General features: G+C 72.7%; 94 protein-coding genes and 5 pseudogenes (2 of these 99 cut by a window edge). 36 read left to right on the plus strand and 63 right to left on the minus strand.

Features of this window, described 5'->3' with window-relative positions:
• The 6 genes from ACIQFX_RS20735 to ACIQFX_RS20760 all read right to left on the minus strand — a co-directional run.
• Positions 1–167 carry the 5' portion of a proline racemase family protein gene (locus ACIQFX_RS20735; protein WP_402465235.1) on the minus strand. 796 nt of this gene lie to the left of the window's left edge, so the window shows 167 of its 963 coding nt (coding positions 1–167); the start codon lies at positions 165–167; the stop codon falls past the left edge of the window.
• 88 nt (positions 168–255) lie between these two features.
• Positions 256–2,697: a collagenase gene (locus ACIQFX_RS20740; RefSeq protein ID WP_402465237.1), complete on the minus strand. Its 2,442-nt coding sequence runs from the start codon at positions 2,695–2,697 to the stop codon at positions 256–258.
• Between the two features lie 191 nt (positions 2,698–2,888).
• Positions 2,889–4,346, minus strand: coding sequence for a flavin-containing monooxygenase (locus ACIQFX_RS20745; protein WP_402465239.1), 1,458 nt, complete (start codon positions 4,344–4,346; stop codon positions 2,889–2,891).
• A gap of 141 nt (positions 4,347–4,487) precedes the next feature.
• Positions 4,488–5,156, minus strand: a complete 669-nt coding sequence (locus ACIQFX_RS20750; protein ID WP_402465241.1) for a hypothetical protein — start codon at positions 5,154–5,156, stop codon at positions 4,488–4,490.
• Between the two features lie 94 nt (positions 5,157–5,250).
• Entirely contained in the window at positions 5,251–6,801 is a 1,551-nt protein-coding gene (locus ACIQFX_RS20755) for an acyl-CoA synthetase (RefSeq protein WP_402465244.1), read from the minus strand.
• Positions 6,798–7,907 (minus strand): NAD(P)H-dependent flavin oxidoreductase, encoded by a 1,110-nt coding sequence (locus tag ACIQFX_RS20760; RefSeq protein WP_376488197.1) that lies wholly within the window; start codon positions 7,905–7,907, stop codon positions 6,798–6,800. The genes ACIQFX_RS20755 and ACIQFX_RS20760 overlap by 4 nt, the downstream gene beginning before the upstream one ends.
• 117 nt (positions 7,908–8,024) lie before the next feature.
• Between ACIQFX_RS20760 and ACIQFX_RS20765 the strand changes: the two genes are divergently transcribed.
• Positions 8,025–9,884 (plus strand): serine hydrolase, encoded by a 1,860-nt coding sequence (locus ACIQFX_RS20765; RefSeq protein WP_402465248.1) that lies wholly within the window; start codon positions 8,025–8,027, stop codon positions 9,882–9,884.
• A 21-nt stretch (positions 9,885–9,905) separates the two neighbouring features.
• Complete coding sequence (locus ACIQFX_RS20770; RefSeq protein WP_402465251.1) at positions 9,906–10,934, plus strand: LamG-like jellyroll fold domain-containing protein; 1,029 nt, start codon at positions 9,906–9,908, stop codon at positions 10,932–10,934.
• A gap of 54 nt (positions 10,935–10,988) precedes the next feature.
• Here ACIQFX_RS20770 and ACIQFX_RS20775 read toward each other — a convergent pair whose 3' ends face one another.
• The 7 genes from ACIQFX_RS20775 to ACIQFX_RS20805 form a co-directional block, all read right to left on the minus strand.
• Positions 10,989–11,429, minus strand: coding sequence for a subtilase-type protease inhibitor (locus tag ACIQFX_RS20775; protein WP_386256681.1), 441 nt, complete (start codon positions 11,427–11,429; stop codon positions 10,989–10,991).
• 447 nt (positions 11,430–11,876) lie between these two features.
• On the minus strand, positions 11,877–12,779 hold the full coding sequence (locus tag ACIQFX_RS20780) for a LysR family transcriptional regulator (protein ID WP_402465255.1): 903 nt from the start codon (positions 12,777–12,779) through the stop codon (positions 11,877–11,879).
• Positions 12,780–12,839: 60 nt separating this feature from the next.
• Positions 12,840–14,039 carry a glycine C-acetyltransferase gene (locus tag ACIQFX_RS20785; protein WP_402465257.1) on the minus strand — a complete coding sequence of 400 codons (1,200 nt, stop codon included), beginning with the start codon at positions 14,037–14,039 and terminating at the stop codon, positions 12,840–12,842.
• 3 nt (positions 14,040–14,042) lie between these two features.
• Positions 14,043–15,077, minus strand: a complete 1,035-nt coding sequence (gene tdh / locus ACIQFX_RS20790) for an L-threonine 3-dehydrogenase (RefSeq protein ID WP_402465260.1) — start codon at positions 15,075–15,077, stop codon at positions 14,043–14,045.
• A gap of 168 nt (positions 15,078–15,245) precedes the next feature.
• Complete coding sequence (locus tag ACIQFX_RS20795) at positions 15,246–16,814, minus strand: phytoene desaturase family protein (RefSeq protein ID WP_402465263.1); 1,569 nt, start codon at positions 16,812–16,814, stop codon at positions 15,246–15,248.
• 507 nt (positions 16,815–17,321) lie between these two features.
• The gene (locus ACIQFX_RS20800) at positions 17,322–19,793 is read right to left on the minus strand and encodes a tetratricopeptide repeat protein (RefSeq protein ID WP_402465266.1); all 2,472 of its coding nucleotides are present in this window, start codon (positions 19,791–19,793) and stop codon (positions 17,322–17,324) included.
• Between the two features lie 93 nt (positions 19,794–19,886).
• Entirely contained in the window at positions 19,887–20,708 is an 822-nt protein-coding gene (locus ACIQFX_RS20805; RefSeq protein ID WP_402465270.1) for an oxygenase MpaB family protein, read from the minus strand.
• A 197-nt stretch (positions 20,709–20,905) separates the two neighbouring features.
• On the opposite strand from ACIQFX_RS20805, the gene ACIQFX_RS20810 reads away from it, so the two are divergent.
• The 3 genes and pseudogenes from ACIQFX_RS20810 to ACIQFX_RS20820 all read left to right on the plus strand — a co-directional run bounded on the left by ACIQFX_RS20810 (position 20,906) and on the right by ACIQFX_RS20820 (position 22,383).
• Positions 20,906–21,187, plus strand: a complete 282-nt coding sequence (locus ACIQFX_RS20810; protein WP_402465273.1) for a pyrimidine/purine nucleoside phosphorylase — start codon at positions 20,906–20,908, stop codon at positions 21,185–21,187.
• 96 nt (positions 21,188–21,283) lie between these two features.
• Positions 21,284–21,865: pseudogene (locus ACIQFX_RS20815) on the plus strand (MFS transporter); the annotation flags it as partial.
• Between the two features lie 11 nt (positions 21,866–21,876).
• Positions 21,877–22,383 carry an alpha/beta fold hydrolase gene (locus ACIQFX_RS20820; RefSeq protein ID WP_402465276.1) on the plus strand — a complete coding sequence of 169 codons (507 nt, stop codon included), beginning with the start codon at positions 21,877–21,879 and terminating at the stop codon, positions 22,381–22,383.
• Here the strand turns inward: ACIQFX_RS20820 and ACIQFX_RS20825 are convergent.
• The 3 genes from ACIQFX_RS20825 to ACIQFX_RS20835 are packed head-to-tail and all read right to left on the minus strand — an operon-like array spanning position 22,380 to position 25,487.
• On the minus strand, positions 22,380–23,597 hold the full coding sequence (locus tag ACIQFX_RS20825; RefSeq protein ID WP_402465278.1) for an MFS transporter: 1,218 nt from the start codon (positions 23,595–23,597) through the stop codon (positions 22,380–22,382). The genes ACIQFX_RS20820 and ACIQFX_RS20825 overlap by 4 nt on opposite strands.
• A 7-nt stretch (positions 23,598–23,604) precedes the next feature.
• Positions 23,605–24,072 carry an ArsI/CadI family heavy metal resistance metalloenzyme gene (locus ACIQFX_RS20830; RefSeq protein WP_402465281.1) on the minus strand — a complete coding sequence of 156 codons (468 nt, stop codon included), beginning with the start codon at positions 24,070–24,072 and terminating at the stop codon, positions 23,605–23,607.
• Positions 24,073–24,110: 38 nt separating this feature from the next.
• Positions 24,111–25,487, minus strand: coding sequence for an NAD(P)-binding domain-containing protein (locus ACIQFX_RS20835; protein ID WP_402465284.1), 1,377 nt, complete (start codon positions 25,485–25,487; stop codon positions 24,111–24,113).
• Positions 25,488–25,779: 292 nt separating this feature from the next.
• On the opposite strand from ACIQFX_RS20835, the gene ACIQFX_RS20840 reads away from it, so the two are divergent.
• The gene (locus ACIQFX_RS20840) at positions 25,780–26,142 is read left to right on the plus strand and encodes an ArsR/SmtB family transcription factor (protein WP_402465287.1); all 363 of its coding nucleotides are present in this window, start codon (positions 25,780–25,782) and stop codon (positions 26,140–26,142) included.
• A 93-nt stretch (positions 26,143–26,235) separates the two neighbouring features.
• Positions 26,236–26,748: a GNAT family N-acetyltransferase gene (locus ACIQFX_RS20845; RefSeq protein ID WP_402465290.1), complete on the plus strand. Its 513-nt coding sequence runs from the start codon at positions 26,236–26,238 to the stop codon at positions 26,746–26,748.
• A 74-nt stretch (positions 26,749–26,822) separates the two neighbouring features.
• Here the strand turns inward: ACIQFX_RS20845 and ACIQFX_RS20850 are convergent, their stop codons facing one another.
• Positions 26,823–27,197, minus strand: a complete 375-nt coding sequence (locus tag ACIQFX_RS20850; RefSeq protein ID WP_402465293.1) for an ArsR/SmtB family transcription factor — start codon at positions 27,195–27,197, stop codon at positions 26,823–26,825.
• Between the two features lie 355 nt (positions 27,198–27,552).
• On the opposite strand from ACIQFX_RS20850, the gene ACIQFX_RS20855 reads away from it, so the two are divergent.
• Positions 27,553–28,632, plus strand: coding sequence for a permease (locus ACIQFX_RS20855; protein WP_402465295.1), 1,080 nt, complete (start codon positions 27,553–27,555; stop codon positions 28,630–28,632).
• Between the two features lie 159 nt (positions 28,633–28,791).
• The gene (locus ACIQFX_RS20860; RefSeq protein WP_402465633.1) at positions 28,792–29,265 is read left to right on the plus strand and encodes a GNAT family N-acetyltransferase; all 474 of its coding nucleotides are present in this window, start codon (positions 28,792–28,794) and stop codon (positions 29,263–29,265) included.
• A gap of 80 nt (positions 29,266–29,345) precedes the next feature.
• Here ACIQFX_RS20860 and ACIQFX_RS20865 read toward each other — a convergent pair whose 3' ends face one another.
• The 7 genes from ACIQFX_RS20865 to ACIQFX_RS20895 form a co-directional block, all read right to left on the minus strand.
• On the minus strand, positions 29,346–30,167 hold the full coding sequence (locus tag ACIQFX_RS20865) for an S-methyl-5'-thioadenosine phosphorylase (RefSeq protein WP_402465297.1): 822 nt from the start codon (positions 30,165–30,167) through the stop codon (positions 29,346–29,348).
• Positions 30,160–30,942 (minus strand): acireductone synthase, encoded by a 783-nt coding sequence (gene mtnC / locus ACIQFX_RS20870; protein WP_402465300.1) that lies wholly within the window; start codon positions 30,940–30,942, stop codon positions 30,160–30,162. Before mtnC ends, ACIQFX_RS20865 begins: the two co-directional genes overlap by 8 nt.
• Complete coding sequence (locus ACIQFX_RS20875) at positions 30,942–31,517, minus strand: 1,2-dihydroxy-3-keto-5-methylthiopentene dioxygenase (protein WP_402465302.1); 576 nt, start codon at positions 31,515–31,517, stop codon at positions 30,942–30,944. The genes mtnC and ACIQFX_RS20875 overlap by 1 nt, the downstream gene beginning before the upstream one ends.
• A gap of 24 nt (positions 31,518–31,541) precedes the next feature.
• Complete coding sequence (mtnB, locus tag ACIQFX_RS20880; protein WP_402465305.1) at positions 31,542–32,204, minus strand: methylthioribulose 1-phosphate dehydratase; 663 nt, start codon at positions 32,202–32,204, stop codon at positions 31,542–31,544.
• Positions 32,201–33,220, minus strand: coding sequence for an S-methyl-5-thioribose-1-phosphate isomerase (gene mtnA / locus ACIQFX_RS20885; protein ID WP_402465636.1), 1,020 nt, complete (start codon positions 33,218–33,220; stop codon positions 32,201–32,203). The genes mtnB and mtnA overlap by 4 nt, the downstream gene beginning before the upstream one ends.
• A 42-nt stretch (positions 33,221–33,262) precedes the next feature.
• Positions 33,263–34,525: an ATP-grasp domain-containing protein gene (locus ACIQFX_RS20890; protein WP_402465308.1), complete on the minus strand. Its 1,263-nt coding sequence runs from the start codon at positions 34,523–34,525 to the stop codon at positions 33,263–33,265.
• Between the two features lie 410 nt (positions 34,526–34,935).
• Entirely contained in the window at positions 34,936–35,244 is a 309-nt protein-coding gene (locus ACIQFX_RS20895; protein WP_402465311.1) for an ArsR/SmtB family transcription factor, read from the minus strand.
• Positions 35,245–35,331: 87 nt separating this feature from the next.
• Here ACIQFX_RS20895 and ACIQFX_RS20900 point away from each other — a divergent pair, with 87 nt between their 5' ends.
• Positions 35,332–35,739 (plus strand): arsenate reductase ArsC, encoded by a 408-nt coding sequence (locus ACIQFX_RS20900; protein WP_402465314.1) that lies wholly within the window; start codon positions 35,332–35,334, stop codon positions 35,737–35,739.
• 16 nt (positions 35,740–35,755) lie between these two features.
• Here the strand turns inward: ACIQFX_RS20900 and ACIQFX_RS20905 are convergent, their stop codons facing one another.
• The 4 genes from ACIQFX_RS20905 to ACIQFX_RS20920 form a co-directional block, all read right to left on the minus strand.
• A complete protein-coding gene (locus tag ACIQFX_RS20905; protein ID WP_402465317.1) occupies positions 35,756–36,100 on the minus strand; it encodes an ArsR/SmtB family transcription factor in 345 nt (114 codons plus the stop codon).
• Positions 36,101–36,224: 124 nt separating this feature from the next.
• The gene (locus ACIQFX_RS20910) at positions 36,225–37,286 is read right to left on the minus strand and encodes an ArsO family NAD(P)H-dependent flavin-containing monooxygenase (protein WP_402465320.1); all 1,062 of its coding nucleotides are present in this window, start codon (positions 37,284–37,286) and stop codon (positions 36,225–36,227) included.
• A 60-nt stretch (positions 37,287–37,346) separates the two neighbouring features.
• Entirely contained in the window at positions 37,347–38,432 is a 1,086-nt protein-coding gene (gene arsB, locus ACIQFX_RS20915; protein ID WP_402465321.1) for an ACR3 family arsenite efflux transporter, read from the minus strand.
• Complete coding sequence (locus tag ACIQFX_RS20920) at positions 38,429–38,737, minus strand: ArsR/SmtB family transcription factor (RefSeq protein ID WP_402465323.1); 309 nt, start codon at positions 38,735–38,737, stop codon at positions 38,429–38,431. Before ACIQFX_RS20920 ends, arsB begins: the two co-directional genes overlap by 4 nt.
• A 74-nt stretch (positions 38,738–38,811) precedes the next feature.
• Between ACIQFX_RS20920 and ACIQFX_RS20925 the strand changes: the two genes are divergently transcribed.
• The gene (locus tag ACIQFX_RS20925; protein WP_402465325.1) at positions 38,812–39,240 is read left to right on the plus strand and encodes an arsenate reductase ArsC; all 429 of its coding nucleotides are present in this window, start codon (positions 38,812–38,814) and stop codon (positions 39,238–39,240) included.
• A complete protein-coding gene (gene trxB / locus ACIQFX_RS20930) occupies positions 39,237–40,232 on the plus strand; it encodes a thioredoxin-disulfide reductase (RefSeq protein WP_402465328.1) in 996 nt (331 codons plus the stop codon). The genes ACIQFX_RS20925 and trxB overlap by 4 nt, the downstream gene beginning before the upstream one ends.
• Positions 40,233–40,404: 172 nt before the next feature.
• Here trxB and ACIQFX_RS20935 read toward each other — a convergent pair whose 3' ends face one another.
• The 6 genes from ACIQFX_RS20935 to ACIQFX_RS20960 form a co-directional block, all read right to left on the minus strand.
• Positions 40,405–40,773, minus strand: a complete 369-nt coding sequence (locus ACIQFX_RS20935) for an ArsR/SmtB family transcription factor (RefSeq protein ID WP_402465330.1) — start codon at positions 40,771–40,773, stop codon at positions 40,405–40,407.
• Positions 40,774–41,034: 261 nt separating this feature from the next.
• Positions 41,035–41,370 (minus strand): ArsR/SmtB family transcription factor, encoded by a 336-nt coding sequence (locus ACIQFX_RS20940; protein WP_402465333.1) that lies wholly within the window; start codon positions 41,368–41,370, stop codon positions 41,035–41,037.
• 130 nt (positions 41,371–41,500) lie between these two features.
• Entirely contained in the window at positions 41,501–42,286 is a 786-nt protein-coding gene (locus tag ACIQFX_RS20945) for a methyltransferase domain-containing protein (protein ID WP_402465336.1), read from the minus strand.
• A 19-nt stretch (positions 42,287–42,305) separates the two neighbouring features.
• Positions 42,306–43,412: a GTP-binding protein gene (locus tag ACIQFX_RS20950; protein WP_402465339.1), complete on the minus strand. Its 1,107-nt coding sequence runs from the start codon at positions 43,410–43,412 to the stop codon at positions 42,306–42,308.
• Positions 43,413–43,449: 37 nt separating this feature from the next.
• Positions 43,450–44,712 (minus strand): GNAT family N-acetyltransferase, encoded by a 1,263-nt coding sequence (locus tag ACIQFX_RS20955; protein WP_402465341.1) that lies wholly within the window; start codon positions 44,710–44,712, stop codon positions 43,450–43,452.
• 30 nt (positions 44,713–44,742) lie between these two features.
• Positions 44,743–45,993 (minus strand): RCCLKC-tail radical SAM protein, encoded by a 1,251-nt coding sequence (locus tag ACIQFX_RS20960; RefSeq protein ID WP_402465344.1) that lies wholly within the window; start codon positions 45,991–45,993, stop codon positions 44,743–44,745.
• Positions 45,994–46,724: 731 nt separating this feature from the next.
• On the opposite strand from ACIQFX_RS20960, the gene ACIQFX_RS20965 reads away from it, so the two are divergent.
• Genes ACIQFX_RS20965 through ACIQFX_RS20975 form a run of 3 tightly spaced genes read left to right on the plus strand, consistent with a single transcriptional unit; the run spans position 46,725 to position 50,202 of the window.
• Positions 46,725–47,645, plus strand: a complete 921-nt coding sequence (locus ACIQFX_RS20965) for a phosphate ABC transporter substrate-binding protein (protein ID WP_402465346.1) — start codon at positions 46,725–46,727, stop codon at positions 47,643–47,645.
• A 2-nt stretch (positions 47,646–47,647) separates the two neighbouring features.
• Complete coding sequence (gene pstC, locus ACIQFX_RS20970; protein WP_402465349.1) at positions 47,648–49,480, plus strand: phosphate ABC transporter permease subunit PstC; 1,833 nt, start codon at positions 47,648–47,650, stop codon at positions 49,478–49,480.
• The gene (locus ACIQFX_RS20975) at positions 49,468–50,202 is read left to right on the plus strand and encodes an ATP-binding cassette domain-containing protein (protein ID WP_402465352.1); all 735 of its coding nucleotides are present in this window, start codon (positions 49,468–49,470) and stop codon (positions 50,200–50,202) included. Before pstC ends, ACIQFX_RS20975 begins: the two co-directional genes overlap by 13 nt.
• A gap of 25 nt (positions 50,203–50,227) precedes the next feature.
• Here ACIQFX_RS20975 and ACIQFX_RS20980 read toward each other — a convergent pair whose 3' ends face one another.
• From ACIQFX_RS20980 to ACIQFX_RS21000, 5 genes and pseudogenes are all read right to left on the minus strand, one after another.
• On the minus strand, positions 50,228–51,418 hold the full coding sequence (locus tag ACIQFX_RS20980; protein WP_402465355.1) for an acyl-CoA dehydrogenase family protein: 1,191 nt from the start codon (positions 51,416–51,418) through the stop codon (positions 50,228–50,230).
• A gap of 191 nt (positions 51,419–51,609) precedes the next feature.
• Positions 51,610–52,059, minus strand: a pseudogene (locus tag ACIQFX_RS20985) (dehydrogenase); the annotation flags it as partial.
• A 319-nt stretch (positions 52,060–52,378) separates the two neighbouring features.
• The gene (locus ACIQFX_RS20990; RefSeq protein WP_402465357.1) at positions 52,379–52,579 is read right to left on the minus strand and encodes a hypothetical protein; all 201 of its coding nucleotides are present in this window, start codon (positions 52,577–52,579) and stop codon (positions 52,379–52,381) included.
• A 162-nt stretch (positions 52,580–52,741) separates the two neighbouring features.
• Positions 52,742–53,296, minus strand: a complete 555-nt coding sequence (locus ACIQFX_RS20995; RefSeq protein ID WP_402465360.1) for a hypothetical protein — start codon at positions 53,294–53,296, stop codon at positions 52,742–52,744.
• The gene (locus tag ACIQFX_RS21000) at positions 53,286–56,816 is read right to left on the minus strand and encodes an AfsR/SARP family transcriptional regulator (protein ID WP_402465363.1); all 3,531 of its coding nucleotides are present in this window, start codon (positions 56,814–56,816) and stop codon (positions 53,286–53,288) included. Before ACIQFX_RS21000 ends, ACIQFX_RS20995 begins: the two co-directional genes overlap by 11 nt.
• A gap of 206 nt (positions 56,817–57,022) precedes the next feature.
• On the opposite strand from ACIQFX_RS21000, the gene ACIQFX_RS21005 reads away from it, so the two are divergent.
• A complete protein-coding gene (locus ACIQFX_RS21005; RefSeq protein WP_402465366.1) occupies positions 57,023–59,107 on the plus strand; it encodes a SpoIIE family protein phosphatase in 2,085 nt (694 codons plus the stop codon).
• Positions 59,108–59,126: 19 nt separating this feature from the next.
• The gene (locus tag ACIQFX_RS21010; protein WP_402465369.1) at positions 59,127–60,152 is read left to right on the plus strand and encodes a PHP domain-containing protein; all 1,026 of its coding nucleotides are present in this window, start codon (positions 59,127–59,129) and stop codon (positions 60,150–60,152) included.
• A gap of 148 nt (positions 60,153–60,300) precedes the next feature.
• Here ACIQFX_RS21010 and ACIQFX_RS21015 read toward each other — a convergent pair whose 3' ends face one another.
• From ACIQFX_RS21015 to ACIQFX_RS21035, 5 genes and pseudogenes are all read right to left on the minus strand, one after another.
• On the minus strand, positions 60,301–61,698 hold the full coding sequence (locus tag ACIQFX_RS21015; protein WP_402465371.1) for an NADP-dependent succinic semialdehyde dehydrogenase: 1,398 nt from the start codon (positions 61,696–61,698) through the stop codon (positions 60,301–60,303).
• A 95-nt stretch (positions 61,699–61,793) separates the two neighbouring features.
• A complete protein-coding gene (locus tag ACIQFX_RS21020; RefSeq protein WP_402465374.1) occupies positions 61,794–62,225 on the minus strand; it encodes a low temperature requirement protein A in 432 nt (143 codons plus the stop codon).
• A gap of 105 nt (positions 62,226–62,330) precedes the next feature.
• Positions 62,331–62,750, minus strand: a complete 420-nt coding sequence (locus tag ACIQFX_RS21025; RefSeq protein WP_402465377.1) for an SRPBCC family protein — start codon at positions 62,748–62,750, stop codon at positions 62,331–62,333.
• 93 nt (positions 62,751–62,843) lie between these two features.
• Positions 62,844–63,854, minus strand: coding sequence for an aldo/keto reductase (locus tag ACIQFX_RS21030; RefSeq protein WP_402465379.1), 1,011 nt, complete (start codon positions 63,852–63,854; stop codon positions 62,844–62,846).
• Between the two features lie 287 nt (positions 63,855–64,141).
• Positions 64,142–65,051: pseudogene (locus tag ACIQFX_RS21035) on the minus strand (SDR family NAD(P)-dependent oxidoreductase).
• 274 nt (positions 65,052–65,325) lie between these two features.
• Between ACIQFX_RS21035 and ACIQFX_RS21040 the strand changes: the two are divergent.
• On the plus strand, positions 65,326–66,240 hold the full coding sequence (locus ACIQFX_RS21040; protein WP_402465382.1) for an AraC family transcriptional regulator: 915 nt from the start codon (positions 65,326–65,328) through the stop codon (positions 66,238–66,240).
• 345 nt (positions 66,241–66,585) lie between these two features.
• On the opposite strand, the pseudogene ACIQFX_RS21045 reads toward ACIQFX_RS21040, so the two are convergent.
• Positions 66,586–67,257: pseudogene (locus tag ACIQFX_RS21045) on the minus strand (ThuA domain-containing protein); the annotation flags it as partial.
• Between the two features lie 139 nt (positions 67,258–67,396).
• Here ACIQFX_RS21045 and ACIQFX_RS21050 point away from each other — a divergent pair.
• Positions 67,397–68,227 carry a DUF3626 domain-containing protein gene (locus tag ACIQFX_RS21050; RefSeq protein ID WP_402465385.1) on the plus strand — a complete coding sequence of 277 codons (831 nt, stop codon included), beginning with the start codon at positions 67,397–67,399 and terminating at the stop codon, positions 68,225–68,227.
• Positions 68,228–68,470: 243 nt separating this feature from the next.
• Positions 68,471–69,277, plus strand: a complete 807-nt coding sequence (locus tag ACIQFX_RS21055) for a class II aldolase/adducin family protein (RefSeq protein ID WP_402465388.1) — start codon at positions 68,471–68,473, stop codon at positions 69,275–69,277.
• Here ACIQFX_RS21055 and ACIQFX_RS21060 read toward each other — a convergent pair.
• A complete protein-coding gene (locus tag ACIQFX_RS21060; protein WP_402465391.1) occupies positions 69,241–69,900 on the minus strand; it encodes a TetR/AcrR family transcriptional regulator in 660 nt (219 codons plus the stop codon). The genes ACIQFX_RS21055 and ACIQFX_RS21060 overlap by 37 nt on opposite strands.
• A gap of 102 nt (positions 69,901–70,002) precedes the next feature.
• Here ACIQFX_RS21060 and ACIQFX_RS21065 point away from each other — a divergent pair, with 102 nt between their 5' ends.
• The 3 genes from ACIQFX_RS21065 to ACIQFX_RS21075 all read left to right on the plus strand — a co-directional run bounded on the left by ACIQFX_RS21065 (position 70,003) and on the right by ACIQFX_RS21075 (position 74,449).
• Positions 70,003–72,618, plus strand: a complete 2,616-nt coding sequence (locus ACIQFX_RS21065) for an FHA domain-containing protein (protein WP_402465393.1) — start codon at positions 70,003–70,005, stop codon at positions 72,616–72,618.
• 119 nt (positions 72,619–72,737) lie between these two features.
• Complete coding sequence (locus ACIQFX_RS21070) at positions 72,738–73,466, plus strand: hypothetical protein (protein WP_402465395.1); 729 nt, start codon at positions 72,738–72,740, stop codon at positions 73,464–73,466.
• Positions 73,466–74,449 (plus strand): serine/threonine-protein kinase, encoded by a 984-nt coding sequence (locus ACIQFX_RS21075; RefSeq protein WP_402465397.1) that lies wholly within the window; start codon positions 73,466–73,468, stop codon positions 74,447–74,449. The genes ACIQFX_RS21070 and ACIQFX_RS21075 overlap by 1 nt, the downstream gene beginning before the upstream one ends.
• A gap of 109 nt (positions 74,450–74,558) precedes the next feature.
• Here the strand turns inward: ACIQFX_RS21075 and ACIQFX_RS21080 are convergent, their stop codons facing one another.
• Positions 74,559–75,890 carry a streptophobe family protein gene (locus ACIQFX_RS21080; RefSeq protein WP_402465400.1) on the minus strand — a complete coding sequence of 444 codons (1,332 nt, stop codon included), beginning with the start codon at positions 75,888–75,890 and terminating at the stop codon, positions 74,559–74,561.
• A gap of 233 nt (positions 75,891–76,123) precedes the next feature.
• On the opposite strand from ACIQFX_RS21080, the gene ACIQFX_RS21085 reads away from it, so the two are divergent.
• Positions 76,124–77,614, plus strand: a complete 1,491-nt coding sequence (locus tag ACIQFX_RS21085) for a DUF6777 domain-containing protein (RefSeq protein ID WP_402465402.1) — start codon at positions 76,124–76,126, stop codon at positions 77,612–77,614.
• Between the two features lie 21 nt (positions 77,615–77,635).
• Here the strand turns inward: ACIQFX_RS21085 and ACIQFX_RS21090 are convergent, their stop codons facing one another.
• Complete coding sequence (locus tag ACIQFX_RS21090; protein WP_402465405.1) at positions 77,636–78,304, minus strand: universal stress protein; 669 nt, start codon at positions 78,302–78,304, stop codon at positions 77,636–77,638.
• Positions 78,301–78,501: a hypothetical protein gene (locus tag ACIQFX_RS21095; RefSeq protein WP_402465408.1), complete on the minus strand. Its 201-nt coding sequence runs from the start codon at positions 78,499–78,501 to the stop codon at positions 78,301–78,303. The genes ACIQFX_RS21090 and ACIQFX_RS21095 overlap by 4 nt, the downstream gene beginning before the upstream one ends.
• A 99-nt stretch (positions 78,502–78,600) precedes the next feature.
• Between ACIQFX_RS21095 and ACIQFX_RS21100 the strand changes: the two genes are divergently transcribed.
• Entirely contained in the window at positions 78,601–80,070 is a 1,470-nt protein-coding gene (locus ACIQFX_RS21100; protein WP_402465411.1) for a PLP-dependent aminotransferase family protein, read from the plus strand.
• Positions 80,071–80,128: 58 nt separating this feature from the next.
• Entirely contained in the window at positions 80,129–80,632 is a 504-nt protein-coding gene (locus ACIQFX_RS21105) for an FBP domain-containing protein (RefSeq protein ID WP_376489339.1), read from the plus strand.
• 39 nt (positions 80,633–80,671) lie between these two features.
• Here ACIQFX_RS21105 and ACIQFX_RS21110 read toward each other — a convergent pair whose 3' ends face one another.
• Positions 80,672–81,853 (minus strand): acyl-CoA dehydrogenase family protein, encoded by a 1,182-nt coding sequence (locus tag ACIQFX_RS21110; protein WP_402465413.1) that lies wholly within the window; start codon positions 81,851–81,853, stop codon positions 80,672–80,674.
• 162 nt (positions 81,854–82,015) lie between these two features.
• Here ACIQFX_RS21110 and ACIQFX_RS21115 point away from each other — a divergent pair, with 162 nt between their 5' ends.
• Positions 82,016–83,200, plus strand: coding sequence for a CaiB/BaiF CoA transferase family protein (locus tag ACIQFX_RS21115; protein WP_402465416.1), 1,185 nt, complete (start codon positions 82,016–82,018; stop codon positions 83,198–83,200).
• 73 nt (positions 83,201–83,273) lie between these two features.
• Positions 83,274–83,957, plus strand: a complete 684-nt coding sequence (locus ACIQFX_RS21120) for a GntR family transcriptional regulator (protein ID WP_402465419.1) — start codon at positions 83,274–83,276, stop codon at positions 83,955–83,957.
• Between the two features lie 52 nt (positions 83,958–84,009).
• On the opposite strand, the gene ACIQFX_RS21125 is transcribed toward ACIQFX_RS21120, so the two are convergent.
• Positions 84,010–84,681 carry a hypothetical protein gene (locus ACIQFX_RS21125; protein ID WP_402465422.1) on the minus strand — a complete coding sequence of 224 codons (672 nt, stop codon included), beginning with the start codon at positions 84,679–84,681 and terminating at the stop codon, positions 84,010–84,012.
• A 185-nt stretch (positions 84,682–84,866) separates the two neighbouring features.
• On the opposite strand from ACIQFX_RS21125, the gene ACIQFX_RS21130 reads away from it, so the two are divergent.
• The 3 genes from ACIQFX_RS21130 (at position 84,867) to ACIQFX_RS21140 (ending at position 88,486) form a co-directional block, all read left to right on the plus strand.
• The gene (locus ACIQFX_RS21130) at positions 84,867–85,601 is read left to right on the plus strand and encodes a hypothetical protein (RefSeq protein WP_402465424.1); all 735 of its coding nucleotides are present in this window, start codon (positions 84,867–84,869) and stop codon (positions 85,599–85,601) included.
• A gap of 95 nt (positions 85,602–85,696) precedes the next feature.
• Positions 85,697–86,290, plus strand: a complete 594-nt coding sequence (locus tag ACIQFX_RS21135; protein WP_402465427.1) for a TetR/AcrR family transcriptional regulator — start codon at positions 85,697–85,699, stop codon at positions 86,288–86,290.
• 123 nt (positions 86,291–86,413) lie between these two features.
• A complete protein-coding gene (locus ACIQFX_RS21140; RefSeq protein WP_402465430.1) occupies positions 86,414–88,486 on the plus strand; it encodes a discoidin domain-containing protein in 2,073 nt (690 codons plus the stop codon).
• 123 nt (positions 88,487–88,609) lie between these two features.
• Here ACIQFX_RS21140 and ACIQFX_RS21145 read toward each other — a convergent pair whose 3' ends face one another.
• Complete coding sequence (locus ACIQFX_RS21145) at positions 88,610–90,508, minus strand: glycoside hydrolase family 5 protein (protein ID WP_402465433.1); 1,899 nt, start codon at positions 90,506–90,508, stop codon at positions 88,610–88,612.
• Between the two features lie 51 nt (positions 90,509–90,559).
• A complete protein-coding gene (locus ACIQFX_RS21150) occupies positions 90,560–91,846 on the minus strand; it encodes a YncE family protein (protein WP_402465435.1) in 1,287 nt (428 codons plus the stop codon).
• Positions 91,847–92,020: 174 nt separating this feature from the next.
• On the opposite strand from ACIQFX_RS21150, the gene ACIQFX_RS21155 reads away from it, so the two are divergent.
• Positions 92,021–92,686 carry a CBS domain-containing protein gene (locus ACIQFX_RS21155; RefSeq protein WP_402465438.1) on the plus strand — a complete coding sequence of 222 codons (666 nt, stop codon included), beginning with the start codon at positions 92,021–92,023 and terminating at the stop codon, positions 92,684–92,686.
• A gap of 426 nt (positions 92,687–93,112) precedes the next feature.
• Here ACIQFX_RS21155 and ACIQFX_RS21160 read toward each other — a convergent pair whose 3' ends face one another.
• Both ACIQFX_RS21160 and ACIQFX_RS21165 read right to left on the minus strand, forming a co-directional pair.
• The gene (locus tag ACIQFX_RS21160; RefSeq protein WP_402465441.1) at positions 93,113–93,412 is read right to left on the minus strand and encodes a dsRBD fold-containing protein; all 300 of its coding nucleotides are present in this window, start codon (positions 93,410–93,412) and stop codon (positions 93,113–93,115) included.
• Positions 93,413–93,690: 278 nt separating this feature from the next.
• Positions 93,691–94,650: a maleylpyruvate isomerase family mycothiol-dependent enzyme gene (locus tag ACIQFX_RS21165; RefSeq protein ID WP_402465443.1), complete on the minus strand. Its 960-nt coding sequence runs from the start codon at positions 94,648–94,650 to the stop codon at positions 93,691–93,693.
• A gap of 137 nt (positions 94,651–94,787) precedes the next feature.
• On the opposite strand from ACIQFX_RS21165, the pseudogene ACIQFX_RS21170 reads away from it, so the two are divergent.
• Positions 94,788–95,144: pseudogene (locus tag ACIQFX_RS21170) on the plus strand (methyltransferase domain-containing protein); the annotation flags it as partial.
• Between the two features lie 303 nt (positions 95,145–95,447).
• Positions 95,448–96,077: a class I SAM-dependent methyltransferase gene (locus ACIQFX_RS21175; protein ID WP_402465639.1), complete on the plus strand. Its 630-nt coding sequence runs from the start codon at positions 95,448–95,450 to the stop codon at positions 96,075–96,077.
• Positions 96,078–96,130: 53 nt separating this feature from the next.
• On the opposite strand, the gene ACIQFX_RS21180 is transcribed toward ACIQFX_RS21175, so the two are convergent.
• On the minus strand, positions 96,131–98,113 hold the full coding sequence (locus ACIQFX_RS21180; RefSeq protein ID WP_402465446.1) for a heavy metal translocating P-type ATPase: 1,983 nt from the start codon (positions 98,111–98,113) through the stop codon (positions 96,131–96,133).
• Positions 98,114–98,206: 93 nt separating this feature from the next.
• Between ACIQFX_RS21180 and ACIQFX_RS21185 the strand changes: the two genes are divergently transcribed.
• Positions 98,207–98,587, plus strand: coding sequence for an ArsR/SmtB family transcription factor (locus tag ACIQFX_RS21185; protein WP_402465449.1), 381 nt, complete (start codon positions 98,207–98,209; stop codon positions 98,585–98,587).
• 51 nt (positions 98,588–98,638) lie between these two features.
• Here the strand turns inward: ACIQFX_RS21185 and ACIQFX_RS21190 are convergent, their stop codons facing one another.
• The 7 genes from ACIQFX_RS21190 to ACIQFX_RS21220 form a co-directional block, all read right to left on the minus strand.
• Positions 98,639–99,724 carry a tyrosine-protein phosphatase gene (locus ACIQFX_RS21190; RefSeq protein ID WP_402465451.1) on the minus strand — a complete coding sequence of 362 codons (1,086 nt, stop codon included), beginning with the start codon at positions 99,722–99,724 and terminating at the stop codon, positions 98,639–98,641.
• Positions 99,725–99,855: 131 nt separating this feature from the next.
• On the minus strand, positions 99,856–100,725 hold the full coding sequence (locus tag ACIQFX_RS21195; protein ID WP_402465454.1) for an MFS transporter: 870 nt from the start codon (positions 100,723–100,725) through the stop codon (positions 99,856–99,858).
• On the minus strand, positions 100,722–101,285 hold the full coding sequence (locus ACIQFX_RS21200; RefSeq protein WP_402465457.1) for a Chromate resistance protein ChrB: 564 nt from the start codon (positions 101,283–101,285) through the stop codon (positions 100,722–100,724). Before ACIQFX_RS21200 ends, ACIQFX_RS21195 begins: the two co-directional genes overlap by 4 nt.
• A 244-nt stretch (positions 101,286–101,529) precedes the next feature.
• Positions 101,530–103,149, minus strand: a complete 1,620-nt coding sequence (locus ACIQFX_RS21205) for an adenosine deaminase (RefSeq protein WP_402465460.1) — start codon at positions 103,147–103,149, stop codon at positions 101,530–101,532.
• 356 nt (positions 103,150–103,505) lie between these two features.
• Positions 103,506–106,229, minus strand: coding sequence for a M4 family metallopeptidase (locus ACIQFX_RS21210; protein WP_402465462.1), 2,724 nt, complete (start codon positions 106,227–106,229; stop codon positions 103,506–103,508).
• Positions 106,230–106,363: 134 nt separating this feature from the next.
• A complete protein-coding gene (locus ACIQFX_RS21215; protein ID WP_402465464.1) occupies positions 106,364–107,269 on the minus strand; it encodes a helix-turn-helix transcriptional regulator in 906 nt (301 codons plus the stop codon).
• 162 nt (positions 107,270–107,431) lie between these two features.
• A complete protein-coding gene (locus ACIQFX_RS21220) occupies positions 107,432–107,686 on the minus strand; it encodes an EF-hand domain-containing protein (RefSeq protein ID WP_402465466.1) in 255 nt (84 codons plus the stop codon).
• Between the two features lie 1,499 nt (positions 107,687–109,185).
• On the opposite strand from ACIQFX_RS21220, the gene ACIQFX_RS21225 reads away from it, so the two are divergent.
• On the plus strand, positions 109,186–114,293 hold the 5' portion of the coding sequence (locus ACIQFX_RS21225; RefSeq protein WP_402465642.1) for a DNRLRE domain-containing protein. The gene runs 2,533 nt beyond the window's last position; 5,108 of the gene's 7,641 nt are visible here — the first part of the coding sequence; it begins with the start codon at positions 109,186–109,188; the stop codon falls past the right edge of the window.

Genomic DNA, 114,293 nt, shown 5'->3' on the forward strand with positions numbered 1-114,293 from the left:
ACGAGGAGGCGGCGCAGTTCGTCGAGCGGTCCGAGCCGGAGCGCGAGGGTACGGCGCTCGGCGACGGTGTCGCCGGGGACCGGGGGGAGGTCCTCGTCGACGATCCGGAAGGGTTCGCCTGCGGCGTGGTAGTCGGTGGTGCGGACCGGGTGCGGGGTGGTGCTCACGTGAAGCCTCCGGGGTGTGGTGTCGGGGCGAACGGAAGCCGGGCCGGTCACTCCCCCCGTGGAGTGACCGGCCCGGACGGTGGAACGGTCAGCTGCGCAGGGGACCCTCGCAGCTGTAGCTCGACGTGCCCGCGACCCTGCTGGACCAGATGTCGACGGGTCCGAAGGAGCAGTTCATGTCGGCGAGGTTGTTGGCGGCGGCGCCCGCGCGGTCGAGGATGAAGTAGTCGACGGTCTCGGACATGTCCTTGAAGACCTTGTCGGCGTTGCCGGCGTCCGACAGGTTGGCGGTGATGCGTCCGGTACAGACGAAGCGGCGCTTGCCGTACTCGCCCGCCTCGACGCAGTCGGGGTTGTTGTAGGTGGCGTTGGCGAAGGCGGCGCGGACGGCGGAGACGTCGGCGTCGCGCAGGTAGCCGTTGGCCGTGTAGGTGGTGTTCGGCACGAACAGGGTGTCGACCTTGGCGATCTGCGCGTCGAGGAAGCGGTCGTAGGCCTGCTGGAGGCCGGCATCGGCGCTCAGCCGCTCGCGCCACGCGTCGTAGCCGCTGACGTCGTTGTTCCGCAGGTTCGTGTACATCTCGCGGAGCAGCGAGGGGCGTTCGGTCCACAGGAACTCGAAGAAGGTGCCCGCGTAGTTGTAGAAGCGGAAGCCGTCGCCGTCGTAGGTGGCGTGGAGGAGCTGGCGCACGCTCATCCGCGGGCCGCCGCGCGAGGTGTCGTTGATGATGCCGCGGACGAGGGACTTGCGGACGGCGATGCCGTCGTCGCGGGTGGCGCCGTCGAAGAACTCGGCGGTGCCCTCGTCCATGGCGGTGGTGCGGTCGCCCTGGTACCAGGGGCCCTGCCCGAAGAAGCCGGGGACGGCGAAGCGGCCGTTGAGGTAGTGGACGTACTCGTGCCGGAAGAGCTCTTCCAGGGTGAGGCTGGAGTCCTGGGGGACGCGGCGCTGGTACGTGTAGAAGGTGGCGCCGTTCTCGATGTAGATGCCGCCGTTGTTGGTGCCGTACCCGGTGAGGATCGGGTGGTAGTTCTCGTAGTCGGCGCGGGAGGCGTACAGGACGATGTTCAGGGTGGTGTTGGGGTCGCCCGCGAGCGGCTGGTCGGCGCCGATGACGCGGTGGTACTGCGCCTTGACCTGCTTGCTGGCGTAGTAGAGCTGGTCGACGGTGGCCCGGTCGAGCCCGGTGCGGACCTTGATGGCGCCGTTGTCGTAGGTGTACGTGTACGGGAAGAGCTGCTTCTCGATGTCCTCCTTGCACACGCCGTACGGCTTGCAGGCGCCGTAGTAGTTGAGCCACGAGACGACCTTCGCCCACTGCTGGCTGCCGCGGCCGAAGGTGTTCACGGTCTGGTCGAGCACGGGGCCGAGGTCGGCGACGATGCCCGTCCGGAGGGCGGCGACCTCGCCGAAGCGGCCGTACTCGCTGAGGGCGTCGCGGGCGACCCAGTCGTTGGCGGTCCCCTTCAGGTGCCCGTAGCCGGCGAAGGCCCTGAAGAGCGCGCGGTACGCCGGGTCGGCGGCGACGGCGGCGTGGAAGGCGGCGTCCTGGTTGCCGGGGTAGACGCCGAGGTAGTTGACGGAGAGCGCGGCGAGCGCGGCACCGGCCCAGGCGGTGTCGAGGTGGGTGGCGGTGTGCGCCGGGTCCATGGTGGCGAGGACCCGCTTGATCAGGCCGAGCTGGTGCTGGCGGAGGCCGGGCGCGCTGGCGGCGTACAGCGCCTCGCGCAGGGTGTTCGCGTTGCTCTTCGTCACGTCGAAGGTGCGCGGGGCGGCGCCGAAGTCGGCGACCGCCTGCCGTATCGCGTCCACGGTGGGCGCGTCGGTGGTGTCGATCTCGCCGCGGGAGTAGTCGTGGTAGGCGACGGCGTGCAGGTACGTGAACATCCCCTCCAGGTTGGAGGAGTTGTTGCCGTCGTGGGACGCGGCGAGGCTCGATATGCGGCGGGCGACGGCCTGGACGTGGGCGTCGGACATGACGGGGACGAGGCGGGCGTCCCAGGTCCAGATCAGGGTGTTGACGCAGTCGGTGGTGACGGCCGGGTCGGCGAGGAAGGCGGCGAACCGGTCGGCGCCGAGGCCGGTGATGCCGTCGAGGGTGCAGGGCACGCCGGCCGCGGTGGTGTCGGCGGCCGCGGCGAGGCTCGGGGCGGCGGTGCCGGACTCGGCCTCGGTCCCGGCCCGGTCGGCCGTCCCGGTCTTGGCGTGGCCGGCGGCCTCGGCCTGGTCGGCGGTCTTGGTCGAGCCGACGGCCTTGGCCTTTCCGGCGACGCGGCCGGCGGCGAGGCCGCCCGGGGCGGGCGCGGGCCCGAAGGTCTTGGCGGTGGCGGTGGCGCGGTGCTCGACCTCGTCGAAGGGGTTGGTCCCGGCGGCGGCCTGCGGGGCCGCGGGGCCGGCCACCGGGGTCGTCGGGGCGGTCTCGTTCTCGATGTCCGAGGCCGAGACGGCGGACTGGCCGGCGGAGGCCAGGAGGGTCACCGCGATGGCGGAGGCGAGCAGGGACGAGCGCACACGTCTGTGGAGGGACAACAGAACTCCTGCTGTTGAGGGGGGTTGGCGGGGATGGGTACGCGAACTGGCCCGGTTCGCACGGCGTATGACGGACGTTCATCGAGCCGTGTGCGGTGTAACATAGTAATGTGAAATTGCACTGACAAGCCCTCTGGCGGCACCACTTCACCGAGCGGCCGCGCAGTTACCCCCTCATCGGGACCAAACGGTCACCGGAACCGGAGTACGGGGTCCTCGATCGGGGCCCGGCGCAGGGCCCGGCGGTCGTGGTAGTAGTCGTTCCGGATCCGCCACGGGTCCCGGGTGCCCTGCCGGGGCATGACCGCGTCGCCGCGCGCGATGTAGCCGGAGGACAGCGCCTCGCCCATGAGGGACACCGAGGAGCGGTCGGCCTCGGCCGCGACGGGCGTGACGCTGGTGAGACCGCGCCGGTCCAGGTGCGCGACCAGCCGGCTGACGTAACCGGCGGCCAGGTCGGCCTTCAACGTCCAGGACGCGTTGGTGTAGCCGATGACCATCGCCAGGTTGGGCACGCCGTCGACCATCACGCCCTTGTAGAGGAGCCGGTCGCGCAGGACGACGGGACTCCCGTCGACGGCCAGCTCCATGCCCCCGGCCAGCCGCATCCGCAGCCCGGTGGCCGTCACGACGATGTCGGCCGGGATCTCCTCCCCCGACCCGACCCTGACGCCCGTCTCGGTGAACGTCTCGATGTGGTCGGTGACCACGGACGCGCCGCCGCTCCTCAGCGCGGCGAAGAAGTCGCCGCCCGGCACCGCGCACAGCCGCTGGTCCCACGGCTTGTACGCCGGGGTGAAGTGGCACATGTCGGCACCGTCCGCGAGCTGCGCCCGCACCGCGCGCAGCAGCACCCTCCGCATCAGGCGGGGAGCCTTCCGGCACAGGATGTACAGGGCGCGCTGCAAGGCGATGTTGCGGGCGCGCCCGACGCGGTGGACCGACCCGGCCGGAACCCGCAGCCCGCGCAGGACCCGCGAGAAGGCGTCCTCCGCCGGGAGCGTCAGCAGGTACGTGGGCGAGCGCTGGAGCATGGTGACGTGCGCGGCCTCGGCGGCCATCGCGGGGACCAGGGTGACGGCCGTGGCGCCGCTGCCGACGACGACCACCCGCTTGCCCGTGTGGTCGAGGTCCTCGGGCCAGTGCTGCGGGTGCACGAACGTCCCGCCGAAGCGCTCCTCCCCCGGGAACTCCGGGCGGTGACCGGCGTCGTAGTCGTAGTAGCCGGTGGCGCCGACGAGGAAGCGGGCGGTGTACTCCTCGCTCTCGCCGGTGGCCTCGTCCACGGCCTCGACGGTCCAGCGCCCCCGCTCGCTCGACCAGTCCGCCCGGACGGCCCTCCGGCCGAACCGGACGCGGTCGGACACGCCGTACGCGTCGGCGGTCGTCCGGAGGTAGCGGCGGATGTCCGCGCCCCTGGCGAGGACCTTGGTGTCGCGCCAGGGACGGAAGCGGTAGCCGAAGGTGTACATGTCCGAGTCCGAGCGCACCCCGGGATAGCGGAACAGGTCCCAGGTGCCGCCGACCCCGGCGCGCCGCTCCAGGACCGCGAACGTGACGCCCGGGTTCCCGGCGAGCAGGTGACAGCCGGCGCTGATGCCGGACAGTCCCGCGCCGATGATCAGCACGTCGACGTGCCGCTCCGCCATCTCCGCCCTCCTCCTCCACCGCCGGTCGTTCCGGTGCGCATTCTGCCCCAGGCCCGCACCTCGCCGGTCGGGCGGGCGGTCACTCCGGCGGCCGCGGCCGCCGGCCGGCCCGATGCGGCGCCGGCCCCGGAACCGCCGGGGTCAGTCGCGCCAGGTGTCGCAGTACTGGATGTGCAGGGCGCCGGGCACGTTCCGCCGGCTCCGCGGGCGTGACCACGGGCCCGAGGTGAGCTCGACGCAGTAGTGGCGGGCCCCGGGATTGCGGTGCCCGTGGGACGGGGCCTCGTCGACGAGGCCGCGGAGCTCGGCGCCGTACTCGCGGAACGCGGTGGCGCTGCCGACGACGAAGAGCGTGTGGGCGGCGATGTCGAACCCGAGGTGGTCCCGGAACGTCGGGTGGTACCGGCGTCCGTGATCGACGGTCCCCGGATCGGGGAAGTCGGCGTCCGGAGTCGCCCCGGTGCGCGGCCTGCCGGCGCCGAGCCGCGCCCGGACGCCCTTCCACGAGGCGGCGGGGAACCGCAGGCTGTGGTGGGCCAGGACCAGGTCCAGGGCGACCGGCACGCCGTCGCCGCCGACGGCGTCGGGCGCCCGGTTGGCACGGATCGGCAGGTGGATCAGGGATCGTGCCGACCGGGCGGCCAGCGCCCACAGGGCGGTGAGCCGCTCGGCGCCCTCCCGGTCGACGTACATCGACAGCCAGTGGCCGTCGTCGCGCAGCACCAGCCGTTCCGGGACCGGCTCCGGCCGGACGACCCTGATCTCGCCGTCCCCGAAGCGGACCTCGTGCACCCGCACCCGCTGTTCCACACGCCTCCTCGAACCGATGACCCGCCGCACCCTAACCCGGCACGCCCCGGTCGTCGGCGGAATTTCGCGCGGCGTCCCGAGCGCCGCCCGCCCGTCACACCGGACGCTGCCGGCCTTCCCAGTAGGGGTCGCGGAGGCGGCGCTTGTAGAGCTTGCCGTTGGGGTCGCGGGGCATGGCGGCGACGAAGTCGACGGACTTGGGGCACTTGAAGCCGGCGAGGCGGTCCGCGCAGTGGGCCAGGACGGCGGCGGCGAGGGCGGGGCCGGGCTCGTGGCCCTCGGCGACCTCGACGACGGCCTTGACCTCCTCGCCCCAGTCGGCGTGGGGGATGCCGAAGGCGGCGGCGTCCGCGACGGCGGGGTGGGCGAGGAGCGCGGCCTCGATCTCGGCCGGGTAGATGTTGACGCCGCCGGAGATGATCATGTCGATCTTGCGGTCGCGGAGGAAGAGGTAGCCGTCCTCGTCCAGGACGCCCAGGTCGCCGACGGTGAAGAAGTCGCCGATGCGGTTCTTCGCGGTCTTCGCCTCGTCCTTGTGGTACTGGAAGCCGCCGGTGTTCATCTTCAGGTAGACGGTGCCGAGTTCGCCGGGCGGCAGCCGCTTCCCGTCGTCGTCGAGGACGGCGAGTTCGCTGATGGGCCACGCCCTGCCGACCGTGCCGGGCTTCTTCAGCCACTCCTCGGCGGTGGCGAACGCGCCGCCGCCCTCGCTGGCCGCGTAGTACTCCTCGACGCACCGGCCCCACCAGTCGATCATCGCCCGCTTGACGTGCTCGGGGCAGGGCGCGGCGCCGTGGATGGCGTGCCGCATCGAGGACACGTCGTACCGCCCCCGGACGTCCTCGGGGAGGGCGAGCAGGCGGTGGAACTGCGTGGGGACCATGTGCGTGTGGGTGCACGCGTACCGGTCGATCAGGCGGAGCATCTCCTCCGGCGTCCAGCGGTCCATGAGGACGAGCGGGTGGCCGATGTGGAGGGCGGCCGCGGCGAACTGGAGCACGGCGGTGTGGTAGAGCGGCGAGCAGACGAGATGGACGTTGCCGTCGGCCGGCCGTATGCCGAAGATGCCGAGGAATCCGCCGAGGTGGGTCTCCTCGGGGAGCTTCCCGGGGAGGGGGCGGCGGATGCCGCGGGGGCGCCCGGTGGTGCCGGAGGTGTAGTTCATGACCCAGCCGAGGGTGCGGTCGGCGGGGGCCGAGTCGTCCCGGCCGTCGAGGAGTTCGGCGTACGGGCGGAAGCCGGGGACCGCGCCCACCGCGTACCGGTGCGTGGGGGCGAGGCCGGCCTCGTCGGCGGCCTGGGTGACCGCCTCGGCGAACCGCTCGTGGGCGAGGAGCACCTTGGCGCCGGAGTCGGCGACGATCCAGGCGATCTCGGGGCCGACGAAGTGGTGGTTGACCGGGACGAGGTAGAAGCCGGCCTGGGTGGCGGCCAGATGGGCCGTGAAGAACTCGGGGCCGTTCGGCAGGGCGACGGCGAAGGCGTCGCCGCGCTCCAGGCCGGCGGCGCGCAGCCCGTGGACGAGGCGATTGGCCTCGGCGTGCAGCCGCCCGGCGCTCCACTCCTCGCCGTCGGGCGCGACGAGGACCGTACGGCCGGGGTCGGCGGCGGCCTGGGACCAGAATCCGGTGGGACCGTTGCTCACTGGGTGCTCCGTCCGGCGATGCGGTTGATGCGGTCGACGGCCTTCTCGAAGCCGCGGGTGAGGTCGTCGACGACCTGCTGGACGCTGCGCTCGGAGTTCATCCGGCCGACGATCTGCCCGACGGGCGTGCCGAGGAGCGGTTCGACCTCGTACCGCTGGATGCGGGAGACGGCCTCGGCGACCAGGAGTCCCTGGAGCGGCATGGGGAGCGTGCCGGGGCCCGCGGGGTCGTCCCAGGCGTCGGTCCATTCGGTACGGAGCTGGCGGGCGGGCTTGCCGGTCAGGGCGCGGGAGCGGACCGTGTCGCCGGAACCGGCGGCGAGGAGCTTGTCGGTGAGGGCGCGGGAGTGCAGTTCGGCCTCGGTGGTGGTGAGCCAGATCGAGCCGAGCCAGACGCCCTGCGCGCCGAGGGCGAGTCCGGCGGCGATCTGCTCGCCGCTGCCGATGCCGCCGGCGGCGAGCACCGGCAGGGGGGAGACGGCGTCGACGACCTCGGGAGTGAGGACCATGGACGCGATCTCGCCGGTGTGTCCGCCCGCCTCGTACCCCTGGGCGACGACGACGTCGATGCCGGCCTCGGCGTGGTGGCGGGCGTGGCGGGCGCTGCCGGCCAGCGCGGCGACGAGCACGCCGTGGTCGTGGGCGCGGGCGACGACGTCGGGCGGCGGTGAGCCGAGGGCGTTGGCGAGCAGTTTGATGGGGTAGTCGAAGGCCACGTCCAGCTGGTTGCGGGCGACCTGCTCCATCCAGCCGGTGATCCGCCAGCCGGAGGCCTCGCCCTCGGCGAGTTCGGGGACGCCGTGCTTGGCGAGGGTGGCGCGCACGAACGCCCGGTGCTCCTCCGGGATCATGGCCTCGACCTCGGCCTCCGTGACGCCTTCGACCTTCTTCGCCGGCATCACGACGTCGAGGCCGTACGGCAGGCCGTCGGTGTGCGCCTGCATCCAGTCGAGGTCGCGTGCGAGGTCGTCGGGTGCGGTGTAGCGCACCGCGCCCAGGACGCCGAACCCGCCGGCTCTGGTGAGTGCGGCGGCCACCGCGGGGAAGGGCGTGAAGCCGAAGATGGCGTGCTCGATCCCCAGGGTGCGACTCAGCTCCGTCTCCATGGGCGGCAGGATGCCGCAGCCGTCCGGCGGAGGGAAGACCTTTTCTGATGCGTCGTCAGATTCTTTGCGGGCGGCACGCCGGAGTTTCGCCGCGGCCCTCCGTGGGAGAGGGTGGACATGACGAACGACGGGGCGAAGGGCAGGGGGCCGAGTCGGCGCGCGTTCGGCGGCGGCCTGCTGGTCCTCGGAGGTGCGGTGATGATCGGTGCGGTGCCGGGCGCGGCAGCGTCCCCGGGGCGGGGGACGGGCGCCCCGGCCGACGGCGGCGGTGACGGCACGGGAGGCGGGACCGGCCGCTTCACGGCGGCACGGCGGACCACGCTGCGGCGCGGTTCGGCCGAACGGGCGGGACTGCTCGCCCCGCACCTGGACCGGCTGGTGACGGAGGCCGAGACCTTCCTCGGCCCCTCCCCCGTCCATCCCTGGTACGCGGGCGCGGTGCTGCTCGCCGGGCGCGGCGGGACCGTCGCCCTGCACCGGGCGATCGGTTCGGCCGTGCGGTACGCGGCGTACGACGAGCAGACGGACACCGGCGTCGAACTGCCACCCGATCAGCAGGTCCCCATGACCGAGGACACCGTCTTCGACCTGGCGTCGGTCTCCAAGCTGTTCACCTCGATCCTCGCGGTGCAGCAGATCGAGCGGGGCGCACTGGAGCTGGAGGCGAAGGTCACCGCGTACCTGCCGGAGTTCGGGGGCGGCGGGAAGCAGGACGTCACGGTCCGTCAGCTGCTGACGCACACCTCGGGGTTCCGGTCGTGGATCCCGCTCCACCGGGAGCCGACGCGGGAAGGGAAGCTGCGGCTGCTGTGGGGCGAGAAGCCGGCGAACCCGCCGGGCTCCACGTATCTCTACTCCGATCTGAACCTGATCTCGCTCCAGCTGATCCTGGAGCGGATCACCGCTCGCGGTCTGGACACCCTGCTCCACGACGAGATCACCGCTCCACTCGGGATGCACCGCACTCGCTTCAATCCGCCGCTCTCGTGGCGGCCCGGCATCGCCGCCACCGAGGACGCCCGCCCACCCTGGTCCGGGCTCGACCGGGGCATGGTCCACGGCGAGGTCCACGACGAGAACGCCCACAGCCTCGGCGGGGTCGCGGGCCACGCCGGGATCTTCTCCCGCGCCTGGGACCTCGCCGTCCTCGCCCGCACCCTCCTCAACGGCGGGGCCTACGGCACGGCACGCATCCTCTCCCCCGCCTCCGTCGAGCTGATGTTCACCGACTTCAACACCGCCTTCCCCGGCGACGCGCACGGCCTCGGCTTCGAACTCCACCAGCACTGGTACATGGGGGCGATGGCCACCCCGCACACGGCCGGACACACCGGCTTCACCGGCACCAGCCTCGTCCTCGACCCGACGACCGACGCCTTCCTGATCGTGCTCGGCAACTCCGTCCACCCGGTGCGCTCGTGGCGCTCCGGCTCCGCACCCCGCGTCGCGACGGCGGACGCCCTGGCGCGCGCGGTCCCGGTGCGCCCCGCGCGGGGCCGTACCTCCGCCGAGCCCTCGGATCCGCCCGGCCAGGGACGACCCCCGTGGTTCGCCGGCATGACGAGCGCCACGACCGCAACCCTGACGCTCCCTCACATCGCCGGAGCCACGCGCCTGGAGTGCGCGCTGTGGTGGGACACCGAGCCCGGCACCGACCCCGTCGTCCTGGAGGCCTCTGCCGACGGCGGCACCACCTGGCAGCCCGTGCCCTTCACCACCGACGGCCGCCTCCCGCACCCGACGGGCTCGGTCGACGGCTGGTCCGGACGCCGCTGGCACACCGTGTCCGCGCCCCTGCCCGAAGCGCCCGGGCCGCTGCGCTGGCGGTACACCACGGACCGGCGGTACGTCGGGCGCGGCGTGTACGTGGACGGGCTGCGGCTCATCGACCCGCTGGGGCGACCGCTGTTCGACGAGACGCGGCCCGCCGACGGGGCGCGGATCGAGGCCAGGGGGTGGGAACGCTCGGCGGACTGAGCCGGGCACGCCGTCCACAGCATGGACGGCGGCCTGACCTGGCCGGCGAGCGTGCCGCAGCCCCAACTCGACGACCCCGCCTGGTTCTGGGTCTCGACCGGTCCCGGGCACGGCATCCAGCTCAGCCGCGCCGGCCACCACGGCCGACTGGTGGTGCCCGGCGACCACCGCGGCGGGGGCAAGGCCGGCGGCCAGCTCTACTACAGCGACGACGGCGGTCTCACCTGGCGGATGGGCGCCGTCTCCGAGACGCCCGACACCGGTTCCTACCCGGCCGAGCTGACGGTCGCCGAGACCGTCGACGGCGGCCTCCACGTCAACGCCCGCAATTCCGAGATCACCCGCTGCACCACCGACGAGCACCGGCCGGCGGCCACCAGCACCGACGGCGGCGCCCAGCTCGGGACGCGCCTGTCCGGCAAGGCGAGGGAGTTCGACGGCCAGGACGATCACCTGCGCCTCGCCTGCTCGCCGACCCTGCGGGTCGACAGCCCCGACAAGGCAGGGGACTTCACGGTCACGGCCTGGTTCCTGCCCAAGGCCGCCACCGGCACCCTGCCGATCGTCTGGGCGTACGGGATGCCGGGCTCCGAGCCCCCGAAGAAGGGCCGCCACTTCTCGGTCCGCGCCGAACCCGAGGCGGGCGTGCTCCGCGCCACCGTCGGCACCGACATCGGCTCCACCGAGGTGACGCTGCCCGCCGTGTACGACGACGACGCCTGGCACCACGTCGTGTTCACGCGCAAGGGACCCACCCTCAGCCTGGCGATGGACGGCGGCACCCCGGCCACGGCGGTCATGCCCGCCGGCGCGAAGGCCACCGACACGGTCGTCACGCCGAACGGCCAGTTCAACGTCCACATCGGGGCGCGGCCCGACTTCCCGAACCAGCCGGTCGGGGTCGGGCAGCTCTTCCACGGCACCCTCGACGACGTGCGGCTCTACGGCCGCGCCCTGGACCCGCTGGAGGCGGGACGGGTCAAGGACGGCTCCCTGGATGCGGCCGAGGCGGACGAGCGGCTCCGCCTCGGCTTCTCCGCCATCCGGTAGCCGTTCCGTCCGGGAGCCGCGCCATCAGGGACGGCACGGCCGGCAGCGCACCCGTCAGAAGCTGAGGGCCGCCACCGCGGCCGTGCGGGCGCGCAGCTCGCAGGCGTTGCCGTAGGTCTCCGACCAGGAGACCCGCCGGCCCTGCCAGACGCCGTCGCCGGTGACCGTGACCGGGGCCCACTCGCGCGTACAGGGGCGGCCGCCCGCTAAGACCGTCAGGGCGCCCAGGTCGCCTCCGGTCGCGGCCAGTTCGGCGCACGCGGACTCGGGGCTGGGGTGGGTTCCGCCGGGGACGGGGGCGCAGCTCAGGGTGACGGCGCGGACGATCGTGGCCGTCTCGGGGCTGTCCCCCTCGCCGACGGCGAGGACGAGTGCCGACGGCGCGTAGAGGGATGCGGGTGAGGCCACGGCCGCACCGGTGCAGGCGGTGCCGATGAGGGCGAGGCCGGTGGCGGTGGCGAGCACGGTGGCGCCGAGGGTACGGAAGTAACGCACGGGGGTGTCCCTTCGCGAGGGGATGAACGGGGGTGCGAGCCGATCGGCTGCGGAGTGGAGTCTTGTCGACGCGCAGCGTGATCGCACATCCGTCGCCCTTTTCCGGCCGCGCACACGCATCCGTACCTACCGACTGGTCGTTCGGGGAGCTGAGGAGGGGTACGGACCGAGACCCGACGGCGGGCCGACCCGCCCGGCAGCCGGGCCGTACAAGCTTGCACGACCGCTTCACCTGCGGGAATCCGAAAGACGTTCGAGGTTGGAGCACTTGCCCAGGTGCTTGATCGTCCGGAAGTCTGCCGTGGGCGACGGCGGGGACGCCTGCCCCGGGGACGACGGCGCCGGGGACGACGGCACCGGGGCGGCCGGCCCCGTCGGGCGCCGGCCCCTTCGGGCGCCAGGCCTGTCCGGCGCCGGGCCTGTCCGGCGCTGATCCGGGGACGCTCGCTAGGAGCCGGCCGCGTCGCCGAGGGCCGCGAGGACCGGGCTGATCAAGGGGTGTTCCTCCGCGCCGCGCCGGACGGCGGCGAAGACGCGGCGGGTCGGTGCGACGCCGTCGACCGGGCGGACCTCCACACCGGTGAGCTCCATGCCGCGCAGGGCGGAGCGCGGCACCAGCGCCACGCCGACGGCGGCCGCCGCCAGGGCCACGACCGCGCGGAAGTCGTCGGACGCGTGCTCCAGGCGCGGGGCGAACCCGGCGTACTCGCAGGCCAGGACCGTCACGTCGCGGCAGGGGTTGCCGACCGACTGGCCGATCCAGGTGTCCTTGGCGAGGTCGGCGAGCGCGACCCGCTCGTGGGCGGCCAGCGGGTGCCCGGGCGGCAGGACCGCGTCGAAGGGCTCCGCGTAGAGGGGGACGCGGGTGAGGCGGGCGTCGTCCTCGCCCGGAGCGCCCCGGTACTCGACCGCGACGGCCACGTCGACCTGGCGGTCGAGGACCATCATGAGGCTCTCGTCGCCCTCGGCGTCCTGGACCCGGACCCGGATGCCGGGCGCGGAGTCCGCGAGCGCCCTGATGGCGGGGGCCACCACGAGGCCGATGCCGGTGGCGAAGGCGGCGACGGTGACCGTACCCGCCTCGCCCGAGCCGTAGGCGGCGAGTTCCGACTCGGCCCGCTCCAGCTGGGCCAGGACGGCGTTGGCGTGGTTCAGCAGGATCTCGCCGGCCGGGGTGAGGCGGGCGCCGCGGGCGCTGCGGTCCACCAGGCGGTGGCCGGTCTCCTGCTCCAGGGCGGCGAGCTGCTGGGAGACGGCCGAGGGGGTGAGGTACAGCGCGGCGGCCGCCGCCGTGACCGTGCGGTGGTCGGCCACCGCTCGGAGGATGTGCAACCGCCGCGCTTCGATCATGTTCCTAGTCTCGCAGGACGGGAGCCCTGCTCAGGCCGTCGGGGCTCCCGTCCTCCGCCGTCAGGCGTCGAGGGCGGCGCGCGCGTCGACGAAGGCGTCGACGGCCCGGTTCACGTCCTCGGCGGAGTGCGCGGCCGAGAGCTGGACGCGGATGCGGGCCTGGCCCTGCGGCACGACGGGGTACGAGAAGCCGATCACGTACACCCCGCGCTCCAGGAGCAGCTCGGCCATGCGGCCGGCGACGGCGGCGTCGCCGATCATGACGGGAGCGATGGCGTGGTCGCCGGGGAGGATGTCGAAGCCCTCCTCGGTCATGCGGGAGCGGAACAGCGCCGTGTTGGCGTTGAGGCGCTCGCGCAGGTCGCCGGCGGACTCCAGGAGGTCGAGGACCTTGAGGGAGGCGGCGGCGATGACCGGGGCCAGGGTGTTCGAGAAGAGGTACGGGCGCGAGCGCTGGCGCAGCAGGGCGACGATCTCGGCGCGGGCGGCGACGTAGCCGCCGGAGGCGCCGCCGAGGGCCTTGCCGAGGGTGCCGGTGATGATGTCCACGCGGTCCATGACGCCGTGCAGCTCGGGGGTGCCGCGGCCGCCGGGGCCGACGAAGCCGACGGCGTGCGAGTCGTCGACCATGACCATGGCGTCGTAGCGCTCGGCCAGGTCGCAGATCTCGGCGAGGGGGGCGACGTAGCCGTCCATCGAGAAGACGCCGTCGGTGACGATGAGCTTGCGCCGGGCGCCGCCCTCGGTGGCCTCCTTCAGCTGCTGCTCCAGGTCGGCCATGTCGCGGTTGGCGTAGCGGAAGCGGCGGGCCTTGGAGAGCCGGATGCCGTCGATGATCGAGGCGTGGTTGAGGGCGTCGGAGATGACCGCGTCCTCGGCGCCGAGGATGGTCTCGAAGACGCCGCCGTTGGCGTCGAAGCAGGAGGAGTAGAGGATCGTGTCCTCCTGGCCGAGGAAGGAGGAGAGGCGCGCCTCCAGCTCCTTGTGCACCTCCTGCGTGCCGCAGATGAAGCGGACGGACGCCATGCCGTAGCCCCAGCGGTCGAGCGCCTCGTGGGCGGCCGCGACGACGTCGGGGTGGTCGGCGAGACCGAGGTAGTTGTTGGCGCAGAAGTTGAGCACCTCGCCGGGGCGGCCGCCCGCGGTGACGGCGACGGTGGCCGACTGCGGGGTGCCGATGACCCGCTCGGGCTTGTGGAGCCCGGCCTGCCGGATCTCTTCGAGGGTGGTGCGGATGTCGTCGCGCACGGAATCGAACATGGGTCAGGCTCCCGTAGTCCAGTCGAGGATGATCTTGCCGCTCTTGCCGGAGGCCGCGTCGTCGAAGGCGGCCTCGAAGTCGGTGTACGCGTACCGGCCGGTGATGACCGGGGAAAGGTCGAGACCCGCCTCCAGGAGCACCGACATGGCGTACCAGGTCTCGAACATCTCCCGGCCGTAGATGCCCTTGATCGTGATCATGGACGTGACGATCTTCGCCCAGTCGACGGCGAAGTCCTCGCTCGGCAGGCCGAGCATGGCGATCTTCCCGCCGTTGGTCATGTTGGCGACCATGTCGCGCATGGCGTGTGGGTTGCCCGACATCTCCAGGCCGACGTCGAAGCCCTCCTTGAGCCCGAGGATGCGCTGGCCGTCGGCGATGGTCTGCTCGGCCACGTTCAGGGCGAGCGAGACGCCCGTCTTGCGGGCCAGCGCGAGGCGCTCCTCGCTGACGTCGGTGATCACCACGTTGCGGGCGCCGGCGTGCTTGGCGACGGCGGCGGCCATGATGCCGATCGGGCCGGCGCCGGTGACGAGGACGTCCTCGCCGACGAGCGGGAAGGAGAGCGCCGTGTGCACGGCGTTGCCGAACGGGTCGAAGATCGCGGCGACGTCGAGGTCGACGGGGACGCGGTGCACCCAGACGTTGGACGCGGGCAGGGCCACGTACTCGGCGAAGGCGCCGTCGCGGCCGACGCCGAGACCGACCGTGGCACGGCAGAGGTGGCGGCGGCCGGCCAGGCAGTTGCGGCACTTGCCGCAGACGAGGTGACCCTCGCCGCTGACCAGGTCGCCGACGGCGATGTCGGTGACGTCACGGCCGACGGAGACGACCTCGCCGACGAACTCGTGGCCGATCGTCAGCGGCGTGGCGATCGTCTTCTGCGCCCAGCCGTCCCAGGAGCGGATGTGCAGGTCGGTACCGCAGATCCCGGTCCGCTTGACCTTGATGAGGACGTCCCCCGGGCCGGTCTCCGGCTCGGGCACGTCCGTGAGCCAGAGTCCCGGCTCCGCGTTCAGCTTGACCAGCGCCTTCAATGCAACGGCTCCCGACGTGCGTGTCCTGTGATGTGGGGGTGCGGGCACGACTGAGCGCCCATGATCCCTGGAAGAGAATCTTCCGTACGTCGCGCTCCCGGTCCATCGAGGATTTCTTAAGCGCGCTCGCAGATCAGCTTCACACCGCCGGTGGGAGGGCGCCACGCGTCAACGTCCGAGCACCGCCATCGCCGCGTTGTGGCCGGGGACGCCGCTGACGCCGCCGCCCCGGATCGCCCCCGCCCCGCAGAGCAGCAGGTTGGCGTGGCCGGTCTCGACGCCCCAGCGTCCGGTGCCTTCCCCGCCGTACGGGAACGAGAGGTCGCGGTGGAAGATGTGGCCGCCGGGCAGGCGCAGTTCGCGCTCCAGGTCGAGAGGCGTCTTCGCCTCGATGCAGGGCCGGCTGTCCGCGTCCAGGGCGAGGCAGTCGGCGATCGGCTCGTCGAGGTGGGCGTCGAGCTGGTCGAGGGTGGCCTTGAGGAGCGCGGCGCGCGTGCCGTCGTTGTCGGCGGCGAAGAGCCGGGCCGGCGTGTGCAGGCCGAACAGCGTCAGGGTGTGGTGGCCCCGGGCCGCGAGGTCGGGGCCGAGGATCGTCGGGTCCGTGAGGGAGTGGCAGTAGATCTCGGACGGTGGGGCGCTGGGCAGGTGCCCGGAGGCCGCCTCGGCGTGGGCGGCGGCCAACTGCTCATACCCCTCGGCGATGTGGAACGTCCCGGCGAACGCCTCGCGCGGGTCGACGGACCGGTCGCGGAGCCTCGGCAGCCGGGTCAGCAGCATGTTCACCTTGAGCTGGGCGCCTTCCGCCGCCGGCGGGGGCGTCTCGCCGAGCAGCGCCGCCAGTTCCCGGGGGGACGCGTTGACCAGCACGTGGCCCGCCTCGACCGTGCCCTCGCCGTCGGCGGTGCGGTAGGTGACCGCGGCGCGGCGCCCGTCGGTCTCGATCCGGGTGGCCTCGTGGCCGGTGACGATCCGCGCGCCGGCGGCGCGGGCCGCGTCGGCGAGCGCGTCCGTGAGCGCGCCCATGCCGCCGACGGGCACGTCCCAGTCGCCCGTGCCGCCCCCGATGACGTGGTAGAGGAAGCAGCGGTTCTGGAGCAGCCCGGGGTCGTGGGCATCGGCGAACGTGCCGATCAGGGCGTCCGTGAGGACGACTCCCCGCACCAGGTCGTCGGCGAAGTGCCGCTCCACGGCCACGCCGATCGGCTCCTCGAAGAGCATCCGCCACGTCTCGGCGTCGTCGACCCGCGTCCGCAGCGCCGCGCGGGTCGGGAGGGGCTCAGTGAGGGTGGGGAAGATCCGGCGGGCGGCACGGGCCGTACGGGCGTAGAAGGCCTCCCATGCCTCGTACTCCCGGTCGGACCCCGTCAGCGCCGCGAACGACGCGCGCGTACGGTCGGCTCCCCCGCCGACGAGGAGACCCCCGTCCCCCCTCGGCGTGTACGACGAGACGGACCTCTTCCGCACCTCGAACCGCAGCCCGAGCTCCCGCACGATCTTCTCCGGCAGCAGCGACACCAGGTACGAGTACCGCGACAGCCTGGCGTCCACTCCGGCGAACGGCCGCGTCGACACGGCGGCCCCACCGGTGGAACCGAGCCGCTCCATGACCAGGACGCTCCGCCCGGCACGAGCCAGGTACGCGGCGGCGACGAGGCCGTTGTGGCCCGCCCCGACGATGACGGCGTCGTACGAACGGGGTGCGGCCGGGGCGCCGTGCAGCGCGTCGAGGGCGGTCATGGCTCATGCTCACACGGGAGCGACCGCCGGGAAAGAGCGCGTGGTGAGCGTGGCCGGGATGCGACGGGGGTCTGGCGGGGCGGGTCCGGCTGGTGGGGCGGCGGTGAGGGGCGGTGCGGCCGTCCGCGCGGGTGCGGTCGGCGGCCGGCTCGGGCCGGTCGCGCCGACCGTGCGGGCCCTGCAGGTCCGGCCGGCGGCCGGTGCGAGTCGGTCGCGCAGGTCCGGCCGGACGTGAGCGCTGTCCGCCCGGGCGTCGGCGCTGGTCCGTCCGGGTGTCGGCGCAGGCCCGTCCGGGTGTCGGTGCAGATCGGTCCGGCGGCCTGCGCAAGTCCCGTCCGGACATCAGCGCGCGGGCCCGTCCGGGTGTCGGTGCAGATCGGTCCGGCGGCCTGCGCAAGTCCCGTCCGGACATCAGCGCGCGGGCCCGTCCGTATGTCAGCGCCGGGCTGTCCCGACGGCAGCGCCGATCCGTCCGGCCGACCGGCACCGATCCATCCAAGTCGGCGGTCAGGCCGGGGGCTGGGTGGCCGCTCTCAGGTGGAGGTCGGCGGCTTCGGCGTGGCGGCCGAGGCGCTCCAGGCAGTGGGCCTCGGCTTCGAGGGCGGCGAGGGTGTCGGGGTGGGCGGGGCCGAGGAGGCGGGTGCGGGCGTCCTCGATCGCGCGGTGCGCTTCGAGGGCCTCCTCCCAGCGGCCCAGCCGGCCGAGGGCGACGGCGGCCTCGCGGCGGCTGAGGAGGGTGTCCGGGTGCTCCGCGCCGAGGACCCTCGCCCGGTCCGCGTGGACGGTCCCGGACTCGGCGAGCGCCTCCTCCCAGCGGCCGAGCCGGCCCAGGTTGACGGCGAGGGCGTGGCGTACCCGCAGGGTCTCGGGGGCGTCGGCGCCCTGCGCGCGGGTACGGGCGGCCACGAGGTCGCGGCAGACTTCCAGGGCGTCCGCGGCCTGGCCGAGGCGGCCGAGGAAGACCCCGGTCTCGTAGCGGGCGGTGAGGGTGTCCGGATGCTCCGGGCCGAGGGCGGCGGCGCGGGCGTCGGCGAGCGCGCGGTACTCGGTGAGCGCCTCCTGCCCGCGCCCCATCTTCCCGAGGGTGTAGGCGACCTCGTGGCGGGTCACCAGGGTGTCGGGGTGGTCCTCGCCGAGCAGCCGGGCCCTGGCCTCCGCGACCGCGTGCGCCGTCCGGTACGACTCCTCGAGCCGGCCCAGGCGGCCGAGCGTGAACGCCAGGTTGTGCCGGCAGCGCAGCGTGTCGGGGTGGTCGGGTCCCACGGTGCGCTCGCGGGCCGCGAGCACTGCGGCGTACAGCTCGTACGCCTCGGGGTGCCGGCCGAGCCTGCCGAGCGCGTACGCCCGTTCCTGGCGTGCCGCCAGCGTGTCGGGGTGGTCCTCTCCGAGGACCCGGGCGCGCGCCTCCGCGACCAGGCCGAAGGCCCGCAGCGCCTCGGCGGGGCGGTCGAGCCGGGCGAGGGCGAACGCGACCTCGTAGTGGCTGGCCAGCGTGTCCGGGTGGTCCTCGCCGAGCGCCCGCGAGCGGTCGTCCGCGACGGACCGGTGGACGGACTCGGCCTCTTCCCACCGGCCGAGCCGCCCGAGGCCCAGTCCGGCCCGGTAACGGCCGGCGAGCACCGCGATCAGCTCGGCCGACGCGGCGGGGGCCGCGGGCCCCGCCGGGAGCATGGCCGCGTGCGGGGACGGGTCCGGCGCGGGCGTCGGGGCGGACGTGGCGGCGTGCGGAGACCGGCCGGGCGCATGGGTCGGAGCGGGCGGGGCGTGGGTGGGGACGGCGGGCGTGTGCAGCGGTCCGGCGGGCGTGTGCGACGGTCCGGCAGGGGTCTGCGGCGGTCCGGCGGGCGCCTGGCCGGCGGTGGTCCACTCGGTGGTGAGCACGGCCGCGGCGGAGTCGTGGGCGGCGGGGCGCGGCGGGGCGGCGGCGCCCGATTCGGCGGCGGGCCGGTGTCCGTCGCCGATCGCCCGCGCCCACGCGGGCACGGGCCCGGGAGGTGCCGCGGAAGGGGTGGGGGTGGGGCTCGCGCCCGGGCCGACGGGCGGGTGGCCGGGGACGGGGTACGGGGCGGTGTCCCCGGGCCAGGGGCCGAGCGGAGGGGGCGTGGAGCCCGGATGGAGGACGGACGACGACACGCGGCCCACGGCGATCCGGCGCCGCAGGTCGCCGGCGTGGGAGGGCCGCTCGTCGGGGACCTTGGCGAGGAGGTGGACGACGATCTGGTCGAAGAAGTCCGGGAGTTCGGCGCGGAGGGCGCGCGGGGGCTCCGGCACGGTGTCCCGGTGGCCGATGAGGATGGCCCAGGAGTCGCCGAGGTCGAAGGGCGGGGTCCCGGTGGCCAGTTCGTACAGGACGCAGCCGAGGGAGTAGAGGTCGCTGCGGTGGTCGACCTCGGTGCCGCCGATCTGCTCGGGGGACATGTAGTGGGGGGTGCCCATGGCGATGCCGGTGCCGGTGAGCTTCGAGGTGAAGCCCATGTCGGCACCGAGGCGCGCGATCCCGAAGTCGCAGATCTTCACGGTGCCGTCGCGCAGCCGCATGATGTTCGCGGGCTTCAGGTCGCGGTGCACGATCCCCTGGCCGTGGGTGTACGCGAGGGCGTCGGCGACCTGGTCGGCGATCTCGACGACGTCCTGGACGGGCAGCGGCCGCTGGGCGTTGGCCGTGAGGAGCTGGCTGAGGTTGCGCCCCTCCAGGAGCTCCATCACGAGGAAGAGGACGCCGTCGTACTCGCCGAAGTCGTGCACGACGGTGATGCCCCGGTGCTGGAGCGCCGCGGCCACCCGGGCCTCGCGCCGGAAGCGCTCGCGCACCACGGTGAGGACCTGGGGGTCCTGCTGCGGGCCGAGCGGCTTGAGGCACTTCACGGCGACGCCGCGCCCGAGCGCCTCGTCGGTGGCGCGCCAGACCTCGCCCATGCCTCCGCGACCGATCACCTCGTGCAGGCGGTACCGGCCCTGGATCAGTCTCGAGTCCCCCATCGTGTGCCGTCGCCCCCGTCGATTTCCGTACTGCCTCCTCGGCTCCTCCAGTATGGCCGCCGGGTCGGACAGTGAATACGGGGCGGGGTACGCCTACGGCGCGCGTCGCGCGAACGGGTCGGGCCGGGTCTCGGGGCCGAGCCGTTCGACGGCCCGCAGGATGTGCCGGGGAGGGAGCCGCCAGCGCACCCGGGCGGGGATGCGGCGGAGGACGCCGGCCGTGGTGACCAGGCGGCGGGTGACGGTCCCGGCCGGCGGGGCGGGGTGGCCGTAGAGCGCGTGGGCGTAGGGGGGCAGGGCGTCGTATGCGAGGGTGGCGACGCGCCTCCAGATCACCTCGCGCGCCGGGACGAGCGCCGGTTTCACGGGCGGGCGCCGGAGGAAGTCCTCGACGGTCCGCGCGTCCGGTCCCGCGGCGAGCCGGGGGCGCACTGCGTCGAAGTAGTCCGCGAGCTCCGCGGTGGACGCGGGGACGGCGTCCGGGTCGAGGCCGACGAGCTGGGCCGAGGTGCGGTGCTCGTCCACGTACCGGTCGGCCTGCGCGTCGGTGAGCGGGATGCCGGAGCGGCGGGCGACCGAGAGGTACGAGTCGGTCTCGGCGCAGTGCACCCAGAGCAGGAGTTCGGGGTCGTCCACGCCGAGCAGGCGATGGATCTTGCGGACCCGGGCGCCGGCCGCCTCGGCGGCCTCGGCGGTGCCGTAGCTCAGCGTGCCGACGAAGTTCGCCGTCCGCATGAGGCGCCCCCAGGGGTCCTCGCGGAAACTGCTGTTGATCATGACGCCGCGGACGGCGACGGGATGCAGGGCTTGGAGCCACAGGGCCCGGACCCCGGCGATCCACATCACCGGGTCGGAGTGCACCTGCCACGTCACGGAGCGGGGGCCGAAGAGCCCCGGATCGGCGTCCTGCCTCATGCCGCTCAGGCTACGCCGCGCCCCGCCGCCCGGGCAGCGGTCGCGCCCCCGGCGCCGGCCGGGGGGTTCCGATCAAGGGCCTCACCAGGGCGGGGGCACCCCTGCCGGCGCAAACCCTCGCCGGTAAGGTCGACTTGCCGGTGGCCGGCCAGCGAAGTCCTGGTCACCCCTTTGTCCCGCTTCCCCCGAGGATGCCCATGTTCACGGTCAACGAGTACTTCGACGGCTCGGTCAAGTCGATCGCCTTCACCCAGGAGCAGGGCCCGGCGACGATCGGCGTCATGGCCCCCGGCGCCTACGAGTTCGGCACCGCCAACCCGGAGGTCATGCACGTCGTCAGCGGGGCCCTGACGGTGAAGCTGCCCGGCGCCGACGAGTGGCAGACCTTCCCCGCCGGGACGCGGTTCGAGGTCCCCGGCGACAGCAAGTTCCAGCTCGAGGTCGCGGTCGACACCGCGTACCTCTGCGAATACCGCTGACCCCGCGCTCGGCATCATCGACATGATCAAACGGGGGCCGAGCGACGGGCGCGCGGCGGGCCGGAGGCCGGCCCGCAGCGCGCCCTCTTCACCGCCGTCTTCGTCAGCAGGGTCGGCAACGGCCTCTTCAACACGGCCGCCGTCCTCTACTTCACGTTCGTCGTGCACCTGCCCGCCACCCACGTGGGCCCGGGCCTGACGATCGCCGGCCTCAGCGGCCTGGCGGCCGGCATACCCGCGGGGAACCTCGCCGACCGGTACGGGCCGCGCACCGTCTGGCTGACGAGCCTCGTCCTGCAGGCCGTCACGATGGCGGCCTTCGTCCTCATCGACAGCTGGCTCGCGTGCGCCGTCGTCGCCACCCTGGACCGGCTGGCCGCCACGGGCGGCGGCGCCGCGGGCGGCGCGCTCGTCGCCGGGGTCGGCGGCGAGCACCCGGCCGCCTTCCGCGCCAGGCTCCGCACGTTCGTCAACCTCGGCGTCGTCGTGGGCACCCTGGGCGCGGCCGTCGCCATCCAGCTCGACACCCGCGCCGCCTACACCGCGCTGATCCTCGCCAACGCCGCCGGCTTCGCCGTCGCCGGACTGGTCGCCTTCCTGGGCCGAACGCACCCGTCCCACCCACCCGAATCCGGAACCCACCCGGACGACCCGACTCCGGTCGGACAGGGGTCCTAGGCCCGCCCGGCGTGTCGATCGACGGTTCCCTCCCCGTCGACTGGGCCGACCGCTGCCGCCGCCAACTCGACGCCGGGAAGCCGGCCGAGGCGTTCCTGACGTTCGTCCAGGGCGTCGACCCCGAGACCAGCGGCAAGGCGCCGCGCCGGCTGCTGCGGCTGATCCGCCCCCTCGCCCTCAAGAAACCCGAACGCCTGCAGAAGCACGCCCTGTTGCCCGCCGCGATACGCGAACACGCCGGGATCGCCGCCCGGGACACCACCTTCCGCGAGTACGGGCGGCTCACCCAGCCCGTACTGCTCATGGCCGGCAAGGAGGTCCGGAGCACCGGTGCGGGACGCGCGGCCCCGCGCATTCACGAGATCCTCCCCGGCTCCGAGCTGAAGCTCTACCCCAAGCTGGACCACTTCGGCCCCGAGACGTCTCCCGCCGCCGTCGCCCCTGCGTTGGCCGACTTCTTCCTGAAGGCACCTGCCGGTCTCCGGTCGCACGAAACCGTTGACCTGGATCGGACCTAGCTGTCGCCGCGTACGGATGTCGCCGTGGCCACGAAGGCGGACGCCGCCGCGAGGCCGGCAAGCACTCCGAACAACTCCGGGTATCCGCCCAGAGTTGAGGCGAGGGTGGCTGCTGCGAAGGGGGCGAGAGCTGAGGCTGTCATGGCTGGGGCGCTGAGCGTTGCGGAGAGCCGGCCGTAGTGGTGGGTGCCCCAGCGGTCGGTGATCGCGGTCGCCTGGAGGAGGGTGAGGTTGCCGCGGACCGTGCCGGCCGCGATCGACGCCGCGATCACCAGGCCGTACGGGCCCGGGGTGACGGCGAGGGCCGCCGTGGTCAGGGCACCGAGGGCGATGAGGGTCGCGGTGCGGACCGTCGGGCCGGTGTGGCGGGCGAGGGGGGCGTAGAGGGTGCGGCCGAGGGTCTGGCCTGCGCCGCCGAGGCCGAGGGCCCAGGCCGCTTGGGTTGTGGTGTAGCCGCGTTCGAGCAGGAGGGGGACGAGAGTGACGACGACGGCGTACATCGCGAAGGCCGAGAGGGTGAACGCGATCGCGAGCAGGAGGAACGGGCGGCTTCGGGCTACGGTGCCGGGGCTCGCGGCCGTATCGGCTGGGGAGGGTACCGCCTGTGGCCAGGGGGCTTTGAGGGCGATGGCGTGGGCCGGGATCGTGACGGAGGCGAGGATCGCCGCCAGCACCAGGTAGGTCTCGCGCCACGACAGGTGGTCGGCCAGGGCGGCGGTGAGCGGGGCGAAGACGGTGGAGGCGAGGCCGCCGGCGAGGGTGACGATCGTGAGGGCGCGGACGTGGTCAGGGGCCCACCAGCGGGTGAGGGCGGCGAACGCGGGCTGGTAGAAGGTGGCCGCCATGGCAAGCCCGCCCAGCAGCCAGCCGGCGAAGAACACCGGCAGGTTCGGGGCCAGGGCGACGGTCACCGAACTCAGGACTCCGACCACGGAGCCCGCCGTCATGACCGTGCGCGGGCCGCGGCGGTCGATGATCCGGCCGACCCGGATTCCGGCGAGGCCGGAGACGATCAGGGCGAGCGAGAACGCCGCCGTGGTGGCGCTGGTGGACCAGCCGGTGTCGGCGGTGATCTGCGGGTTCAGGACCGGGAAGGCGTAGTAGACGATGCCCCAGCTGGTGATCTGGGTGGCGCAGAGCGCAGGCAGGACAGCGCGGGGCCGCGACCGGTCCCCTGTTCCGGTCGCGGCTCCGCGGGTGTGAAGGTCGGCCATCGAGGGGTCAGCAGCATCCGCCGGCGGCGACCGGTTCACTCGCATCGCTGTCGGTGGTGGCAGCCGTGCCGGCGCAGCACGCGCTGCCCTGCTGCTTGGTCAGGGTGTCGGCGTCGGCCTTGACGACGTACACCTCCCACGGTTCGCGGCCGGGGCCGTGGACCCACACCTTGTCCTGGAGGGCGTAGCAGCAGGTGGTGTCGTTCTCCTCCGTCGTCGACAGGCCCTCCTCCCCCAGGCGGGTGGCGGCCGCGTGGACGGCCTCCGTGGTGTCGACCTCTACACCGAGGTGGTCCATGCGGGTGTCCTCGTTCTCTGCACCTTCGATGAGGACCAGCTTGAGGGGCGGTTCCGCGATGGCGAAGTTGGCGTACCCGTCGCGGAGTTTGGCGGGCCCGGTGCCGAAGAGTTTCGTGTAGAAGGCGACGGAGGCCGCCAGGTCGGGAACGCGCAGGGCGAGTTGTACGCGGGACATCGTGTTCCTCCGGTTGCGGTGGGGTGGACGGGGCGGGATCAGCAGCCGCCGGAGGCGGCCGGGGCGCCGACGCCGATCCGGAGCACGGTCGGCGGCACGGTCACGCTCGCGCAGCACCCACCCCCGGTCTCGGCTTCGACGGGCTCGTCGAAGAGGCCCGCGCCGCCGCAGACCCCGGTTTCGGGCAGTACGAGTTCGACGCGTTCGGCGGACTCACGGTCGCCGGCGAGGGCGGCGACGACCGAACGGACCTGTTCGTAGCCGGTGAGGGCGAGGAAGGACGGAGCGCGGCCGTAGGACTTCATCCCCACCAGGTACACGCCCTCCTCCGGGTGGGAGAGCTCCTTCACGCCGTGCGGGTAGACGGTGCCGCAGGAGTGCTGGTTCGGGTCGATGAGCGGGGCCAGCGCGAGGGGGGCCTGGAGCCGGTCGTCGAGACCCAGACGGAGTTCGTCCAGGAAGGCGAGGTCGGGGCGGAAGCCGGTCAGGACGATGACCTCGTCGACGGGATCGAGCTCGCGGCCGTCCTCGGCCACCAGGACCAGCCGCTCGCCGTCGCGTTCGATCCCGGCAGTCCGGAAGCCGGTGACCGCCTCCGCGTACCCCTCGTCGACCGCCGCCTTCGCCGCGAGGCCGAGGGCGCCGCGGGCGGGGAGCTGGTCGGATCCGCCTCCGCCGAAGGTCGCGCCCGAGATGCCGCGCCGCAGGATCCAGGCGGCATGGGTGCCTTCGCCGCCCTGGGACTTCGCGAGGGCGGCGAGCGAGGCCAGAGCGGTGAAGGCGGAGGCGCCTGAGCCAATGACTGCGGTGCGGCGGCCTGCGTATCGGGCCCGTACCCCGGAGTCCTTGAGATCGGGGACCCGGTAGGAGATCCGATCTGCGGCCGCCCGCTCCCCGAGCGCCGGCAGACCGTCGGCACCGGCCGGGTTCGGGGCGGACCACGTGCCCGAAGCGTCGATCACGGCCCGGGCGAGGACGCGCTCCTCTCGTCCATCGCCGTGCCGGACGTGAACAGTGAAGGGCTGCTGCTCCCGGTCGGAGTCGACCACGCGGTCGCGGCCCGTGCGCGAGACGCCGGTGACCCGGGCGTCGAGCCTGATCTTGTCGCCGAGGAGGTCCGCGAGCGGCTGAAGGTAGCCGTCTGCCCAGTCCCCGCCCGTCGGATAGGCGTCCGGTTCGGGCTTCACCCACCCGGTCGCGACCAGCAACCTCTCGGCGACCGGGTCGACGACCTCGCCCCAGGCGGAGAAGAGCCGCACGTGCGCCCACGCCCGCACTGCCGCTCCCGCCTGGGTTCCGGCCTCCAGGACCAGCGGTTCCAGACCCTGGTCGACGAGGTGCGCGGCAGCGGCCAGGCCGGTGGGGCCGGCTCCGATGACCACGACAGGCAGCTGGTCGATGGTGGTGACGCTCACGACTCTCCCCTTGCTGATTCGACGTTTGCCGATCCCTTGCGTCACCCAGCGTGGCACTTGATTAGACAGACGTCAACATAGACATTCATCGAATTCGCGATCGTGGAAGCCCGCACTCGGGCAGACACCACCCGACCATCTCGGGAGCGCGCGACCGGCCGGGGGCGCGCGACCGGCCGGGAGTGGGCGACCGGCCGGGAGTGGGCGACCGGCCGGGAGTGGGCGGCCGGCCGGGAGTGGGCGGCGACGCCACGCCCTGGGCGTCTAGTTCGACATGTGTCAACATAGACAGATGTCGAACGTGAAGCTGCTGCCGGTGCTGGAGTCCGAGACAGCGCCCTGCTGCCCGCCTCTGAACGAGCGGCCGCTGACCGCGGGGGAAGCCGAGCGGACCGCCGTGATGTTCAAGGCACTGGGCGACCCGGTGCGGCTGCGGCTCTTCTCCGCCGTCGCCTCACACGAGGGCGGCGAGGCCTGCGTCTGCGACATCTCCGACGTCGGCGTCTCGCAGCCCACGGTCTCCCATCACCTGAAGAAGCTGAAAGAGGCCGGCCTGCTCTCCTCGGAGCGGCGCGGCACGTGGGTCTACTACCGCGTCGAGCCCGCGGTCCTCGCCGCCATGGGCGCCCTCCTCACCAAGGCAGCCACCGCCTGACCCGGGCCGGCACCCCGGCCTTTCGCCCCCTGCTCGGGACGGATGCCCAGGCAGGCCCCCCCGCATAAGCCCTCACCCGAAAGACTCCGTCCCGTGACCCGATCGACCACCCGCGACACCACCGTCGCACCCCTCACGGCCGACCACGCCACCGAGGTGATCGCGATCTATCAGGCCGGCATCGACGAGGGCAACGCCACCTTCGAGACCGCCGCTCCGACCTGGGAGCAGTTCGACGCCGCCAAGCTGCCCGAGCACCGGTTCGTCGCGCTCTCCGAGGACGGCCGAGTGCTCGGATGGGTGGCAGCCACGAAGGTCTCCGACCGGTGCGCGTACGCCGGCGTCGTCGAGCACTCCGTGTACGTGCATCCCGATGCGCGGGCGCGCGGCGTCGCCTCCGCACTGCTGAAGGCGCTCGTCGACTCCACCGAGGCGGCCGGGATCTGGACCATTCAGTCCGGCATCTTCCCCGAGAACGCGGCCAGCCTCGCCGTTCACACCCGCATGGGATTCCGGGTCATCGGCACGCGGGAGCGAGTCGGGCGTCATCACGGAGTGTGGCGCGACACGGTACTCGTCGAACGACGCAGCCCACTCATCGACTGACCGCCGGCGGGACCGAACCCCGCCGATCCGAGCGGCGCACCGAGCACCCCGAAGCCCCGGCCCGGAGGGCTCGCCTACCGACCGGCGCTCTCGGCGTCGGCGAGAAACGCGCCCAACGAGGCCAGGACCCCGGGCGCCGGACGGTAGTACACCCAGGTGCCGCGGCGTTCCGAGGTGAGCAGGCCCGCTTCCCGGAGCTTCTTCAGATGGTGGCTGACGGTGGGCTGGGAGACGCCGACGTCGGCTATGTCGCAGACGCACGCCTCGCCGCTGGGGTGCGAGGCCACCCGGGACAGGAGGCGGAGCCGGACCGGGTCGGCCAGCGCCTTGAACATGGCGGCCATGATCTCGGCGTCCTGTTCGGACAGCGCGGCGGCCACAAGGGGCGGGCAGCAGACGGCGTCGGCCGCAGTTCGGCCGACCGGCTGGAGATTCTTGACACCGCTCATGATCCATCGATGGTATTCGATGGCCAATCACGACGACAAGGCCCCCGCACGCGGCCTGGACTCACGGAGGCGAGCCCCTGACCCGCGGCCACGGCAGGGGCTGCGGCGCGGGCACCACTTACTCCGACCCCGAGCAGCCCGGCACCGCACCAGGACACGGCATCCCCATTGCCCAGCCTCTCTTTAATCGTCTATCATCGATATTCGATAAAGCGGATGCCGGACGGTCCTCCCCACACGGCTCGCCACACCCCTGCACTCCCCTGCACGGCGCCGCTCCCTCCGTGTGTCACCGTCTCAGAGAGGTTCACCTGTGGACGAATTGCGGGCCCTTGGCCTGTTCATCCTGTTCGAGGTGCTGCACTATCTCCCGTGGTTCCTGGTAGCCATCGTCCTGGGGATCGCCGTACAGCGTCTGTCGATCGACGTGGTCGCGCGCCGCAGTTTCGCCCAGGGGCGGAGGGGCGTCCTCGGCATCGCCATCGTCACGGCCATCGGAGCGTTCAGCCCCTTCTGCTCCTTCACCGTGATCCCGCTGATCCGCCGTTTCCTGATAGCCGGTGTCCCTCTCTCGGCGGTCATGTCCTTCTGGATCGCATCGCCGTCCATGGACCCGGAGATCTACGCACTGTCCGCCGCCCAGCTCGGGATCCCCATCGCCACCGCCCGCCTGATCGGTGCGTTGGCGCTGAGCTTCGGCGCGGGCCTCATCGTCCTGGCGCTCGAACGTCGCGGGCGGTTCGCGGATCCGCTGCTCGACTCCACCGAGGAGAAGGCGCCCGCGAAGTCCTGCTCGCAGGAGACGGTGACCGTTCCCGAGACGGCGTGCTCGGCGGCCAAGGCGACCGTGCCCGCACCCGTGGCGGTCGGCGGTGGTGCCACCGGAGCCAGTATGCCCGCGAGCGGCTGCGGCGGCGCTGCGCAGGACCCGGCGCCCGAGGCCGGTGGCTGCTCCACCGCCGCGCAGAACGACACGGACGACGACGGCACCCCGTGGCGGGTGCTCGTCCGGCGGGACATCAAGAACCTCCGCGCCGGCGAGATCCTCAAGGAGATCGTCAGCGACTCCCTGATCCTGGGCAAGTGGCTGTTGCTGGCCATCGTTCTCGAAGCCCTGATCGTCCGCTACGTGCCCACCGACGTCGTGTCGGGCGTCCTCGGCACGGACGGCGTCGTCTCGGTGCTGGTCGCCGGGCTCATCAGCGTCCCGCTGTACCTCAACGGCGTCGGCGCCATCCCGGTCGTCGAAGGCCTCCTGAACCAGGGCATGGTCGCGGCCGCGGGCGTCACCTTCCTCCTCGGCGGCGCCCTCACCACGATCCCGGCGATGGTGGCCGTCAAGAGCGTCGTCAAGGCGAAGGTCTTCGTCTTCTACCTCGCCGTCGGACTCCTCGGCAGCGTGGGCATCGGGCTCGTCGCACTTCCTCTCCTCTGACCCGAGACCTCTCCCCACACCCCCCACCACGCTCCTGTGGCGGCCCGGGCCGCCACAGGAGCGTCGCCGTACCCGAAGCCAGTACGCCGCGTCCTGAAGCGCGCCTCGGAAGGAGCACGCGTGAGCACACACACGCGCCCCGACATCGTCCTCGCCCCCATGACCGACGACCACGCGCCCGCCGTCATGGCGATCTACCAGCAGGGCATCGACGAAGGAAACGCCACGTTCGAGACGGCCGCTCCCCCGTGGAGCGCCTTCGACACCGCCAAGTTGCCCGCGCACCGTCTGGTGGCCCTCGACCGGCAACGACGGGTCGTCGGATGGACGGCGGTGTCACGCGTCTCTGCCCGCCCTGCCTACGCGGGGGTCGTCGAGCACTCCGTTTACGTGTGCCCCACGGCGCGCGGAGCGGGTGTGGGGCACACGCTGTTGGAAGCGCTGATCAGCTCCACGGAGAAGGCGGGCATCTGGACGGTTCAGGCGGGCATCTTCCCGGAGAACGCGGCGAGCCTTGCTCTGCACGAGTCCGTGGGCTTCCGTGTCCTGGGTCGAAGGGAGCGCGTGGCCCGCCACCACGGCGTCTGGCGCGACGTGTTGCTCGTGGAACGCCGTAGCCCGGTGGTCGAATGACTGATGCCGGTCACCATGGTGACCGGCATCAGTCCGGGTGGTGCCTGCCGGTGCGGATCAGCGCCGCACCGGCCGCCGCCTCAAGGAAGGTCGAACGGCAGGTCCATCCCGTCGAGCGCCGCCGCACACGCGCAATCCCGGGCGCGGTCCATGACGGGGACTGTTCGCAGGACCAGCTCCTTGAGGCGTTCGACGTTCGCCGCGAAGACGCGGAAGACCTCGTCCTGCGAGACGCCGTCACCGTGCTCGACGCCGGCGTCGTAGTCGGTCACCAGCGCGAGGGAGGTGTAGCAGAGGGCGAGTTCGCGTGCGAGGACGGCCTCGGGGTGTCCGGTCATGTTGATGAGGGACCAGCCGGCGGACGCGTACCACTGGGACTCCGCGCGGGTGGAGAACCGGGGTCCCTCGACGACCACCATCACCCCGCCGTCGTGGACGTCGGCACCGGCCTCGCCGGCGGCCTTCAGCACGGCCGCCCGTCCCGCGACGCAGTACGGGTCGGCGAAGGAGACGTGCGTCGCGCCGTGGTCGTAGTACGTCTGGACGCGTCCCGCGGTCCGGTCGACGAGCTGGTCGGGAAGGACCAGGCTGCCGGGGCCGAGGGAGTTGCGCAGCGAGCCGACGGCGCAGGGTGCGAGGACCTGCCGCACACCGAGCGAACGCAGGGCCCACATGTTGGCGCGGTAGTTGATGCGGTGCGGGGGAAGTTCGTGGTGGCTGCCGTGCCGGGGCAGGAAGGCCACTCGGCGATCGCCCACCGTGCCGACGGAGACCGCGTCGGACGGAGCGCCGTACGGGGTGGCGACCTCGACGCGCCTCACCGACTCCAGGAGTTCGTAGAAGCCGCTGCCGCCGATGACGGCGATGTCCGCCTGCGCCGTCTCCTCCGATGGGTCACTCATGGTTCCGGTCCTCCTGCGTGTCCGTGGGATCCGGCGTCCCCGGTATGCCCGGGCGCGGTCGGGAGAGAAGTGGGGTGAGGGAGGCGACGACGTCGTGCCCGGGCACCGGGGCTCGTTCGTCGTCGGGGCGGCGCACTGCCACGGTCCGCCAGCCGGCGTCGGCGGCGGCGTCGAGCTCGGCGCCGACGTCACTGACGAAGAGCAACTCGCAAGGTTCGTCACCGAGTTCCGCCGCGATGGCACGGTAGGAGTTCGCGTGCCCCTTGGGTCCGGCCGTCGTGAGGTCGAAGTAGCCGTCGAGCAGCGGGCGCAGGTCGCCGTGCGCGGTGTGGCCGAACCAGTCGCGCTGTGCGGCCACGGAGCCGGACGAGTAGATGTAGCGGCCTGTACCCCGTGCCTTCCAGTGCTCCAGGGCGGGCGGTACGTCCGGGTACACGTGACCGGACAACTCGCCGGCCTCGTAGCCGCCGGACCAGATGAGGCCCTGCAGCGCCTTCAGGGGTGCGGCCTTCACGTCGGCGTCGGCCCACTGCTCCAGGAGAGCGAGAGCGCTCGCCTCGTCGTGGACCGTCCCGGTGTGGGCGGTGACCGCGTCGAGGATCTGCCGCCATGGTGCGGTGTCGCGGTGCTCGGCGAGCCAGGGGGCGAGCCGTGCCCGGGCGTAGGGGAAGAGGACGTCACGTACGTGGTCGAGGGAGCCGGTGGTTCCCTCGATGTCGAGGACGACGGCACGCGGCTCGCCGTCGGCGATGCGGACGGGTCGGCTGTCCGGCATCAGGCTTCCCGCAGGAGTGCGTCGAGGCGGGGGAAGCCTCCGGCGATGGGCTCCCGGGTGAAGTCGCCCACCCAGCCGTCCTCCTTCTCGAAGAACCGGATGGCGCAGAAGTCCGGTACGGGTCCCATGTCGAACCAGTGTCGGGTGCCGGCCGGCACCGACAGCAGGTCCCCTGCCTCACAGACCACGGCGTACACCCGGTCGTCGAGGTGGAGGTAGAAGCAGCCGGTGCCCTGGGCGAAGAACCGGACCTCGTCCTCGGCGTGCCGGTGCTCGTCGAGGAAGGTCGACCGGGCCTTGGCCGCACGCTCCTGCCAGTCGGCTCCCTCCTCGGGGTGGAGCCGGGCGACGTCGACGAGTCGGAGTCCCCGGTCGGCGCAGAGCTCGTCGATCTCGCGGCGGTAGGCGTCGAGCAGCTCCTCGGACGACGTCTGGGGCGTCACCCGCGCGTGCAGCGGCCAGCGTGTGAAGGAGACCGACTTCCCCCGCAGCGCTTGTGCGATCGCGGCTTCGTCGCGCGTGCGGAGCAGGACGGTGTCGGGTGCGTCGTCCGGCATGATCTGGAGCAGTGTCATGGTGGGGTCCTGTCGTCGGGTCCTTCAGGCACGCGAGACGTGCGGCTCGGACTGGGAGAGCACGAGCAACTGGCAGATCGATTCCAGGCATTCGAGCCTGTTCCTGGCCTGGTTGAGCGAGTCGCCCCACGTGGTGATGCCGTGATCCGCAAGGAGGAGCCCGGGCGGGCCTTCCGCGTACGCCGTGAGGTGGGCGGCCACGTCCTCGGCGATCCGGTCCACCTGCGGCCAGTTGGGGAACACCGGCAGGTGCGTCGCCGCCGGGTTCTCGAGCCCCAGTCCCTTGAGCAGCTCGAAGCGCTCCAAGCGGAGCATGGCCACCGCATGGTGGGCACCGACGCGGTGGGCGATCACCGTGGCGTACGGAGAGTGCACGTGGATGACGGCCCGGGCTCCGGTGACGCGGTAGACCGCCGCGTGGATGGAGGTCTCGGCCGAAGGGCGAGCCTGACCGGTAAGGGCCGCCTCGCCGGTGTGCGTGTCGACCTCGACCACGTCCCGGGCGGTCAGCTCGCCCTTGTCGCGGCCGCTCGCCGTGATCAGCGCCCTGTCGGGATCGTCGGGCAGCCGCATGGACAGGTTTCCGGAGGTGCCCGGCATCCAGCCGCGCTCGTACAGGGTGCGGGTGAGGTCGGCCAGTTGCTGGGCCGTCTGCTTGCCGACGGCGGTGGACGGCGCGTAGGTCATGCGCTCACCTCGGAGGCGTGGTGCACACCGTGTTCGGAGACGATGGCGGTGATCAGGGAGGCGGGGGTGACGTCGAAGGCCGGGTTGTACGCGCGCGTACCGACCGGGGTGGTGCGGGTCCCTCCGTAGGAGGTGACCTCATCGGTGTCGCGTTCCTCGATGACGATGTCCCGCCCGTCGGCGAGGGACCTGTCCCAGGACGACTCGGGGGCCACCACGAGGAACGGAATGCCGTGGTAGGCGGCGGCGATGGCCAGTGCGTAGGTCCCGATCTTGTTGGCTACGTCGCCGCGTGCGGTGATGCGGTCGGCGCCGACCAGGACGCAGTCGACGAGCCCGCGGCTCATGGCCGCGGCTGCCGCGCTGTCCACGCACACGCGGTGCGGCACGCCGGCTTCGGCGAGTTCCCAGGCCGTCAGTCGGGCGCCCTGGAGGAGCGGCCGGGTCTCGTCGACGAGGACCTCGGCGACCTCGCCCGCGTCCGCGAGGGCGAGGATCGTGCCGAGGGCGGTTCCCACGGCGGCCGTGGCGAGTCGGCCGGTGTTGCAGTGCGTCAGGATGCGCAGGGGGCGCCGGGGGCAGCGGTCGCGTACGGCCCTGACCGCGTGGTCGACCATCTGCCGGTTGACCGATCGGTCTTCGTCGATCATGGCGTTGGCTTCGGCGAGGACCGCGTCCGGACCGTCGGCGAGCTTCGCGAGAGCCCGGTCGACGGCCCACGCCAGGTTGACGGCCGTGGGCCGGGCGGCCACGATCCGTCGCGCATCGGCGCTTACGGCTTCCCGTCCGCCGCCGGTGGTGCCGGGCAGGCAGTGGGCGTACGCGGAGAGGACGACACCGAGGGCGCCCGCCAGCCCGATGGACGGGGCGCCCCGTACCGCCAGGGTCGTGATGGCGGTGATGACGTCGTCCACGGTGGTCAGGCGCAGGAGCCGGCGTTCGTGGGGCAGTGCGCGCTGGTCGAGCGTAACGATCGCGTCGCCGTCCCAGCGCAGTGACGGCTGATCGGAGGGCATGCTCACGGTCGGCTGCTCCTTCGGTCCGAACGGTGGGAGGAGTCAGTCGGCCAGGGGACGCGAACGCAGTTCGACGAGCGTGGGCGCGGCATCCGCGTCGGCGGTGACCTGGTCGTGGTCCTCGCCGACGGCTATGACGTATCCGTAGCGGTTCATGTACGCCCGGGGCGGCAGTGCCAGTCGGGTGCCGGGGCCGGCCGTCGCGATCGCGCTGTGCACCGTGGGCCCGAAGAGGTCGGCGCGCACGGTCAGTTCGACGGCCTCGCAGTCGTGCTCGGGGTAGAGGAACCTGATGGCAGCGGTCTTCTGTGTCTTCGGCGCGGTCTCGGGGGTGAGGCCGGCCGCGACCTGGGCGGCGGCGACGGCGGGGTCCGTACCGGTGGCGAGCATCCCGATGAGGGGGATGAAGTCGCCCCCGAGGCGCGCGTTGACCTCGACGAGTCGGGGGCCCTTGGGGGTGAGCTTGAACTCGGTGTGGGTGGCGCCGCGCCGGAAGCCGAGCGCCTGGTGGATGCGGTGCAGTTGGTCCAGCAGCTCCGGGTCCTGGAGGAGCGGGTCGGCGGCGTCGACGGTGTGGCCGGTCTCTTCGAAGTAGGGGTCCATGCCGACCTGCTTGCGCGCCACGACCATCGGGGTGCACACGCCGTCGACGACGACGGCGTCGATGCTGATCTCCGGGCCGGTCAGGTACTCCTCGACCAGGACGTCCGCCTCGTACCGGGGCACTCCCGGCCAGTTGGCGGAGCCGGCCGCTTCGAAGGCCGCCTCGACGGCGTCTCCGTCGTCGGCGCGGACGACGCCGAGGCTTCCGGCGAGGCCTCGGGCCTTGATCACGACGGGGTAGCCGGTCTTGTCGGCCGCGTCGCGGGCCTCGGCGGCCGTGGCGACCGGCGTGCAGGCCGGCTGCGGCACGTCCGCGGCCGTGAGCAGCGCACGGGTGGTCGCCTTGTCCCGGCACGCGAGCACCGCGTCGGGTGCGCTCCCGGGCAGGCCGAGTGCTTCGGCGAGCCGTGCGGCGGCGTGCACGAGCGACTCGTCGTAGGTGAAGACCCCTACCACCGGCAGCTGTTGCATGACCTCGCGCGCCTCGACGAGGAGCTCGTCGAGGTTCTTGGTGTCGAGGAGCGAGGTCCCCTCCACGTACGGCAGCTGCCAGCTCGGCTCGTGGGCGTCGAGGAGCCACAGCCGGAAGTGACGGGAGACGGCCGCCACGATGTACTCCCGGTAGCGGCGGTCACCGCTGCCCATGAGGAGCAGGACAGGCGCCTCGGTGGTGGACGAGTGCGGGTGGGACGTGGCGGCCATGGTGGGGAACCTTCGTGTCGACATGTGGTCGGGGCCGGGGCCGGCCGACGGGGGCGGGGTCAGAGCCCGGGTCGGCGATTACGCCGACCAACGGCCGGAACCCTGCCAGCATTGAGCGATGTATGTCAATAGATCGATGAATGGTTGACGTGGTTTCCCTGGTGCTGCATGGCGTACCCGACACAGAGTGGAATTCGATCGGCGATCATCGATGGCCCCGGAACCGGAGACACTCTTGGGGTGATCTGCCCCGGCAAGGCTCGGACGTGATCGATTCGCCGCCGCAAGGGTCGCGCGCGAGACGGGAGAAGGAGTAGCGTTCGCGCACGGATCACGAGCCGCGCACCACTGCCGGTGGCGCAGTCGCCGTCGAGGTCCGAAGGCGCCCCGAAGGAGTGGTGTCCGCGCTCTCAGCCGCAGGGACGTCGAGCCGGGGCCGTCTCACGCCCCTCTTCGGCCAGGCCGCCGAGGAACGCCGCGAGATCGACCAGCACCTCGGGACGAAGCCGGTAGTAGGTGAAGCGCCCGCAAGGCTCGGTCACGACGACGCCGGCTTCCCGGAGGACCCGGAGATGGTTCGACAGGTTCGTCTGCCGGGCACCCGTCTCCTCGACGAGATGAGTCGTGCACAGCGACTCACGGGCGAGCAGGCACACGATGCGGAGCCGCAGCGGGTCCGCAAGGGCCCTGAGCAGTTCCGCGTTCACCGACGTCAGCATGGCCCGATCGTGACACACCGAACGCAATCAGTGTCAACCGACTGATCGCGAACCCCCTTGTACACCAACCTACTTGAGGAGTCACAGATGTCCCGGACGCCCTCCGTCCTGTTCGTCTGCATTCACAACGCGGGCCGGTCCCAGATGGCGGCCGCGTGGCTCCGCCACTTGGCCGGCGACCGGATCGAGGTCCGCTCGGCGGGCTCCGCCCCCGCCGCGACGGTGAACCCGGCAGCCGTCGAAGCGATGCGTGAGGTCGGCATCGACATGTCCGCGGAGGTCCCCAAGATCCTCACCACGGAAGCCGTCGCCGAGTCGGACGTGTGCGTCACCATGGGCTGCGGGGACACGTGCGCGGTCTTCCCCGGCAAGCGCTACCTCGACTGGAAGCTGGACGATCCGGCCGGGCAAGGGGTGGAGGCGGTGCGGCCCATCCGCGACGCCATCAGGGAGCTCGTCGAAGACCTCGTCGCGGAGATCGACTCGACGCCGTAGCGCCGAGTAGCGGCGGTCAGCAGGCCGAGGTCTCCGCGGCTCGCGGGAAGGCCCGGCCCTTGAGCTCCTGGAGGGCCTCCCACCGAATGGAGAACCAGGCCCAGGTGCCCCGCTGTTCGCGCCGCAGCAGCCCGGCGGTGGCGAGGATCTTCAGATGGCGGCTCACCGTGGGCTGTGCGAGGTCGAGCGACTCGGTCAGATCGCAGACACAGAGCTCTCCGGCCGGCGACTGGTCGATGAGGTGAATGATCTGGAGGCGGGTCTGGTCGGCCATCGCCTTCAACTGGGCGGTCAGCGTCTCGACTTCGTCGCGGTCGATCAGCGTCCCCGGGGAGCAGGGCGCACAGAGGTCCCTGCTCACGTCCTCGATCGGTATACCCGCCGGCGGAATTGACATCCGGACACCATACGAGTCGACAAGATCGTACGGCGAATCCGGACGGCGCTTTCTGTCAGGCGTTCACCTTCTGTTCACCCAGACCTCCTCAGCGCACGAGGAGGGCGGCGATGGCCCGGGCGGCTTCGCGTGCCGGACGGCCGACGCCGATGAGGGTGGCCGAAGCGGGGCCGGTCCAGTCGCCGTACCCCAGGAGGTGGAGGCGCGGCTCCCCGTCGGCCTCCGTTCCGCGGGTGAGGACGTGTCCGCGCGTCCCCCTGAGCCCGAGCGGAGCAAGATGGGCGAGTGCGGGACGGAAGCCGGTGCACCAGATGATCGCGTCGGCGTCCGCCCTGGTCCCGTCGGCCCATTCGACGCCTGTCGGGGTCAGCCTCGTGAACATCGGCTGCGCCTTGAGCAACCCGGCGTCACGGGCCTCGCGCACGGGCGGAACGGCGACGATGTCGCCGAGCGAGGCCACTCCCCCACCGTCGGCGCGGCCCTCGTCCAGCGCGCGGCGGCGTGCGGTGGCGTGGTCGAAGAGCGCACGGCCGTCGATGTCGTCGGCGAGGAATCGCGCGGGGCGCTGGGTGACCCAGAGGAGGTCGGTCCCGTGTGCGAGGTCGGCGGCGATCTGCGCTCCGGAGTTCCCGCCCCCGACGACGATGACCCGGCGTCCGGCGAACTCGTCGGGGCCGTCGTATTCCACGGTGTGGAGCTGACGCCCTTGGAAGGTGTCACGGCCGGGGACCGCGGGGAGGAACGGTCGTGACCACGTTCCGGTGGCGGTGACGACGGCACGGGCGCGCCACGTTCCGGAGTCGGTCTCGACGCGGAGGTGCCGGCCGTCACGGTGGACCGCCCGTACCCGGACGGGTCGATGGACGGGAAGGCCGTAACGCTGTTCGTAGTCGGTGAGGTAGTCGACGACGTGGGCGGCGTCCGGGTACGTCTCCCCCTGCTGGGGCGGCATCAGCCGGCCGGGCAGGGAGGAGTACCCGGCCGGGGAGAAGAGGCGCAGCGAATCCCATGTGTGCTGCCAGGCGCCGCCGGGTGTGGGCTGGGCGTCCAGGACGGCGAAGTCCAGGCCGCCGACGCGTCGCAGGTGGTACGCGGCGGCAAGGCCCGCCTGACCGCCGCCGATCACGACGACGTCGAGTGAGCTGCTCATCTCTCCGGCTTCCCTTCGTGCGACGGCGCCCCGCCCGAAGGGACCGGGGACATGATGGGGCTACTGCGGGGTGGAGGTGAACCGCTTGCGCCAGGCCAGCGACACGTACACGAGCGCGACCAGGACCGGGACCTCGATGAGGGGGCCCACGACTCCGGACAGCGCCTGGCCGGAGGTGACTCCGAAGGTGGCGATGGCGACGGCGATGGCGAGTTCGAAGTTGTTGCCGGCGGCGGTGAAGGCGAGGGTCGCGGTCCGGTCGTAGTTCAGGCCGATGGTCTTGCCGAGCGCGAAGGTGCCGAACCACATGACGGCGAAGTAGACGAGGAGCGGGAGGGCGATCCTCGCGACGTCCAGCGGCTGCGAGGTGATCGTCTTTCCCTGGAGGGCGAAGAGGATCACGATCGTGAAGAGCAGGCCGTAGAGGGCCCAGGGGCCGATCTTCGGCAGGAAGTTCTGCTCGTAGGGCTCGCGGCCCATCTTCTTCTCACCGATCCGGCGGGTGAGGAAGCCGGCGACCAGCGGGATGCCGAGGAAGATGACGACGTTGAGGGCGATCTTCCCCATGGAGATGTCGAGCGTCTCGCCCTCGCCGAGACCAAGCCAGCCGGGGAGGACCTCGAGGTAGAACCAGCCCAGCAGGCCGAACGCGATGACCTGGAAGACGCTGTTGAGGGCGACGAGGACCGCGGCGGCCTCACGATCGCCGCAGGCGAGGTCGTTCCAGATGATCACCATGGCGATGCACCGGGCCAGGCCGACGATGATCAGACCGGTGCGGTACTCGGGCAGGTCCGGCAGGAAGATCCACGCGAGCGCGAACATGAGTGCCGGGCCCACGACCCAATTGATCACGAGCGACGAGAGCATGAGTCTGCGGTCGCCGGTGACGGCGTCGAGGCGGTCGTACCGGACCTTGGCGAGCACCGGGTACATCATGATCAGCAGACCGACGGCGATGGGCAGCGAGACGCCTCCGATCTCGACCTCGGCCAGCGCGTCGTTCAGCCCGGGAACCAGTCGGCCGAGACCCAGCCCGAGTCCCATCGCGAGGAGGATCCAGACGGCGAGGAAGCGGTCGAGCGTCGACAGCTTCGCGACGACGGAGGATGGATCCGCCGCGATGGGTGCTTGGGTGGGGGTCATGGACAAGCCCTCTTGTTCGCGGCGGCGGTACGTGCGGACTCGGCCAGGTCGGCGAACTGACCGGCCAGCTGGGCGATGACGTCCGGCTTCAAGCGGTAGTACGTGAATCGCCCGCACGGCTCGGTCTCCACGACGCCTGCCTCGCGCAGGACGCGCAGGTGGTTGGAGAGGTTGGTCTGCTTGGCACCCGTCTCCTCGACGAGATGGGTGGTGCAGAGGGTCTCGCGGGCCAGCAGGGTCACGATCCGGAGCCTGAGCGGGTCGGCCAGAATCCGGATCAGATCAGCATCGACTGACGTCATCATGGACTGATACTGTCACATCACCAGCCACTGATACTAGCCAGAGCTGACCTCTCGGCGGCAAGGAAGACCTACCGATGCCCTCTGCTCCGCTCGCCTCCGTGCTCTTCGTGTGCGTCCACAACGCGGGCCGCTCCCAGATGGCCGCCGGATTCCTGAGCCACCTGGCCGGCGACCGCGTCGAGGTCCGCTCCGCCGGTTCGGCTCCGGGCGACCGGGTCAACCCGGCCGCGGTCGAGGCGATGAAGGAGGTGGGCATCGACATCTCCGAGCAGCAGCCGAAGATACTGACCACCGAGGCCGTCGAGGCGTCCGACTACGTCATCACCATGGGCTGCGGCGACACCTGCCCGATCTTCCCCGGCAAGCAGTACCTCGACTGGACCCTGGAGGACCCGGCCGGCCAGGGCGTCGAAGCCGTCCGGCCGATCCGCGACGACATCAAGGCCCTCGTCGAGGACCTCATCTCCGAGATCGTCGCGAAGCACGAGGACGTGACCCCGTGACCGATCCGACCGACGCCACCGACGACGTCCGCGAGGTCGTCGTCATAGGCTCCGGCCCCGCCGGATACACCGCCGCCCTCTACACCGCGCGCGCCCAGCTGAAGCCCCTGCTCTTCGGCAGCTCGATCTTCGTCGGCGGATCGTTGACCACCACCACCGAGGTCGAGAACTTCCCCGGCTTCCCGAGGGGCGTCGACGGCCCGGACCTCATGGACGACATGCGGGCCCAGGCCGAACGCTTCGGCGCCGAGATGGTCGACGACGACATCACCGCCGTCGACCTCACCGGCGACATCAAGCTGCTCACCGATTCCACCGGCACCGTCCACCGTGCGAAGACCGTGATCATCGCGACCGGCTCCGGCTACCGCAAGCTCGGCCTCCCCAACGAGGACGCGCTCTCCGGTCGCGGCGTCTCCTGGTGCGCCACCTGCGACGGCTTCTTCTTCCGTGACCGCGACATCGTCGTGGTCGGCGGCGGCGACACCGCCATGGAGGAGGCCACCTTCCTCACCCGCTTCGCCCGCTCCGTCACCGTCGTCCACCGCCGCTCGACCCTGCGCGCCTCCCGCGTCATGCAGAACCGCGCCTTCGCCGACGACAAGATCTCTTTCGCCTTCGACACCGAGATCGCCGAGCTCAAGGAAGAGGACGGCATGCTCGCCGGACTCGCCCTCCGTGACCGCTTCACCGGCAAGACCCGCGACATCGACGCCACCGGCCTGTTCATCGCCATCGGACACGATCCTCGCACCGAACTCTTCACCGGCCAGATCGACCTCGACGACGAGGGCTACATCAGGGTGGAGGCCCCCTCCACCCGCACCGGTGTCGCCGGTGTCTTCGCCGCCGGCGACGTCGTCGACCACACCTACCGCCAGGCCGTCACCGCAGCCGGCTCCGGCTGCCGGGCCGCGCTCGACGCCGAGCGGTATCTCGCCGCTCGCACCGACGCGATCCACAAGACCGTGAGCGCCCCCGTCACCGTTTGACGCCAAGGGCGAGACCTCACCCATGAACACCAGGTCCTGCCCGTCACGTTGGCGGACGTGACGGGCAGGACCTGGCCCCCACCCGAAGCTCGACCGGCAGTACGTCCCACGGGGACCAACGAAAAAAGGATCCGCCACGGAGAGTGGCGGATCCATCGCGATCCGACTGTCCTCACACCGAAGCGGCAGGGCGCCCCATGACGGCGTCTGCGGCACTGGGGAAGCAGGCCACGCAAGCGACGTTGATCGAGTACAGCATGGAAGTGCCCTGGCGTTCACGAAGGACGAAGCGCACGTCCGCGAGCAGCTTCAGATGGTGGGACACCGTGGACTGCCCGATGTTCATCCGGTCCACGATCTCTCCGACGTTCATCGGTTCGGAGGCCAGCGCCAGAAGGTTCAGGATCTGGACACGGGTGGGATCGGAGAGGGCCTTGAACCAGGTCGCATAGGACTCGGCGGTCTCTCGGTCGATCAGCTGGGCATTCATCGTACCGCTCATGATCCATCGATGATATTCGATGACGATGCCATTCAGCAAGGCTCTTGACGATCTCCCCGCCCGGACGCCACGACGCCCCGCCCCAAGACAGCGAAACCCTTCACCGCCCCGACCTTCAGTCGCCTTCGTTGGGTGATGAGGCATTTTCGTTTACCTCAACCACGCCACCCCACCGACACCAGCCCTAGAAACACTCCTGTCCACCTCTCCTTCCCCTATTGTTCACCTTCGGGGCCAAGTCGTGACCGCGCCATGAGTTCATCGCCAATCATCGATTCTCGATGGGCGAATGAGGAAGCGTCAGCTGGAGTCGGGCTCCTGGCAGGAGCGGCTCGGGGCGCCGATGAGGATGTCGGCGGCACTGGGGAACTCGGTGATGCAGCGGGGGTTGACCGCGTATCGCATGCTGACTCCGGCGCGGCGCCTGGTCAGGAATCGGGCGGTGTGGAGGATCTTCAGATGGTGGGAGACGGTCGACTGGTTGAGCCGAAGGTGGGCGACGATCTCACCCACCGGGACGGCCTCCGGGCGGTCGCTGAGGAACCGCATGATGAGAATGCGCGTGGGGTCTGCCAGTGCCCGGAACCAGCGGGCGTACTCCTCGACGGTCTCCCGGTCGAGCGAGGTCTCGGACATGGGAATCCTTTGTGGACCACATCCAGCCCCGGCGTCACGCCGAACGAAGGCGAACGGAGGGGCTGGCATGCGTGCGAGCACGACGGTACGGGCTGCGGCCGGAGACTCCGGCCGCAGCCCGGGGGCCCGGTCAGCAGCAGCTGCCGCCCGGGGCGCACTCGGACGCGGCAGCCGCGCCGTCGACGGGCTTGCTGGCACGGATGATGGCGGCGTGGAGGCCGTCGGCCGCTTCCTGCGTGAAGACGACCTCCGCGTCCTTCAGGCCGACCGCGTCGAGCAGTTCCTTGTACTCGGCGACGGACAGCGCGCCGGCGATGCACTGGCTGTGCCCGCCGCGTTCGGCGCGCTCGGCGGGGCTGAGCCGGTCCTCGGCGACGACGTCGCTGATGCCGAGGCGGCCGCCGGGGGTGAGGACGCGGGCCATCTCGGCGAAGACGGCGGGCTTGTTCAGCGACAGGTTGATCACGCAGTTGGAGATGATCACGTCGACGGTGTCGGCCGGCAGCGGGATGGACTCGATCGTCCCCTTGAGGAGCACGACGTTGTCGACTTCGGCGTCCTCGACGTTGCGGGCGGCGAGGGCGAGCATCTCCTCCAGGAAGTCCAGGCCGAAGACCCGTCCGTCCGGGCCGACGCGCCGGGCGCTGAGGATGACGTCGAGGCCGCCGCCGGAACCGAGGTCCAGGACCGTCTCGCCCTCGCGCAGTTCGGCGACGGCGGTCGGGTTGCCGCAGCCCAGGCTGGCGAGAAGGGCCGTGTCGGGCGCGGTGCCGGGGCCGATCTCGTCGTACGCGGCGGGGCCGAAGGTCTGCGGGTCGGGCGAGCAGCACGCGCCGCTGCTCTCGGCCTCTTCGGCCTTGGCCTTGTAGTACGCGCGGACCTCGTCCTGGAGGGTGCTCGTGGTGTTGTCGCTCATGAGCGGTGGTCCTTCTCGGTCAGGCGCCGGCGGGGGCGAGGCGGTGCACGGGGCGCGGGTAGGAGGGCTTGAACGACACCGGAGTGGTGGCCGAGGAGGTGACGGAGGTGGCACTGTCGGCCGCCGCGACCGCCTCGGTGACGGCCGCGTCGAGGGCGTCGGGCTCGCAGGCGACGCGCGCGTTGACGACGGCGCGGCCGGTCGGTGCGTGCGCGGCAGCGGCACGGTCGAGAGTGGGCTCCGCGCCGGACTCGGTGAGGCTCAGCTTGGCGAAGTCCCCGTCGGCCGTCTCCACGGTGATCTTGGCGTGGCCGATCACGGCGTCGTTGGCCGCGGCCCAGGTGGAGAGCGCCTGCAGGACGGTGCGGGCCCAGGAGGTCGCGTCGAACACGTCCTCGGCGGCGGTGAGGTCGAGCTCCTGGTTCATCCAGGCGAGCTGGGCCTCGGCGGCCGCGTAGCGGTCGTAGTCGATGTCGAGGACGACGTCCTCGTTCGTCGCCGGCGCCTGCCAGGCGTCGAGGAGTTCCGGAAGGTGGTCGCCGGTGGTGGCGCTGTAGCCCACGACGGTGGCCTTGGGGTTGCCGGTGCGCAGCGAGGCGAGGAGCGCCTCGGCCTGTTCCGCCTTGATGGTGTCGAGCTTGTTCACGGCGATGACGTCGGCCTCGGTGACCTGCTGGCGGAACAGGTAGGAGAGGTCCGACTCGGGCTCGCCCCGCTCGGCGGCGCGGGCGAAGGCCAGGTGTCGCAGCGGGTCGACCACGGTGGTCAGAGGGGCGACGACCATGTCGTCGCCGTAGTACTGGCGCAGCGGGCGGACGACGGTGGCCTGGAGGTCCGTGCAGCTGCCGACCGCCTCGGCTATGACGGTGTCGACGCTGTCGGAGGCGACCAGGGCGACGATCGCCTCGACGAGGTCCTCGAACTTGCAGCAGAAGCAGCCGCCCGTGACTTCGGCGACGCTGTCCAGCTTGCTGCGCACGAGCTTGGTGTCGACGAGCTCGACGCCCTGGTCGTTGGTGATGACGGCGACCTTGCGGCCCTGCGCCTGGAGGGCCAGCGCGGCAGCGGTCATGGTCGTGGTCTTGCCCGCCCCGAGGAATCCGGTCAGGGGGATGAAGGTGATCATGTGGTCCTTCTCGTCCTTGTCGTGGAGCCGGGCGGCGTCAGCCGCAGCTGCCGCTGTCGCAGGAGCCGCCCAGGAGGGGCAGGTTCGCGGGCCGGGCGGGGGCGGGGGACGTGGCGCCGAACGCGACGCGCCTGCTGTTCCCGAAGGCTTCGAGCCAGGCGTCGGCCTGCGGCCGCAGCGCCGGGTCGGACAGCAGCATCGAGGTGGTGACCTCGCGCGGGGTGCAGCCGCGCAGGGCCTTCGCCTGGTGGGCTCCGGCGCCGAACTCGACGGTGCGCAGGCCCTCGGCGTACGCGTCGCGGACGGGGGCGTCGAGGACGAGGGCGAAGTAGATGCCGCTCCGCTCTCCGATCGCGGCGTAGTCGAAGCCGGCCCACTTCGGGAACAGGCGGTGGTTCTTGCGGATGGTGACGCAGGTGGCGACCAGCGCGCCGTCCTTGTACCCGAGGTAGGCGCGGACGTCCGCGCCCTCGTCGATGAGGGCCGACAGGACGCCGACGATGTGCTCGGGCTCCTCGCCGGCGCCGTTCTTCTCCCGGTTGAGGCAGGTGAGTTCGGCGATGCGGGTGACGAACGGGCGGATGTCCGTGCCGTCGACGCGCTTGATCGTCACCCCGGCGGCTTCGGCCCTGCGGACGTCGCCCTTGATGCGCTGGCGCTTCTTCAGCGGGAGTGCGGCGAGGTGTCCTTCCCAGTTCGGCGCGTCGAGGCTCATGAAGTCCTCGTAGCCCCAGAAGGTGCTGGAGGCGCCGGCCGCGTTGAGGGCGTCGACGAGGGCTTCGTTGCCGCGTCGGCCCGGGATCCAGGGGGCGACGATGCATTTGATGCCGGCCTCGAAGGCGGCCGGGACGAGCTTGTCGACGATGGAGCCCATCAGGGTGGGGGTCCAGAAGTTGTAGGCGACCTCGGTGCGGTAGCCCAGCGGGGATCCGAGGAGCAGCGTCGGGAAGAAGGGCTCGGTTCCGAGGGCGTCGACCTCGGCGCTGCGCGCCGCGTCGGTCTCGGCACCGCAGCACACCTCCTCGCCGGACGGCGCCTGCCATCCGAGGTAGGTGCGCGGCTCGTGGTCGACGACCGGCGGGGTGTCGAGGACGTAGCCCGGGAGGAGGGCCAGCTCGCCGCGGGCGCGGTGGGCCAGGGTGTGCCAGGGCCGGACGTCGGGCAGTACCTTCTCCGTGGCGCGGAGCCAGGTCGGTCCGAGGTACGGCCACGAGTCGGTGAGGCCGGCGAGCTCGCCGCTCCAGTCCATGTCGGGGAGCGTCTGGCCGGTGGAGATGACGACGCGGGGTGATCCACCCATGTCAGTGTCCTTGTCTGTCGAGCGGGTGGGTCAGCACTTCACGCAGCAGCGGATCTTGCCCGCGTCCTCGGCGTCGGTACGGCGCTCCTGCCAGAGCTGCTCGACGCGCTTGTCGGGGTGCGTCCATTCCACCCAGAAGCCGCGGTCGACGGTGGCGATGTCCTCCATCCACGGGGAGGAGAGCAGCGGGGAGCCCTTGAACAGCAGCAGGCGGGTCTGCAGCGCGGTGGGGTCGGTGACGCGGGCCAGGCCCGTCTCGACCAGCCAGTCCTCGAAGCCGAGGAGCTCTTCGTACTCGATCCACGGGGTGAAGGGGATGAACGTCGGGTAGAGCTCGAAGCCGATGCGCTCGGCCTCGGCGATGGCGTCGCGCATGTGGTCGACGTCGATGTGCTTGTCGAAGATGCGCAGGATGCGGTTGGAGGGGAACTCGAGCGCGCAGGTCACGCGGCGCAGTCCGAGCGAGACGAGCTTCTCCAACTCCTTGGTGTAGTCGAGGACGTGGTCGACGCGCGTCGTGAACTCGAAGGTGATGGGGCCGATGGCCTCCACGAGCCGCTCGATCACGCTGACACCGATGGTGCGGGAGTTGAAGAACTCGGCGTCGATGAAGCAGAAGTGACGCACGCCCTCTTCCGCCAGCTGCAGGGCGTCGGCCAGGACGCTGTCGGCGTCGTACGCGGCGACGCCGCCGTCGTAGGCGCCGTACACGGAGCAGTAGGTGCACTTGTGGTGGCAGCCGCGGGACGCCTCGATGTTGCCCATCAGGCCGAACGGCGAGTGGTGCGCCGGGTAGTGCACGAGGGAGGGGAACAGGTCGCGGGCCGGCTTGGTGACCGAGATGCGCCGACGCGGCGGCTTGGGCTGCATGCCCGCACGCGTCATCACCGCGGGCACCGCTTCGACGGCGATGGTGCCGGCCGCGAGCCGGTACAGCTCCTCGCCGATGAGCTCGGGCTCCTCCATGGCGATGCCGTCGGCGACCTCCAGGAACTCCCGGTGGTTCATCTGCGCGTACTGGCCGAAGGTCACGACCGTGGTGCCGTACGCCTCCGACACCCTGCGCGCCAGGGCGATCCCGCGTTCGAGGCCCTCGAACTGCTGGACCGAGACGAGCGTGAGGTCGAAGGGGCCGTCCGGCATGGCGTCGGGAAGCAGGTGCGCGTCCCAGCCGACGACATCGGCGCCGTACTGCTGCAGAGCGGCTGCCGCACAGGCGGACGTCAAGGGCTGGAGCTCCGCTTCGAACGCGGAGGCGACCAGAACACGGGGACTACTCACACTTCCCCCCAGGGAGTGATCAAGGAGCGTGACGGACCGAGATGGGCCGGGCCAGAGCCCTGGCCGGGAACGACGCTGTCGCCCGACGGCCGGAACCCTGCCAGCGTTGAGCGATGTATGTCAATAGATCGATGAATGGCCGACGGGTCATCACTGCGTGGCACCGTCGTCACGGAGTGCACCTGGCCCGATTCGCCCGCGTCTGTAGCTGGTTGCGAAGAGGGGTCAGACCCCAACTGGGCTTATTCACACAGCTTGAAGCCATGGGGGTGCCGGTTTCAACGGCAACCCATGCCCCTTCGGATTTCGCAGCCGACCACAGCGGGCACACACGCACCTTCTGGGCGTGGCCCAATTCAATCGCCGATCGTCGATGATTTCGGGGGGCGAGATATCGCCAAGACGATGCTGAGGCGGTAGCGTTCGGCCACGGCATCACGGTCCGCACCTGGGGTCAGCGGGTGGACGGGGTCGATGCCTGATTCCTTGGGCCCTTCAAAGGGGAGCGGGCCGAGCACTTTCCAGTCCGGCGCTTCGACGCCCGCGACCGTCTTTACCGGTTCCTGAACGACCCGCCCAGTTCACGCGATACGGACACCGCCGGCACGCAAGGCCGTTCGGCACCTGTTTCTCCTTCCCGACGGTCGACCGCAGACCTGCAGACCACGGGCCCGGCGATCCACCGCCGCATGCCCGGATTCCCACCCTTCACCCACCGCAAAGGCACCGCCATGTCTTTCCTGTCCGCTGAAGCCCGCAGCGCAGCACCGCGCCCCGCTGGACGTCGCGTCCGCCAGGGCGCCTCCGTCGCTTCCGCCGCCCTCCTCCTCTCCGCCGCCCTGACCGGCTGCGCCGGCTCCGCGAAGGCCGGCTCGGACGCCATCCAGGCCAGCGGATCCACGACCGTCGCCCCGGTCGCCTCCGACGCCGCCGAGGCACTCAAGGCCAAGGGCCTGAACATCACGGTCGCCACCCAGGGCGGCTCCGCCGGCGGCATCTCCCAGCTCGGCACCGGCCAGATCAACATCGCCCTCAGCTCGAAGCCCCTGTCCGACAAGGACCACAAGGCCTACCCCGGCACCGACTTCGTCACGACGCAGATCGGTGCGGACGCCGTCGGCGTCATCATCACCAAGGAAGTGGCCGACGGCGGAGTCAAGGGCCTGTCCAAGGCTCAGGTGGCGGGCCTGTTCGAGGGCAGGATCACCAACTGGAAGGAGGTCGGCGGCCCCGACCTCCAGGTCTTCGTGTACGACAAGGAGCCCGGTCGCGGCACCCGTGAGGTGCTCGACAAGTTCATCTACGGCAAGGGCGAGCCGCCGGCCCCGCCCAAGTCGGCGAACTACGCCATCGTCGGCGGCAACCTGGAGACCCGCAACAAGCTGAAGTCCACGCGCGGTTCCATCGCCCCGCTGTCGACCGGCTTCATCGACGGTCACCCCGACCTGGTCGCCGTGCCTCTGGAGGGCGTCGCCCCCACTCTGGCGAACGTGGCGTCCGGCAAGTACCCGATGACCCGTCCGCTGTACATGATCACCAACGGCAAGCCCCAGGGCACCGTCAAGCAGTACATCGACTACATCCTCTCCGCCGAGGGCCAGAAGCTGCTGCCCAAGCACGGCTACCTCACGCGCGAGCAGATGGGTCTCTGACCATGGGTCTCACTCTGGAGCGCCCCGCCCGGGCGCCCGGACCCGCCGTGTCGCGGCCCTCCTCCGGGAGCGGCCGCGGCAGCCGGGCGAGATGGGTCCGGGGTTGGGCGTACAGCGGCGTCCTGTCCGTGCTGCTCACCCTCGCGGTCCTGCTCGGCTACCTGGTGTCGGGCATCACGAGCGGGACCGTCGACTGGGCCGCCCTGCTCACCTCGTCGACCTGGAGCCCGGGGAACCTCTCCTTCGGCGGCCTGGCCATGATCTACGGCTCGGCGGTCGTGTGCGTCCTCGCACTGGCACTCGCCGTCCCGGTCGGCTGGGCGGCGGCCGTCGCCCTGTCCGAGTACCTGCCGCCCCGCCTGGCCAAGCCCCTGCGCCTGAGCATCGAACTCCTGGCAGCGGTTCCCTCCATCGTCTACGGCCTGATCGGCATCATGGTGATCCGGCCGTTCGTCGCCGACCTCGGTGACGTGCCCGGCGGAGACAGCCTCCTCGCCGCCGGCATCGTCCTCGCCGTGATGATCATGCCGACGATCGTGGCCGTCAGCGTGGACGCACTGGCCGCCGTACCCGGCCGGTACCGCGAGGCCGCGTACTCCCTCGGCCTGACCCGCCGCGAGGTCGTCCGATCCGCCGTCCTGCCCCAGGCACGCCCCGGCATGCGGGCCGGCGTCCTCCTCGGCCTGGCCCGGGCGCTCGGTGAGGCCATCGCCGTCTTCATGGTCATCGGCCGCGCCGACGACCGGCTCCCCGAGTCACTCGGCGACGTCTTCTCCTTCCTCGTGCGCCCCGGCCAGACGCTCACCACCAAGCTGGCCGGCCCCGAGCCGATGCTCGCGGGCACCTCCGGCCCGTACTTCGCTGCCCTGTGCGGGCTGGGCATCATCCTGCTGACCCTGGTGGCCGCCGCCACGGTGTGGGGAACACGTGGCTCCACGGGACGGGCCGCGCGCGCTCCACGCGCTCGGCGATCCTCCGCATGGATGCGCACGCCGAAGGACCGGTTCACCACCGTCGTCCGGCTCGCGGCCCTGCTGCTTCCGGGGGCCCTCCTCCTCGGCATGCTCGGCATCCTGCTGGCGCGCGGCGGTTCGGCACTCAACCCGGTCTTCTGGTTCACGGCCTCCGAGGGGGCGGCCGGCGGCGGCATACGCGACCAGATCCTCGGCACCCTCCTGCTCCTCGCGACCACGGCGCTCATCGCCCTGCCGCTCGGCTACGGAGCGGGCGTCGTCATCGGCACGCACGCCTCCGCCAGGACCGCCCGCGTGCTGGAAACGCTGACGGTCGCGATCGGCGGAACGCCCACCATCCTGCTGGGCCTCGCCGGGTACGTACTCTTCTGTACGAACATGGGCTGGGGCCGTTCCTGGATGGCCGGCGCCCTCGTCCTGGTACCCGTGGTCGTCCCGGTCGTCGCCCTCACCACCGCGGGCCGGATCCGGAGCATGCCCGGCGAGATCACCGAGGCCGCGCTGGCACTGGGCCTCACCAGCTCCCAGTACGTCCGCTCCGTCGTCATCCCGTACACCTGGCCGGCCACCCTCACCGGCCTCCTGCTCGGCCTGGCCCGCGCGGCAGGCGAGACGGCACCTCTCATCTTCACCGCGACGGTGTTCTTCGGGGCCCCCGCCCTCCCGACCGGAATCGTCAACTCGCCGGTCCAGGCGCTGCCCACGCACATCTTCACCCTGTCCCAGGACTCGGGCGCCCCCGAGGCGATCGCCCAGGCGTGGGGCAGCGCCCTCGTCCTGGTCCTGATCACCGCGGGCCTGCTCAGCCTCGCGGTCTTCCTGCGCAACCGCTTCGAAGGAGCACGACGATGGACGACGTGAAAACCGCGGTCGCGACCCCGGACGACGCGGTCGGCAACACCGTCATCGCAGTCCGCGACCTACAGATCCTCGCCGGCACCAAGCGCCTGGTCGGACCGGTCACGTTCGAACTGGCCGCCGGATCCACCACCGGCCTGTGCGGTCCCTCCGGCGCCGGAAAGTCCACCGTTCTCCGCGCCCTGGTCGACCTGCTGCCCCACGGTCTCCGCCGTCAGGGCGAGGTGGAAGTCCTGGGCCGTCCCGTCCGGTACGGCAAGGGCGACGCCGACCTCCGCAGCACGGTCGTCCTCGTACCGCAGACCCCCGTCGTCTTCGGCGGCAGCATCCTGGACAACGCCCTGTTCGGCCTCCGCCACCTCGTACGGGCCTCCCGGACCGAGATGCACGACCGCGTCGAGCAGGCCCTGCGCGAGGCGGGCCTGTGGAACGAGGTCTCCGACCGCCTGGACACCCCGGCCCAGACCCTCTCCAACGGCCAGCGCCAACGACTCTGCCTGGCCCGGGCCCTGGCCCTCGAACCGGCGGCCCTCCTCCTCGACGAGCCGACCAGCGCCCTGGACGAGCGCAGCCGCGACACCGTCGAGGAGTCCGTCGCCGCCCTCCGCGGCAACCGCACGGTCCTGCTCGTCTCCCACGACCCCGCCCAGGTGGAACGCCTCTGCGACCGCACGGTCCGCATCGACCTGCCGAGCGCCTGCGAGCCTTCCGCAGCGGCGGTCTGAGCGCTCGTCCTGAGGAATGGGCGGGTCAGCGGCGGACGCGGGGCATGCCGAGGCCGATCCAGGAGATGATCTCGCGTTGGATCTCGTTGTTGCCGCCGCCGAAGGTGAAGATGACGGCGGAGCGGTAGCCGCGTTCGAGTTCGCCGTGGAGGACGGTGCCGGCGGAGCCCTCTTTGAGGGCTCCGGCGGCGGCGACCACTTCCATGAGGGCGGCGTAGGCGTCGCGGCGGGCCTCGGAGCCGTAGACCTTGACGGCGGAGGCGTCCTGGGGGGTGAGGGTGCCGTGGTGGACGGCGTTCACCATCTGCCAGTTGAGGAGTTTCATCGCGTCGAGGCGGACGTGGGTGCGGGCGAGGGTGCGGCGGACCCAGGGGAGGTCGATGACGCGGCGGCCGTCGGCGAGGGGGGTGGCGGCGGCCCAGCGCTGGACGTCGTGGAGGGCGCGGATGGCCATGGTGCCGTGGGCGGCGAGGGTGACGCGTTCGTGGTTGAGCTGGTTGGTGATGAGGCGCCAGCCCTTGTTCTCGTCGCCGACGCGGCGTGAGGCGTGGACGCGGACGTCGTCGTAGTAGCTGGCGGTGGTGTCGTGGGAGGCGAGCGTGTTGATGAGGGTGCAGGAGTAACCGGGGTCGCTCGTCGGGACGAGGAGCATGGTGATGCCCTTGTGGGGCGGGGCGTCCGGGTCGGTGCGAACCGCGAGCCAGACCCAGTCGGCGGTGTCGCCGTTGGTGGTCCAGATCTTCTGGCCGTTCACCGTGTAGTGGCCGGTGGTCTCGTCACCGTCCCGTACCGCGCGGGTCTTGAGGGCGGCGAGGTCGGTGCCCGCGTCGGGTTCGCTGTAGCCGATGGCGAAGTCGATCTCCCCGGAGAGGATCCGGGGCAGGAAGTACGCCTTCTGCTCGTCGGTGCCGTACCGCATGATCGTCGGCCCGACCGTGTTGAGCGCCATGAGGGGCAGCGGTACGCCGGCCTGCGCCGCCTCGTCGAAGAAGATGAACTGCTCCATCGGGGTCAGCCCGCGCCCCCCGTACTCCGTGGGCCACCCCACCCCGAGCCAGCCGTCGCCGCCCAAGCGCCGCACCGTCTCCCGGTAGAACCGCTTCTGCGCGGCCGGCTCCCCGTACCGGGCGTGGACGTCGTCCGGGACCAACTCGGCGAAGTAAGCGCGGAGTTCGGCGCGCAGGTGGTTCTGCTGGGGCGTGTACTCGAGGTGCATGGGGGCCTCCCGTGGCGGCGTCCTGCGGCGGCGTCCTGCGCCGTCCTCGGTGTGCCGCGCGCCTGGGCGTGATGCGACGCGCGACGGCGGCCACGGTAGAACGTGTTCCACAAATCCGGAAGCCTCGGGACGGGGCGGTCCTCCCGCCCGGCCGGATCCGGCCGCCCACAGGATCCGGCCGGGCGGGAGGGTCAGCCCCGCGGCGAGGACGGCGGGAGGTCGCGTACGAAGACGGGCTCGAGGTGCTTCTCCGGGAGCGCGTCGGGCAGTTGCTCCCAGTCGAGGGCCGCGGAGACGACCCGGTCGGGCGCGACCTTCCCCGAGGCGGCGAGAGCGAGGGCGTCGGGGATGTGGGCGCGCACGTCGTCGCACACGTACAGGCCGATGCCGCCGCGGGCCACGACGAGGACCCGTGCGCCGGGCCGGGCCTCGAGATGCGGGGCGACGAGGTGCCAGGACAGGGGCCAGTTGTCACCGGCCGAGGCCATCGCCACCGGGTCCAGGCCGGGCGGCAGCGGTACCAGCACGGCGTCCGCGTACGGGACGCGGACCAGGTCGGAGAAGAGTCCGCCCCACGCGCCGCCGATCGGCGCGCCGTACATGGCCATGTGCGGAACGGACGCGCAGTGGGCCGTCAGCCCGTTATCGCCGTGCGGTCCCGATGGGCCGGGACGCGGATCGGTGCACCGGCGGGCACAGCGGTCGCGACATCGGTCGGATCATCGGTCGGAACGGTCGGTCGGATCATCGGAACGGTCGGTCGGATCAATGGCATGGCGGCGACCCCTCGTCATGACGGTCGTCATGACGAGGGGTCGCGCCAGACTATGACGGTCGTCACAGTCACCGCCGGGCTCTCCGGAGGAGCCGGACGCACCTCGGCCCCGGGTCGGGAGGACCGACCCGGGGCCGACGGGGAACACGGGAATGGTGGACAGGCGCTGGGCCTGTCGGGGACACCTAGGGCAGGAGCTCGTCCATGGAGGCGCGCCCCTTCTCCGCCATGCGGCGTTCGGCCCAGGCGAGGCTCTTCGGATTCACGTCACGGCCGGAGGCGAGGACCAGGTCCTCCGCCGTGAACTCGCCCTCCGAACCGGCGTGGAGCAGCCGGTCGGGCGTCGGAACGTCCCCCGGGGACATCTTGTCGGGCTCTGCGTTCATGCCGCCTCCTACGTTTCTTCCGGCACTGGCCATTGTCGTGTCCGGCCACCCGGACCGCATCCGGGACGGAGCCCGGAGCGGCGTCACGCGGGCGGAGCGGCGTCACGCGGGCGCGGGAACGGTGTCAGGCGGGCAGAGCGACGTCAGGCCGGCGGAAGGGCGTCACGCCCGCGGTGCGGGGCGCGCGGCCGGCGGCGTCCCGGTGAGCAGTGAGGCGTCCGGTACGACGGCGTCGCGGGCCGCCTCCTCCCAGAGGTCGAGGCCCGCACGCAGCAGGGCCCACACGGCGGTGGCCTCCTCGTCGGTCCAGACCTCGCCGTCGGGTGCGCCGAAGATCCGGTCGTAGGCGGCGGCGTGGACCGCGCCCTGGACGGGAAGCGCCGCGGCGGTGTCCACGCTGCGCGCGAGGTCCTCGAAGAAGTTCCAGGCCTCCAGGAGCAGCCCCGTCGGGACCGTGCGCGTCGCGGGGACGTGGACGGCCTCCTCGATGGACTCCCGTACGTCTTCGAGGTCGAGCACCGGCTCCGTGCACGGCACGAAATGCCGGCCGTTCCGCGCGCAGTGTTCACGGAGGGTCTCCGGGTCGTGGAAGGCGAGGAGCCTGCGGCGGTCGTCGACGGCCAGCGTGTCGTGGTCGTCGCCCTCGCCGAGCCGCCAGATCACGTGGAGGTCGCCCCTCCGGGTCGCGATGCGGTAGGCGTAGTGGTCAGTGGTCATGCGGGATTCCCCCTGGATTCCGTACGAGCGACGCGGCGGTCATGAGCGAGAGCGCGGCGCCCTCGTCGTGGTGGTGGGCGTACGCCCCGGGCGCCAGAGCGGCGCGGAGCGTCTCCTCGGCGCGGGCGCGGATCGCGGCCTCCGTGCGGGCCGCGAAGGGGCGGAATCCGCCGCCGTGGGCGCCGGTGTGCTCGTCGTAGGCGCCGAGGAGCCGGGCGCCGGCCTCGGCGTCGCCGGGTCCGGCGCGTCCGCCCAGCGCCCAGGCGGCGGTCGCGAACTGGGTGACGAGCAGGTAGGGGGCGACGAGGTGGGCGAGGGTCTCCACGTCCGCGACGGCGCGGGCCAGCCGCTCGGCGGCGGCCTCGTAGGCGCCGTCCAGGCAGTCCAGCCAGGCTCGGACGCCGCCGACGAGGCCCCAGAAGAGCGCCGGCGTGACGTCGCCGAACTCGGCCTCCGCGAGGGCGAGCTGGGTGCGTGCGAGGGAGACGCGCCCGGTGTGCGCGTAGTGCTGGGCGAGCAGCAGCCGGCCGGTGCCGGCGGCTTCGGCGCCCCACTGCCCCGCCTCGTCGGCGGCCTCGACGAGGAGCCGCTCGGCCGCCGTGACGTCGTCCGGGCGGAGCCGGAGCCGCACGGCCGCGAGGCGGGCCGTGATGACGGGCACCTGGGAGCGGGCGCCGACCCGCGCGGCAGCCTCGGCGGCGCGCTCGAAGTCGGCGGCGGCCTCGGGGAGCCGCTCGGCCCGCTCGTAGGCCTCGCCCCGGGCGGAGAGGGCTTCGGCGGTGCCCCAGGAGTCCCCGGCGGCCTCGAAGAGGGCGAGTGCCTCGTCGGCGTCCGCGGGCCCGTGGCCGAGGAGTTTGGCCCGCATGAGGAGGGCGAAGCCCAGGTCCCAGCCGGTGCCGTGGTCGCGGCAGGCCGCGACGGTCAGTGCCAGGGTCTCGTCGAGGGTGCTCAGCTCTCCGGTCATGAGGCGGGCGAAGTACCACATCGTGCCCGGCTGGCGGCAGGTCTGCGGGAGGCCGGGCCGGTACGCGGCGACGAGCGCGGCGAGCCGCGCGCGGGACTCGGGCTGTTCGAGCACGGTGGCGCCCTCGCCGCCCTGCGTCGCGAGCGCGTAGAGGTGACCGCCCCGCCGGGCCTCCCTGAGCCGCTCGCCGCTCCACGGCGGCGGCACGTCCACACACCGGTCGGCGACCGGCTCGGCGGGGCGCACCGGCTCCCGGAACGGGTCGGGGCCGAGCCCGGCCGCCGCGACGGCCCAGGTCCGGGCGTCGACCGTGTGGTTGCGCAGCTGCCAGAACCAGCTGAGGCAGTGCACGAGACAGAGCGCCTCCTGCTCGTCGCCGAGCCTCACCGCCGTCCGCAACGCACCCCGCAGGTTGTCGTGTTCGCGCTCCAGCCGGGCGATGGCCGGAATCTGCCCGGCGCCGCGCAGTTCGGGGTCGGTCCGGCGGGCCAGCTCCCGGTAGTACGTCAGGTGGCGCCGTTCGGCCGCCGTCCGCTCCCCCGCCTCGTCCAACCGCTCCGCCGCGTACTCGGCGACGGTCTCCAGGAGCCGGTAGCGCATCCCGGCCCCGCCCGGCGCGGCGACGACGAGCGACTTGTCGACCAGCGCGCCCAGCACGTGCAGGACGTCGGCGGACGCGCCGCCGGGGGCCGCCTCGGGGTCGTCACCGTCGGCGGTGGTACGGGCACGGCCGGGCGTGTCCGTACCGCCGCCGTCGGCGCACACCGCCTCCGCCGCCGCCGGGTCGCACCCGCCCGCGAACACCGCGAGCCGCCGCAGCACCGCCCGCTCCGCGCCGTCGAGGAGCTCCCACGACCAGTCGACGACCGCCCGCAGCGTCTGCTGGCGCGGCAGCACGGTCCGCGCCCCCGACGTGAGCAGCCGGAAGCGGTCGTCGAGCCGGTCCGCGATCTGCCGTACCGACAGCAGCCGCAGCCGTGCCGCCGCCAGCTCGATGGCCAGCGGCAGCCCGTCCAGCCGGCGGCAGACCTCCGCCGCCGCCTCCGCGTCCTCCGCCACCGTGAACCCCGGGCGCGCCGCCGCACCCCGCTCCCCCAGGAGCCGCGCCGCCTCCTCGGCCGGCAGCGGCCCCAGCGGACGCACCACCTCCCCGGGCACCCCGAGGGGTTCCCGGCTCGTCGCGAGCACCGTCACGCCGGGACACCGCGTGAGCAGCGCCTGGGCGAGCTCGGCCGCCACCTCGACCACGTGCTCGCAGTTGTCGAGCACGAGCAGCATCCGCCGTCCCGCGCAGTGCTCGACCAGCGAGGCGTACGGGTCCCGCACGTCCGCGTCGGTGACGGCGGGACGGTGCCAGAGCTGGGTGTCACGCGCACCCAGCGCGGTGAGGACGGCCGCGGCCACCGTGCTCCCGTCGCGGACGGAGGCGAGCTCGGCGAGGTGGACCAGACCCGGGTACGTCTCCGCCGCCTCCAGCGCGAGCCGCGTCTTGCCCACGCCGCCCGGTCCGGTGAGGGTGACCAGTCGCCGGTGGCCCCACGCGCCGGCGAGCGCGTCCAGTTCGTGGTCGCGGCCGATGAAGGAGGTCAGGCGGGCGGGCAGGGGGGACGGGGAGGGCGGGGAGGGCGGGGAAGGAGGGGAGGGGGCGGCCGAGGGGGTACCGGACACGGGCTGAGCGCCCTGGGCCGAGGCGTCTGGGCCGAACGGGTCCGGGGCCTCCGGACCGGAAGGGGCCGGAACGTGCGGACCCGGGCCCCAGGTGCCTCGCGCCGCGGGTCGTGTCGCCGCCCCGGGTGCGTCCGCCGCCCCGTGTGCGTCCGCCGTCAGGAGTTCGGCGTGCAGGGACCGCAGTTCGGGGCCGGGGTCCGTGCCGAAACGGTCGGCGAGGATCGCGCGGACGGCCTCGTACACCGCCAGGGCCTCGGCGGGGCGGCCGGCGTCGCGCAGGGCGCGGATCCGGAGGGCCTGGAGGGGCTCGTCGAGCGGCTCGGTGGCGGCGAGGGCGGTGAGCGGGGCGAGGACGGCGGCGGCCCGTCCCAGGGCGAGGTCGGCGGCGAACCGGTCGCGGCGGGCCTGTGCGTGGCGTTGGGTGACCCGTACGACGAGGGGGTCGGTGTCACGGCCGGGCAGGTCGGCGAGGGCGGGCCCGCGCCACAGGCCGAGGGCTTCGTCGAGGAGGGCGGCGGCACGCTCGGGCCGGCGGTCGGCGAGGGCGGCGGCTCCCTCGGCGGCGAGGCGTTCGAAACGGTGGAGGTCGACGTCGTCCGGCCCGGCGGCGAGGCGGTAGCCGCCTCCGGGCGTCGCCACCACGGCCTCCCGCCCCAGGGCCTTGCGCAGGCGCCCGACGAGGGCCTGGAGCGCCGCCGTACGGTCCGTACCGTCGAAGGCGTCGGCCCACACCTGGTCGGCGAGCTCGCGCGGTCCCACCGCCCGGCCGCCCGCGGCCGCCAGCGCGGTGAGCAGCGCACGGAGCCTCGCGCCGCCCAGGGCGGCCTCCGTCCTGTCGTCGGCACGGAGGGCACGGCACGGGCCGAGGACGCGGTAGGGCGGCTGCACCGGCCCATTCTGCCCCGGCGGGCGCCGGGACCCCACGGGATTTCCCGGGGCGGCGAAGTCCGCCCGCCTCGTGGGCGCCCCGTGAGGCGGGCGGACCGCGCGGGTAACCCCTCATCCCCCACATCCCCCGATCCCCTGCGGCGAACTCGCGCCACGCCGTGTCGCCGCCATGGCGTCGGCGGGGTGCGGGTTCGACAATGAGGGGGATGACCGACGACGACCGGCATGCGCACAACGGCGAGATCGGGCCCGCCGAGTGGCTCGCCATGAACCGGACCGGCAGCTTCGACTGGGATCTCGACACGGGCACGATCGATGTCGACGAGTCGGGGCTGCTGGTCTTCGGGCTGACCCCGGACGCCTACGACGGGCGCCCGGTGACCCTGGTGGGTCGCCTCGCCCCCGAGGAGCGGGCGAGGCTCGAAGGGGTCGTGCGGGAGGCCGTCAGGAGCGGGGCGGTGTCGTACACCGCGCACTTCCCCATCCCTCAGCGCGACGGGTCATCCCATTGGACGCACGTGCAGGCGCGGATCCTGCGCTCGCCGGACGGGCGGGCCCGGCGGATCGTCGGCATCGTGCGGGACACGACGGCCGAGGTCACGAACTTCGCCTTCGTCCAGGAGCTGGAGAAGCGGCGCGAGAGGCAGACGAGCATCGTCGAGCGGACGACGAACGCGCTGTCCCGGGCGGTGACGGTGGACGACGTCACGGCCGCGCTGACGGGTCCCGGCGGGCTCGCCCGGCTCGGCGCCGACGGGCTCGCGCTCGGCCTCGTCGAGAACGGCTCGCTGAACGTGATCGCGTTGAGCGGCGACTCCCTCGACGTGCTCAACGACTTCCGCACCCGGCGCCTCGACCGGGGGCTTCCGCTGGCCGAGGCGGTGCTGAGCGGGCGGCCGCGGTTCGTCTCCGCCTTCCCGTCGCTCGGGCGGGACTTCCCCGAGCTCGCCCCGTACGTGGAGCGGCTTCCGTTCCGGGCGGCCTGCTACCTGCCGCTGGTGGCGCAGGCGCGTTCGCTCGGCGGCATGGCGCTGTTCTACCGGGGGCGCACCGACTTCAACCCGGACGAGCGCAACCTGGCGCTCGGTCTCGCGGCGATCGTGGCCCAGTCGCTCCAGCGGGCGATCCTGTTCGACGAGGAGCGGGAGCTCGCGACCGGGCTGCAGTCGACGATGCTGCCGCGCCGGATCCCGGAGATCACCGGCGGCGAGATCGCGGTGCGCTACCACGCGGCGTGGAGCGGCCGGCAGGTCGGCGGCGACTGGTACGACGTGATCGCGCTGCCCCGCGGGCGGGTCGGGGTCGTCGTGGGCGACGTCCAGGGCCACGACACGCACGCGGCCGCCATCATGGGGCAGCTGCGGATCGCGCTGCGGGCGTACGCGGGCGAGGGGCACGCCCCGTCGACGGTGCTGGCCCGGGCCTCCCGGTTTCTCGCCGATCTCGACACCAACCGCTTCGCGACGTGCACGTACGCGCAGGTCGACCTGGCGAGCGGCACGCTGCGCGCCGTACGGGCGGGGCACCTCGGTCCGATGATCCGGCACACCGACGGCCGGGTCGGGCAGCCCAAGCTGCGGGGCGGTCTGCCGCTGGGCCTGGCGACGGTGTTCGGGGACGAGGAGTTCCCGGAGACCCGGCTCGACCTCGTGCCCGGGGAGACGCTGGTGCTGTGCACGGACGGGCTCGTCGAGCAGCCCGACTCGGACATCGACGCGGGTCTCGCCGCCCTCTCGGAGGCGATCAGCAGCGGCCCGCCGCAGGCGGAGGCCCTCGCCGACCACCTCTCCGAGCGGCTCTGGGAGCGGTGGGGCTCGGGTGACGACGTGGCACTCCTGGTGCTGCGCCGCAGCCCGGACCCCGGCACGCCGCGGGCACCGCGCATCCACCAGTACATCCACCAGGCCGATCCGCAGGGCCTGTCGGACGCGCGGGCCGCCGTCGGGCAGGCGCTGAGCGACTGGGGCATGCCCGAGCTGTCCGACGACGCCGAACTGCTGACGGGCGAGCTCCTCGTCAACGTGCTGCTGCACACCGAGGGCGGCGCGGTGCTCACCCTGGAGGTGCTGCCGGAGCCGGTGAGGCGGGTACGGCTCTCGGTGCAGGACCGGTCGAGCGCCTGGCCCCGGCGGCGCACCCCGGGCGAGGCCGCCACCTCGGGGCGTGGACTGCTGCTGCTCGACGCGCTGGCCTCCCGGTGGGGGGTCGAACCGCGCGGCGAGGGCAAGGCCGTCTGGTGCGAGATCGGCCCGGACCCGGTGCCGGCCGATGTCACGGCGAACGGCGCCTGAGGATTCCCGGAGGGACGTCATGGACCCTGTGGCCGCGCTGAACCGGATCGCGTTCCTCCTGGAGCGGTCCCGGGAACCGGGCTACCGGGCGCGGGCCTTCCGCACGGCCGCCGCCGCGCTCGTCGCGCTGCCCGAGGGCGAGGCGGCCCGGCGTGCGGCGAGGGGCGACCTGGAGTCCGTGAAGGGGCTCGGGCCGAAGACCGCGACGGTGGTCCGCGAGGCGCTGGAAGGCCGGGTGCCGGTGTACCTGGACCGGCTGGAGCGGGAGCTGGAGGAGTCCCTGCGGCCCACCGGGTCGGGAGACGGCGGCGAGGCGCTGCGGGCGGCGCTGCGCGGTGACTGCCACCTCCACTCGGACTGGTCCGACGGCGGCGCCACGATCGAGGACATGGGCCGTGCGGCGGCGGCGCTCGGCCACGAGTGGGCGGTCCTCACCGACCACTCGCCCCGGCTGACGGTGGCCCGGGGCCTGTCGCCGGAGCGGCTGCGGGAGCAGCTGGACGTGGTGGCGCGGCTGAACGAGGAGTGGGCGCCGTTCCGGCTGCTGGCCGGGATCGAGTGCGACATCCTGGACGACGGGTCGCTCGACCAGGATCCGGACCTGCTCGCCCGCCTCGACCTGGTCGTCGGTTCGGTCCACTCGAAGCTGCGGATGGATGCCCGCGCGATGACCCGGCGTCTCGAACGGGCGGTGCGCGACCCGCTGATGCACGTCCTGGGGCACTGCACGGGGCGGCTCGTGGCGGGCGGGCAGCTGCGGCCCGAGTCGGTGTTCGACGCGGAGCGGGTGTTCGCCGCGTGCGCCGAGTCGGGCACCGCCGTGGAGATCAACAGCCGCCCCGAGCGGCTCGACCCGCCCCGCCGGCTGCTGCGGCAGGCGGTGGCGGCGGGCGCGTACTTCGCCGTGGACACGGACGCCCACGCGCCCGGTCAGCTGGAGTGGCAGATCCTGGGCTGCGCGCGGGCCGAGGAGTGCGGGGTGCCCGAGGACCGCGTCATCAACACCTGGACGGCGGACCGGCTGTCGGAGTGGACGCGCTGCTGACCGACGGACCGGGGAGGGCCCGTCGGTGGTCGGCCGCACGGCTGACCCGCGTACCGTTGCGGCCCGCCGGTGGTCGGACGCGCCGCCGACCCGCGTACGCGTACGGGCACGGCCACCGGCACGGGCGACGGGCACGGGCCGACGGCCGTCAGGCGCGCTGCCAGACCGTCGTCGCGTTGCAGAACTCGCGGATGCCGTGCCCGGAGAGCTCGCGGCCGTAACCGGAGCGCTTGATGCCGCCGAAGGGGAGCGCGGGGTGCGAGGCGGTCATGCCGTTGACGAAGACGCCGCCCGCCTCCAGGTCGCGGACGAAGAAGGCGACCTCGTCCGGGGAGCGGGTCCACACGTTGGAGCTGAGGCCGAACGGCGAGTCGTTGGCGACGGCCACGGCCTCGTCGATGTCGCGGACGGGGTAGACCGTGGCGACCGGGCCGAAGGCCTCCTCCTGGTGGATGCGCATCTCCGGGGTGATGCCGGTGAGGACGGTGGGCCGGTAGTACCAGCCGTTCCGGAGCGCGGGCTCCTCGGGCCGGTGGCCGCCGCAGAGGGCGGTGGCGCCCCGGGCCACGGCGTCGTCGACGAGCTCCTCCAGGTCGGTGCGGCCCTGCGCGGTGGCGAGGGGTCCGATGTCGGTGGACTCGTCGAGCGGGTCGCCGACGGTGAGGGCGTTCATGGCGGCCGTGAAGCGTTCGGAGAAGTCGTCGTACACGTCCTGGTGGACGATGAAACGCTTGGCGGCGATGCACGACTGGCCGTTGTTCTGCACGCGCGCGGTGACGGCCGTCTTCACGGCGCGGACGATGTCCGCGGAGGGCATGACGATGAACGGGTCGCTGCCGCCGAGCTCCAGGACGGTCTTCTTCACCTCGTCGCCCGCGACGGCGGCGACGGCGCGCCCCGCGGGTTCGCTGCCCGTCAGGGTGGCCGCGACGACCCTGGGGTCCCGCAGGACGCCCTCGACGTCGCGGGAGCCGATGAGGAGGGCCTGGAAGCAGCCTTCGGGGAAGCCGGCGCGGCGGAACAGGTCACCGAGGTAGAGCGCGGTCCTCGGCACGTTGGAGGCGTGCTTGAGGAGCCCTGTGTTGCCCGCCATGAGGGCGGGCGCGGCGAAGCGGACCACCTGCCAGAGCGGGAAGTTCCACGGCATGACGGCGAGGATCGGGCCGATCGGCCGGTAGTGGACGCGGGCCAGGTCGGCGCCGGAGTCCTGGACGTCGCTCTCGGCCGGGTGCTCGTCGGCCAGCAGTTCCTCGGCGTTGGCCGCGTACCAGCGCATGGCCTTGGCGCACTTGCCCGCCTCCGCGCGGGAGGCGGCGATCGGCTTGCCCATCTCCAGCGTCATGGTGCGGGCGATGTCCTCGGTGTCCTCGTCGAGGAGCGTGGCCGCGGCGCGCATGAGCCGGGCCCGCTCGGCGAACGGGGTGGTGCGGTACTGGCGGTAGGCCTCGTGCGCGGCGGCGATCCGCCGCTCGACCTCCTCGGGCCCGTGGGCCTCGTAGGTGCGCAGCGTCTCGCCGGTCGCGGGGTTCACGGTGGCGATGCCCATGACGTGCCTCCTCGTGCCATCGGCCCCCTCTGCAACCATCCGCCATGAACGGCCCCGCGCAACAGGGGCGCGGCCGGTCGGGGGGCGCGATCCGGTCAGGCCGCGTCCACGGCGGGCATCTTCATGAGGACCCGGTGGTGCACCCTTTCGAGTACGAGGACCAGCGTGACCAGGATGGCGTCCAGGACGAGTACGGAGACGAGCGGCGGCAGCCACACCGCGCCGGCGACGGCGCGGGCCGGGCACGCGATCAGCCGGACGCCCCAGGCCTGCCGGGTGGACGTGTAGTACCACCGGGCCTGGGTGATCACGTAGAGGACGGGGCCGCCGAACAGGAGGATGCCGACCTCGGCGCTGCCGTGGCCGGTGGGGTGGCTGATGGCGAGTTCGGCGCCGACGGCCAGGGCGACGAGGCCGGCCGGGGTGGTGTACTGGCCGCTGACCGCGTGGCGGACCGGCGGCAGCGGGTCGGGCGTGGTGGCCACGTGCCGCGCGAGGACGTCCTCGCCGCCTTCGCCGACTAGCACCGCCCCGCGGGCGCCTCGTCACGGCCCCGCCGCAACCCCGGGCCCGGGTACGCGCGCGCCTACCCGGGCCCGGGGGTTCTCACGGCACGGCGGCCGTCCGTGGCGTCAGGCCGACAGGGCCTGGTGCAGGGCTTCGAGGCCGTCGCGGTAGATCCGGGCGAACAGGTCCTCGGTCTCGGCGTCGGTGGCGCCGTCGGGGGTGAAGCGGCCGGACCACTGGACCTCGGCGACGTCGTCCCGCCCGGCGACCGGGTGGACGCGCAGGGTGGAGAGGTAGCCGGTGACGGGGAACGGGGCTTCGAGGATGGCGTAGGTGTAGGAGCGTTCCGTCTCGCTGAAGTGGACGAGGCGCTCGACGATCACGTCGCCGTCGGGGTTCGCCAGGCGGCGGACCCGGCCGCCTTCGAGCGCGGTGCTCTCGGGGATGTACGGCAGCCAGTCGGGGAGGGCGTCGAAGCCGCCGACGAGGTCCCAGACCTTCTGGGGCGAGGCGGGCACGACGCGGCTGACGGAGGTGGAGGCCATGATCGTTTCTCCTGGCGGTGCTGGTGTGTGTGTGGGGGGGGTGCGGGGGGGTGCGGGGGGGTGCGGGGGTGCGGGGAGGGCGCCGGGACGGGGTCAGGCGTTGCTCGGGAGCGGGGCGGCCGGGCTGACCAGGCCGGCCTCGCGCAGGTCCGTCCAGAACGCGGCGGGGACGGTCTCGGCCAGGGCCGCGGTGTCCTCGGCGATGCGGCTGGGCCGGGTGGCGCCGGGGATGACGGCGGCGGCGGCCGGGTGGGCCAGGGAGAACTGCAGGGCGGCGGACTTGATGCCGATGCCGTGCTTCTCGGTCAGCGCCTTGAGCTTCGCGACGCGCTCGACGATCTCGTCCGGCGCCTGCTGGTACTCGAAGTGGGTGCCGCCGGCCAGGATGCCGGAGCTGTAGGGGCCGCCGACGACCATGTCGACGCCCTGCTCCTGGGCCATGGGCAGGAGGCGCTGGAGGGCGTGGCCGTGGTCGAGGAGGGTGTAGCGGCCGGCGAGCAGGAAGCCGTCGGGGCGCGGCTCGTCGAGCGCGAGGGTCAGCTCGATCGGCTCCGTCTTGTTGACGCCGAGGCCCCAGGCCTTGATGACGCCCTCGTCGCGGAGGCGGGACAGGACGCGGAAGGCGCCGGTACGGGCTTCCTCGAACTTCGCCAGCCACTGGTCGCCGTGGAAGTCCTGGGCGATGTCGTGGACCCAGACGATGTCCAGCCGGTCGGTGCCCAGACGCTTGAGGCTGTCCTCGACGGAGCGCTCGGTGGCCTCGGCCGTCCACTCATGGACGATCTTGTTCGGGTTGCCGTGCTCGAACAGGCCGCCCTTCTCGCCCAGGTCGCGGGCGGCGGTCTCGTGCTCGTCGAGGATGACGCGCCCGACCTTGGTCGACAGGACGTAGGAGTCGCGCGGCTTCGCGGACAGCACCTCACCGAGCCGGGTCTCGGCCAGGCCCGCACCGTAGAACGGAGCGGTGTCGAAGAAGCGGATGCCCTGGTCCCACGCCGCCTCGACGGTGGCGCGGGCCTCCTCGTCGGGGATCGCGCGGAACATGTTGCCGAGCGGGGCGGTGCCGAAGCCGAGGCGGCCGGGGAGGATTTCCTTGAGCGACATGACTGTGCCTTTACGGGTGAGGGTGGGCCCACGGGGCGCGACGGCCGCTGCGAACGAGCCGGGGCGCCGGGTGGAAGGGGTGACCCACCGGTTGCGCGTACGCCACACCTGAACTTTTAGGTGCAAGCGCGCCTTACTTCCGTAGACAATAATTGCAGGCGCGGGTAAATGCAAGGGGTTGGTTCCTGGTCGGCGGCCGGGACCGGACCCTGCCCCACCTCGGGCCTTGCCCGTCCCCGCCCGCCCCGGGGCCTTACCGATCCCTGTCCGAGCCCGGGCCCCTCGGCTCAGGTGCGTGCGAGCGTGGCGGAGCCGTACTCCCAGAGCCGGTCGGCCGCCTCGGGGTCGAGGGCGTGGGCGGCGACACCGCCGGGGCGGCCCTCGTCGCCCCGTACGACCCCGGCCTCCTGCTCGTCCTCGAAGTAGCGGCCGGTGACGCCGTGCAGGAGGGGCGAGGCGGCGAGCAGGACGGAGGTCGCGGCCCCCTGGGCGGGGGTCTTGTAGAACGGTGGGGGCGTCAGGTTCCCCTCCTCGTCCATCACCCCGAACGTGCGCAGCGTGGCGTCGTCGAGGTGGCGCTGCAGACCGGTGAGGACGAATCCGGGGTTGAGCGCGTTGGCCGTGATGCCGTCGGCCGCCCGGCGCCGGGCACCGACGGCGAACAGGACGCCCGCCGTCTTGGACTGCCCGTGGGCCACCCAGGGGTCGTACGGCAGCCGGTCGAAGTGCGGGGCCTCGAAGTCGAAGGGCGCGGTCCGGTGGGCGCCCGAGCTGACGATCACGACCCGAGCCGCGCCGGAGGCGCGCAGCGCCGCGTGCAGGCCCGCGGCGAGGGCGAAGCGCCCAGGCGGTTGGTCACCAGCTGCGACTCCAGCCGGCCGGAGTCAGGACGCGGGTGGGCAGGGCCATGGCCCCGGCGTTCGCGACGAGGACGTCGAGCGGTCCGTCCCACGCCCGCGCGAACCCGTCGACCGAGGCCGGGTCGGACAGGTCGAGCGCCACGGCGCGGACCCGGCCCGCGCCCCGGACCCCGCCCCACTACCGGACGAGCGGCTCCGCGGACTCCACGCGCCGCGTGGCGACGGTGACCTCCGCGCCTGCGGCGGCCAGCGCCCGGACGGTCTCGGCCCCGATCCCCGACCCTCCACCGGTGACGACGGCACGCCGACCGGTGAGGTCGACGCCTTCGACCACCACCCGCGCGTCGACGCGACCGGTGAAGGGCGTGGTCAGGAGAGCGGATCCGGAGGCGGGCCGCGGGGAGGCGCCCGAGGAGGCCGCGGCGGCGGATGCGGCGGAGGCAGGTGAGGGGGAAACGGTAGAGGGAGAGGAGGGGAGGACAGGGCAGCGGGTGCGGTCGAGGGCCTTCCGGCCGGGCGGTTCGTCGTCATACCGCCACGCCAGGCCGCGCCGATCGGACGTCCTGTCATCGAAAGTCCCGGTTCCTTGAGCGAGCGTCCGAAGGAGGGGCATGGATCCTCTCGAAGGTGTGCTGACACTCCTGGAGACCCGCGGGCACCTGTCCGCCGGGCTGGCGGCCGGAGGGCGGTGGGCCGTGCGCTTCGGGGCCCCCGACGGCGTCAAGTTCAGCGCGGTCCGGCGCGGCTCCTGCCTCCTGGAGGTCGACGGACTCGACGCGCCGGTCGCCCTGGCGGAGGGCGACTGCCATCTGCTCGCCCACCGGCTGCCCTTCACCCTCCGCAGCGACCCGGAGGCCGTGCCCGTGCCCGCCGCGCCCCTCTTCGCCCGCGCCGAGGACGGCGTCGCCCGGGTGGGTACGGGCGACGCCACGCTCCTCGTCGGGGGCCGGTTCTCCTTCGGTGCCCGGGCCCAGGAACTGCTCCTCGACCGGCTGCCCCCGGTCATTCACGTCCCGGCCGACACCGCGCACGCGGAGACGGTGCGGTGGGCGCTCGCCGCGATCGACCGGGAACTCACGGACCGCCGGATGGCCTTCGGCCTCGTGGCCGAGCAACTCGCCGTCGTCATGCTCGTCCACGTGCTGCGCCTGCACCTCGCACGCGAACCGCACGCCGTCACGGGCTGGCCGGCCGGCCTCGCCGACCCCGTGACGGCCACCGCCCTCGCCGCCCTGCACCGCGACCCGGCCCGCGCCTGGACCGTCGCCGAACTCGCGCACGCCTGCGCGGTCTCCCGCTCCACCCTCGCGGCCCGCTTCAAAGCCACCGTCGGCCAAGGCCCGCTCGAATACCTCACCCGCTGGCGCATCGAACTCGCCGCCCGCCGCCTACGCGGCAGCGGCGACACCCTCGCCTCCATCGCCCACGCCGTCGGCTACGGCTCCGAAGGCGCCCTGAGCGTCGCCTTCGAACGCGTCCTGGGCGTCCCTCCCGGCGACTACCGCAGACATCCCCCGCTGACGTGAGGCCGCGCGGAGTCCCGACCCACCGGTCGGCCTGAGAAGCCGACCAGCGGGGAAGCCGCCCCGCGGACCGGCCCGCAGACCGGCGACCGGCCCACCCGCCCACCGGCCGACGACCCGTCGGCCGGTCGCCGGTCGGCCGGTCCACGGGCCGGCCGGTCCACGGGCCGGCCGGTCCACGGGCCGGCCGGTCGCCGGTCGATCGGCCGGTCAGCCCCGGTCGCCTGGTGGGCAGATCGGCCGTCGGTAGCCCGTCACCGGGCCGGCGAGGCGGTCAGTCGGCAGGTCGGGGGCCGGCTCACCGGCCGGCCCGTCGACCACCCCGTCGGCGGCCCCGTCGATCGCTCCCTCGGTCAACCACTCCAGCGCGCCCGCCAGATGGGCGCGGAAGAGCGGCTCCCGGTACATCTCCGACGCGTGGCCGAGAGCGGTGAAGAAGACGCGGCCGCGGTCGATGTCGCGGCACCAGACGAGCGGGTGGTCGGCGCCGTGGGTGCCGCCCTGGTAGGTGGTCTCGTCGGCGCGGGCGAGGACGCGTACGCGGACTGCGGGATCCGGGGTGGCGCGGGGGTCGGAGGTGAAGTTGTACCACTCGTCCGTCCAGGCCCAGCGGGGCGGGAGGGGCGCGGTGGCCGGGTGGGTGGGGTCGTCGACGAGGACCGCGCCCGGCTGGATCTCCGGATGGCCGGCGAAGCGGGTGCCGAGGAGTTCGCCGTAGAAGGGCCAGTCGGGTTCGGCGTTCGCGGCGGCGTGGACGGCGAGGAGCGAGCCGCCGCCGCGGAGGTACGCCTCGAAGGCGTGGCGGCCCTCGGGAGTCAGGACGTTTCCCGTGGTGGACAGCAGGACGACGACGGCGCACCCGGCGAGCCGCTCCGGGGTGAAGGCGCCGGGATCCCCGGTGACCTCGGCGGGGCGGCCGAGCTCCGCCGCCAGCTCCGCGAGCGCCGCGGCGCCGTCGGGGATCGAGTCGTGGCGGTAGCCGGTGGTGCGGGTGTAGATCAGGACGTCGGCGGTGGGCACGCGGGGACTCCAGCTCCGTACGGGGAGGGCTGCGGGGGAACGAGAGGGCGGGGGAAAGCGCTTTCTATCTCCCTCGGTCACGACCGTAGCCACCGAAAACACCGTGCCGCAAGCCCCACCCTCCCGGCAGACTGCCCGGATGGCGCTGATCGACATCCTCCCGGACCACTCCCCCGCCCGGCAGGCCCTCGCCCACGTGGCGGCACGGTCGAGCGGCGGGGCGCTCGACCCGAGCCTGCGGGTCACGCTCAACTTCCACCCGCACTTCCTCGACCTGCTCGCGGACGACGGGGTCTACCGCTCGCAGTTCGTCACCGGCACCAGCAACGGCGGGCTGACGGCGCACCCCGGCGGCGACCGCCACCGGTGGGAGAGCCGCATCTTCGGCGGTGCGTACGACGAGGCGCCCGCGGATTCCCGCCCGGTCTACGGGGCCCTCGACTTCCGCCGCCGCCCCTATGGTGCCGCTCCCCGCTTCGGCTCGGCCCATCTGCGACTGACGGCGGGCGCCTTGGAACGGGCGACCTTCTGCTATCCGGACAGCTTCCTGGAACCCGCCGACTTCGGCGTCGCGGCCCGGATGCGCCTGGTCGCGCTCGCCGAGGCGGACGATCAGGACCTGCTGGACGACTACGTCGAGGCGCACGTGCACGGCCCGGTGGTGATCGGCAGGGACGTGGAGGCGCTGGTCCTCGACCCGAGCCACCGGGGCACGGAGGTGGAGACGGCCGCCCGGAGGCTGCCCTGTGCCGTCGAGTGGCACGGCGGTTTCCGGGTCTCGGTCGAGGAGTTGCGGCGGCACCCGGACTTCCGCGGGCCGGAGTACGTGGAGCTCGGCGCCCGCATCGCGGTCGACGGGTGGCTCGACGCGAGGATGGTGCAGGAGGCGGCCGGTTCGGGACGGTACGACCCGCAGGACGTGAAGAGGGTCTGGCACTACCTGGCGCGGTTCGGGGCACCGGGCGCGTGAGGTTCCCGTGAGGCCCGCGCGAGGTCCGCGTAAGTGCCCGTGAGTACGCGCTCGGCCCGCGCGAGGCCCCCCGGGCCGCGCGAAGTCCGCGTAAGCCCCCTGAGTACGCGCCCGGTCCGTGCGAGATCCCCGGTCCGCGCGAGGTCCACGTGACATCCGCCTCCGGTTCGGTCCGTTGTCGCATCGGATACGTCTCTGTATCTTTTGGCGCGCCGTGCCCGACCCGCTCGACGAGGAGCCGCCATGAGTACCGTGCCGCCCGCGCTCGCCGCCGCCGTAGGACCGCTGCCCGAGGGGGTGGAACTGCCCCTGCCGCCCACCTTCGACTCCGTCGAGGAGGAGCGCCGGTACCGGAAGGAGCAGCTGGCCGCGGGGTTCCGGATCTTCGGGCGGTTCGGCTTCTCGGAGGGGGTCGCGGGGCACATCACCGTCCGGGACCCGGGTGACCCGAACGCCTTCTGGGTCAACCCGTTCGGGATGAGCTTCGGCCAGATCAAGGCGTCCGACCTGATCCTGGTCGACCACGAGGGCACCGTCCTGGAGGGCCGCAGGCCGGTGAACCGGGCCGCGTTCGTCATCCACTCCCGGGTCCACGCAGCCCGGCCCGACGCGATCGCCGCCGCGCACTCGCACTCCCTGCACGGCAAGGCCTTCTCCAGCCTGGGGATCCCGCTCGACCCGATCACCCAGGACGCCTGCGCCTTCTTCGAGGACCACGGCATCTACGACGACTACCGGGGCGTGGTGAACGAGACCGAGGAGGGCGAGCGGGTCGCCAAGGCGCTCGGCGACCACAAGGCGGTCATCCTCAAGAACCACGGGCTGCTCACGGTGGGCCACTCGGTCGCCGAGGCCGTCTGGTGGTTCGTCACCATGGAGCGCTCCTGCCAGGCGCAGCTCCTCGCGATGGCGGCGGGCACCCCGCAACTCATCGACCGTGAGACCGCCCTGCTCACCCGGGGGCAGGTCGGCGGTCACCTGGCCGGCTGGTTCCAGGCGCGCCCGCTGTGGGATCAGATCACCGCGTCCGACCCGGACCTCTTCGACTGACCGGGCGTCGGCCGGGGGATCTCCCGCGTCGACGCCTCCAGGAGCGGGGCGAGGAACTGGCGTTCCAGGCTGCCCGGCGGCAGCTCGGCCGGCTCCACGTAGCTCTGCGCGAGGCCGCCCTCCCGCAGGGCGATGAGGAGCCGGGCGAACCGGTCGGCGTCCACGGTCAGTTCGCGCCCCGCACGGCGCAGCACGAGGGTGAGGCCGCGGGCGATCTCGGCCCGCAGCCGCTCGTCGTGGCGCGCGAGCACCCAGGCGGCCTGCGGGTCGCGGATGGCGTGCAGGGTGAACTCGGTGGTGACGAGGTACCAGTCCCGCTCGTCGGGTTCGATGCGGGCGGCGAGTTCCGCGAGCCGGTCGAGGGTGTACTCGTCCGCGGTCAGCGCGTCGATCGCGTCGGCCAGCCGCCGTACGGTCCGGTCGCTGTGCTCGTCGAAGAGCGCGAGGAAGAGCTCCTCCTTGCTGGCGAAGTTCGAGTAGTACGCGCCCCGCGTGTAGCCGGCGCGCTCGCAGACCTGCTCGATCGTCGTCGCGTGGAAGCCGTGCTCGGCGAAGGTCTCCAGGGCGGCCTTCAGGAGTGCCGCGCGGGTCAGGGGCCGCCTCCTGGTGACACCTTTCGGCACGGGTGGTTCCTCCTTGGTCCGGGCCGCGGTCCGCGGCGGACGCCCACCCTACCGGCGCCTCCATCCCGGGCGGGGATCAGCACCGGCGGATAAAATTCACGCATGGGAGAGCGGCCCGTCGCGCCCGCGGCGCCTGATTTGGTCCTCGACATCGACGGGGACGCGACGCGCATGAGTCCGAGCCGCGTCTATCGCATCGGGCGCGACCCCACCAGCGATGTCGTGCTGTCGGACGCCCGGGCGTCCTGGCACCACGCGGTGCTCCGCGCCGCGGGCGGCCACTGGATCCTCGCGGACGAGGACAGTACGAACGGCACGTTCGCGGACGGCCTGCGCGTGACCCTTCCCCAGGAGGTCGGCCCCGGGACGGTCGTACGGTTCGGGCATCCGGAGGATGGCCCGCGCGCGGTGCTCTCGGCCGGCGCCCCGGCCCCCGCGCCCCTGCCCCCTCCCCCTCCGCCGCCCGCAGCCCAGGCCCAGGCCCAGGCCCCCGATGCTGCCGCCGCGCGCCCCGTTCCTCCTCCCGAGCCGGTCGTCTCGGCGCCGCTCCCGCCCCTGGCGGAGCCCGGGCCCGCCGTCGCGCCCGAGGTCCTGCCCCCGACGCCCGCACCGGCACCGCCCCCGACGCCGGCACCCGTGCCCCTGTCCGTATCCGGGGCGGGGAACCCGCCGCGGCCCTCGTCCGTGTCGTACCCCGCCGCGACCGGGACGTTCCGGCAGCCGACGTCCGTGCGACCGCTGCCGGCGCACAGCATCCGCATCGGGCGGGCGCCGGACAACGACGTGGTCGTGTCCGACCTGATCGTGTCGCGACGGCACGCGGAGCTGCAGGCGCATCCGGACGGCACGTACTGGATCCACGACCTGGGCAGCCACAACGGCACGTTCCTCAACGGCCGCCGGGTGGTGGACGCGCGGGTGACGCCGGACGACATCGTGGGCGTCGGGCGGTGCGCGTTCTGTCTGATCGGCGGGCAGCTGGTCGAGTTCACGGACACCGGCGAGGTCTCGCTCGACGTCCGGTCGCTCGCCGTCACCGTGGACCACGGGCGCAAGACGCTCCTGGACGAGGTGTCGTTCCCCGTGGGCGAGAAGTCCCTGCTCGCGGTGGTCGGGCCGTCCGGGGCGGGCAAGTCGACGCTGCTCGGCGCGCTCACCGGGCAGCGGCCCGCCGACCGGGGCACGGTGTTCTACGACGGGCGCGACCTGTACCGGGACTACGCCGAGCTGCGCCAGCGGATCGGGCTCGTGCCGCAGGACGACATCCTGCACCTCCAGCTCACCGTCCGCCGGGCCCTGGGATACGCCGCCGAGCTGCGCTTCCCCGAGGACACGGTGCGGGCCGAGCGGCAGGACCGGGTGGACGAGGTGATCCGGGAGCTCGGTCTCGTGGAGCGCGCCGAGCAGCCGATCCACAGTCTCTCCGGCGGCCAGCGCAAGCGGGTGAGCGTCGCCCTCGAACTGCTGACCAAGCCGTCGCTGCTGTTCCTCGACGAACCGACCTCGGGCCTCGACCCGGGCATGGACCGCTCCGTGATGCACATGCTGCGCGGGCTCGCGGACGACGGGCGGACCGTCGTCGTGGTCACCCACAGCGTGCTCAGCCTGGACGTGTGCGACCGGCTGCTCGTCCTGGCGCCCGGCGGCCGGGTCGCCTACTACGGGCCGCCCGCCGACACCCTCGGCTTCTTCGGGTTCGACCAGTGGCCCGAGGCCTTCGAGGCGTTCGAGAACGAGCGGGACCGCGACTGGGCCGGGCAGTACCGGTCGTCGCGCTTCCACCGCCGGTACATCGCCGACGCGACGGCGCGTCCGGACGTCCCCGTACCCACCCCCGTTCCCGCCGAGGGCCCGGGCGCCCCGGCCGCCCCGCCCGGCGCCGAGGCGGACCCGCCGCCGAAGGCACAGAGCTGGGGCTCCCAGCTGCGGACGCTCGTACGCCGGTACTCGGCCGCGCTCGCCGCCGACCGCACCTTCCTCGTCATCATGGTCGCGCTGCCGTTCGTGATGGGGGCGATGGCCCGGGCGTTGTCCGAGGGCAGCCTCAACCCGGAGTCGACGCTCAACGTCCTGCTCATCCTCTGCGTGGGCGCGGTCCTCACCGGCGCGGCGAACGCCGTGCGGGAACTGGTCAAGGAACGCTCGATCTACCGGCGCGAGAGAGCCGTCGGCCTGTCCCGTTCCGCCTATCTCGCCTCGAAGATCGTGGTCCTCGGCCTGATCACGGTCGTGCAGGCCGTGGTCCTGACCCTGGTCGCGCTGATCGGCGTGCCGCTGAACGTGCCCGACGGCAAGGGCGTCCTCATGCCCCCGCTCGTGGAGATCACGCTCGCCGTGGCGCTGCTCGCCTTCACGGCGATGATGCTCGGTCTGCTCGTCTCGGCGGTCGTGCGCAAGGAGGAGGTGACGATGCCGCTGCTCGTCCTCCTCGCGATCGTGCAGGTGGTGTTCTGCGGCGCGCTCCTGACCGTGCGCGGCACGCCCGTCCTGGAGCAGCTGGCCTGGCTGGTGCCGTCGCGGTGGGCGTTCGCCGCCATGGGAGCGACCATCGACATCGGGAAGGTCGCGCCGAGCGAGAAGACCGCCGACCCGCTGATGCAGCACACGGCGGAGGCCTGGCTGTTCGACATGGGCATGCTGGTGGTGCTCTGTCTCGCCCTCGCTCTGGTCGTGTCCCGGCTGCTGCGCCGCCACGAGCCGGTCGTGATGCGGAGGTAGGCCGTGGGCTTTCGCGTAACGGAGACAGGACCGTGAGCTTTCCCCTGACGGAGGCAGGATTGTGGGCTTTCCCGTGACGGAGGCAGGACCGTGAGCGCTCCCCCGACGGAGGCGAAACCGTGAGCTTTCCCGTGCCGGACTACGTGCCGGACTTCCGGCCGACGCACGTCGTGCCGCGCGACGGGCTCGACGCGTGGGAGGCGCCCGACCCGGGGCTCCCCACGTCGCCCCTCGACGCCTTCCTGCCGGTGCGCCTGGAGGAGCGGGCGGGTGACTGGGGGCGGGTGCTGTGCTCCAACGGCTGGACGGCATGGGTCGACGCGCGCCTGCTGGTCAGTGTGCCGGGCGACCCTCCGGCGGCCGGCCGGCCGCTGACCAGGACCGCCGATCCACGACCGCTGATCGCCCGCGCGGAGGACGCGCTCGGCCGGTACCGGCGGGCAGCGGAGGAACTGGGCGCGGGGCGCCTGGACGGCGAGAACTTCCGGCTGCGGACCCGCGGCCTGCGCGTGGGCATGGTCGTCGACGGGGAGTCGGTGTGGCTGTACGACGCGGAGCACGAGCGCTGGGTGTACTGCGACGGGCTCGGCCTGAGTACGTACGCGAGCTCGGCGGCGCCCTCGGCGGCGGCGCAGGAGTCGCACGCCTCGGAACCGCCGCCCCCTGAGCAGCCTCCGGAGCCGCCCGCGGACACGCCCCCGGCGGCCGGGCGCGAGGGCGAGCGGGCCGGCGCCGCTCCGGTCGGGTACGAGCCGACGCAGGTGGTGCCCCAGGTCGACCCGGCGGTGGCGGCCGGGCCGCCGCCGACCCAGGTGGTGCGGCCGCCCGGGACGGCGGGTGAGGGCTGATGGCGGGCGGCGCGCGCAGTGACGCCGGGCTTCCGGCGGGCCGGGCCTCGGGGCTGCTCGGCAAGGAGATCGCGGGCTACCGCGTGGAGGGCGAGATCGGGCGCGGCGGCATGGCCGTCGTGTACCGGGCGCGGGACCTGCGGCTCGACCGGACGGTGGCGCTGAAGCTGCTCGCCCCCGAGCTGGCCCGCAACGACACGTTCCGCAAGCGCTTCGCGCACGAGTCGCGGGTCGCCGCCTCGATCGACCACCCGCACATCGTGCCGGTCTTCGAGGCGGGCGAGACGGAGGGCGTGCTGTACATCGCGATGCGGTACGTGGCCGGGCAGGACCTGGTGGCTCTCCTCGACCGCGAGGGGCCGCTGCCCCCCGTGACCGCCTGCCGGATCGCCCTCCAGGTCGCCTCCGCCCTGGACGCGGCGCACGCGCACGACCTGGTGCACCGGGACGTGAAGCCGGGCAACATCCTGGTGGCCGAGGGCACCGACCGCGACCATCCGGAGCACGTGTACCTCACGGACTTCGGGCTGACGAAGAAGTCGCTGTCGCTGACCGGCTTCACGACGGTCGGCGAGTTCGTCGGCACGCTGGACTACGTGGCGCCGGAGCAGATCTCCGGCAAGCCGGTCGACGGCCGCTGTGACGTGTACAGCCTCGCGTGCGTGGTGTTCGAGACCCTGGTGGGCGCGCCGCCGTTCCGCCGCGAGACCGACTGGGCCGTGCTCTGGGCGCAGCAGTACGATCCGCCGCCGCCGCTCTCCGAGGTGCGCCCCGGGCTGCCCGAGGCGGCGGACGCGGTGTTCGCGAAGGCGCTGGCGAAGACGCCCGAGGAGCGGTACGGGACCTGCCTGGAGTTCGTCGCCGAGCTGCGGGCCGCGCTGACCGCCGGCGCGACGGGTCCCGCGGTGCCGAGCAGCCCCCGGGTCCTCGGCCCGCCTCCGGAGCCGCCCGCGTGGGCGCGGCCGGTGTTCCGGGAGCTGTGAGCGGCGTCGTCACTTCGTCGGGGACGGCGTCGTCACTTCGTCGTCGGAGACCGCCGTCGTCACTTCGTCGGGGGCTGCGTCGTCACTTCGTCGTCGGAGACCGCCGTCGTCACTTCGTCGGGGGCTGCTCGACCTCGCCCTTCCGGTGGACGCGGGAGGCCAGCAGGCCGCCGAGGAAGCCGAAGACCAGGCCCCAGAGGAGGGCGAGGCCGACCGTCTTCCAGATGTCCGGGCGCAGCACGACCTCTCCGCCGAGCGAGTCCAGGTCTCCGATGCCCAGGATCGAGAGGCCGAAGCGGGCTTCGACCAGGGTGAGGGGCATGACGACGAGCATGGTCAGCGCGAAGGCGACGCCCAGGTGCAGGGAGTGCTGCCAGAGCCGGATGCGGGCCGGGGAGCGTACGGCGGCCGCGAAGGCCGCGGCGAGGAGGAGGACGGCGGCGATGGGCAGCAGCCACCAGGCGCGGGCGTCCTGTTCGGCGAGTGCGGAGAGGTCGACGGTCGAGAGGTCGGAGCTGTCGCCGTTGCCGCGCAGGACGGCGTCGAGGACCTGCGGCATGGGCAGGCCGAAGGGGCCCTCGACCTTGCCTTCCCAGGAGCCGCCGATGCCGACGCCGAGGGCGAGCCAGGACACGTTGGGCAGGCCGAGCAGGAGGACGGCGAGGGTCTCCGCGGCGTGGCCCTTCGTCGCGGCGACGACGATCCCGATGACCAGGCCCACGGCCACGTACGCGAGGAGCAGGAGGAGCATCGCGGAGGCCGCGGGCCGGACGGGTTCGTGGTAGCGGACGAGCCGTGGCGGCAGGGGGGTCCTGCGGGAGACGAGGAGGGCGACGGCGAGGACGCCGAGGATCCACAGGAGCCCGTAGAAGAGGGTGGGGCCGAGATCGGTGCGGAAGCCGACGGTGGGGTTCACGGCGTCGAGCAGGTCGCCGAAGAGGTCGGTGAGGGAACCTTCCTCGTCGCCGCCGCCTCCGATGGTGATCCGGAAGTCGTGCCGGGCGAGGGCGGAGAGTCCGGCGAGGGCGATCAGCCACAGGAGTACGGTGCTCGCCGCGCGGAGCAGGAGTTCGCGGGTGCCGGCCACGGCGTGGTGGCGCAGCGGGCGCAGGAAGCAGAAGCCGGTGACCAGGGCGCCCACCAGGGTGACGGTGAGGGGCATGGCGGTCAGTTCGGCCTGGGTGCCGGCGAGGGAGCCGGCGTCGCCGGCGAGTTCGACCTTGCCGCCCGCCGCCATGACGACGACCGCGGCGAGGACGGCGGTGAAGCCGCCGGGCAGGTCCGCGGCGCCCGCGGCCCAGAGGCCGAGCCCGGCGGTGACGGCCATCGCCGCGTAACCGGCGACCACGGCCACCAGGGCCTGGAGCGCGATGCGTGCGCCGAGCCCGGTGGACGCGGCGGGCCGCGTGGAGGTGGGGAGCCGACTGCTCACCCTGACCACGCTAGTACCGGTGGCGGCCGTCCGCTTGCGGACCGGAGGGGACGGGCGCCGTCGGCGGACCGGAGGGGACGGGCCCGTCGGCGGACCGGAGGGCCGGGGGCCGTCGGCGGACCGGAGGGCCGGGTGCCGTGCGGGCGCGGGAGCTGCTCCTTTCGCGGAGGGTGACGCTTCCGCTTGCGTTCAAGCCCCGGTCGGCGCACACAATGGCCCCGGAACGGAAGAAAGGGAAAAAAGTGACTTCCCACCCACCGTCCGGCCCCCCGTCCGGCCCGCCGTCGGTCCCACCCACAGGTCCCCCCTCCGGCCCCCTCTCGGGCCCGAGCACACGCCCCGGGGCCGGCGGACCCCCGCCGCCCCCCGGCCCGCCGCACGGCGGTTCCGGGGGCGGTTCCGGGGGCGGTTCGAGCGGAGGCGGAGCGGGTCCCGGCGGGACCGGTGACGCCGGCTCCGACGGTGGCGGCGGCAAGAGCCCCTGGTGGCGTTCCGTCCCGAAGGTCGCCTCGGTCACCGCGGTCGTCGTCGCGGTCGCCGCGCTCGCGGTCGTCCTCACCAACCGCCCCGACGACAGCGGCAGCCAGGCCGGTTCCGGCGGCGGCGAGGTCTTCCTGCAGAACGCGGCCGCGTCCGGCCCCGACCCCTTCACGCGCTCGACGGCCCGCGCCTCCGACGCCTCCGCGTCGCCGGCCTCGCTGCCGCCCCGTACCGCGTCGACCACGCCCGAGGTGCGGGGCTCGACGCCGGGCCTCTACGGGGGGACGCAGTCGATCTCCAGCTGCAACGTGGAGCAGCAGGTGCGGTACCTCTCCGCCGAGCCCGCCAAGAACGCGGCCTTCGCCTCGGTCGCGGGCATCCAGGCGAACGAGGTCCCCGGCTTCCTGCGCTCCCTGACCCCGCTTCAGCTCCGGGTCGACACCCGGGTGACGAACCACGGCTTCCGGGACGGCTCGGCCACCTCCTACCAGGCGGTGCTGCAGGCCGGTACCGCGGTCATGGTCGACGGCCGCGGGGTGCCCCGGGTGCGCTGCGCCTGCGGCAACCCGCTGACGGACCCGGTGGCGCAGAAGCAGCCGCGCACGACGGGCACGCCCTGGCAGGGGTACAACTCCTCCCAGGTGGTCGTGGTGGCGCCGTCGGTGACCGTCGTGAACGTGTTCATCGTGTACGACCCCGAGGACGACGGCTGGTTCGCGCGTCAGCACGGCGACACGGGCCGGCACGACAAGCCCACGCCGCCGCCTCCCCCGCCGCACACGCTGTCCCCGACGGCCTCGCCGTCCACGTCCAGCTCGTCGCCGTCGGTCTCCCCGTCGTCGCCGCTGCCCTGCGTGACGGTGACGGGCACGCAGACCCCGACGCCGGTCAACGGAGTCACCCCGTCGCCGTGCCCCTCGACGCTTTCCCCGACCCCGACCCCGACCCCGACTCCCACCCCCACACCCACACCCACACCCACACCGACGACGCCGTCGGCGACGCCTTCCGACACGTCGAGTCCCACCGGTAGTTCGCCGTCGGGTGATTCCACGGGCCCTGACTCAGGGCCCGCCACGGACGGGTCGGCCGGCCTGACGAGCCAGTCGGCGGATCAGTCGCCCGGCGGGCCGGGCTCGTCCTCGGCCGCGCAGTCGGCGGCGCCGCTGTCCTCCCTGTCGTCGCTCTCCCCGTCGACCTCCTCGCCGGCTTCGGCCTCCGTGCCCGCGCCGGGTCCGGGAACCGTCGTCTGACCGTGCGGTCGGCCGGGTCCGTCAGGCCGCGTCCCCGGCCTGCGGGCCGGGGCCGCACGGCCGGCGGCCGCCTTCCGGGATGACGAGGGACCCCGCAGCCCGGCCCCGTACCTCCGCCCCGGCACCGTCCGGCGCGGAGGTACGCGCGTTCCGGCGCAGGACGCGGGCCTCGCCCGGGAGCAGGGCCGGGCCGGGAACCGTCAGCACCGGGCAGGCAGCACGGTCGAGGACCGCCCGCAGGACCGGACGACGGCGCAGCCGGGACAGCCGGCCGCGGCGCGGCGCGGTGCCGACGACCAGCAGATCGCGGGGGCGGCCGGCCAGCGCGCGGAGCACGTCGGCCGGGGCGCCCCTGACGGCCCGGCCGTCGAAGGCCACGTCCGCGGGGACGTGCCCGAGGCCGTCGAGGACGGCGTCCTCCAGTCGCCGCCGGGCGTCCTCCGCCCACAGGCGCGCCCACGCGCGGTCGGGCATCCGGGCGTGCAGCGCCTCGCCCTCCGGGGGCTCCCAGGCGAGCACGGCGAGCAGCGGTACGCCGTCGCGCCGGGCGACGGCGGTCGCGTGCCGGAGGGCGGCGAGCGAGGCGAGCGAACCGCTGACGCCGACGACGACCCGGCCGCCCGCCCGGGGGAACGCGTCGCCCGCCCGGGGGAACGCGTCGGCGGGCCCGCCGGGCGACCCTCCGGTCACGCCTGTTCGCAGGCGGCGGGTGGAACGGCGGGGCGCCGGACGGCGATGCGCGCCGCCTCGGCGCGTCCCGCCGCGCCGCGCGCCACGGAGGTGCGCAGGCTCCGGAGCCAGGCCCCGACGGGCAGGGGCCGGGTCGCCCGCTCCTCCGCTCGCAGCTGCCACATCCGCTCGTCGCGGTCGGTGAAGTGTCCGGACATCGGTCGTCTCCTTCCCTCGATGACGTGACCACCAGGCCACTGGACAGGAGTCTGTACTCTTATTGGCCTGGACAGCAGAGCCAATAAGGAGTGATTGGCATGGCAGTGGCACGCGTGGTCCACACAGTGGACCGGACCCTGACGGGCCGCCAGCTCGCGTCGCTCCTCACCCCGCCGCCCGAGGGCCGGTTCGGGTACCGGGAGCTCGCGCGGGCCGTGCGCGAAGCGCTCCTCGACGGGCGGGTCGCGCTCCGCCTGCGGCTGCCGGCCGAGCGGGAGCTCGCGACGGTGCTCCAGGTGAGCCGGACGACCGTGACGGGGGCGTACGACCTGCTCCGGGAGAGCGGGTACGCGCACAGCCGCCGGGGGGCGGGCACCTGGACCGCGATGCCCGACGGGCAGGCGCCGACGGCCCTCGGCGCCTTCCACGACGAGACCGGCTCGACCATCGACCTGGCCCTCGCCGCGCCGCAGGCCCCCGCGGAGGAACTGGCCGCCGCGCTGGCGGCCGCCGCCCTCGAACTGCCCCGCTACGCCGGCTCCCAGGGCTACCACCCGTACGGGCTGCCCGCCCTGCGTGCGGCCGTCGCCCGGCGCTACACGGCCCGCGGCCTGCCGACCCGCCCCGAGCAGATCCTCGTCACCACGGGCGCGCAGCAGGCGCTGTCGCTGGTCCTCACGCTCCTCGGCCGGGCCGGCGACCGGGTGCTGGCCGAGAACCCCTCGTACACGAACGCCCTCGACGCCATGCGGGGCCGCATGCTCCGGGTGACCCCGGTACCGGTGACCGAGAACGGCTGGGACACCGGGCTCGTCGACGCGGCGCTCCGGCAGACCGCGCCGCGCCTGGCCTATCTGATCCCCGACTTCCACAACCCGACCGGCCACCTCATGCCGCAGGAGCAGCGCCGGGAGCTGGCACGGGCCGCGCGGGCCACCGGGACCTGGCTCGTGGTGGACGAGACGCTCACCGACATGGCCCTGGACGTGCCCGCCCCGGCGCCGTTCGCCGCGACGGCCGGAGGGGGCGACGGGGAGCAGATCGTCTCCGTCGGCTCGCTCAGCAAGAGCTGCTGGGGCGGGCTGCGGGTCGGCTGGGTGCGGGCCTCGGCCCGGGTCGTGACCGAGCTGGCCCGGGTCAGGATCACCGCCGACCTGTCCGGCTCCGTCCTGGACCAGCTGGTGGCCGTCTCCCTCATCGACCGCCTCGACGTGATCCTCCCGCAGCGCGTCGAGGAGCTGCGGCGGCGGCGCTCCGCGCTGAGCGCGGCGCTCGCCCGGCACGTTCCGGAGTGGCGCTGGACGGTGCCGCCCGGCGGCATGTGCCTGTGGATCGACCTGGGCCGCCCGGTCTCCTCCTCACTCGCCGCCCGGGCCCTGCGGCACGGCGTCCGGGTGGAGGGCGGCGCGCGGTTCGGCGTCGACCCCGGCACGCACGAGCACCGGCTGCGCATCCCGTACACGCTCCCGGAGGACGTGTACGAACCGGCGGCCGAACGGCTCGCGGCCGCCCTCGACGGGGCGCCGGGCGGCTTCGTCGACCCGGCCCTGCCGGACTGGGTCGCCTGAGCCGGCGGCGCGCCTTATTCGGGTGCCCGCCGGGTCGGGTCCGTGTACGGTCCACCGAGTGGAACCACTGACCGACAAAGAGATCCGCGCGTCCTTCGTGAACTGCACCAAGGGCGAGGCGGCCCGCCTCAAGCTGCCGCTCGACTTCGCCGAACTCCCCTGGGAGGACCTGGACTTCCTCGGGTGGGTGGACCCGGGCGCGCCGCTCCGCGCGCATCTGGTGCTCCCCCGCGAGGACGGCCCGCTCGGCGTGACCCTGCGGGTGCCCGCGACCGGGCGGACCAGCGCCGTGAAGTCGAGCATGTGCCAGGTCTGCCTGACGGGGCACGCGTCGTCGGGCGTCACGCTCCTGGTGGCGCCGCTGGCCGGGAGCCGCGGCCGCGAGGGGAACACGGTCGGCATCTACCTCTGTGCCGACCTGGCCTGTTCGCTGTACGTCCGGGGCCGGCGGCAGCCGAAGCTGCGCGGCCGGCGCCACGAGGAGTCCCTCACCGTCGACGAGCAGGTCGCCCGTCTGACGGGCAACCTGGACGCGTTCGTCGACCGGGTGACGGCCGGCTGACCGCCGCCGGACGGAGGAAGGTCAGCGGGCGGCGGAAGGTCAGCGGAAGGCCTGCTCGCCGGTGAGCGCCTTGCCGATGACCAGGGAGTGGACCTCGCTCGTGCCCTCGTAGGTGAGCACCGACTCCAGGTTGTTGGCGTGGCGCAGCACCGGGTACTCCAGGGTGATGCCGTTGGCGCCCAGGATCGTGCGGCACTCGCGGGCGATGGCGATGGCCTCGCGGACGTTGTTGAGCTTGCCGACGCTGACCTGCTCGGCGGTGAGCGCGCCCGCGTCCTTGAGCCGGCCCAGGTGGAGGGCGAGCAGCATGCCCTTGCCGAGTTCGACGGACATGTCGGCGAGCTTCTGCTGCGTGAGCTGGTACGAGGCGAGGGAACGGGCGAAGACGACCCGGTCGCGGGCGTAGGAGATCGCGGTCTCCAGGCAGTCGCGGGCGGCGCCGAGCGCGCCGAAGACGATGCCGAAGCGGGCCTCGTTGAGGCAGCCGAGCGGACCGGAGAGGCCGCGGGCCTCCGGCAGCATCGCGTCGGCGGGCAGGCGCACGTCCTCGAAGACGAGTTCGCTGGTGACGCTCGCGCGCAGGGAGAGCTTCATCTTGATCTCGGGGGCGCTGAAGCCGGGGGTGCCGGCCGGGACGAGGAAGCCCCGGACGCCGTCCTCGGTGCGGGCCCAGACGACGGCGACGTCGGCGACGGAGCCGTTGGTGATCCACATCTTGGTGCCGTTGAGGACCCAGTCGGAGCCGTCCCGCTTGGCGTTGGTCCGCATGGCGCCCGGGTCGGAGCCCGCGTCGGGCTCGGTGAGGCCGAAGCAGCCGATGTACTCGCCGGCCGCCATCTTCGGCAGCCACCGCTGCTTCTGGTCCTCGGAGCCGTACTTCCAGATGGCGTACATGGCGAGGGAGCCCTGGACGGAGACGAGGGAGCGGAGGCCGGAGTCGACGGCCTCCAGTTCCAGGCAGGCGAGGCCGTACGCCACGGAGTTGGTGCCCGCGCAGCCGTAGCCCTCCAGGTGCATGCCGAGCACGCCGGTGGCGCCGAGGGTGCGGGCGAGCTCGCGGGCCGGGATCTCGCCCTTCTCGAACCAGCCGGCGACGTGCGGCCGCAGTTCGCGGTCGGCGACGGCGCGGACGGTGTTCCGGATCTCGCGCTCCTCGTCGGTCAGCAGTCCGTCGACGGCGAGCAGGTCGAAGGGGTGGACGGGGGTGGACGGCGACTTCACGGACGGCCTCCTGGCGACTGTGGCAACTCGGCGAGCCGAAGCGTAGCGCCCGATCGGATATTGGATCCAGTATTGAGAATCCCGTATCCGGCCCGTACGGTCCCGATTGGATCCAATCTCCGGATCGACATCGCGTCACCAGTGAGAGCGAGGGAACGCCGCATGCGCGCAGACCAGCCGGGCACCCCGGGGACGACGGAGGGCGGCGCCCTGTCCGGGATCGTCGTCGCCGACTTCGGCCGCGTGCTCGCCGGGCCGTACATGACGATGCTCCTCGCCGACCTGGGCGCGGACGTGATCAAGATCGAGCGGCCGGGCTCCGGCGACGACACGCGCGCGTGGGGGCCGCCGTTCGCCGCCGGCGAGGCCACCTACTTCCTCGGGGTGAACCGGAACAAGCGCTCCGTCTCCCTCGACCTGGCCGACCCCGAGGACCTCGCGGCGGCCCGCGCGATCGTGGACGGGGCGGACGTCCTGGTGGAGAACTTCCGCCCCGGCACGATGGAGCGGCTGGGCCTCGGATACGAGGACGTACGCAAGTCCAACCCCGGGCTCGTGTACTGCTCCGTGACCGGCTTCGGCACCGCCGAGGGGGCCCGGCTCCCCGGCTACGACCTGCTCGTGCAGGCCATGGGCGGCCTCATGAGCGTGACCGGCGAACCGGGCGGCCCCGGCACCAAGGCGGGCGTCGCCCTCGTCGACGTCATCACCGGCCTCCACGCGGGCCTCGGCGTCCTCGCCGCCCTCCGCCACCGGGACCTCACCGGCCAGGGGCAGCGCGTCGAGGTCTCCCTCCTCACCTCCCTCCTGTCCGCGCTCACCAACCAGGCCGCCGCCCACCTCGGGGCCGGCGTCGTGCCGCGCGCGATGGGCAACCGGCACCCGAGCATCGCCCCGTACGAGGTCTTCGAGGCCCGGGACCGGCCGCTGGTCCTCGCCGTCGGCAACGACCGGCAGTTCCGGAACCTCTGCGACCGGATCGGCCGGCCGGAGCTCGCCGACGACCCCCGGTTCGCCACCAACACGGCCCGGGTCGCCCACCGCGAGGACCTGGTCACGGCCCTGGCCGCGCCGCTCGCCACCCGTACCGCCGACGACTGGTTCGAGGAACTCGCCGCGGCCGGCGTGCCCTGCGGCCCCATCAACGACCTCGCCGCCGCCTTCGACCTCGCCGACCGCCTGGGGCTCGCCCCGCGGGTGCCCGAGGCCGCGGCCGGCCCCGGGCAGGTCGTCAACCCCATCCGGCTCGACGCCACCCCGCCGTCCTACCGCGCCGCTCCCCCACGCCTCGGCGAGCACACCGACGACCTGCTCGCCACGCTGGGACGACCCGCGCGCACGCCCTGATCCGTAGGAAGATGGGCGCCACCGGCGGCGGGCACCGCCGGTGGCGACACGAAGGAACGGAAGGTCACAGGCGATGAGCAGCGCGGTGCAGAAACGGCGGCCGCAGACCGCCCAGCAGTTCGTCCTGGAGGAACTGCGGCGCGCCATCACCACCGGAGAGCTCAGGCCGGGCGACCAGATCGTCCAGGACGCCCTCGCGGCCCGCTTCGAGGTGAGCCGCGTCCCCCTGCGCGAAGCCCTGAAGGCCCTGGAGGCCGAGGGCCTCGTCGTCCACCACATACACCGGGGCTACTTCGTCGCCGAACTCTCCCTCTCCGACCTGGAGGAGATCTACCGGATCCGCGAACTCCTGGAGACGGAGGCGGTACGCAGCGCCGCGCGCCGCATGCCCGACGGCACCCTCGCCGCGCTCGAACACGCCCAGGAGGAGGTGGAACGCGCCGCCGACGCCGGCGACGTCCCCGGCATGGCCGCGGCCAACCGCCGCTTCCACTTCACCCTCATCGAGGCCTCCGGCATGCCCCGCCTCGTCCGCCTCGTCACCACCCTCTGGGACTCCACCGACGCCTACCGCTCCCTCTACTACACCGACACCCCGCACCGCGAACAGGCCGTCCACGAGCACCGCGCCGTCCTCACCGCCCTCCACCGGGGCGACATCGACACCGTCGTCCACCACCTCGACACCCACCGCGCCCACGCGGTCGCGGCACTCCGCGAGGTCCTGGACACGCCCCGGGAGCCGGGGCAAGGCTGAGTCGTGTCACGGGGGACGCGGTTCGCTCGGTGCGTTCACCCGGTGCGGCGGTTCACTCGGTGGGCGCGTCCGTTCCTTCGCCGCGCGAGCGCCGCGTCGCCCCGGCCGCGACGAGGAGCGCCGCCACGACCGCCACCGCCCACGGCGCACCGCCCCCGGTGTGCCGCGGTCGGACCTCGTGGGCGCACGCGCCGTCATGGGCGTGCTCACCACCGCGTGCGTGCTCACCACCGTCGAGCCGCTCGGTGCCACGGGGGCCTTCGCCGCCACGGGCGCCCCCGGGCGCCTTCGGCCCGGCCCCCGGCGGGCGCGGGTGCGGGATCACCGCGGGGCCGGCCGGTAGCGGGCGCGGGGCTCGGGAGCGGGTTCGGCGCTCCATGAGGCCCAGGTCGCCGTGGGCGTCGACGTGGGCGGCCAATTCGGCGCGGAGGGCGAGGAGGCGCTCCGCCGTCTCGCCGAAGGCGGCCCGCCGCAGGTCGGCCTCGGCCCGCGCCTCGCGTTCGGCGTCCGTCAGGGCGGCCAGGTGTTCCGCGTGGAGCTCCCGGTTCTCGGCCCGGGCGCGTGCCGCGGCCTCGCGGTTCAGCCGCCGCAGGTCGGCCAGTTCGAAGGGGCGCCGCCCGGCGAGGAGGCGCCGGGGGGCGGCCACCGACTCGACGGGCCGTCGCCGATCGGCGCGTATCCCCGCCGGGTCGGTGGACGGGTGTGCGGTGGTGCTGACGGTCACGGCGGCTCTTCGGGAGGCGGGACGACGGGAAGCCTTATTCTCGCGAGCCGCGAGGGCGAGTACAGGCCATGGCGCTTCTCCTCACCCTCCTGCCCCGCACCCGCAACCGCGGTGCGGAACGACGCGTCTTCGGCCCTGCCGGACGGTGGACGGACGGCGCGAACGGACACAAAGGGGGTCCTGCGGTGAACGGGAAGAGAAGCTGGCGGGCGCGGGGAACGTTGCTGGTCACGGCCCTGGCGCTGGCATCGGTCACGGTGGGCTGCCAGGACACGGGCGGCGGTGCGGGGGTGAACCCCAAGCCGGGCGGGACCGCGACCTCGTCGAAGGCTCCGGGCAGGGGTGGGGGAACGGAATCGGCCAAGCCGGCGCCGTCCGCCTCGAAGAAGCCCACGAAGAAGCCGTCGAAGAAGCCGACGAAGCCGGGCAAGGACACCTCGGCGGGCGCGCTGACCTGTGACGGGCTGCGCAGCGCCCAGCTGCAGACGTCGACGTTCCGCTTCCCGGACGCGCCGGAGGGGACCGTGGCCTTCACCGACGGCCGGTGGGAGGGCGACGGCGTGGTGATCGAGCTCCAGCCGCAGTGCGGCATCGGTGACATGACGGGCGATCCGGCGCAGGACGCGGTGGCCGCCGTCAAGGTCACCACCGGTGGCACGGGCAAGTTCTACGGCCTCGTCACCTGGCGGAACGACGCCGGAACCCCGGTGCCCGTCGCCGCCGCCTCGCTGGGCGACCGTACGCCCGTGGAGTCGATCGTCGTCTCGTCGCCGGCGCCGCGTCGGGCCACCGTCGTGTACCTCACGCGCGGGGACTCCGACCCGGCGGCCGTCGTGACGATCCGCCGTACCGCCGTGTACCGCGTGACGGAGCCGGCCATGACCGAACTCGGCCACACCGACGCCCCGTACACCCCCTGACGCCGCGCTCCGCCGGTCCCGTCGCGGACGGGGCCGGCCGGAGGGAAGGGCACAGGGGCTGCGGTTACCCTGTGCGCCGGACGCGAGGAGGAACCATGGCGCGGATGCCGTCGGCCGAACGACGCAGGCAGCTGGTCGAGGCGGCGATCAGGGCGATGACCAGGGACGGGGTGGCGCGGACGACGACGCGGTCGATCTGCGCCGAGGCGGGTGTGTCGCTGAGCGTGTTCCACTACTGCTTCGAGTCGAAGCAGGCGCTCCTGGAAGCCGCTATCGAGACGATCACGGGGAACTACGTGGCGCGGGTGATGTCCGCCGTCGAGCCGGGGGCGACGCTGCGGGAGACCGTGCGGGGGGCGCTGCAGACGTACTGGGACCACGTGACGTCGCATCCCGGCGAGCACATGCTGACGTACGACCTGACCCAGTACGCCCTGCGGGAGCCGGGGTTCGAGCATCTGGCGCGCGCGCAGTACGACCAGTACGTGGCGTCGGCGGCGGCGCTGATCGGTCAGGTCGGCGCGGCGCGGGGGGTCGAGCCGCGTGTTCCGGTCGAGGTGCTCGCGCGGTATCTGGCGGCGGCGATCGACGGGTTGACGCTGCAGTTCCTGGTGCTCGGCGACGCGCGTGTGGCGGACGGGCACCTCGATCTGACGGCCGATCAACTCGTTTCCCTGATGGAGGGTTGATCGATCGGAGACGATTCCGCAAACACCAACAGGTCATTTGACCCGGACTCTTGACTCACTCCCTCGACACCGCGATCCTCGGGGCGCCCGGTACACCCCCACCGTCCGGAGGCATCGCTGATCATGACTCGACCCATCACGCGCGGGACCGGCGGCAGATCCGCCCTCCTCGCGCTCTTCCTGGCCCTGGCGGCCGTACTCTTCGGCTCCGCTCCGGTGCCCGCCGCGGACGCCGGCGGCACCTGGTGGGAGCCCACCTCCCGGCCCGCGGCCGACTCGCAGATCAACGTCACCGGAGCGCCGTTCACGGGCACGGACGCGCAGGGGAAGGTGCGCGGCTTCGTCGACGCCCACAACCACCTGATGTCCAACGAGGGCTTCGGCGGCCGGATGATCTGCGGCCAGACGTTCTCGACCGCGGGCATCGCCGACGCGCTGAAGGACTGCCCCGAGCACTACCCGGACGGCTCCGGCGCCCTCTTCGAGCACCTCACGGGCGGCGACAACGGCAAGCACGACCCGGTCGGCTGGCCGACGTTCAAGGACTGGCCCGCCAACAACTCCCTGAGCCACCAGCAGAACTACTACGCCTGGGTGGAGCGCGCCTGGCGCGGCGGCCAGCGGGTGCTCGTCAACGACCTGGTGACCAACGGCCTGATCTGCTCGCTGCTGCCCCGGGACCGCACCTGTGACGAGATGACCGCGATCCGTCTGGAGGCCCGCAGGACGTACGAGCTGCAGGACTACGTCGACGGGATGTACGGCGGCCCCGGCAAGGGCTGGTTCCGGATCGTGACCAGCGCCCAGCAGGCCCGCTCGGTGATCGAGCAGGGCAAGCTCGCGGTCGTCCTCGGCGTGGAGACCTCGGAGCCCTTCGGCTGCAAGCAGATCCTCGACATCGCGCAGTGCGGCCAGGCGGACATCGACAAGGGCCTCGACGAGCTGTACGCGCTCGGCGTGCGCAGCATGTTCCTGTGCCACAAGTTCGACAACGCGCTGTGCGGCGTGCGGTTCGACAGCGGCACGACGGGCGTGGCGGTCAACATCGGCCAGTTCCTGTCCACGGGGACCTTCTGGACCACCGAGAAGTGCGCGGGCGCGCAGCACGACAACCCGATCGGGCTCGCCGCCGCCCCGCCCGCGATGGCCGAGAAGCTGCCGGTCGGGGTGAGCGTGCCCTCGTACACCTCCGACGCCAAGTGCAACACCCGCGGTCTGACGAGGCTCGGCGAGTACGCCCTGAAGGGCATGATCCAGCGCGGCATGATGCTGGAGCTCGACCACATGAGCGTCAAGGCGGCCGGGCGCGCGCTCGACATCCTGGAGGCCGAGGAGTACCCCGGCATCCTCTCCAGCCACAGCTGGATGGACCTGGACTGGACCGAGCGGCTCTACCGTCTCGGCGGTTTCGCGGCCTCGTACATGCACGGCGCCGAGGGATTCGTCGGCGAGGCCGCGCAGAAGGCGGAGCTGCGCAAGAAGTACGGGGTCGGGTTCGGCTACGGCACCGACATGAACGGGGTCGGCGGCTGGCCGGGCCCGGTCGGCACCGACGCGCCGAACTCCGTGAAGTACCCCTTCCGCAGCTTCGACGGCGGCGCGGTGCTCGACCGCCAGGTCACCGGCGAGCGCACCTGGGACCTCAACACGGACGGCGCCGCGCACAACGGCCTCGTGCCGGACTGGATCGAGCAGATCCGGCTCAGCAACGGCGGTCCGGCCGTCGTCGACGAGCTGTCGCGGGGTGCGGAGTCGTACCTGACGACGTGGAAGCGGACCGAGGACCACGAGCCGGCGGTGAACCTGGCCTCCGGCCGGCCGGCGGCCGCCAGCACCTCGGAGTGGTGGAACCCGTTCGTCAGCTTCGCGCCGGGCCGCGCGGTCGACGGCGACACGGGAACGCGCTGGGCCAGCGAGTGGTCCGACGACCAGTGGTGGCAGGTGGACCTCGGGTCGGTGCGCCGGGTCGGGAAGGTCACGCTCGACTGGGAGGCCGCGTACGCCCGCGAGTACCGGATCGAGCTGTCCGACGACGGCAGCACCTGGCGGACGGCGTGGTCCACCCAGGCGGGCGACGGCGGGTACGACACCGCCGAGTTCGCCTCGCAGTCGGCCCGGTACGTCCGGATCCACGGCGTGCGGCGGGCGACGGGCTGGGGCTACTCGCTCCACGAGGTGTCGGTGAACCGGTCCTGAGCGTGCGCAAGGCCGGAGGGGCCTGCCGGATCCGGGATCCGGCAGGCCCCTCTCTCGTTCCCTTGCTTGTACCTGTTCCTGTTGCTGTTGCTGTTCCTGTTCCTGTGCGTGCGCCCGTACGTCCTACAGGGTCCGGCAGAGCAGGGCGTCGGGCGTCTTGCCCTTGGCCCAGGCGCCGGTGAAGGCGATGCCGGCCGCGTACTCGCCGACGGCGCACTGGCCCTTGTAGTTGCCCTGGGCGAACTCACCGCCCGGGCCGCCGGCCGGGCGGTTGTCCCCCCGGTCGAACCAGAGCGTGCGGCCGGTGACCGGCAGGGCGCGGACGGCGGCGGCGCACAGGACCGCGGAGACAGCCTGGCCGCGGACGCTGTAGCCGGTCATGAACTGGTCGCGAGGGCACTGGAGTTTGCTGTAGCCGCCGGCCCAGTCGCCTTCCCTGACGTACCGTTCGTCGGTCACGACGGTGAACCCGCCCGCCGGGTCGGCGAGTCGGCCGGCCCCCGCGTCCGTGCAGAGGCCGCGGCCGTCGCGGTGCGACAGCCCGACGAGCCGCAGCCCGTCGGGGCAGACCCCCTTGCGGGCGCCGCTGTCCCAGTCGCCCCGGGCCCGGGTGCGGAGGGACTGCACCGCGTCGGCGTGGTCGAGGTTCAGCATGCGCCAGGTGTCGCCGGTCGGCACGGGGCCGGTCAGACCCGGGGCGGTGACCAGTCGGCGCCAGTCGGCGGCGCGCCAGTCGGCGCCGTCGAGGATGCCGGAACGGCGGCCCTCGGTGTCGTAGTCGAGGAGCTTCCAGCGTCCGTGGCCGGTGAAGCCGACGAGCGGCCAGTAGGCGAAGTCGGTGTCGTTCGCGACGAGGTGATCGACGAAGTTGCCGAACCAGGCGCGGGCCTTCGGGTCGGTCTCGTCGGCTCCGATGCCGAACTCGCTGATCCACAGGGGTGCGGTGTAGTGCTTGCCCGTGTCGGCGGCGACGAAGAAGGCCTGGCGGGAGAGGGTCGCGAAGAGGTCGTCGCGGGAGAGTTCCTGGTAGCGCCAGTCGTGGGTCTCGCCGGTGCCGGTCGCGCCGGTGTGGTTCGGGCCCGTGTAGCCGTAGAAGTGGGCCGAGTACACGAGTTTGTCCGAGGCGACGAGGGTGTGGGAGAGGGTCCTGGCCGGTTCGAGGGTGGGGCGCCAGTGGAAGAACCCGTCGGCGGGGATGCCCTGCCAGTTGATGCCCTCGACGATGACGAGGAGGTCGGGGTTGGCCTCGGTGAGGAGGCGGTCGCCGAGGCGCTGGGTGGCCGCCCACCAGTCGTGGTCGTCGCCCCAGCCCCAGTTGGCGTCGTCGGTGATGGTGCGGCGCACCTCGTTGTAGAGGTCGGCGCCGACGACCCGCTTGTTCTCCTTGTAGCGCCGGGCCGCGAAGAGCCAGTCGTTCTCCCACTGGGCGGTGGACTGGCTGGTGTTCCAGCGCTCGTTGCCGTCGAGGCCGCAGCACCAGCGGGAGGTGTTGGTGTGGTTGTTCAGGACCACGGCGAACCCCTCGGCCGTCGTCGCGGCGATCACCGCGTCGAAGACCTGGAGCGGGGTCTTTCCGCGCAGCTGCGGGTTGGCCGCGACGGCCGCGTCGGGGACGGGCCGCTGGTCGTGGAGCATCTCGTTGGAGAACGGCAGGCGGATGCTGTTGATGCCGAGGGCGTGGAAGTCGGCGAGGATCCTCGCGACCGGCGTGCGGTCGAGGCCGAGGGGCAACTGGTCCGACTTCTCCCCGGCGTTGTGGTTCACGGGGTCGGCCTTGTCGCCCGAACCGGTCCACGAGCCCTGTGCGCCGTGCCAGTTGGCGGACCTGAGCTTGAAGCGGGCGCCGGTCGCGTCGACGACGTAGCGCCCCCGGGTGCTGAGCGGAGGCTGCCAGCCGTCGGCGAGCGCGGCGGGGGCCGTCACGGGAGCGGGTGCGGCCGGTGCGGGGGCCGCGGGAGCCGCCGTGGTCCCGGCGGCCAGGAGGGCCGCGGCGAGCGCGGCCCCCAGGAGGGTTCTCTTCACGATGTCCTTCGGGGCGAGTGCGGGTGCGGGTGTGCGGATGCGAGCGGTGTGTCAGCCGGCCGCGGGGCCGGTCCAGTCCGCGGGCACGCGGGCGAGCCGTACCCGCTGGGGGTGGTCCCCGACGGCCACGGAGGCCACCCGCTGCCCGGTGGCGAAGTCGATCGCGGTGACCCGGTCGGCTCCGCTCTCGGAGATGACGCAGGAGCGGCCGTCGCCGCTCACGGTCGCCCAGTACGGCTTGGAGGCCTGGACGAGCGGGCCCTCCGCAAGGGTCTCCCGGTCCACGACGGTCACGTAGTCGTCCATCGTCCCGGCGACGCAGAGCTTGGCGCCGTCCGGGCTGATCGAAAGGCCGTGGTGGCGCGAGTCGTTGACCCAGGTGGTGCGGTCGGGGTCGGTCGCCGGGTTCGCCGGGAGGTTCTTCATGCGGGTGATGCGGTCGGAGTCGACGTCGTACTCCAGGAAGCCGTTGAGGAACGAGACCTGGAAGTAGACCTTCTTCTCGTCCGGCGTGAAGACGAGCGGGCGGACGGCGTCGGAGAGGTCGCCGCGCCCGAAGGCGTCGAGGCGGGTGCGCATGTCGATGACGCGGACGGTCTCGAAGGTGCTCGCGTCGACGACGGTGATCTTCCGGTCGCCCTTGGACCAGTCGAGCCACGGCGCGTCGAGGGCCGTGGTGACCTCGCCGATGGACATGTTCCAGAGGAGGCCGTCGGAGGTGAAGACGTTCTCGTGCGGCTTGTCGCCCGTCTTGAACGAGCCGAGCTGGCGGCCGGTGGCGACGTCGAGGACGTGCACGGTGTTCGCCGTGGAGGCGGAGACCGCGACCCGGCTGCCGTCGGGCGAGACGGCCATGTGGTCCGCCCGGTAACCGGCCACGGGGAAACGCCAGTTGATCTTCCCGGTGCGCAGGTCGAGCGAGATGACGTCGGCGAAGCTCGGCCGGGAGACGACCATGGCGGATCCGTCGGGGGTGGCGTACATGTCGTCGACGAACTGGTCGTGGCCCTCGCCCGGTCCGCTGCGGACGCCGAGGAAGAAGGCGAGCTTGACCGGGTTGAGGTAGATCTCGCGGAGCCGCTGCTCCTTGTCGGGGATGACGTTCACGCGGCCGACACGCCGGAAGTCGCCCCGGGCGGCGATGACGTCGGCGGTGCCGTCCCAGTTGTTGCCGACGAACATCACCTCGCGCAGCCCGGCCGAGGCGGTCGCGCCCGGCGCGGCGGCCCGTTCCGGAGCGGATGCGGAACCCGCGCCCGCGGACGCGGTGACGAGGGCCAGAGAGGCGGCGACGGCCCCGAGGAGGCGGCGGGTCCCGGACGTACGGGGAGAGGGCATGGGGGTCCTTCTTCCGTGGCGCGACGATGACTTACCGGAGGTAACCATGCGCACGCCACACCCACAAGCCCCTGTCACGCCCCCCTTCGCGCCACCTCGCCGGCCCCCCTCGCGCGAGCTCGGGCCCCCGTGCGGGACCATGGAATCCGGAACGCAGAAGGGACGGAACGGACGATGAGGCACCGCAGCGTCGCGGACCTGATGACGCCGGCCGCGGTCGCGGTACAGCGCGGGACCTCGTTCAAGGAGATCGCACGACTCCTCGACGAGTACGGCATCACCGCCGTCCCCGTGGTCGACGACGACAGCCGCCCGGTGGGCGTCGTCTCGGAGGCCGACCTGCTACGGCGACACGCCACCAAGGACGGGCCGAGCACGGCGGAGGCCATGATGTCGAGCCCCGTCGTCACCGCCCGCCCCTCCTGGACGGCCGTCGAGGCGGCCCGCCTGATGGAGCGGCACCGCATCAAGCGCCTCCCCGTGGTCGACGCGGACGGCCGCCTGATCGGCGTACTGAGCCGCAGCGACCTCCTCCAGCTCTTCCTGCGCCGCGACCGCTCGATCCAGGAGGAGATCCGCGAGGACGTCCTCGTCCGGATCATGCGCCTCTCCCCCTCCGCCGTGCACATCGAGGTCGACGAGGGCATCGTCACCCTCAGCGGCACACTGGAGCGGCGCGGCCTCGGCCCCATCCTGGTGCGCCTGTGCGAGACCGTCGACGGCGTCGTCGAGGTCGTCGACCGACTGGGGTACGAGGAGCCCGACGCGGCGGCGGCGCGGAGCGAGCGACCGGAGGGCGACGAGCGGGAGGACGGCAAGCGGGAGGACGGCGTGGGGTGACGCCCGGAGGAACCTCGTCAGGGCGGCGCCCGGCCGGACGGCGCCCGGCCGGACCGGTGCGTCAGGGCACCACGAGATGCCGGGCTCCTGGCCGGATTCGTGCGCTGGAGCAGCGCAGGCCGACCGGCTGACCGGCTGCCCGGCTCGCGGCCGGGATGCGCGCGTCGGAGCAGCGCGGATTGCCGGGCTCCCACCCGAATTCGTACCCCGGAGCAACGCGGACTGCCCGGCTCGCGGCCGGACTCGCGCGTCGGAGCAGCGCAGACTGACCCGGCTGCCCAGCTCACGGCCTGGTTCGCACGTCGGAACAGAGCAGCGCCAACCTGGCGGCGTCCTGCCGGGCTCGCGGGCCAGGGCAGCGCGAAGCGGCCGGCTCCCGGCCGGACTCGGCGTCCGACCGGGGTCCCGGCTCGGCCGGCGGGCCCGTCAGGAGACCGCCTCCGGCCAGCCGTATCCGGGGCCGGTGCGCTGGGGTACGGTCCCGGCGCCCACGGCCTCCATGTCCCGGTTGGCCTCCTGCATGAGCTTGCCCGCGAGGTCCTTCATCGCGCGGCTGGCGGCGAGCTCGTCGCCGATCGCCGGTACGTCCACGTCCGCCGGGTTGCACCGGGCGGAACCGTGGCCCGTCAGGGTCGTGGTGCCGGTGCTGAGTCGGGCCTCGGCCTTGGTCCTGCCGCCCTCCTCCACCACTTCCACTCCGACCGTCCACTCCAGAGTGCGGCTCATGGTCTGCCTCCTCGCACCGTCGGGCCGCGCGGAACCGAGGCACGGCCCCTTCCGTTACCTCCAGGATCCATCGGCGGCGGCCGTGGCGCACGGGGGACGGGAGACGGGGTCGGGGGACGGGCCCGCCCCGGCGGATCCCGCCGGGGCCGTACGGGCGGGGCTGCTCGCGCCGTACGGCCGGGACGGCTCGCACGCACACCCGACGCGCCGCGGGCGCGCGGTCCGAGACGGCTCGGGTACACGGCCCGAGACGGCTCGGTCGTACGGCCCTGGACGGCTCAGGGACACGGTGCGAGACGCGGCTCAGGTACACGCGGGCCTGGACGACTCGGGCGCGTCTCAGGGCGTGTCTCAGGGCGCGCGGAAGAGGGGGGGAAGCGCGGGGCGAGCCAGGGCTTGCGGCCCCAGCCGAGCGCCCTGCCGCGGGCGATCGCGGGCCAGGGGTCGATGCGGCCGAGGGCCAGGAGGAGGAAGGTGACCGGCTCGGTGAGGATCTTGCAGTCGGGCCGTGCTGGCGCCTCGTGGGCGACCCCGACCCGGCCGTCGGTGATCGTGACGCCGAAGCCGGGGCCGCCCCGGAGGCGTACCGCGAAACTCGCGGTGAGACGGGCGACGGCGTCCGGGTCCGCCACCTGCGGCATCGCGTGGATCATGAAGGGCATGCTGAGCCGCACCCGGTGCGCGTCGACCATGTGCGGGCGGCGCAGGGCGAGGGCGAGGTCGTAGCCGTGGCCGAGCATGTGGGTCAGCAGGTACGAGCCGAGGACGGCCGGGCCCATGTCGCCGAGCGGGGTGGTGACCGACTCGTCCGGGCCGCGCTCCTCGACCGAGTCGAGGAAGGCGAGGGCCTGGGCCGTGATCATCTCCGCGAGCGGGCCGGGCGCCCGCTCCGCGAACCCCGCGAGGGCCCGCTCGTTGGCCTCGGCGAGGCTGCCGGGGGTGCCGTCGCCGTACGGCCGCCGGTGGCCCGCGGCCAGGTCCGCCATCAGCGCGTTCGCCTGGGCGAGGTGCGCGGCGGCCTCGCCCACCGTCCAGGTGGAGCGGGGCACGGGCAGCCCGCCGCCGTGGCCGGCGGTGTCACCTCCCGAGGCGCCGCCCCCGGCGCTCCCACCCGTCGGGCCGCCGCCCCGCGATCCCGCGCCCTCCGCCGTACGCAGGACCGCCGCGATGTCCTCGGCCGTCCCCCGTATCGCCTCGGCGAGCCCGCCGGGAAGCACCCCGCCCGTTCGTCCCGTCATGGATCCGCCCCTCCCCCGGCTCCGGCGACTCCCCCTGGAGTACCGGTAGGCCAGGGACCGTACCAGCGAGTAGCTCAGGCGGTACCGGTCGCTCCGGCAACGATCCCGCGGAGCCGCGCACAGGTGGCGAGGCCGGCGTGTCCGCAGTCCAGCGCGCCTTCCACGAGGTCGAGACAGGCTCGCGCCTGGGCGATCCGGCGCCAGGGCGCGACGCGCGGCAAGGCGCCGCCGCGCTCCACCGCCGCTCCTACGAATTCCTCGGGTTGGCACCGGGCACCCGCCTCCCCGACGTCGGGTGCGGCGGGGGCCTCGCGGTGGCGGAGGCCACGGCGCTCGGGGCCGTAGCCGTAGCCGTAGCCGTCGGGATCGACCGGTACGGGGCCTTGGTCGAGGCGGCTCGCCGGCGCCTGCCCGGCCGCTCCTTCACCGTGGGCGACGCGGCCTCCTTCCCGTACGCCGACGGCGCGTTCGACGCCTACCGGGCGGACAAGCCGCTCCACGACCTCCCCACCCCGGGAGCGGCGCTGTCCGAGGCGCACCGGGTCCTCGCCCGCACGGACGTGCCGTCCTCTTCTTCACGGCGGCGGCGACGACGCGCCGGAGCTGACGCTCCGGAATCAACGCCGCCAATGCCGGGGCGACGCCTGTGCGAGCGCGGGTGTCGACGGGGGCGCGGGGGTAGATGCGGGCGCGGGCACAGGCGCAGGCATGTGCGCGGGCACAGGCGCAGGCGCGGAGGCAGGCGCAGACACGGACACCGCCCCACCCCGCAGGTGTCACCTGTTAACTTCCTCCCCATGCCGAACCACCAGGACGAGACGAGGACGGCCTACGACGGGGTCGTCGATCTGTACGCGTCGCTCTTCGCCGACCGGTTGGAGACCCGGCCGTTCACCCGGGCCATGCTCGGCACCTTCGCCGAGCTGGTCCGCGACACGGGCAACCTCCGCACGGCCGACGTCGGATGCGGGCCCGGGCACCTCACGGCCATGCTCCACGACCTGGGCCTCGACGCCTTCGGACTCGACCTCTCCCCCGCCATGGTCGAGCACGCCCGGCGGGCGCACCCGGCCCTCCGCTTCGACGAGGCCCGCATGGAGTCCCTGCCCGTCGAGGACGGCGCGCTGGGCGGCGTCCTGGCGCACTACTCGATGATCCACACCCCGCCCGCCGAACTGCCCTCCCTTCTGGCCGAGCAGGCGCGCGCCCTGGCCCCGGGCGGCTTGCTCCTGACCTCGTTCTTCGGCACCGACGGACCGGAACCGGTCCCCTTCGACCACAAGGTGACCACCGCGTACAGCTGGCCCCCGGACCTCTTCGCCGCCCTCCTGACCGATGCCGGCCTCACCCCGTTCGCCCGCCTCCTCCACGACCCGGCCTCCGAACGGGGCTTCCTCGACGTCCATGTGACGGCCCGGCTCACCTAGCGACCGGGGGCGCGGTCCGGCGGGGAGGCACGGCCGCTCGGGCACTCGGCGCCTCAGCGGGCGTCGGGCCGGGAGCGGTGCCAGGCGCCGTCGGCGAGGAGGCGCAGGCCGTTGAGGCCGACGAGCACGGTGGAGCCTTCGTGCCCTGCGACGCCCAGCGGCAGGGGAAGGGTGCCGACGAGGTCCCAGACGGCCAGGGCGGTGATGAAGGCGCCCGCGATGACCAGGTTCTGGACGACGAGCGCGCGGGCCCGGCGGGAGAGGTCGACCACGGTGGGGATGGCGGCGAGTTCGTCGCGCACGACGACGGCGTCGGCGGTCTCCAGGGCGAGGTCGGAGCCGGCCCGGCCCATGGCGATGCCGGTGTGGGCGGCGGCGAGGGCGGGGGCGTCGTTGACGCCGTCGCCGACCACCAGGACCTTGGCTCCGCCGTTCCGGAGTTCGTGGACGGCGGCGACCTTGTCCTGCGGCAGCAGGCCCGCCCGTACATCGGTGATGCCGACCTCCGCGGCGATGCGGGCGGCGGCGCGCGGGTTGTCGCCGGTGACCAGGACCGGGGCGCGGCCGGTCAGTTCGGCCAGGGCGCGGGTGGCCGCGGCTGCCTCCGGGCGGAGGCGGTCGGCGATCCCGAGGACACCGGCGGGGCGGCCGTCGAGGGTGACCACGACGGCGGTGCGGCCCTCCTCCTCCAGCGCGGAGACGAGCGCGGCGGCCTGCACGGCGGCCGGCTCGGCGGGGTCGGCGAGGAGGCGGGCGGGGCTGCCGACCGCGACGAGGCGGCGGCCGACCGTGGCGGTGACCCCCTCGCCGGGCGAGGAGGAGAAGTGGTCGGCCGTCGCCGGCTCCAGGCCGCGGGCGCGGGCGGCGTCCACGACGGCGCGGGCCAGGGGGTGTTCGCTGGGGTGCTCGGCCGCCGCGGCGAACCCGAGGAGCGTGTCCTCGTCGAGGCCGGAGCCGTCGAGCGGGCGCAGGTCGGTCAGGCGTGGGGTGCCCTCGGTGAGGGTTCCGGTCTTGTCGAAGGCGACGGCGTCGATCTGCCCGAGCCGTTCCATGACGACGGCGGACTTCACGAGCACCCCGTGGCGGCCGGCGTTGGCCATCGCCGAGAGGAGGGGCGGCATGGTGGCGAGTACGACGGCGCAGGGCGAGGCGACGATCATGAAGGTCATCGCCCGCAGCAGCGCGGACCGGAGGTCGGCCCCCGCGAGCAGGGGGACGGTGAAGACCAGCAGGGTCGCGGCGACCATGCAGAGGCTGTAGCGCTGCTCGATCTTCTCGATGAGGAGCTGGGTCGGCGCCTTGGTCTCCGCGGCCTCCTCGACCATCGCCACGATCCGGGCGATCACCGACTCCGCCGGGTCGCGCTCGACCTTCACGCGCAGCGCGCCGGAGCCGTTGAGGGTGCCGGCGAACACCTCGTCCCCGGTCCGCTTGGCCGCGGGCAGCGGCTCACCGGTGATGCCGGCCTGGTCGACGTCGCTCGCGCCGTCGAGCACGCGGCCGTCGGCGCCGATGCGTTCCCCGGGCCGCACGAGGACGACGTCGCCCACGGCGAGGGACTCGGCCGGAACGGTCTCCTCCGTGCCGTCGTCCGCGAGCCGGATCGCCGTCTCCGGTGCCAGGTCGAGCAACCCCCGTACCGAATCGGCGGTACGGGCGGTGGCGATCGCCTCCAGCGCGCCCGAGGTCGCGAAGATCACGATCAGCAGCGCACCGTCGAGGACCTGGCCGATCGCCGCGGCGCCGAGCGCGGCCACCACCATCAGCAGGTCGACGTCGAGGGTCCTGTCGCGGAGGGCCTTCAGCCCTTCCCAGCCCGGTTCCCAGCCGCCGGTGACGTACGTCGCCGCGAACAGCGGTCCCCACAGCCACGCCGGGGCGTCCAGCAGGTGGAGCGGGAGGGCCGCGAGGAACAGCACGAGCGCCGCGAGCGCCCAGCGGGCCTCGGGCAGCGCCAGGACCCGGGTGCGTCGCCGGGGCACCGGCCGTTCCCGGCCGGTGGCGGCCTCGGGGGACCTGTCCAGGACAGAAGGCATGACAAAGCAACCCTTCACGGGCGAACGGGGCGACGCAGCCACCATACAGGAATGAATGAATAGGTCTTCAGATGTCTTCCGTATCATGGTCACATGGGCCACGGACCGCACGCCACCAGCACCACCCGCGAACGCCTCGACGCCGTCGGCGCCACCGACGTCGCCGCGACCCTCCAGGCCCTCGCGACCCCTTCGCGGCTGTACATCCTGGCGCGCCTGCGCGAGGGCCCGTCCTCGGTCGGCGAGCTGGCCACGGCTGTCGGCATGGAGTCGTCCGCCTGCTCCCACCAGCTCCGGCTCCTGCGCAACCTCGGTCTGGTGACCGGGGAGCGGCACGGCCGCTCGATCGTCTACGCCCTCTACGACGACCACGTCGCCGAACTCCTCGACCAGGCCCTCCACCACGTCGAGCACCTGCGCCTGGGCGTCCGCGACCTGCCGCCCGAACCCGCCGGGCCGTCCGCCGCCGAATGACCGAAGCCCCCGCCGGATTCCGACGGGGGCTTTTCCGTTCGTCCGTCCGGGTCAGCCGACGAGGAGGTCCTTCTTCAGGCGCTTCAGCTCGCGGGGGTCGAGACCGAGGGCGGCGTCGAGGTAGCGGTCGAAGGAGCCGTACTTCGCGTCGACCTCGGCGTAGCCGGAGTCGAGGTACTCGGGGCGGACGTCGAGGAGGGGCTTGTAGACGGCGGCCTGCTGGGGCGGGAGGTGGCCGAGGAGGGCGTCGTTGGCGGCCTTGCGATAGGTGTTGCTGGCGAGGTAGTCGGCCATGACGGTGTCCCTGGGCACGCCGAGTGCGGTCAGGAGGGCGGCGTTGGACCACCCGGTGCGGTCCTTGCCGGCGGTGCAGTGGAAGAGCACGGAGCGCGCGTCGTCCGCGCGTACGCCGTCGAGCACCCGGCCGTAGGCCTTCTTGCCGCCGTCGCCGCCGACCATGGCCTTCTCGGCGTCGATCATCATCTGCTCGGCCTCGGCGGGGGTCTTCGGCATGGCCTGGAAGGCGCCCGAGCCCGCGAAGACGTCCGCGACGACGTAGTCGGCGCCGGCGGGGACCTTGTCGGGGTTCTTGGCCCGCTCGTCGGCCGTGCGCAGGTCGAAGACGGTCCGGACGCCCAGGCGCCGGAGCCTGGCCTGGTCCTCGGCGGTCAGCCGGTCGAGGGCGTCGGAGCGGTAGACCTCGCCCATCCTGACCCACTGGCCGGTCTCGGTGCGGTAGCCGCCCGCGTCGCGGAGGTTGACGGTCCCGGAGAGCCGGACGAGGCGGTCGGCGAGCCGCAGGCCCTGGCCGCGGTCGGCCTGGAAGCGGAACCACTGACGGTCGGCCGGGGGCAGGCCGGTGACCACGGCCCGGCCGATGGCGCCACCCTTCGCGACGACCCTGCCGTTCGCGTGGATCTCGACGCGCTTGACGCCCTCCGCCTTCCACGCGAGGGCGAACGAGCCGTCGGCGCCCGCAGTGACGGTGGCCTCGGTGAAGGGGATGGCCTGGCCGGAACGGTGCTGGTCGGCGTGGTGGGGCAGGTGCCGCTCGGCGGCGGTGGCGACCGGCGCGGAGGGCAGGCCGAGGGAGAGGGCCGCGACGAGGAAGGCCGTGGACAGGGTTGCCTTGTTCATGGCCGTGACACTGAGCGGCGGGGGCGAACGTCGCATGAACACGGCATGGCCGGAAACCGCCCCACCGAGGACAGATGGCAAAACATGCCATCTGTGCACGTCATGCAGAGGGTGGGCGGGTCCCGGGCGGGTTACGACGCGCTCACGGCGGCCCGCCGCAGGAGCGCGACGGCGGCGCCGGCAGCGACGAGCAGGGCCAGGGCCGCGTACCCGTGGGTGAGCGTCGCCAGGGTCGCCGCGCCCGCCACGAGGAGCGGGCCCCCGGCGTCGCCGAGTTCGCGGCCGAGTTCGGCGGCGCCCATGGTCTGACCCATGCGCTCCTCGGGGGTCGAGGTGGCGAGGGCGGTGAAGCCGAGCGGGGTGATCAGGCCGGTGCCGGTGCCGATGAGGGCGGCCGCCAGGAGCACGCCCGCCAGTCCGGGCAGCATGGCGCAGCCGAGCCCCGCGGCGGTGACGGCCAGGCCGACGGCGAGGCCGGTGCGGGTGGTGAGGCGACCGGCGTCGTGGGCGCGCCCCGCGTAGGGCTGGACGACGGCGGCGGTGGCGGCGAGGACGGAGACGGCGGCTCCGGTGGCGATGGTGCCGAGCCCCGCGGCGGCGCCCGAGACGGGCAGGAAGCCGACGCCGACGGAGAGCGCGGCGGTCGCGGCGGCCAGCGCGGCGGTGGGGCCGAGGAAGACCGGGTCGGCCAGGCGGCGCGCCAGGTCGAGGACGGTCTGGCGCCGCTTGGGCAGGGGCGGTACGGCCGGCACGGCGACCACGGCCCGCACGGCGACCGCGGCGCCGAGCACGGCGAGCACGGTGAAGAGCAGGCGCAGGCCGCCGGCCCAGACGAGCAGACCGCCGAGGACGAGCAGGGAAGTGACGGCGTCGTCGGAGAAGCCGCCGAGGTTGGCGGCGATGCCGTGGGCACCGAAGGCGGTCGTCGTGAACCCGGCGGCGTACAACGGCCACATCCCGGCCACGCGGACCGCCGGCGGCGCGGAGACAGGGGCACTCATCGGTCGCCTCCCGGCGTCTCGTGCAGAACGGCGAAGACGCGCTCCGCGTAGTCCTCGCACACGGCCGCGCAGGCCTTGAGGCGGACCGCGGCCTCCGGGGCCTCGGGGGCGCCGAAGACGTCACGGGCGGTCAGGTCGCGGTGCCAGCGGCGCAGCCGCTCCAGCGACTGCTCCTCCTCCAGCTCGGCGAGGGTGAACTTGCCGATCCGGATCTCCTTGGCGATCTCCTCCTCGAACTTGCCGCAGTCCGCGAGGAACTCCGCCCAGTCCGCCGAGCGGGCCGCCGTGAACAGGGCACGGAAGCGGGCCGCGTCCTCGGGCCCGCTACCCGTGGCGTTGAGCGTCAGCGCCTGACCGCCCGCCTTCCCCGTCAACTCCAGGGCCCTGGCGGTGCCGTCGGCGAACACCGGCACGTCCGGCACCGCCCACACCCCCTGCCCGAGGGACAGCGCGCCGGTACGGCGCAGCTCACGCCAGACCGCCACCCGGTGACGGGAGGGTTCGGCAGGGATCTTGAGGACGAGGACGAGCCAGCGCGCGTCCGCTTCGATGTTCGGCACAGTGGGAAATGCAGCAGCCGTTACATCTCTCAGATGTATCGGGCTGCGGGAACGCAACGACCCCGCCGCCCGCCCGGGGAGGGCGGACGGCGGGGCGGTGTGGCGCGGCGTCGCGCGGGAAACGGCAAGGCGGTGTGGCGTGGCCTTGCGTGCTCGTACGCGGCCATGCGTGGTCTTCCATGGCCTTGCTCGGTCTTACGTGGCCTTGCTCGGTCTTACGTGGCCTTGCTCGGAAAGCGGCGGGTCAGCCGGCCTTGGAGCCCGTCGCGACGTGGCGCTCGAAGGCGCGGAACGCGGCCTCCTGTCGCCATTCGACGGCCGCCTTGGGGCTGGCGTCGAGGAGGCGGCGGCAGTGGGGGCGGAGGCGGTCGGAGCCGGGCTCGTCGTGGCGGCAGGCGCCGGCGAGGCGGTAGCCGTCACGGGTCGGGTTGCCCTGCCACAGGCTCGCGCCCGGCAGGAAGGCGTACTCCAGGGAGGCGCGGGCCAGGTCCTTCAGCTCGCGGTAGGTCAGGCCGTACGTCTCGGCGGCGTACCGGTACTCGTGGGTGACGTCGATCCGGGAGACGCCCGGGTCGTCGGTGGCGAGGACGACCGGGACGCCGTGGGCGCGGTACGTCTCGAAGGGGTGGTCGGCACCCTTGACGCCGAGGATCTGGGCGTTGCTGGTGAACGGCACCTCGACGGCGACGCGCCGCGCGGCCATCGTGTCGGCCACCCGCTGCCAGTCGTTCTCGTGGACGAGGTCGACGCCGTGCCCGATGCGGTCGGCACCGGCCACGTCCACGGCCTCGCCGATGTGGAAGGTCAGGTCCGCGGGCTTGACGAGACCCGGCCACAGCTCGCCCGCGTGGAGGGTCAGGTGGGCCTTCGGGTACACGCCGCGCAGGTACTTCAGCATCCGCATCTGGGCGCTGTAGTTGGCCAGGGAGGTGTCCCAGTCCTCGGGCTGCACCAGGTTGACGGCGACGAAGCGCGGGTCGGCCTCGGCGAGGCGCATGCCGAGCGCCATCTGGGTGAATACCCGCTCATTGGTGCTGCCGCGGTTCACCTGGGAGATCCAGCGCACGGTCAGCCCGCAGCCGGGGCGGGGCGCTCCGGTGGCGCACCCGGCCTCGGTGCGGAACTCGGCGTCGCCGTCGTCGGCCTCCTTGCGGGCCTCGGCGACGATCTTGTCGAGCTTGCCGTCCGCGACGAGCTTCCCGTGCATCCGGGCCAGGTCGGCGTCCCAGCCGACCTCGTTCGCGAGCTTCCTGGCGCTCTCCGAGGCCGGGCTGACCATGGTCTCCAGATAGAACTGGTTCTGCTCGACCACGGTGTCGGCGAACTCGGCCAGCAGCTTGCCCCGGTTCCGCCACGTCACCTCGCCGAACTTCCCGAAGGTGTCGAAGAAGTGGTCGTGGCCGTTGCCGCCCTGCGGGAAGTCCTGCATCGACCACGCCCTCACGAGGGCGTCGTGGAAGGCGCGGTCGGTGTTCGCGTCGGTGGCCGGCCTCGTGCCCGGTCCGCACGGCGGCACCACGGCCGTCATCGTCGTCGTGTCGACGCACAGCCCGTCCTCGGCGGCGAGCCTGATCAGGTACTCGGTGCTCACCGCGCCGGACAGGTGATTGTGCAGCTCCCCGCCCTTGGGCAGGGCACGGAAGAACGCCTGGAGCGCGGCCGGATCGTCACGGATCGAGGACAGCCGGGCATCGGCCACCACCTCGCCCGCCGTCGCCATCGGCCGCGGCGCGCCCGCGGGCCCACCGGACGCTCCGGGGACGCCGGGGGCCGCACTCGCCGGGCCCGCCGGGGCCGCGACGGCGGCCGGCAGCAGGCACAGCGCGGCGACGAGCAGGGAACGGCGGCGCGAAGTGCGGCGCACAGCCGGGCGGTTGAAGTCTCGTGGGGGTACGGAAATGATCACTCGGGCATGATCGCGAGTCACCCCCCGCCCTGGGGCCCACGACGGGCCCTTCGCCCGCCACACCACCCGCACGAGCGATCCCCCCGCACGGAACGCAGACCGAACGAACAGGCGTTCCAGGCGGAGTCGACGCCTCGACCGGCCGCGGGGAGCACGTACGGGCCGGTCCGTCCGGCCCGTACACACCCCATCCGCTCGACCGGGCCCGGGTGGCGGCCGCCACCCGGGCCCGCGTAGCCGAGAGCCTGGACGGCTCCACCACACCGGAGGTCCTCGCCATGACCAGGAACAGCCGGCGTCGACAACGCTCGTGATCAGTACGCCTGGTCCTCGCAGGTGGCGGCGAACGTCTCGCGGGTCACCACGTCCGACGCGGCGGCCGTGGTGTCCACCCAGACGGCGCGCTGGCCGTCACCGAGGGAGGGGGCCATCTGCGTGCCGGAGGAGCAGGAGACGCGCTGGTACGCGGCGGTGCCGTTCACGACGTCGGCGGTCGGCGCGACCTTGACCTTCCAAGGGCCCGACCAGCTGCCGAAGCCGCCCCAGAAGTCGGTCGTCGAGTACGCGAAGTAGTCGTCGGTGACCGAGAACTGGCCGATGTACATGGACGTCGGCGCCTTCAGCTTCTTGGTCTGCGTCAGGTCGGCGACCGGCGCCGTCTCGACCGAGTCGCTGCGGAACAGGAACGCCTGGGTGTTGCGCCAGAAGATCCGGTCCGAGGTGAGCTGGACGTCGGTGATCCGGCCGAACAGGAAGCCCGCCATGCGCTTGGCCTGGGTCCTGCCGGTGGCGATGTCGTAGACGGTCCCGTAGGTGCCGTCGGCGCCGCCGGCCCAGGCGATCGTGCCGTTCCTCATGGCGAGGCGGGCGGCCCGGGTGCCGGGCTCGGGCGTCACGTTCACCCTGGTTCCGTCGGCCTTCCGGAGCATGACGTCCTGCTCGCCGTCGACGGTGGTGGAGATGTAGGCGAGGGCGCCGTCCTCGGTGACCGGCTCGGTCTCGTCGGCGTCGGGGGCGTCGACGATCTTCTTGATCTCGCCCTGGCCCTTGTCGCCGGCGCCGTAGATGCCGACGCCGTCGGCGGCGACCCGGGTGAAGACGACCCGGTCCTTGTCGAGCGAGGGGTCGAGCAGGTAGGCGTCGTCCTGGGCGAGTTCGTGGTCGGACTCTCCGTCCTGCTTGCTGAACCGGCCGACGGTGATGCCGAACGCGGCCGAGCCCCGGTCCCAGGCGACGGCGTCGCCGTGGGCGATGGCGTACACGTCGCCGCTGATCTGCGCGGCCTGCTCGTCGACGCCGCCGTACACCTCGTAGGCGGGCAGGACGTCGGCGCCGATGGTGGTGCCGTCGTGCGTGCCGGCCTTGCGCTCCCAGCCGTCCTCGATGCCGTGCGCGTCGAAGGCGGCGGCGATCTTCGCCCGGTCGCCGTCGGAGACGTTCAGGGACTTGGCGGCCAGCGTGACCGCGGTGCGCATCTCGGTGAAGCCGGCCAGCGGGGTGAGGTAGTTCTGCGCGGCGCGGTAGACGATCCGGTCGGCGAGCCCGGTGTCGATCGACTTGCGCATGTCCCACAGGGCGCCGCCGACGATGGTGGAGTTGTAGTGGACCCCGCCGTTGTCGATGTCGAGCGGGATCGGTTCGTAGTCCTTCTGGGCGTTGCGGCCGTCGTTCAGGTCGCGCAGCGCGCACTCGTCCAGCGGCTTGGTGCCGTTGCACAGGTACTCGCCGACGAGCCCGGAGGTGGCGTCGCCCATGGCGATGCCCTTGTCGGCGGTCTCCATGGCGTTGCCGAAGTAGTCGGAGATCGCCTCGTTGAGGGCGCCCGACTGGTTGAGGTAGACGAGGCCCGCGCTGTGCTCGGTGACGCCGTGCGTCATCTCGTGGCCGACGACGTCCAGGCCCACGGACAGCGGTACGCCGTTCATGTGGCCGTACACCATCTTGGAGCCGTCCCAGAAGGCGTTGGCGTAGTCCTTGCCGTTGCTGGCGACGTTGACGACGGAGTGGATCGTGCCGCCCTTGCCGTCGACGCCGTCGCGGCCGATCTCGTTCTTGTAGAACTCGTAGACCTTGGCGGCGTTGAGGTGGGCGTCGACGGCGCCGGAGGCGGTGTTCGCGCCGTCGAAGCGGTCGGTGGCGGACCTCACCAGCGGCACGTCGTCGGTGACCGGGCCGCCGGCGACGTCGAGGTAGCCCTTGCGCTGGGCGTCGTAGGTGCGGATCTGGCCGCCGGTGACGGGGTACATGGCGCGGGCGGAGTCGACGAGCGTGTACGAGCCGTCGGCCGCCTTGTCGGCCTCCAGCTCCGCCTCGCTGCCGTCGACGCGGACACCGGTGGCCTGGGCAGGCGCGGCGTCGGCGGCGTCGATGTTGTTGTAGGAGAGGGCGAGGCCGCCGACGCGGGCGTCGACGTACGCCTCCTGGCGGACCGGGCTGCCGTCCTTCTTGGCGCCGGTGACGGTGAAGTGCCAGGCCAGCCGGCCGCCCTGGGCGTCGGGCAGCACCGTCAGGCCGTGTGCGGCGGTCCTGGCGCCCTCGACACCGCGCAGGTTCGCGTCGAGCAGGAACAGGCGCCGCTGGGCGGTGCCCTCGTCGACCCCGGGGGTCGTGGAGACCGTGAGGTCCGTGTAGAGGGTGCCGGTGGCGGAGGTGACCCGGCGGCCGTCCTCGGCCGGCTGCGTCTGCACCGCGTACTCGGTGCCGAACACCGGGACGCCGTCGTGCTCCTGGCGGAAACGGACGGTGGTCTGGTCGCCGTCCTTGGTGGTGCGGACCGTCTTCAGGTCGGACACGGGCACCTTGTAGGTGTCCTCGTGGTCCGCCATGTGGGCGCGGGCGGCCTGGGCGGGGGTGCCGCTCCTGACCTCCTTGTCCAAGCCCTGGGTCACGGCGGGCGCCACCGGGACCGGCGCGCCGGTGGCCGCGGCGGTGCCGGGCGTCTCGTCGGCGGCCCAGGCGGGCCCGGTCAGCAGCGCTGAACCGGTGGCGGCGGCCACCACTGACGCGGCCACGACCCGGCATATCGATCTCTTTGCCACAACGTCCTCCCCATCACACACAGAAACGTGGAGCTGAGGAGCTCCACGTGATCGGTGCGTCGATGCTTCGCCACGCAAGGTGCCCACTACAAGGGATCACCGGTGGCGCAAAGTGGCTGAGGCGTAAACGCGCCTCAGCCGGGGTCCCCCTCCAGCCAGCCGGCCCGCACCGCGTGACAGCCGAGCTGGAAGCGGGTCGCCGCGTTCGCCCGGGCCATCAGGGCCCGGAGCCTGCGCTGCACGGTGCGGTGTCCGACGCCCAGTTGGCGGGCGATGGTGACGTCGGTGAGGCCGACGTGCAACAGCGCGAGGACGTCACGGTCGAGTCCGTCGAGGAGGTCGCCGACGGGGGTCGCCTCCCCCGCGCCCACCCGCAGCGGGGTGGCCTGTGCGTAGCACTGGTCGAAGAGGGACTGGAGGGCGGTGAGCAGACCGCTGCGGTGCACGACGAGTGCGATCGGCTCGGTCTCCTCGCGCTCGGGGTCGAGCGGCAGCAGCGCCGTGCGACGGTCCGCGATGATCATCTTGATCGGCACCCGGTCGGTGACCGTGACGCTCTGCCCCTGTTCCGCGAGCAGGGTGGCGGAGGCGGCGGTCTCCGGCCGGTCGAACCAGCCGCGCTCCAGCACCGAGCGCAGCAGCACACCGCGTGCCATGGACTCGCGCTCGACCTCGTCGAGGCCCTCCTCGGCGGAGAGCGCGACGGGCACCCTTCGGGCGGGGATCAGCGAGCAGACCTCGTGCTGTGCCTCCCGGCCCATCGCGAGCAGCCGGCGCCGGATCGCGGCGGCGCCCGACAGCACCTCGACGGGAGCGCCGGAGGCGCGGTCCTGGGCCGCGCGGTGCCGTTCGGACAACTCGGTGACCAGGTCCTCGACCTGGTGGAGGGCGCCGCGGCGGGCCTCGACGAGCGGGCCCAGGGCGAGGAGCGGGGAGGCGGCGCGGTAGCGCGGGGAGGTGCGGTCCGGGCCGCGCCGGGCGCTGGCCAGGCCCCGCTCGACGAGCACGTCGAGCGCGCGGGCGACCTCCTGCGGGGTCAACGGCCCGGCGAGGGAGGCCGGTTCGCTGTCCGGCCGGTCGACGAGCAGTCGGTAGACGGCGTCCTCCTCGGGGCCGAGGCCGAGCAGGGCGAGCAGGGAGACGTCCGCCGGGGAGGAGGCCGTGCGGCCCCGCCCGGACGGGCGCGGTTCGTCGTTCAGCTCTCAGGCCTTGTTCGGGTCGGCCAAGAACTCCTCGAAGGACAGCGCCTTGTCCCTGTTGGCGTCCTGCCCGGCGATGAGCGCCTCGGCCACCGACTCGCCGACGTTGAAGTCGCCCCTCTGCACCATGGCACCGCGCGTGTCGTCCAGCTGCGTTTCGGCGAGGCCGGTGACATTGAGCAGACGTGCGTCCAACCGGTCGGCGACTGCGAGGTCGGTCGCCGTCAGCGCCGACCGGTTTCCGGGTATCGGTGTCATGCGGATGATCCAAACGGGAATCCGTCCCTCCGGGTAAGTGCCCGGGCGGGCGGCTATCCGCCATGGCGTCTAACCGCCATACGAGCGACGGCATGCCGCCGCCTCCTCGACGCCAGCCCCAGGGCGGCCGACGATCGTCCAGGCCGCCCCCGTCCTTCACCACGCGTCGGCGTGAGGTCGGAAAAGGCTCGGTGTCGTGTTTGCCCTCAGCTGCATGCCGGCTTTCGAGATGGCCCTTTCGAGTAGCCTTTCTCCATTTGCCCGCGCGGTGAAATGTTCTAAATGCGTGAGCAGTTGACGTGACATCAACTCCATGTTGAAGAATCCCCCCGTCATGATCGGCGCACCTCTGGCGAGGCCGCCTTCCCCTGCCCGGAAGGCGGTCCGATTCGACATGCCCTGAGGTGCTCCGGTCGAGGTCGGAACCATCGCGACCGGCGACGGAGTGCCCCGTGCCGGCGTGTCCGTGCGCCTGTTCCGCCCCGTGCGGGACGGGCGCCGATGAAGGGGATGGCGTGAAAGTGAAATACGGGCGGGTAATAGCCTGCCTCGTGGTTTCGGCAATGGCCGGAACCATGTTGCCACAAGCTGCTTATGCGGTGCCGGTTTCAGGCAGGGAAGGAGAGGGTAAAGGCGGCTTCTTCGACGGCTGGTTCTCGGATTCCGAGGACGGCGACGGATCCGAGGCCCCGCGGACCGGCGGTGATCCGGTGCTGCCGAGTCGGGAGAAGCTGCCGAAGGGCAAGGCGGCGGCGAAGCCGAAGCGTGTCGCCGAGCTGACCGGGAAGCGGACGGCTAACGCCCGCTACTGGCAGCTGTCCGACGGGCGTGTGCAGGCCGAGGTGTCGGCCGTCCCGACCGGGTACCGGGCGGGCAGGTCGTGGAAGGACATCGACCCCACGGTCGCCCCGTCCGCTGCCGAGGGCTTCGCGTTCTCCAACACGACGAATGTGGCGAACAGTTGGTTCGGCTCGGACGCGGAGCGGCTGCTGCGCTTCCAGGCCGACGGCCACACGGTGACTCTCGGTCTGAAGGGTGCGGGGAAGCTCGCGCCGGTGGCCGAGGGCGACACCGTCACGTACAAGAACGCGGTGTCCGGTGCGGACCTGTCGTACGTGGTCGGTCCCGGACGGGTGAAGGAGAACATCGTCCTGGACGCGAAGCCGTCCGGTCCGGTGTCCTTCACCTTCACCCTCGATGCGGGTGGCCTGAAGCCGAAGCAGAACAAGGACGGCTCGGTCTCCTTCTACGGTGAGGGCGCCGATCCGGTTCTGGTGATTCCGGCGGCGTTCATGACGGACGCGCGGAAGGACGCCAAGGCCCCGTACGGCACTGGTTACAGCGCGGCCGTGCAGCAGAAGCTGTCGCGGGCGGGCAAGGGCTGGGAGCTGACGGTCACCCCCGACGCGAAGTGGCTCGCCGCCCCGGAACGTCAGTATCCGGTCACCATCGACCCGACGATCTCGATCGCCCCGACGCCGGCGACGGCGCAGGACGTGATGATCTCGTCGGACGGTCCGACGACGAACTACAAGGACAACTGGCGCCTGTCCGTCGGCAACACGTCGACCGGTGCCTCACGCGCCCTCGTCCGGTTCCCGATCAGCAGCATCCCGGCCGGGACGAAGCTCGATTCCGCCGATCTGAAGCTGTGGTTCGACCAGTACCACACCACCGGTGACTCGGAGGTGCGGCTGGAGGCCCACCGGGCCACCGGCGCGTGGACCGAGGACCAGGCCACCTGGAACGGTGCCAGCACGTTCACCGGCGAGCTGTCCGGCACCGCCGTGGTCGTGGACAACGGCGAGGCAGACCGTACCGCTGCTGTGGGCGCGTGGCCGGCGTCGGGGAACACGGCGTACACGCAGTACGCGGTGAACCAGACGTACATGTACAACAAGGATTCGGTCGCGGGTGACACGTACACCTGGCAGCCGAGCCTCCCCGAGGACGGCACCTACCAGGTCGAGACGCACTACGTACCTGCGTCGGACCGGGCCGCGAACGCTCCGTACACCGTGACCTACGACGGTGGGACGAAGGCGTACACCGTCGACCAGCAGGCCGGCACCGGCGGCGTGTGGAAGACGCTCGGCTCGCACCCCTTCAGGGCCGGCACGCTGGGCAAGATCGTCCTCGGTGACGGCCCCGCCTCCACCACGACCTCGGTGATCGCGGACGCGGTGCGGTTCACCAAGGGCGGTGTGGTCACCAAGCAGCCGGGCGAGCTGAACGCCTGGCACTCCTTCCCGGTGACGAAGACGGTCCAGCAGTGGATCGACGGCACCTACACGAACAACGGCTTCGTCATCAAGGCCGGTGACGAGTCCGCCAACGGCCCCAAGGGCGGGCCCCGTTACGAGGGCAGCGAGTTCGGGTACGGCGGCGAGACCGCCAACTACCCTCGCCTCGTCCTCACCTTCGGCCGCCAGGGCGTCGACCTCGCCGCCCCGACCACGATCCACGACACCGGCGCCGAGCTGAACTGGTCCGCGTACCAGGACAAGGACCCCGTCGCCACCGGCGACGACCTCGTCGAGTACCAGGTCCACCGCTCGATCAGCCAGACCTTCACCCCCTCGGCCGCCACCCTGGTGGCACCCGTCGCACCCGGCACCACGTCCTTCACCGACACCTCCGCGACGCCGACGAAGGCCGACGACCCCGACCCGTTCGGCCGCGCCTACTACTACATGGTCGCGGTCAAGACGAAGGACGGGCAGGTCGTCGCCGCCCCCACCCAGCTCGTACGCCTGCCGAAGGCCGGTCGCACGACGAAGGTGCTGACCGCGACAGACGACACCACCCTGTCCGCGCTCCAGCCCACCACCGCACACGACACCATCGACGACTCCGGTCCGAAGAACTGGCTGTCGGTCGGCAACAACTCCGCCACCCACGACGACACCCGCGCGCTGCTGAAGTTCCCGGCCCTCGGCATCCCCGCCACGGCCCGCGTCCTGGACGCGAACGTCCGCCTCTGGTCCACCCAGACCGCCCAGGACACCACGGGCGCCCTCTACGAACTGCGTCCGCTGACGCGGGACTTCGACGAGTCGGCGACGTGGAACAAGGCCGACGCGGCGACCAGCTGGACCAGCCCGGGTGGTGACTTCGGCGCTGTCGTGTCCGACACCGGCGCGAAGACGAACGACCCCGCCCGCCACGACTGGAACGTCACCTCCCTCGCCCAGTCCTGGGTCACCACCCCTTCCTCGCAGAAGGGCGTCGTCCTCAAGATGGCCGACGAGGTCGCCAAGCAGGAACGCACCCTGTTCCTGTCGTCCGAGGGCGCCGAGCCGAGGCTCGCGCCCAGGATCGTGGTCACGTACATCGACTCCACCACCGAGTCGACGTACTACGCGCCGCAGACCCCCGCGCGCATGACCCCGAACTCCGACTACACGGTCGACTTCACCCTCACCAACACGACCGCCTCCAGCTGGACTTCGGCCGATCACGTCCTGAGCTACCGGTGGACCCTGCCCGACGGCACGGACGTCACCACCGGCGGCAACCAGGTGCGGACGGCGCTCCCGGCGAACGTCGCCCCGGGCGGCTCGGTCAGCCTGCAGGCGCAGGTGAAGACCCCGATCAACTCGGACAACGGCAACAAGCGCACCGACTACGTGCTGACCTGGGACGTCCACAACAAGACGACCGGCACCTGGACCTCGGGCACCTCCGGCATTCCCGGCCTGAGCCAGAACGTCGCGGTCGAGGACCCGACCTCCAACCAGCTCGGCATGGAGAAGTTCTACTCCTACACGGGCAAGAACACCGGCGCCGGTTCCACGATCATGAACAACCTGGCGTCCGGCAACAGCGTCTGGCAGTACAACGCGTTCACCAACCCGGGCCGCGGTGTCACCACCTTCGCCCGCTTCGCGTACAACAGCCAGGACACCTCCGACACCGTCTCCGGCTCCGGCTGGTCCTTCCAGGCGTCGGGCCCGATCCGACTCGGCGCTCCGCTGGAGTTCCACCCCAAGCCCAACCCGACCGAGATCCGTCTCCCGGACGGCGACGGCACCACCCACGTGTTCCGCTGGGACTCGACCGCCAACACGTGGAAGGCGCCGGCCGGCGTCCACTACAAGCTGGCGGCCAAGCCCGGTCTGGACTGCACCCCGCTGAAGGACCCGGTCCCGGACGCCTGGACGATGACCCGTCCTGACGGCTCGCGGTTCCTGTTCGGCTGCGACGGCTACCTGACGTCGCTGGTCGAGAAGAACGGCAACACCCAGACGTACACGTACGAAGAGCGGAAGTCGAACAACAAGCCGACCAAGTTCCTGAAGTACATCACCGACCCGGTCGGCCGTCAGTCGCTGACGGTCGAGTACTACTCCAAGGCCGACAGCTCCAACCCGAAGGTCATCGACCACATCAAGTCGATGACCGAGATCTCGGGTCGCACGTTCACCTTCGAGTACTCCGACAAGGGCCTGCTCACCAAGATCACCGATGGTGCCGGTTCCAGCCAGCCGAAGGTCTTCGGCTTCGCGTACGACGCCACCCAGGGCAACAAGAACGTCAAGCTGGTCAAGATCACCGACCCGCGTGGCAACGCCACCGCCATGACGTACTTCTCGCCGCAGGCCGGTGACGACCCGAAGTACCACTGGTGGACGAAAACGATCACCGAGCGTCTGCAGGGTGTCACCACCTTCGGCTACGCGGTCGACGCCGGGAACCCCAAGTTCGTCGACACCAAGGTGACCGACGCCCAGTCGCACGCCACCGACTACGTGTCGGACGACTTCGGCCGCCCGGTCCAGACCACGAACGCCAAGTCCCAGACCACGAAGATGAGCTGGGACGCGGACAACAACGTCACGTACCTGGAGGAGGCCAACGGGGCCAAGACCGCCTACTGCTACGACCAGAGGACGGGCTACCCGCTCTGGAAGCGCGACGCGGAGAGCAACAAGTCCGGCGTCCCGCCTCCGGGCGACTGCGCCCCCGGCACGTACCCGGCGAACTCGGCCCAGTACACGTACCTGACCCGTCTGGACGGCTACTCGGCCGACCTGGCCACCAAGACCTCTCCGGAGGGCCGCAAGTGGCAGTTCGGGTACGACTCCTTCGGCAACCTGAAGACGGTCACCGACCCCAAGGGCGTCGCCACCCCCACGGCCGGTGACTACACCACCTCGTACGAGTACAACTCCTACGGCCAGCTCACCAAGGCCACCGACCCCAACGGCAACCCGTCGACGACGAGCGACTTCGGCCCCACGGGCTACCCGGCGAAGATCACCGACGCCCTGGGCAGGACGACGTCCTTCGTCTACGACGTGCGAGGTCAGGTCACCGAGGTCACCGACGCGCTCGGCAAGAAGACCACGCAGACCTACGACGCCTTCGGACGTCCGAAGGAGAACACGGTCCCGAAGGACCAGAACGCGGGCGTGTTCATCACCACCCCCGCACCGGTCTACGACGCCAACGACAACGTCACCACGTCGACGGCGCCGAACGGGGCGGTCTCGACCGCGGTGTACGACGTCGCGGACCAGCTCGTCTCGGCCACGGCCCCCAAGGACACGCCGACGTCCCCCGAGCGGAAGACGTCCTACACCTACGACAAGGTCGGCAACCTCAAGACCGTCACCGAGCCGAAGGGTTCGCTGACGACGTCGGACGCCACCGACTACGTCACCACCCACCACTACGACGAGATCTACCAGCTCACCTCGGCGGTCAACGCGGCCGGTGACAAGATCTCCTACGAGTTCGACGACGTCGGCAACGCCGTCAAGGTCGTCGACCCGAAGAAGAACGCGACCCCGGACGCCACGGACTACACGTCCAGGATGGCGTACGACCTGAACCACCGGCTCACCAGCTCCACGGACCCGGCGGGCAAGGTCAGTTCGCGCACCTACGACAAGGACTCCCTGGTCCTCACGTCCACGGACCCGGGGAACAGCACCACGACCTACACCTACGACGAGCGGGGCAAGCAGACCGAGGTCAAGGTCCCCTACGACGCGACCACGTTCCGCATCAGCAAGTACGAGTACGACCAGGTCGGCAACGGCACCAAGGTGATCACGCCCAAGGGCACGGCGACGGCCACCGCGGACGACTTCACCTCGCGCACCGAGTACGACGCGCTGAACCGTCCGGTCAAGCAGTACCAGCCCTACGACCCGAACGACCCCGAGAACAACGACCCGAACGTCTACACCCAGACCGTGTACGACGCGGTGGGCCGGGTGGAGCGGCAGTCGCTGCCGCCGTCGCAGGGCCAGACGGTCCGCAACGACACCGTCATGGAGTACTTCGACAACGGCTGGACGAAGAAGTCCACCGACCCGTGGGACATCACCACGACGTACGACTACACCGAGCTCGGGCTGCAGAAGGCCCGGACGCTCACGTCGGCGGGCGGTTCCTCGGACCGCACCATGACGCAGTCGTACTACCCCGACGGCAAGCTGAAGTCCAAGTCGGACGACGGCGTGCCGGTCGGCAAGTCGGTCGTGCTCGTCGACAACTCCGACACCCAGCACACCTCCGTCACCGGCACCTGGGCGACCGGCGGCATCACCGGTCAGCAGGGCTACGACCACCGCACCCACGCAGCCGGCACGGGCAC

This window comes from Streptomyces sp. NPDC093089, assembly GCF_044754405.1.
Lineage (GTDB): Bacteria > Actinomycetota > Actinomycetes > Streptomycetales > Streptomycetaceae > Streptomyces.

What these genes read in the sequence shown, in the direction of transcription:
- ACIQFX_RS20745 (WP_402465239.1), bottom strand. Translation starts at nt 4,346, where the DNA reads ATGGCGGAGCGGCACGTCGACGTGCTGATCATCGGCGCGGGACTGTCC.
- ACIQFX_RS20760 (WP_376488197.1), bottom strand. Translation starts at nt 7,907, where the DNA reads ATGGAGACGGAGCTGAGTCGCACCCTGGGGATCGAGCACGCCATCTTC.
- ACIQFX_RS20765 (WP_402465248.1), top strand. Translation starts at nt 8,025, where the DNA reads ATGACGAACGACGGGGCGAAGGGCAGGGGGCCGAGTCGGCGCGCGTTC.
- ACIQFX_RS20770 (WP_402465251.1), top strand. Translation starts at nt 9,906, where the DNA reads ATGGACGGCGGCCTGACCTGGCCGGCGAGCGTGCCGCAGCCCCAACTC.
- ACIQFX_RS20780 (WP_402465255.1), bottom strand. Translation starts at nt 12,779, where the DNA reads ATGATCGAAGCGCGGCGGTTGCACATCCTCCGAGCGGTGGCCGACCAC.
- ACIQFX_RS20785 (WP_402465257.1), bottom strand. Translation starts at nt 14,039, where the DNA reads ATGTTCGATTCCGTGCGCGACGACATCCGCACCACCCTCGAAGAGATC.
- ACIQFX_RS20795 (WP_402465263.1), bottom strand. Translation starts at nt 16,814, where the DNA reads ATGACCGCCCTCGACGCGCTGCACGGCGCCCCGGCCGCACCCCGTTCG.
- ACIQFX_RS20800 (WP_402465266.1), bottom strand. Translation starts at nt 19,793, where the DNA reads ATGGGGGACTCGAGACTGATCCAGGGCCGGTACCGCCTGCACGAGGTG.
- ACIQFX_RS20805 (WP_402465270.1), bottom strand. Translation starts at nt 20,708, where the DNA reads ATGAGGCAGGACGCCGATCCGGGGCTCTTCGGCCCCCGCTCCGTGACG.
- ACIQFX_RS20810 (WP_402465273.1), top strand. Translation starts at nt 20,906, where the DNA reads ATGTTCACGGTCAACGAGTACTTCGACGGCTCGGTCAAGTCGATCGCC.
- ACIQFX_RS20825 (WP_402465278.1), bottom strand. Translation starts at nt 23,597, where the DNA reads ATGGCCGACCTTCACACCCGCGGAGCCGCGACCGGAACAGGGGACCGG.
- ACIQFX_RS20830 (WP_402465281.1), bottom strand. Translation starts at nt 24,072, where the DNA reads ATGTCCCGCGTACAACTCGCCCTGCGCGTTCCCGACCTGGCGGCCTCC.
- ACIQFX_RS20840 (WP_402465287.1), top strand. Translation starts at nt 25,780, where the DNA reads ATGTCGAACGTGAAGCTGCTGCCGGTGCTGGAGTCCGAGACAGCGCCC.
- ACIQFX_RS20850 (WP_402465293.1), bottom strand. Translation starts at nt 27,197, where the DNA reads ATGAGCGGTGTCAAGAATCTCCAGCCGGTCGGCCGAACTGCGGCCGAC.
- ACIQFX_RS20860 (WP_402465633.1), top strand. Translation starts at nt 28,792, where the DNA reads ATGACCGACGACCACGCGCCCGCCGTCATGGCGATCTACCAGCAGGGC.
- ACIQFX_RS20865 (WP_402465297.1), bottom strand. Translation starts at nt 30,167, where the DNA reads ATGAGTGACCCATCGGAGGAGACGGCGCAGGCGGACATCGCCGTCATC.
- mtnC (WP_402465300.1), bottom strand. Translation starts at nt 30,942, where the DNA reads ATGCCGGACAGCCGACCCGTCCGCATCGCCGACGGCGAGCCGCGTGCC.
- ACIQFX_RS20875 (WP_402465302.1), bottom strand. Translation starts at nt 31,517, where the DNA reads ATGACACTGCTCCAGATCATGCCGGACGACGCACCCGACACCGTCCTG.
- mtnB (WP_402465305.1), bottom strand. Translation starts at nt 32,204, where the DNA reads ATGACCTACGCGCCGTCCACCGCCGTCGGCAAGCAGACGGCCCAGCAA.
- mtnA (WP_402465636.1), bottom strand. Translation starts at nt 33,220, where the DNA reads ATGCCCTCCGATCAGCCGTCACTGCGCTGGGACGGCGACGCGATCGTT.
- ACIQFX_RS20890 (WP_402465308.1), bottom strand. Translation starts at nt 34,525, where the DNA reads ATGGCCGCCACGTCCCACCCGCACTCGTCCACCACCGAGGCGCCTGTC.
- ACIQFX_RS20895 (WP_402465311.1), bottom strand. Translation starts at nt 35,244, where the DNA reads ATGCTGACGTCGGTGAACGCGGAACTGCTCAGGGCCCTTGCGGACCCG.
- ACIQFX_RS20900 (WP_402465314.1), top strand. Translation starts at nt 35,332, where the DNA reads ATGTCCCGGACGCCCTCCGTCCTGTTCGTCTGCATTCACAACGCGGGC.
- ACIQFX_RS20910 (WP_402465320.1), bottom strand. Translation starts at nt 37,286, where the DNA reads ATGAGCAGCTCACTCGACGTCGTCGTGATCGGCGGCGGTCAGGCGGGC.
- arsB (WP_402465321.1), bottom strand. Translation starts at nt 38,432, where the DNA reads ATGACCCCCACCCAAGCACCCATCGCGGCGGATCCATCCTCCGTCGTC.
- ACIQFX_RS20920 (WP_402465323.1), bottom strand. Translation starts at nt 38,737, where the DNA reads ATGATGACGTCAGTCGATGCTGATCTGATCCGGATTCTGGCCGACCCG.
- ACIQFX_RS20925 (WP_402465325.1), top strand. Translation starts at nt 38,812, where the DNA reads ATGCCCTCTGCTCCGCTCGCCTCCGTGCTCTTCGTGTGCGTCCACAAC.
- ACIQFX_RS20940 (WP_402465333.1), bottom strand. Translation starts at nt 41,370, where the DNA reads ATGTCCGAGACCTCGCTCGACCGGGAGACCGTCGAGGAGTACGCCCGC.
- ACIQFX_RS20945 (WP_402465336.1), bottom strand. Translation starts at nt 42,286, where the DNA reads ATGAGCGACAACACCACGAGCACCCTCCAGGACGAGGTCCGCGCGTAC.
- ACIQFX_RS20950 (WP_402465339.1), bottom strand. Translation starts at nt 43,412, where the DNA reads ATGATCACCTTCATCCCCCTGACCGGATTCCTCGGGGCGGGCAAGACC.
- ACIQFX_RS20955 (WP_402465341.1), bottom strand. Translation starts at nt 44,712, where the DNA reads ATGGGTGGATCACCCCGCGTCGTCATCTCCACCGGCCAGACGCTCCCC.
- ACIQFX_RS20965 (WP_402465346.1), top strand. Translation starts at nt 46,725, where the DNA reads ATGTCTTTCCTGTCCGCTGAAGCCCGCAGCGCAGCACCGCGCCCCGCT.
- pstC (WP_402465349.1), top strand. Translation starts at nt 47,648, where the DNA reads ATGGGTCTCACTCTGGAGCGCCCCGCCCGGGCGCCCGGACCCGCCGTG.
- ACIQFX_RS20975 (WP_402465352.1), top strand. Translation starts at nt 49,468, where the DNA reads ATGGACGACGTGAAAACCGCGGTCGCGACCCCGGACGACGCGGTCGGC.
- ACIQFX_RS20980 (WP_402465355.1), bottom strand. Translation starts at nt 51,418, where the DNA reads ATGCACCTCGAGTACACGCCCCAGCAGAACCACCTGCGCGCCGAACTC.
- ACIQFX_RS20990 (WP_402465357.1), bottom strand. Translation starts at nt 52,579, where the DNA reads ATGAACGCAGAGCCCGACAAGATGTCCCCGGGGGACGTTCCGACGCCC.
- ACIQFX_RS20995 (WP_402465360.1), bottom strand. Translation starts at nt 53,296, where the DNA reads ATGACCACTGACCACTACGCCTACCGCATCGCGACCCGGAGGGGCGAC.
- ACIQFX_RS21005 (WP_402465366.1), top strand. Translation starts at nt 57,023, where the DNA reads ATGACCGACGACGACCGGCATGCGCACAACGGCGAGATCGGGCCCGCC.
- ACIQFX_RS21010 (WP_402465369.1), top strand. Translation starts at nt 59,127, where the DNA reads ATGGACCCTGTGGCCGCGCTGAACCGGATCGCGTTCCTCCTGGAGCGG.
- ACIQFX_RS21015 (WP_402465371.1), bottom strand. Translation starts at nt 61,698, where the DNA reads ATGGGCATCGCCACCGTGAACCCCGCGACCGGCGAGACGCTGCGCACC.
- ACIQFX_RS21025 (WP_402465377.1), bottom strand. Translation starts at nt 62,750, where the DNA reads ATGGCCTCCACCTCCGTCAGCCGCGTCGTGCCCGCCTCGCCCCAGAAG.
- ACIQFX_RS21030 (WP_402465379.1), bottom strand. Translation starts at nt 63,854, where the DNA reads ATGTCGCTCAAGGAAATCCTCCCCGGCCGCCTCGGCTTCGGCACCGCC.
- ACIQFX_RS21040 (WP_402465382.1), top strand. Translation starts at nt 65,326, where the DNA reads ATGGATCCTCTCGAAGGTGTGCTGACACTCCTGGAGACCCGCGGGCAC.
- ACIQFX_RS21050 (WP_402465385.1), top strand. Translation starts at nt 67,397, where the DNA reads ATGGCGCTGATCGACATCCTCCCGGACCACTCCCCCGCCCGGCAGGCC.
- ACIQFX_RS21055 (WP_402465388.1), top strand. Translation starts at nt 68,471, where the DNA reads ATGAGTACCGTGCCGCCCGCGCTCGCCGCCGCCGTAGGACCGCTGCCC.
- ACIQFX_RS21065 (WP_402465393.1), top strand. Translation starts at nt 70,003, where the DNA reads ATGGGAGAGCGGCCCGTCGCGCCCGCGGCGCCTGATTTGGTCCTCGAC.
- ACIQFX_RS21075 (WP_402465397.1), top strand. Translation starts at nt 73,466, where the DNA reads ATGGCGGGCGGCGCGCGCAGTGACGCCGGGCTTCCGGCGGGCCGGGCC.
- ACIQFX_RS21095 (WP_402465408.1), bottom strand. Translation starts at nt 78,501, where the DNA reads ATGTCCGGACACTTCACCGACCGCGACGAGCGGATGTGGCAGCTGCGA.
- ACIQFX_RS21100 (WP_402465411.1), top strand. Translation starts at nt 78,601, where the DNA reads ATGGCAGTGGCACGCGTGGTCCACACAGTGGACCGGACCCTGACGGGC.
- ACIQFX_RS21115 (WP_402465416.1), top strand. Translation starts at nt 82,016, where the DNA reads ATGCGCGCAGACCAGCCGGGCACCCCGGGGACGACGGAGGGCGGCGCC.
- ACIQFX_RS21120 (WP_402465419.1), top strand. Translation starts at nt 83,274, where the DNA reads ATGAGCAGCGCGGTGCAGAAACGGCGGCCGCAGACCGCCCAGCAGTTC.
- ACIQFX_RS21135 (WP_402465427.1), top strand. Translation starts at nt 85,697, where the DNA reads ATGGCGCGGATGCCGTCGGCCGAACGACGCAGGCAGCTGGTCGAGGCG.
- ACIQFX_RS21140 (WP_402465430.1), top strand. Translation starts at nt 86,414, where the DNA reads ATGACTCGACCCATCACGCGCGGGACCGGCGGCAGATCCGCCCTCCTC.
- ACIQFX_RS21150 (WP_402465435.1), bottom strand. Translation starts at nt 91,846, where the DNA reads ATGCCCTCTCCCCGTACGTCCGGGACCCGCCGCCTCCTCGGGGCCGTC.
- ACIQFX_RS21155 (WP_402465438.1), top strand. Translation starts at nt 92,021, where the DNA reads ATGAGGCACCGCAGCGTCGCGGACCTGATGACGCCGGCCGCGGTCGCG.
- ACIQFX_RS21160 (WP_402465441.1), bottom strand. Translation starts at nt 93,412, where the DNA reads ATGAGCCGCACTCTGGAGTGGACGGTCGGAGTGGAAGTGGTGGAGGAG.
- ACIQFX_RS21165 (WP_402465443.1), bottom strand. Translation starts at nt 94,650, where the DNA reads ATGACGGGACGAACGGGCGGGGTGCTTCCCGGCGGGCTCGCCGAGGCG.
- ACIQFX_RS21175 (WP_402465639.1), top strand. Translation starts at nt 95,448, where the DNA reads ATGCCGAACCACCAGGACGAGACGAGGACGGCCTACGACGGGGTCGTC.
- ACIQFX_RS21180 (WP_402465446.1), bottom strand. Translation starts at nt 98,113, where the DNA reads ATGCCTTCTGTCCTGGACAGGTCCCCCGAGGCCGCCACCGGCCGGGAA.
- ACIQFX_RS21185 (WP_402465449.1), top strand. Translation starts at nt 98,207, where the DNA reads ATGGGCCACGGACCGCACGCCACCAGCACCACCCGCGAACGCCTCGAC.
- ACIQFX_RS21190 (WP_402465451.1), bottom strand. Translation starts at nt 99,724, where the DNA reads ATGAACAAGGCAACCCTGTCCACGGCCTTCCTCGTCGCGGCCCTCTCC.
- ACIQFX_RS21195 (WP_402465454.1), bottom strand. Translation starts at nt 100,725, where the DNA reads ATGAGTGCCCCTGTCTCCGCGCCGCCGGCGGTCCGCGTGGCCGGGATG.
- ACIQFX_RS21220 (WP_402465466.1), bottom strand. Translation starts at nt 107,686, where the DNA reads ATGACACCGATACCCGGAAACCGGTCGGCGCTGACGGCGACCGACCTC.